Origin of the sequence: Paraglaciecola sp., assembly GCF_039964565.1 — a bacterium.
GTDB lineage: Bacteria > Pseudomonadota > Gammaproteobacteria > Enterobacterales > Alteromonadaceae > Paraglaciecola.
In genome coordinates this window covers 173015-288357 of sequence record NZ_JBDVXF010000006.1, presented here as the reverse complement: position 1 = coordinate 288357, position 115343 = coordinate 173015, and the positions used below count along the sequence as shown (strand labels likewise).

Below are 115343 nucleotides of genomic sequence, written 5' to 3'. Positions count from 1 at the left end.
CTGCTATACACAATATTATCTAGATGGTCCGAAACCCTCAACTCTTGATTTGACGCTTTACAAAGCCGGTGAAATCACCAGCACAATGGACTTGAACGTCTGGAAACTCATGGAAAAACGCGTTGATTGGCTCAACCATAAAGATATTGGTATCCATATGTTTATTGGATTTGATGGAAGTAAAAATAACGGCCCAAGATGGGAAGATCTCAGTGAAGAAGAAAAAGTATTTTATGTCAAATATGTCATTGCTCGACTTGGAGCATTTGCGAATATAGCAGGCTGGAATTTAGTCTGGGAAATCGATGGTGGACGCGAAACTCATGGATTAGGCTGGGCTAAGCTTGTCAAGAAGTATGATATTTTCGACCACCTTCGTACCTATCAAGACGAAATGCCCCGAGACAATCACTTTAGTGAAGATGCCTATAACTTTGCAGCCGTTGAAAACCATCTCATCGTTGCACCTGATAAAAGCTTGGAACGTTATAACTATTGGCGAACGGCATGGACCCATTATATGGCCTCGATACTAGGATACGTGGGTAAACCTGTGTATATGATGGAAGGCAATTCATTATGGCAACGATACTGGCATCCTCGCTCTGGTGCGACACAAGACGATTTACGCCAAGCGGCTTGGGCAACAACCATGGCAGCAGCATCATTCAATTGGAATGGGGCTGAGTCAGAAAAGGGACTCTATGCAAAAGGACCTTACGGGTTACCTATATATAAGGAGAATCCATTTTATGCTTCATCGCGATATATTGATCTCATTGAACGAGTCATGAATGAAGAAGTGCAGTTTTATAAATTAACACCGCAGAGCGACCAACTCACCAGACATGACCCTTTTCGAGTGTTCGCTTTGATAGAAGAAGGTCAACAGTACGTCGTATATTCGATAAAGGGTGAACCGTTTTCACTATTCTTGAGTGAAGGAACGTATAACAACAATGTATGGATCAATACTAAAACCGGTGAAAAACAACCGGCTACTGCTGTGACCGGCTTAGGTTCACTTTTAATTATCCCTAAAGGTTACAAGAGTCGTGAAGAATGGCCTCAATCCGTCAGTTTCACGCCCCCGAGTAATAACACAGACTGGCTACTGATTGTCCGGAAATGAATCTGACAATAAATGATCTAATCAGAAAAATAGTGCAAACACGGCTCTTTTTGCATTTCAAGAAACAAATTGAGTCTGTTTTTTAAATTAAAGCTGTCTGGACAGCTAGTTAACTTTAGGATGAATTCGATGAAAAAGGTTACATTATTCGGTGCCGGTGGAAAAATGGGCATCCGACTAGGAAAAAACTTAGCAAATTCTGATTTCGCAGTATGCCACGTTGAAGTCGCGCCAGAAGGCATTGCACGATTAAAAGCAGAAGTAGGCGCAGACCCTGTCGATCCTGATCAAGCGATTATTGGTGCTGATGTTGTCATTCTTGCCATTCCAGATACTGTGATTGGCAAAGTAGCCCAGTCTTTGGTGCCTAAGTTATCGCCCGGCACCATGCTCATGGTATTGGATGGCGCAGCACCATACGCAGGGCATTTACCAGAGCGAGCAGACATTAGCTACTTTATTTCACACCCTTGTCACCCGCCAATTTTTAATAATGAAACAACAGAAGCTGGGCGCAACGATCATTTTGGTGGCATCGCAGCTAAACAAAGTGTCGTCAACGCTCTAATGCAAGGCCCTGAAAGTCATTATGAATTAGGCGATAAAGTTGCTAGGGCTATGTATGCCCCAGTTTCGCGTACTCACCGTTGTACTGTTGAGCAAATGGCCTTCCTTGAGCCAGGGCTGTCTGAAACAGTGTGTGCCTCACTATTAGTCGTTATGCGACAAGCGATGGATGAAGTAGTTAAAAAGGGTGTATCAGAAGAATGCGCGCGGGACTTTTTACTAGGTCACATGAACATTCTTAGTGCTGTTATTTTTGAGGAAATTGAAGGTGTTTTCTCTGACGCATGTAATAAAGCAATCGAATACGGCATTCCTACGTTAATGAAAGACGATTGGAAAAAAGTGTTTGACCCTGATAGGGTTTTGCAAAGTGTGCATCGCATCACCTAATTCGTGTTTATTAATGTTATCCAATAAAGGTATTTCGTTCATTACCGATTAATACCATTCCGTATTGATAACGCTGAGTGAGTAGTTATCAACACGGATTGGTATAAGCATTCATTTTGCTAGGAATTGGAATAATTGATTTATTAATCAACGCTATTGCGATTAGACAATAGTATGTTTAGCTTTTATGGATAACATTCCTATCAGTGACAACTTGATCTGTAATTGGTTCGTTCTAACGTCGTGGATAATAATCTATTTTTGATGATGTCAAAAGTAATGAGAATGAGACAAATAACTCCCTTTTATGTGCTCAATCAATAATTTAATTTTGTTTGGAAGTTGTTTGGTAAAAGGATAAACCGCGTAGACCCCTTGCTTTTTCGCCACCACTTGGGGAAACAAGTCCAGTAAGCTTCCTTTCATAAGATCGTGATACACTAAACATTTGGGGACGTAAGCAATACCATAACTACTCAATGCTGCTTTACGCAACGCGGCCGCGTTATTAGTTGAAAAGGCCCCCGAGACTTTCACAATATAATTTCCCTTTGCCGATCTAAATTGCCAATCACTTGCACCGCTCTTTTGATAGGCGTAACGCAAACAATTATGCTTAATTAGATCACTGGGTTTAAAGGGTTCACCATTTTTTTCCAAATAGTTAGGAGACGCACACACCACCCATTGAGAATCAATAATATGCCGAGCAATTAGACTTGAATCATCAAGATGACCCGTTCTAATGACAAGATCGAAACCCTCTTCTATTAAGTCGACGAACTGATTATCCATAGACATGTCTACCGTTAACCCCTTATGGTTATGGCAAAACTCAGCCACAGCATCGGCCAACAACAAATCTCCTGATACAGTCGGAACAGACATTTTGATGTGACCTGCGATAGTGTCGCCAAAACCAGATACCGAAAGTATCGCCTCACTAGTCGCCTGTCGAACGTTCTTTGCTCTTTGAACAAGTGTTCCCCCCGCCTCAGTTAACGTTAACTTACGGGTAGTGCGGTACAACAGCTGAACACCTAACTCTTTTTCCAAGCGGGCAATTCGTTTACTGACCACAGAGTTAGTTAAGTTATTCACTTCAGCCGCCTTGCTAAAGCTACCTAGTTCAATGACTTGTGAAAATAGGATCAAATCGTTGGCTTGCATCATTAATATCTTTTTAGAAATAATATTATTCATTATTTCCATTTATTAACAAAAAATAAAGGAGTAAGTTGGCATGAATTAACATCAACTACTTTTCAAGACTAAACGCTATCTATTTGGACTATTAACATGATCATTTCCGCGCCAACCGATTACCGCAAAGCAGCAAAAGCCAAACTGCCACCATTCCTATTTCATTATATTGACGGTGGTTCGAATTCTGAACGTACATTGCAACGTAATACTGAAGATTTAGCGCAAATTCCATTACGTCAACGGGTCTTGAATAACATGTCTAACCTGAGTCTAGAAACCAAGGTATTCGACGAAAAGCTCAGTATGCCCATTGCCTTAGCACCAGTTGGTTTAACTGGTATGTACGCTCGAAGAGGTGAAGTTAAAGCAGCTAAAGCAGCTGAAAACATGGGGTTGCCCTATATCATGTCTACCGTTTCTGTATGTCCCATAGAGGAAGTTACGCCGGCTATTAAGCGCCCAATGTGGTTTCAACTTTATGTACTTAAAGATCGTGGATTTATGAAGAATGTTCTTGAACGAGCTAAAGCAGCCGGTATAACGACCCTTGTTTTTACGGTTGATATGCCCGTCCCAGGAGCCCGCTACCGCGACATGCATTCCGGGATGAGTGGCCCCTTTGCGGCATTTCGTCGTGTTTTTCAATCTATGTTTCATCCTCAGTGGGCATTTGATGTTGGTATCTTTGGAAAACCCCATGATCTAGGTAACATTTCGACCTACCATGGCAAACCCACTAAATTAGAAGATTATATTGGTTGGCTAGGCAAAAATTTCGACCCATCTATTTGTTGGAAAGATCTTGAATGGATCAGACTCTATTGGGAAGGGCCAATAATCATCAAAGGCATTTTGGATGTAGAAGATGCGAAGGATGCGGTAAATTTTGGCGCAGACGGGATTGTGGTGTCAAACCACGGCGGCCGCCAACTTGACGGCGTAATTTCATCTGCCAAGGCATTGCCTGACATCGCCGACGCCGTGAAAGGTTCATTAAAAATATTTGCTGATTCAGGAATTCGCTCGGGGTTAGATGTTGTGCGGATGCTTGCTTTAGGCGCTGATTGTACATTGCTAGGGCGCTCGTATATCTATGCTCTAGCGGCACATGGTCAATCAGGTGTAGAAAACCTACTCAAACTGTACGAAAATGAAATGCGCGTGGCTATGACCTTGGCAGGTGCAAATAAGATCACCGATATAACTCTAAATTCCTTGGCCAATATTAAGTAGAAATATGAGCTAGTCATAGTAATCTATAAGCTAGCTCAATTAGTGACGTTTAATTAACGCGATCTATTATTTACCCCTTCTACTTATTCCTTTGCCTGTAGCAGCTCTATCCCCTCTCATATGAATGCTCAAGAGATAAAATATTTTGATAATGTCCTACTAATTGTCCTGAGCCAATATAAAATGCACGTTAAATGTTAGCACTTCCCTTATGAGTTTTAAGGTCATAGGCAAATTCACCTACTATAGCCTCTACACTTGAATTAATTCTCCTCCAAACGACAAAGCATCTAGCAAATTAATTATTCACAAACATAATTAACCTGAACTCGGGATAAGCCATACCGTCCAGCACCGCTTGCGACATTAACAATTTAATGCGATAAAATAATGTCGGTTTAAGCTAATTTCGCCACGAATACTCCTGTGTTTGTCAATGTAAGGACAAGGACAATTACAATGTCACCCCGTTTTTCCAAATCGCAACTTCACGGATTTCATTCAGTTCATTCTTAACGAGCTCGCCATTACAACTTTTGACCAATAAATCGACAAATTCCTGTAATAAATCATCCATGCTTGTATCAGTCACTAAGCGGCCTGCGTCAAAATCTATCCATCTAGTTTTCTTCTTCGCAAGTTCGCTATTCGTAGCAATTTTTAAAGTGGGTACAAAACCACCATAGGGCGTTCCTCGCCCAGTGGTAAACAACACCATATGGCAACCACTGGCGGCCAGTGCACTGGTGGCAATAGCATCATTACCGGGGGCATTCAGTAAATTTAACCCGGGAGTCGTCAGTTTTTGACCATATTTTAGGACTGCCTGCACGGTACTTTGCCCTGCTTTTTGAGTACAGCCTAAGGACTTGTCTTCTAAGGTAGTAATGCCACCATCTTTATTCCCAGGGGACGGATTTTCATAAATGGGTTGATTATGCGCTTTATAATAACGTTTAAAACCATTCACCATGGCCACCAAATCATTAAAGGTTGCCTCGTCTTTACATCGTTCCATAAGAAGGGTTTCTGCCCCAAACATTTCAGGCACTTCGGTCAACACTGTTGTACCGCCACGGGCAATTAAAAAATCTGAAAACTGACCTAACAGAGGATTCGCGGTAATCCCTGATAGTCCGTCACTACCACCACATTCCAAACCAAATTTCACTTCTGATAATCGACCAATTTGACGCTTATCTTGTTTAATGGTTTGGTAAATTTGCTCCATCAACTGCACGCCAGCTTCAACTTCATCTTCTACTTGTTGCGATATTAAGAACTTAATTCTGTCTTGGTTGAATTCTCCTAGGCCACTTTTAAACACCGAGATCTGATTATTTTCACAACCCAACCCCACCACTAGCGCCCCTCCTGCGTTAGGGTGACTCGCCATGTTTTGTAACAAAACTCGGGTCGTGGCTAAATCATCGCCTAATTGTGAACAGCCAAATTGGTGAGGAAAAACGTACACGCCGTCTATTTCTAATTCGGGATGGTTACTTAAGAACGCCTTTACCATTTGCTGCGCCATACCATTAACGCAACCTACTGTGGGTATCAGCCATAATTCATTGCGAATAGCAACATTACCATTTTCCCTGCGATAAATTTGCACCTCTGGAGAATCATCAACTTGTAAGTTCGAAGGACTAATTAGTGGCTGATATTGATATTCCAATGCATCATGTAAATTGGTTTTAATATCCTCTACGTGTACCCATTTCCCAGCGGGTATATCGGCTAAAGCATGACCAATAGGCGCACCATACTTAATAAGATACTCTCCCTTTTTTATCGCTGAAATAGCTACTTTATGACCTTTAACCACATCAGTTAAGGGGGTGATCGCTAGATCATCAACTTGGTAGGTTTCACCTGATTTGAGTGGTGTCAGGGCAATCACCACATTGTCTGATTGATGTAAACGAATAAAATGTTTCACTCACTATTCCTCCAACGCCTTAGCTAAGGTGTCACGAACGCCGTTATTTAAAAATTCGACCAAGATATGATTCACTAAAGCCACTAATCCGGTTATTTCAGTTAAATCACGTTGCCACTGCCATTTAGCAGACAAAACATCAACCACTAACGCTTCTAACGATTGAGTACCTTGATTAAATGCCTGCCAACCAGTACGCATTAACTCAAGCCATTTAGGGTTGTCAGATAAGGCGATTGTTTGACCATCACGCATACCACTATATAAATAGATTTGCGCGGCAATAGCATGAGCCATTAAGTTTGGCACTTTATTATAGGTTTCAACGTATTTACATAATTGCGGTAAAATTCTCGTTTCCACTTTTGTCATGCTATTCAACGCGATAGATAAGAGTAAGTGGTGTATATAAGGGTTTTTAAAACGTTTAATCACATCTAAGGCAAACCCCTGCAACTCATCCTTAGGTAAATCTAAAGTTGGGATAATTTCATCGAATATAATATTGTGTATGTAGTTTTCAAAAAGTGCATCATTCATGGCCTCCCCGACAGAATCAATACCGGCCATATAAGCCAAAGGCACTAAAGCAGTATGCGCGCCATTCAGTATCGCTACCTTTCTTTGCTTGTATGGGTAGATATCTTCTACCACACGAATATTCAGACTGGTATTGTCTAAACACAATAGTTGATTTAACGATTCAGGACCTTGGATCACTAGGAAATGAAAGTATTCTGCTGCCACCAAAAAATCATCTGCATAGCCTAGTTTATCTTGCAGTTTTTCTTCTTCTCCATAAGGAAATCCTGGCACAATTCTATCAACTAAGGTCGAACAAAAATGGTTGGCTGAGTGTAACCAGCTTTCAAAATCAGCGCCTAAATCCCATAAGGTAGAATATTGCAAAACAATTTCTTTGAGCTTTTCACCGTTATAGTCAATTAGCTCACAGGGAATTATCATCAAGCCTGACTCAGCCGAACCATTAAAATGCTTAAATCGTTTGAATAACCATTGAGTTAATTTGGCCGGAAAGGCTTTGGCTGGGGCATCAGTTAACTTATCAGAGGAGATAAATTCAATGCCAGCTTCTGTGGTATTAGAAAAGATAATTTTAAGCTCAGGGTTCGTCGCCAAAGCCAAGTATTGCTCAAATGCTTCGTAAATAGGAATTTCTTCATTCACACATTCAATGACTTGAATATCTTCTACCACTTCACCCTGTTCGTTTAAACCTCTGACTAGTGTTGTGTATAAACCGTCTTGGTCATTCAAATTTAGCGAGTCATTATAATTGACAGGTCGAGGGCGAATAATGCTTATACCGGCGTTTAACGGTGTGGTTTTATTTAAATGCTCAATTTGCCAATCAATAAATCCTCTTAAAAAATTTCCTGATCCAAATTGCATGATTTTTGTTGGGTAAGATTTAGTGGATAAAAACTGTCTATTTAACGGCTTCATTCGTGACCTGCTTTTCTATATTTAGATAATATTACGACATGATGCCACCGGTGGCAATATTTATATTGACATATTGCTACCGGTAGCAAAGAATACAACTAAAGTTAATAAAAGGATCGAATTTTATGAACAATTCGTTATTTAATCTGCAAAATAAAACAGCACTAGTGACAGGAGCAAGTAGAGGCCTTGGTCAACAAATCGCTATAGGGCTAGCAAATGCCGGAGTCAATGTCATTTGTAGTAGCAGTCAAACTGGCGGGTGTTCACAAACCTTACAAAAAATAGCTGATTCAAACGGCAAGGGCTTTGAAATGACTGCTGATTTATCCAGCGAAAATTCTGTAAGAAATTTAGCTAAACAAGCCTTAGACAAAGTGGGATGTGTCGATATTTTGGTGAATGTAGGTGGCACTATATTCAGAAGTCCTGCGGTTGATTACCCCTACAATGAGTGGCAACGTGTTATCCAAGTTAATTTGGATGCCAGTTTTATTCTCGCTCAAGCATTAGCCCCCAATATGATAAAAAAAGGCATGGGGAAAATTATTAACATTGCCTCAATGTTGTCGTATACAGGTGGCATCACGGTTCCCGCTTATACTGCAAGTAAACACGCGATATCCGGTTTAACCAAGGCTTTAGCTAACGAATGGGGGCACCTTAATTTGCAAGTGAATGCTATTGCCCCGGGTTATTTTCGCACTGATAACACTCAAGCATTGCAAGACGATCCGGTACGCAATAAAGAAATAGAAAGCCGTATTCCGGCCGGTCGTTGGGGCGAACCAGAAGACATAGTGGGGACAACCATTTTCTTAGCTTCCTCTGCCAGCAATTATGTTAATGGGCACATTCTAGCCGTGGACGGCGGCTGGTTAGCCCGATAAATTTTATTTTGGAGACAAACATGACAGATACTTTATTTGAAAACAGATATGCCATTGGCCCTAACGAAGTCAAAGGTTTTGACACCCAACAAATAAGACAAGCTTTTTTAGCCGATAACTTAATGCAAGAAAACAAGGTTTCTTGGATTTACACACATTACGAACGTTTTATGGTTGGCGGAGCAGTGCCCACCTCCTCCCCCTTAACTTTAGATACATTGGATGCCCTCAAAGCGGACTATTTTTTGTTTGCAAGAGAGCTAGGTATTATCAATGTGGGTGGTGAAGGTGTTGTTGAAGCCGACGGTACGGAATACCCAATGGAATACAAAGACTCTTTGTATTTGGGACGAGGCAATAAGACGGTCGTATTTCGTAGTAAAAACGCCGACTCCCCAGCACGATTTTATTTGAATTCTGCCCCGGCCCATAAAGAGTATCAAAATAAAAAGATCGCTTTACATGAAGCGAATCAGTTAAATCTCGGCAGTTTAGAAACCGCTAATGCCCGAGACATCAACCAAACCATGATCAATACAGTGGTGCAAACCTGTCAATTGCAAATGGGTATCACCTGCCTTAAGCCAGGTAGTGTTTGGAATACTATGCCAGCCCATCAACACGACCGACGCAATGAAGTGTACTTCTATTTTGAAGTACCCGAATCCCAAGCTGTGTGCCATTTTATGGGAGAGCCACAAGAGACTCGGCACATCTGGGTGCAAAACGAACAAGCGGTCATTTCTCCTCCTTGGTCAATACATTCAGGCTCTGGGACACAAAACTATAGCTTCATATGGGGAATGGCTGGAGAAAACCTAGATTACAGTGATATGGATTTCCATGCGCCAGATACATTGAGGTAATCATGCAAAAGATACATCTAGTTATCTTAGTTGGAATAAGCTACCTATTATTTGCATGCACATCCGAGAATAAGAAAGTGCATTTAACCTTAGGTCATATCTTAGATACGCGGCACGTGGTGCATTTAGCCATGGAACATATGGCCGAACGCTTAGATTATTATTCCAATGGCAAAATGGAAATCGTTATCTATCCGGGAGGGCAGCTCGGATCTGAGCGAGAAATGATTGAGCTATTGCAAATAGGTAGCCTATCTATGACTAAAGTATCAGCTAGTCCTTTGGAAGGTTTTGTGCCAGAAATGAAACTTTTCAGTATTCCTTATTTAATGCGCGACCGAGACCATTTTTGGCGGGTATTAAATAGCGACTTAGGCCAGTCATTATTGGATAAAGTCAAAGTGGCGCGATTAAAAGGCATGGGCTATTACGATGCGGGGAGCAGAAGCTTTTACACCAAAGACGGGCCTATCCGTACCCCAGAAGACTTACAAGGTAAAAAAATTCGCGTGCTGAATAGTCCGACTGCAGTGGCAACCGTTAAAGCCTTAGGTGGCGCCGCTACCCCTATCGCTTTTGGCGAGTTATATGCCGCTATTCAACAAGGTGTGGTGGATGGCGCTGAAAATAACCCTCCCAGTTATTATTTGTCTCGCCATTATGAAATTGCGCGTTATTACAGTTTGGATGAGCATACTTTTGTGCCAGATGTAATATTAGCCAGTTTGCCCGTTTGGGAGTCTTTGACCTTGCAACAACAAGAGTGGCTCTCCCGGGCAATGGCCGACTCTATAGAGTTTCAAAAAACGTTATGGCAAAAAGACTCGGACAAAGCCTTAGCCACCGTAAAAGCCGAGGGAGTCGAAGTTATCTACCCAGATAAAGCCGCTTTTCAAGAGAAAGTTAAACCCTTTCATGCCACGTTTGACAATTCACCTATTGGTGAACAAATAAAACTAATTAAACAGATGTAAGGGAATGGGTATGCAAAAATTCATGACATTTATCAACCACGGCTTAGAAAAACTGCTGATGTTAATGATGTTCGCCATAATCACTACCGTGACTTGGCAAGTATTTTCTCGTTTTATTTTACAGTCACCTAGTTCTTTTACCGAAGAGTTAGCCCGTTATCTATTGATTTGGATTGGCATTCTAGGAGCCGCTTACGCTTATCGAACCAAAGCGCATTTAGGCTTAGATATACTGATCCATAAGCTTCAGCCACGTGCTACACGCAAAGTACGAATACTGGTAGAAATATTAGTCATGATTTTCGCTTTAAGTATTTTAATTTATGGTGGCTTAAACTTAGTCATGATTACCCTTGAATTAAAACAAACATCTGCCGCCTTAGGATGGCAAATGGGTTATGTGTATTCAGTTATTCCCATATCTGGCAGCCTCATTTGTCTATTTTCAGTGTCAAATATTTTAAACCTTATCAAAAATGAAGGAGTGGCCTAATGGACTTTACCGCCTTGATCCTACTCGCCGTATTTTTTGCTTTATTGTTCTTAAACGTTCCTATCTCAGTTTGTATTGGTTTAGCCACATTATCAGCATTGTTAGTTCATATTGATTTTACTGCAGCGACTACCACTATTGCACAACAGATTTCTGGGGGAATAGACAGTTTTGCCTTATTGGCAATTCCTTTCTTCATTGTGTCGGGATTAATTATGGGACAAGGGGGAATAGCCAAACGGTTAATCGAATGTGCAATGGCACTCATTGGTTTTTTACCCGGTGGACTGGCGTTAGTGAACGTTATGTCATGTATGTTATTTGGTGCGATATCAGGTTCGGCCGTCGCGGCAACTTCTGCGATAGGTAGCTTTATGGTGCCGGAAATGAAAAAGCATGGTTACGATGAAAGCTTTGCCGCAGCCGTCACTGCAACGGCGGCAACAACGGGCTTACTTATTCCGCCTAGCAACATATTGATCATTTATGCCATTGCCAGTGGAGGGGTGTCCATTGCCGCACTATTTATCGCCGGTTACCTACCGGGGATCTTAGTGGGCATTTTCTTAATGACCGTATGTTCCATCTACGCTATAAAAAATAAATACCCTGTAACCGCTCGTTTACCCTTTAAAATAGTGATTGAGAAAGTCTTTGCCGCCCTACCCAGCCTAATGTTAGTGGTAGTGGTGATAGGTGGCATTATTATGGGTATATTTACTGCAACAGAAGCAGGTGCCGTAGCGGTTATATATGCGTTAATTTTGGCAGTAGGCATTTATAAAGAAATTTCTTATTCTGCTTTGCCACAATTATTTTTAAAAGCCTGTGAAACCACCGCTATAGTCATGTTAATTATAGGTGCGTCTTCAGCTATGTCCTGGCTTTTATCCTATGCACACATACCACAAGCCATAAGTGACTTTTTTCTGGTATTGAGTGATAACCCCATCATTGTTTTGTTGTTAATCAACTTGATTTTAATTTTAGTCGGCGCGTTTATTGACATGACCCCAGCAGTACTCATCTTTACCCCGATATTTTTACCTGTTGCTGAGCAGTTTGGTATGTCACCGGTTCAATTTGGTATTATGTTGGTTCTCAATTTGTGTATAGGTTTAGTTTCTCCACCTGTAGGCAGTGTGTTATTCGTCAGTTGTGCGGTAGCAAAAACCTCAATACATAAAATAATTAAGCCTATGTTGCCGCTTTATATAGTGATGTTTATCGTACTGCTAATGGTGACCTATATTCCAGAAATCAGTGAAACATTGCCTAGATTGTTTGGCTTGATTTAAATTCACAGTGCCTGTTTTGTTGGTTACCAAGGGATATGGCGTGATTAGGTTAAATAAGACAAATAATAATGGAAATTAAAACCAAAAGTACCATAAATGATGTGGCACGAGTTGCCGGTGTATCAAAACGAACCGTTTCTCGGGTTATAAATGGCTCTCCATCAGTTGGCCAAATCACCCGTGAGCGAATAAATAGTGTCATCAAGGAATTAAACTTTAAGCCTGATAAACAAGCCAGAGGTTTAGCTAACAAAAAGTCCTATTTGCTAGGTTTAATTTACGATAATCCAGACGCCTTGTATATCGATCAAGTGCAACGAGGTTGTTTATCAATCTGTACTCAGTTAGGTTACGAACTTGTTGTACACCCTTGCCAATGGCAAAAAGAAGATTTCGTAAACGATTGCCTTAATTTTATTTCCCGTTCCAACGTAGACGGCGTGCTTATTCTACCACCAGTATCTGAGAGCAAAATACTGGCAAGTGCATTGAGAGAGCGTCATTACCCTTATGTTCGTATTGCTTCAGCAGATTTGGATGACCATGCCAATATTGTGATATCTAATGAGCGAGAAGCTATGGAAGATATAGCCGAACACCTAGTATCACTAGGTCACAGTGATATCGCTATGATAAGTGGTCCAAGCCAATTTTGTTCATCAAGAGAGCGTTTGGAAGGGTTTTCCGATTCCTTGAAGAAACGCAACATCACTATTCCAGAAAATCGTATTATTGAAGGTAAAAATAGTTACGAAAGTGGGATGGAAGTGGCAAATAAACTGTTAACAGGGACAACCATTCCCACGGCAATATTTGCTAACAACGATGAAATGGCTGCAGGAGTGATTAGAGTAGCGAGTGATTTAGGTATAAAAATCCCAGAACAATTATCCCTAGCGGGGTTTGACGATAATATTTTTGCCTCACGTATTATTCCGTCTTTAACTACATTGAGACGTCCGGTTGAAGAAATATCAATTGTTGCCACCCGCAAATTAATACAAGCGATCAATCCTCAAAATACACCACTTGAACAAACCACAGTAATTAAGCCCTACTTAATCACCAGAGAGTCTACAGCCTCATGTATTACAAAATCCTAATCTATATATCGACATTGCTAATTTTTACATACAGCGACAGCACATCCGCGACCACTCAACTATTTATGGCTGGTGACTCAACGATGGCAATTAAAGAAACGAAAGATTATCCAGAAACGGGCTGGGGCGTTCCTTTTCAGTCTTTTTTTTCGGAGCAACTCACCGTTATCAACTTAGCTAAAAATGGCCGAAGTACACGCACCTTTATGACAGAAGGACTTTGGCAACAAATCCTAGATAATTTGCAAGTAGGCGATTACGTCATCATACAGTTTGGTCATAATGACGAATCTGCCAAGAAAAAAGAACGCTATACCACCGAACAGGAATACCAAGACAACCTAACAAACATGATCGAACAGGTGCAAGAAAAAGGTGCCAATGCCCTATTGATGTCTCCTATCACTCGCCGATATTTTGATAAATCCTCTGACTTCAAAATATCCCCTACTCACCCTTACAGTCCTTTAGTAAAAAAAGTGGCGGAGAAAACCAAAGTAAGCTTTTTTGACATGGATAAAATAACCAGGGAATACTTTGAGAAAATGGGCGATGAGCAATCTAGTTTGCGATTTATGCATATTAAACCTAACCTGCACCCAAACTACCCCAATGGTATTAAAGACAACACACACTTTAACCAACTAGGAGCAAGAGAAGTCGCCCAACTGGTATTACAGTTGTTAAGAGCCAATAACCACCCTTTAATTCACTATATTAGAAAGCCCGATCCAAAACATCTGACTTACCGCTACTAAGCAGTGGTAAGTCAGTGAAAATATTGGTAGGTGAAAATTAGTCCGATAACGTCATCCATAGGGTTAACTTTTTGTACCTAACACTTGAATTATACCAATCTGAATTTTTGAAAGACGTAAATTAATTGGAACCGCAAAATACTCAGACAGATCCAAATATAGTGACCTTGTCGCCTAGTGCTAGTCAAATCAATCTATGAACAGACGCGGTGCAGAAGTCTCAGATGATTTGACCCACGTTTCGGTAACTCGTCCAATTGCCGAACCGACAAAACTAAGAACCGTACCGTTACCGTAATGAAAACTAAATAACCTGAGCTCGGGTTAAGACGTGCCGCGTCCTATGAAGTCAATCTAATAAAAACAATGGGTTATAATCTTACTATTTATCTAGCCGCCAATTTAATGCATCCAGTGCTGATATTATTGTGTTTATCAAGGCGAGCTTGTGAAGCAATAGCCAGCTATTGAGAGCAAGTTCAACGAAAATAGGCGCAATAATAGCGGTGCTGGACGATATGGCTTCTCCCGAGTTCAGGTTAAATAATATAAGATTCATTACATTAGCAGTGATTACCTCACCCCGTAGTTCCCTGAACGTTTCCAATTAAAACAGACATTGGTGGTTTGACTTGTTTAGGTTATCTAAACAAGTTTTCACGACCTTTCTTGTAAGCGCTCTTATTCAGTTAACATTTCGTGCATGGCCATGCTAGCAAGAATAAATGGCATGCTGCCCTTGGCATCATTTTTCCAAACGGGCTCAGTCATATAATAACGATAACTTCCATCTCGACCAAACCCTAGTCCAGCCACATAACATTGGTTGGTCATACTAATTGTGCCGTCGTCATGAACTAAGATAAATTCATTCAGTAAACCTTTATAGGCACTAACGGCTAATGACTGATATTTTTGGTCTATATATCCATGACCGACCGCTTTCGCATAAAAATAAGTAAACATGGCAGACGAACTTGATTCTCGATAATTACCCACCGCGCCAGGTTTATCCATAATTTGCCACCAAGTATGGGTGTCTTTATCCATTGCTTGTTCTAAGCTCACTGCCACTTCTTTGGCTATTTGTAATAAAGGCGCACGCAATTCAGCTTCAGAATCAGGAATTAGCGCCAATACGTCCACTAAAGACATCACCATCCATCCCATGCCCCTTGCCCAAAATTCTGGCGAAACGCCTGTTTCAGGGTTGGCCCAGTTCTGTTTTTTCTGTTCGTCCCATGCATGATAATAGTAGCCAGTTTCTTTATCTTTCAGATATTTACGGGTTAATACAAATTCATTGACAACTTCTTCAAGGCTATGCCCTTGTTCAAATAGATTGGAATATTCAGCTAAAAATGGCATACCCATATAAACACCATCAAGCCATACTTGACTGGTATATTTTTGTTTATGCCAAAATGCCCCTTCAGATGTTTTAGGTTGGTCTTTTAGTTGGTCTCGCAGAATATCAGCGGCCTTTCTATATTTTTCTTCACCTGTTGCCTTATATAAACTCAACACGGCCACACCCGGTGCCACGGCATCTATATTAAAACTGTTTTTTTGGTAACGCTTGATTGTCCCATCGCTCTCAATAAAAGACCCTGTTACCTTAGGTAGCACCTCTTTATATCTATGCTCCCCCGTCAACTCACCTAATTGATAAAAAGTGTTTGGAAAAATGCCTACAATATCGTATTCAAATTTAGGTACGCGTTTACGATTAACATCCCAGCCATCATGATTGTAGGTCAATCCTTTGCGTGTTAGTTCGCTGTCTGCTAACAATTTGGCCCAAGATAGCGCTTTGTCAGCGGTTAAAGGACCACTTTGGGCTGATGCAGACCTTTGGGTTTTCAAACGAACTCTAGGCTGAATGGTCAGTATTTCGGCTTGCTGTTCTAAATAGTTCACAAAATCTTGTTTAGTGGTAATACCACTTTCTTTATCCCATACCGCAGCAAAATAATAATCTAACCGCATGGCTTGCTTATTTTTGTCTGAAGGATTGCCTTGGGGAGACAGGATCGCTAAGTAATTATTCTCATCTTGGGTGACGTCTTGCAGTAATTCCTTCCTAAAGAAAACAGCCATCCCTAACTGGCCGCCATCTAAAGATTGCTTTCCCCAGCTAGCAATATAACTAAAGGCTTTGCCCGTTATATCCACATCACCTTGAATAAAATCAGTATCGTTATGTTTTACCACACCAACTGCCATCGTTTCTGCTTCAGCGGTCATATCTAATACCAAGTGAGCTAATCGACTGCCTGCTTTCATTGAAACAGTGGCTGTTAGGTCTTGCCGGCCTAGTGGACTTTTCCAGCCTTTGTAATCGATACTAAAAGAAGACTGTTGGGTACCATTTTCTTGAATCGTCGCAGTCCATGTATCGACATCACTAATTAAAGAAACAGTATTCTTATGCCATAAACCAAAACCTCCTGCCCCAAGAGACGATCCCACTTTGAGTAAATCCATACCCCAAGGTTGCATCTCATGATAGGAGGCGTAACCATCCTGACCAACCTTTTGCAAAACAGGTTCTGGTATTAACTTTCCGAAAATATCGAAACCATTTCTACGGTCAAGATAAATACGATACCCCACTTTGTCAGACTCAATACCTGGGCCTTCATAACGGATCCAATTTGAATGATCGGTATATTGTTTTTCTGGTGTTAGAGTATCAACATTGACAAAATCTCCACCTGTGTATCCTTTAAACTGTGTATCAGGGTATTTTTCGTGTACGCCCCACTCTCCACCTTGTTTATGGGATATTTCAGCTTGAGTTCTTTTTTCAAAATTTGGGATTGGTGTTGATTTTACAACTTCAATGTCTAATGTTTCACTGCCCAATAAATCAGTAGTAAATAGAATCCCATCTACTTGACCGTCAAAATCCATATCAACATGTTGCGATGGGAGTAATTTTTGACTATGGCGCACCCCCAAAGATTCAGAGAAGTGGCTATCTAAACCGAGATCATGAAAACTAATATAAAGGGATTCGTCTTTGCGCGTGAAGAGTGATGGATTATGGATCTCTGCCTTAGCAATCACGTTGTTAATCACTGCATTATTAATCTGTTTTGGTTTTCCAATTGACTTGGAGTCATCACCACAGCCCAACAATGTTGCAAGGGAAAAAGCTATCATACTCACAATGCAATTATTTTTTGTTTTTCTACTAAACATCATTTTGCCTCTTCATTCTCTCTGCGGGATGAACCGCTCAATAAACCAATTCAGCTAACTTAAGTTATATGCCTTTTTCACAAGACCATAGGTTAATTGGTAGGCCAAAGTATGGGCTTCAACTAACGTGATTTGATGATTGCTGACTAACTCAGCCAAATAACGGCAATCCACCCTTCGGGCTACATCGTGACGCGCTGGGATAGACAAAAATGCCCGAGTGTCGTCATTAAAACCAACAGTATTATAAAACCCTGCGGTTTCCGTCGTTTGTTGGCGAAAGCGCAACATACCGGCCGGACTATCATGAAACCACCACGCAGGGCCTAATTTAAGACTAGGATAATGCCCAGCCAACGGCGCTAACTCACGGCTATAAGTTGTTTCATCTAAAGTAAACAATATTATCTTTAGGTCTGGATGATTACCGTATTTACTCAATAGTGGTTTTAAGGCATTGACATATTCAGTTTGGCTAGGAATGTCACAACCTTTGTCTCTACCGAAATAATCAAAAATCTGCACATTATGGTTTCTATGAGCACCAGGGTGGATTTGCATTACCAAGCCATCTTCTATACTCATTCCAGCTAATTCAGTTAACATTTGCCCTCTGAACAATTCTTGTTCTTGCTCACTTGATTGACCCGCTAAACACTTATTCAGTAATGCCTGGCATTCGTTTTCAGGCAAATCTGCGGTCAGTGCTGTTGGATGGCCATGGTCAGTAGCCGTTGCCCGACCATTTTGAATAAAATACTGTCTGCGCTTACGAATAGCATTTAAGTAACCTCGCCAATCTTGGGTATTTTCACCGGTAAGGTCGGCGAGCTTCTTCAGGTTATCAACAAAATCTTCTCGACTAGCATCCACCACGTCATCCGGTCGAAACGACGTGATCACTCGTTTTGCCCATTTAGAATCGGCAATAGCTGAATGATGACTAAGCGAATCTAACGCGCCTTCTGTTGTAGCAATTAACTCAATATTAAATTTATCCATTAATGCTAATGGGGTAAATTCAGGCAAAGCAAGTTGGCGGTTTATTTCTCGGTAATACTGCATTGCATTGGCAGAACACAATTTTTCGGTAAATCCAAAGACCTTAGAAAAGGTCTCGTCTAACCAATACCCCGATGGTGTGCCCGCAAATAAAAAATAATGGTCGGCTAATAACTGCCAAATTTTCTCCGGATCCGCCCTCCTATATATACTTAAGTCCCCTTTTTCACCATGTTGTGGTATACCCAAAGTATCTAAATCAATTCCTTGACTGTACAACATACGGAATACGTAATGGTCAGGTCTAATCAACAAATCAGTCGCATTTTTAAAATTTTTGTTTTCATTAAACCAACTAGGGTCCGTATGTCCATGAGGGCTAACAATGGGCAAATTTTTAATTTTTTGGTATAACTCTACGGCTATATTTGATACTTGTTTATCAGCAGAAAAAAGTCGCTGCGGATTGAGGGTCAATTTTTGGATTGAGCTTGTCATTTATAATTCCTACTAGTACTTCAACAGCAACATTTATGTGGCTGTAATTAGAGCGTTTGCTTGGATCTCATTACCATTAATGCTGACCTTACTAGTCGTAAAATTTTCAACGTTACGCACAATAGAAGGCGCACTAGCTTGATTAAAATGGCAATTGATAAGATGAATATCGTTTATTGGTTTACGCGCAAACCCCTGAATATTTAATGGTCTTTTTAATATTTGCTCACAATGAAGGTTTTCTATCACGATATCTCTAACGGTTGGGTCAAAGGAACCAATATCACCTTCTTCATAGTAAAAATTAATGACTATAGCTTCCTTGGCTTTACCGACTTTTATATTGCGATAGCGTAAATGGTCTATAACTCCTCCTCGAATGGAATTAGTCTTAATCCGTATCGCACGTTCTAACTCTGGACTGTCCATCTGACAGTCTTCTACAAATACATTATTCACACCGCCAGATATTTCGCTGCCAATCACCACTCCGCCATGTCCTTCTCGCATTTTGCAGTTAGCAATCACAATATTTTGACAAGGCACGTTAATTCGTCGACCGTCTGCGTTTCTTCCAGATTTAATCGCGATACAGTCATCCCCGGTATCAAAGGTACAATTCTCTATCAACACATGATCACATGATTCAGGATCACAACCATCTGAATTAGGCCCATGACTTAAAAAGTTCACCCCCGTTACTGTCACGTTTTGACATAAAACTGGATTAATCAACCAAAACGGTGAATTTTTGATCGTCACACCTTCTATAAGTATATTTTGGCACTTATAGGGCTGTATAAAAGGGGGGCGTAAAAAAGCGCCTTCTGCATATAAACGTTGCTCGACAGGCACCTCATTCTCCGCATCTCGCATTAATGCCATTCGAGCCGTTTTTTGATCATGCTCCGGAATAATTTGCCAATGCGCTTCTTTATGTGGCCCTTTCCAAGGCCACCAAGTCTGGTTGTCTGCGCAACCATCTAACACACCGCCTCCTGTAATGGCGATATTGGTTTGTTCGTAAGCATAGATAAGAGGAGAATACCCCATATGTTCTAGCCCTTCCCAACGAGTAAAAACGGCTGGCAAATAACGTTGAGGGTCTGGAATAAATTTAACTATCGCGCCTTTTTCTATATGTAAATTGATATTGGATAACAAATGTATAGGACCAGTGAAGTAGGTACCTGGTGGCACAATCACTCTCCCACCTCCAGCGTTAGCGCATGTTTCAATCGCTTGCTTAAAGGCTAAGGTACAATCCGTTATTTGATGGCCTTTTATATAATCAGACACTATAAAATCTTGTTGCAGAAACCTTGGCTTGGTAATTTCCGAACGAATTTGTTTCGCTTTGTCCCAATCATTAGCAGTATCAATTACGTTTTGATTATTTTGTTGATTATGTGACGAGCAACTAGGAAAAGCCCCTACAACAGCTGTCGCCAGGGCCCCTTTTATAAAATTTCGTCTGTAAGAAATCATGATATACCATGTAGTTTGACCACCTCAAATGAGGTGGTCGTTAATTGAAAAATTTATAGAACACACCTAATAGACATGTCATAAATATTCACCATGTTATGTAAATAACACTCAACTTTTCTTGGTGTTCCAAGATTATTATTAGTAGTAAAGTACTAACTTTTGTGACCGGCTTTGACATTATTTGCAAACAACTGCCACCGGTGGCAACGAAGTTAGCATTGTTAAATTTAACTTGTCAACCATAAATCAAAATAATTATTAAGATGTAACCGAAATGGAGTGTAAATGTTAATTAGGATTTCAGATTGACGTAATATGGTATCTTGTGAACGTAGCTACAAAAAAGGAGTAGCGTTTATGAACATTCTTATATCCTAAATACCACAAAGCAAAATAACTAATTGAATTATATTTAATTCAATTAGTTAAGAATATTTATTGCTACAAACGTGTAGTTTATATACGGAATGATCTTTGCTAAAACGAACGATAGGTAATAGGTTTCTTTCCACCAAACTGATCACGAATTATTGTTTGAACTTTATCAAAATATCATTGCCAAGCATTACGAGCAGGCGTTACGTAAACACCGGTGCTACCGGTAGTAGAAGCCGATTCAACTTATACTCGTACTCCCACTGGTTTATCGGTTCCTAGTGCCACTAATACTAGAGGTGTAATTTGTGAAAATGAAGCGTTTGGCGCTTGTTAGTAAGTAAACAGTGGTGGCGAATATCAAACAGGAAGTTCCTCTGACGGTAACGTCAGTCAAAACAATAAAGGCCATAATCGTGTTAATTTCTCGTTTTCACACAACATCAATGAGCACTTTACCGCGGTTTTAAAGATCATCAAGAGACGCAAACTTAGCGCGTGACTATAACACCAATGGTATTGAGGTAATGCTTGTTATTCCCCCCTCATACAAAGTATTAACGATACAATTACTATTGAAATTTAGGTAGGTTAAATAGCAAGAAGGGCCAGTAGATAAAATCTACTAACCCTTTTAAATTACGCATGGTTAATTCATTCAGGCGTTTCTATAGAATGATGATAATCTATCAAAGTTCAGTGGATTATTGACCAAACTCGATTAGATAGTATTAATTCAGTTAATTGCGATTAAAGACAGCTATTTATTGCTTATTCCCTTGCCCATTGCCGCCCAATAAATCCCTCCGTACAAGTGTTCAAGAAATAGAGGATTTTGATAATGTGCTTCTAGATGCCCTAAACCTGTATAAAATGCCCGACCTCCGTCAAAATCATGATACCAAGCGATAGGGTGAAAACTTCCCATTCCGTCATAATTTCCCTGGTTAGTTTTAGTCTTAGGGTTGTAGGTAGATTCATCAACTGACAACAAATAATTTAAATTGTCTACATGGGCGTCGCTAAAGTGATACCACTCATCAGTCCATAGAAATTCATCAGGCATGCGCGAAAGACCAGGGAAATTGCGACTTTCAACCTTCAACTTAGCGGTTTGGATTTTAGGGTGAGTAATAAAATTTCGACCAACTAGCTTTTGATACCAAGGCCATTGGTATTCGGTATCTGCCGCACTATGGATACCAACAAAACCTTTACCGGATTGAATAAAGTTTTCTAACGCGGTTTGTTGTTCATTATCTAATATATCGCCAGTAGTGGATAAGAAGATGACAACATCAAATTTTTGCAGCTGTTTTTTGTTTATTTTATTAGTGTTGCCTTGCCAATCTAAATCAAAATGGTGAGCACTTGCCATTTTGCGTATTGATGTAACACCTGCATTGATAGACTCATGATGCCAGCCGCTCGTTTTGGTAATGAGTAAGGCATTGAATTGTTTACTTTGCGCAGCCGAAGATAAACTTGTCATCAAAACTAAAACAAACGCGATAAAGGGTAATGTGTATTTTTTCATACTGCTCTCTATTTAGTGAAGTAATTAACGAGTAAAAAAGTGGCAAAGGTTCCTTAAAATCAATTGCTGTTTATACCTACTCTACAGTGGTGTGTAAATTATGTTTTCTATTAACCTCTAGTTATAAAGATGCTAATGAAAAACGCTGTTAAAAAGCCAAGTGTACTTAGTCAACGGACCTCAGTTCCAGCCATATCAAGTATGTTAAATAGTGCAATATCCAAACAGCTGACATTGAAAAACTGACCTCTTTTAAAATCAAAATCAGCGACCAATATCGCCTACTAACACATTTTATTGCACAACATTAACGATGACGCGCTGATATCTGGTTAAACGAGGGGTGCCATGGTCAGTCACCGCTAAAATAATGTGCATAGTGCCAATTCCCGGGGGCATGACTCGTGATGTTTTAACATTAAACCAGGCTTTGGATTGGTCAAAATTATTGATGTCTAATTTAATACCCGTTCTTGAATTGGACATTCCGCGGGTACCCGCTTCTTCATAAACAAACCATTGGTATGACAAAGCATCACCATCTGGATCGGTTGTATTTGATGCGTCGAGATCGGTCCTTTCTCCTGCCTTAGCTTCAATATAAGCAGCGTGAGTTAGCTTGGGTACAGGAGGATGATTTGCAGCTTCGTAGGACTTTATTGTCCAGTCCATACGTGCAGAAAAATCGTTCTGATACGCTTCGCGCCAACGCCAAATTGTCGCGTGATTGGTAGTATGCCATTCACCATCATTACCTAACACTTCGTCCTGTGCATTGGTCCATATCGGACGCGTTTCATCTACTAAAAACCACTTCTCTTTTTTGGGTTTGTATAGTTCATAACGTCCGCCCCAGCCACCCCAATTAGGGTTTTCTGAGCTGTTTAACCCATTGTTGACCAAATAGAGAAAAGCCGGTGTATCGCCTTCCATCATATAATGCCAAAAAGGGTATTTTTCCCCTAATGGACCTTTACTACGAACATGACGACCTAGCCATTCGTTCGATACTAATTCAAAGTCTGCACCGCCAAAACGGCCGTGAAACTTATCGCCACCTATGGCAATCCAAGTGGCATGATGGAAGCCACCACCCGCGTTAATCCCTGGCGTCACTATATAAAATAATTCTGGGAATTCATTGCGGATCCATGGGCCACTATTATCTTGATCAGAAATAGCATAAACCCGCAGTTTAGCCACAAAAGCCTTGAGTTGTTCGGGACTGCGAGTGGATCTCACTTTCCATAACGCCTGTGCCAATACATTAGGGCCACCCCACACGTTAACCCACAAAGGCCGACTATCTTCACTATCGACAGCGCGAATTAACAGCTCAGAACCGCTGGAATCTTTGCCTTTACCCACCGCTTCAATGTCATGAATAGGTAAACTTTTGGCAATCACAGCATTTAAAGTATCTACTGTTGGATAGCCGGGTTCGTGTAATTCCAGATTATCGCGCACCTTGCCATAGGCCGCGACAATATCTTCAATATAATGCGGCTCTACCTGATCTTTTTCAGCGCCTTGAGGGGTGGCCACTAATCCCTCAATATCAAAATGATTGGCATAGGTTAATAACCGGACCAGAGACATTTGATCATCAGGATCACCGCCGATATCCGTTAACACAAACAGGCGCTTTTTATCGCTGCTAGGTTCAGTAGTATCGGCAAACGTTAGCGTAATACTTCCAGTCCATAACACTGCAGCAAGCGTGATAATGGCACTTACCTTTGTGCAATATTTATTGAGTGATTTTCTACCAAAGCTAAACATAGTAAGGTCTTCTTAATTATGGCTTTATATCAACGATAACCCGCTGGTAACGAGTTAATCTTGGCGTGCCGTGATCCGTCACCGCTAATATTATGTGCATGGTACCGTTGCGTAATACTCGGGATGTCGGTACCTTGAACCACGCTTTTGGTTGGTCGTAATCTTTAATGTCTAATGGTTGACCGGTGCGTGCACTAGATACAGTAAAAGTGCCAGGCTCAGCGTAGTAAAACCACTGATAAGACAAGGAGTCGCCATCTGGGTCACTAGACCCTACTGCTGACAAATCAACACGCTCACCGGGCTTAGCGGTTAAACGAGTGGCATGCTCTACTTTGGCAATAGGGGGATGATTGGCTTCGTCGTACGACTTGATAGTCCAGTCCATTCTTGCCGAAAAATCATGTTGAAACGCCTCACGCCAACGCCAAATAGTCGCGTGGTTACTGGTATGCCAGCGTCCATCGTGCCCCATGACTTCATCTTCAGTATTGGTCCAAAGAGGACGGGTTTCTGGCTCTAATAACCATTTAGTCATCCGTGGCGTATAAAATTCATAACGTCCACCCCAGCCCCCCCAATTAGGATGCTCCATATTGTTTAAACCGTTGTTAATTAAACCGAGAAAACTAGGTGTATCACCTTCCATCAAATATTCGGTATGTGGGTGTTCTGCACCTAGTGGGCCTTTTGAGCGAATGTGCTTATCTAACCAAGGATTATCGACCAGTGCGAAGTTGCCACCGTCAAACCGGGCATGAAAATTATCCCCTGCAATGCCACTCCAAGTCGCATAATGGTAGCCACCACCGGAATGGAAGCCCGGACTGGCAATGTAATGTAAAGATGGGAAGTTCGTACGGATCCACGGGCCAGAATCATCTTGATCGGAAATGGTATAAACGCGGATTTTACTAACAAACTTCGCCAGCTCTTTTTTTGAACGCGTTTCACGCACTTTCCACAATGCCTGTGCCAATACATTCGGCCCGCCCCACACCGTTACCCACAAAGGTCTTGAGTCATTTTTGTCCACAGCTGTGATTAACGCTTCTGAACCGGCAGAATCCTTACTTTTACCGACCGCATTCATGCCGTAATCTGGTAAACCTTCACCAACCACAGACAATAAATGCTGCTCGGTCGGAAAGCCTTTTTCATGTTGCAGTAAGTTGCCACGCACTTGGCCATAGGCTTTTATTATGCGGCGAATACGTGGTGCAGCAGTGCGATCTTGTTGGTGAATAGAGGTGGTGGCAATTAAACCTTCAACATCCCATTGGTTTGAATATACCAAGAAGCGCACTAAAGATTGGGCGTCGTCTGGCTCATTTTCAATATCGGTTAATACAAAGACACGCGGTTTAATCGCGGTTTCATCAGCCTGAATCATCAGCGGCGTTAGTAATAAGCCAAGGCTACTTGCGCCAATTAACAGTGCTTGGGTTGTTTTAGTAAATAAAGGTTTCAATCCACTAGGGTTTATTTTTATTATCATTTTTATCTTTCCATTCTAATAAAATTTCACTTGCTATGAAAAACCAACGTTAATGCATTAGTGCAATTGGTTAGTTTTAAGGGGCACGTCGTATAGCAATATTCACATCATCGATAAGAAATTGTTTCTTCTTACTCTTCATGTGACCATCGAATAATTCATGGCCACCACTACCGCGACGGCGATATTCACCGGTACGAATGACTAAACGTTCAACCGTTGGTACCACATCGCTAAAATAAGCTGTGCGATAGAGAACTTCCTGTCCATTAATACGCAGTTGATATCGGTCAACATCGTTTCTAGGGTTTATATCTAACTCAACATCGATCCACTCATCTGCAAGGTAATCTCCCGCCGGCTTCCATATCCCTTCATGTTTCGCCTCGACCTTGCCGTCCTCAGTGAAGGCTATTTGCACTGGACGCTGCCCTTGTGCATTGGCGACATCAATTTCGATTCGTCCATCTATCTGTGCGGCTTGTAGTTTGAATCGAATTAACGCTGAGAAACTGGTGGGGAATACTCGGGTGACGCTGGCATAATCATAGGGCTCTTCATCAACCAGTGATAACACTGCACCTTGTTCGCCATGACTTTCCAACACATCAACCGGTGCCCAAAGCGGTCTATAGATATTCCAGCCTACAGGTAGGCCAAGGGCATCTAGCCTAGTGAAGTCATCTTGTATGTTTGATATCTCAGCACCTTTGACGTCAGTCGGTACCATGCTGATCCAAATATCTTCTTTGTTAACACTATAAGTTACCCAAAGGTTACCATCGCTAGGCTGACCATTGCCTTCCAAAATACCGCGCACATATTGTGGGCCCATATTTTTGTATTTACCGGGATAACGCTGTACAGGCAGTTCACCATGCACAGCTAACAAATGACTGAAATTCTGACCGTCGTCGCTAGTCACAATTGCTAAAGGATGACGCAAACGCGTAGTGGGATTAAACACCAAGGCATAGCGCCCATCTGCCATTTTTTGTCCCCAATATTTTGCTGCGCTGGCTGGAAGATTTTCTGCTATGCCAAGTGATTGCCAGTTGTCTGCATTATCTTGGCTTATAAAGGTAGCGCCACGTTTCACTACACCAATGATGTCACCAGAAGGAAGCGTGTAATAGGACAATGCCTGTCCTTGAGGGCCATATAAACCAGTATTATCTAAACGATCTTCTTCCCACCATTGAGCCGTTACCAACCTATTAGCTAATAGGCTCTCACAGGCTTGAATAAAACCGGCATCGTCACTCTTTGTATAAAGTGGGAAGTGGTTTTTATCGGCATCTGTCCATTGGGTGTTTTTGTTTAATCGTATGTAGTAAATAGGACTTAAGCTGCCATCTTCATAAATTTCGCGCACCGCTCGGCCCACACCTTTACCCTCATGTGGATCAGGATAAGAGCCGAAAAACGCAGTAGTTAAAAGTCTGCCGTTTGGAGCAACATAAAAGCTCGCTCGTTGATGATTTAAGCTATCGCTACCATCGGATAAAGTATAAGCAGGGAAGATAACGTGCGGCCCTTGCCAATGCAGCCCGTCTTTGGAAGACATCAATGACGTCGAAGTATGAGGATCATGCTCATTAACCGGAGCATGCAAGTAATTTAAGTAAAATTTTCCTTTCCAGTACGCCAACATCGGCGCATGACTATAAGTATCTGTAACTTGATCCAGATGCATAGAATTAAGCCGATTTGCCCGGAATATTTGTATGTTCCTTACCCCAATAACGGGACGCAAACCACCATCGGCATTGGTGCTTACTTGCGGCATATTATCCAGTCGAATATTCACTTCGACTTGCTGACTGACTTCGGCCTTTTCTCTAATGTGGCCGTTTTGGTGTTCCTTGCCACATCCTGTCAGCAATAGGCTGCCAAAAATGAATACGGCCATTAAAGCGTTAGGCGTTTTTTTTTGTAAAAACCCTACCATCCCAAAACTCTCTACTTTAATTATTGATTGAGCTGCGGTCCTTACCCAAGGTCTTTCCGCTGTTCCTAACACGGTTTCATAATCATCTACCCATACTGAATTCCACCAAAAGGCTAGATCAGAATAAGTTTTATGCTTTGATCTAAAACGCCAACTTACCCTTAGAGCCAGACCGACAACGTCTAAAAACTTTCTTAGATATTCGCAACGCAAGTCAACGATACTTTTGTTATTCATTTTGAATTGCGCTCGGACTCAATTTGCTCTAAAGATTTACCGGACGTATCAGGCATAAAAAAGAATCCCACACCACCGCTGATAATTAGAAATAGCACCAGTAAACCAGCGACATAAGAAATGTCGACACTGGCTAAAACAGGCACAAAGAAGCTCCAAATTCCTAACACAATGCGCGCCATACCAAATGTGATTCCTTGTGCCGTCCCCCTAAGTAAGGTGGGAAAAAGTTCTTGGCTAAAGACTTTATAGAAGGCTTCACCAGCCAACGCCGCACCGGCTGAAAACAACACAATATTGGCGACTATGACAGGTATATTAAATGGCAGTATCAGGAATAAACCATAGGCGATAACTTGCATAACCGCCCCCACCCCCCAAAGCGTTTTACGGGTTTTAAAGCTGCGGTCTGAAAACGGCATAAATACCAGCAGTGTTACCAATAACATGATGATAAAACCAACACTGGATACAGCGACACTCGCCGCCTGACTACCAGCATTGAGAGTGCTAATAATATAAGGATTAAACAATCCAGCGGTACCCGCAGCGAGATTCCAAAATAGATAGATAGTGACTGTCCATAAAAGTGCGTGTAAATGTTTACCACTAAACAGTTTCTTGACCTGGCCCTTGCCTGTTTTTGCTGCGGCTTTCCAGCGAGCCGATTCACTTAATCCACGTCGCATGGCCCAGGTGATAATTGCGACCACAAATAAATGAAAGAAGATAATACGAATACCAAGCAAACCTAATGGTGCTAAGAAAAAAGCCATCAGTAATACAATAACGGGACCAAGACACCAAGCGATTTGAGTAAATCCGAGTAGCTTCCCCCGCGCTTTTGCAGGCGATAGCTCGCCCACTAATGCTAATGAAGTCGGAATATCCACCCCCACCGCGATGCCAACAATAAAGGTACCGATAAATAGCATTTCAGTATTCACTGCAAAAGTAATGCATAAAATGCCCACGGCATACACAAGTAGATCATATTGATAAATGGTTTTTCGACCAATTTTATCGCCTAACCAACCACCAGCTATCGCACCAATTGCACAACCGATAGCGTTAGGACCAATCGCAGCTAACGCACCCAACGCGCTATTACTGAGATTAAGGTACGCTTGGAATAAAGCCAATCCGGCTCCCAACGCCACAATAGAGCCTGCATCCAAATAGGAAGCCATACCTGCTAGCGCAGTCCATTTCCATTGTTGTCTGGTAATGGGTTGTGAATCCTGTTTGGCTAGGTGAGCACTGCTGTCCACTGAAAAATTTTCTGTTTTGGTATTATTAGTCATTGGCTAACTCTTTTAAGGTCGTTATTAATTAGCGTTTGAGATACGTTTTATCCGCAAAGCTAAACCTGTTTTTTTAGGTAACTTCACTTGCTTGTTGTTAATATCTCGGAAATGATAACGACCATCGCGTTTGACTTTGAACACCCCAGCAACCGGCTCAATAGTCATATTCCAAGTATCAATGACTTCTACCTTGAATTCGTCGCCTTCAGTCAGGCCTACAGGAGGGAGTGCAAACTGCCATTGATTTAACCGTTCGTGACCAAAATAAATCAGATAATACTCTCCAGCTTGGCCACCAATATTAGGGTTCCACCATTTATCAATTGGCTCTATCCCCTCAGCTGGTGAGTCTTCTAGGATTTGACGTAAAAACGCCAAGCGAACAGGACTTTCACCTTTAAGGATGCCGCCTTGTCCCAGCCAAACAAAACTACTGGGGTCATTGGCTTCTACTAAAAATTCACTATGACCCACATAGGTCCCAACAACGGTTCCCGACCAAAATCGATGCACCAGTTCCTTACCGCTTAATTGCGCCCAGCGAGAACCATGATTACCTTCGTATTCAACTTCGTCATAAACAATAGGTTTGTTATAAACATCACGATATAACTGAGCAGTACCCGGATTGGTCACTGCGAAACCGTTTTGAATACTGGCATGGGTGACCCACGGCTTAGTGTTGTTATAGATTTTTTTACCATTATGAATAGAGCGCAAGTGATCATATGGGTCTGCCTGTTGCACTACTTGAAAAATACGATCCCAATCCGCTTCGGTCTTGGTACGTAAAAAGTCATATTCATTAGCCATTGACCACCAAATATTTCGATAGGCCGCTAATCTGGCAACTATATACCGTAAGTAGCGATCCTCGACCTCTGCTGGCATGTTATCCAAGCCCCAAATATGTTTATCGTCATAGGGTTGCAACAAAATCAAATCGGCTTCGATATTCAATTGACGTAGGTTGTCAACATGGTTTTCCAAATGTTGGAAAAACGCTGGATTAAAGCGGCTGTAATCCGGTTTAGTAGGTTCACCAGCAAACGGAAAACGCTGTGGAGGCATAGTTTCTATGCCATGAGTTTGTGGAAACACACAAAAACGCAATTTATTAAATGGACTATTGGCTAGAGTGTCTAATGTTTGCTGTTCAACCTCAGCGGGTCTGTGGGTCCAAGTATAAGAGGTAGTGCCAATTTGTTTAAACGGTGTGCCATCGGCATAGGCAAAATGGAAGGTATTGACGACTCCTACTGGCCCATGATTATCTTTAGTGGGTACAACAGCCTCAAAGTTGCCTTTTTTAGCCGTTAATGACCAACGATTACTTTGAGTAATGAAACGCCACTGACCAGTATGCTGTGGCATAAAACGAATTTTATATTTTCCTGCACCATCATAAAAACCATCAACATTAGTAGTGATAACACCATTGGTAAATTGCGCTGACAACTGCACATCTAAAAAGGGATTACCGTCACTTGGGCCATCTAAGGCCACTTCGAATATCCCCCATTGCTCGACCACGTCGACCCCGTCGACTTGAGTGATAGGTGTTGCCCGTAACGGTGTAATATTGATAAGAATAAGGCAAAATAAAATGCCTATCTTTTTCCCTACAAATTGACCGACAAACTGTTTTATCAATGCTTCCATCTTCAATCCTTACCAATATTCTCTATTAATATTTTTAATTTATTTTCATCGCGTAATTAACGGTTATTTTTGAGGCCACTCACTTTTCAAACGAAAATGAAAAGTGCTGTTAACGGCATTAGGTTTTGCCACATCTATATCAAGCGTCTCGTTTTGTAATAAGCGAATTATTTCAGCACCGGCATAAAGCGTTGGTCCATAGCCATGAGTAGCATGAATACTGCGACCACGATGATAGTAGTAGGTACTATCGTGAGCGAAAGTTGTGCCTTCAACGGTGCCATCTACCGCACCATTTTTTTGCACTTGAGACTTCACCGCATTCCATCCAGTAATGGCTACTGGGCCATATACGTGATTAATCCATCCTTGATTAATACCTTTAGCAATCGCAAAGGTGAACATTGCCGTCGCCGAGGTTTCTAAAAATGAATCGGGCCTATCTAACAAGTTATGCCAAAAACCGCTGCCGTCCTGCAAATTGGCTAAACTTCTGATCATTGAACGGTAAAGATGTAAAATTGGTTGCCTCGATTTATGCTCATCTGGCAATACGCCAAGTAGCTCTGTCATCGCCATCAGCGTCCAACCATTCGCTCTACCCCAATAAAAGCGAGGATCATAATCACCCGAGGTGACGCTCCAACCATGGTCGAACAACTCTTTTTGGGGAATATACAAACGCTCGGCCATTTGTAAAATTTGCTTAGCGGCATCATCAAAGTATTTAGGGTTACCGGTTAACACGCCCATATTGGCGAGAAAAGGCACACTCATGTAAATATCATCAGCCCAAATCGATTGGTATTGCGGGCGATGACGTGCCAAGGTGCCATCATCCAAACGAAACTGATGATTTGATATATGTTCGGCAGTCCGGTTGATTAAGGGCAGATAATCAGGATTTTTTGTTTTTAGATAGGTTTTTATCATCGCCGCACCAATGGAGCCACAATCATCTAAAGCATGAAAATTAAGAATACGGCCCCAATTCCCTATTTTTTCTTTATAACCGTAAGTGTCTGAAATCAATTTAAAATATGGCAATTTTTCAACAACGAAGTCATAAAACTGCGGGTTATTACGAAAGAAACGCTGATCTCCCGTCACCTCAGAAATATAATCAAAAGCCGATAACACCACACCATGGGTGTAGGACCATTCACTGGAGAAGCCATCACTGACTTGAGCAAATTGATTAGGGCTAGAAAAGTCACTTATTACTTCATGAGTTTTCCCATCGATAATGGTTTGCGAGCTTGTAGACTCATAATATTCACGCACGTTATTGAGCACGTCAGTTACCGTGTCGACTGTAGGCATCGCATAGGCCACTGGGTAATCCGGAATACGCTTAGATTGTTCTTGAGCAACGGTTGTTGAGTTAAAAAACAATGCGCCTACAACCCAAATTGCTGACTTTAATTTATGCATAAAATGCTCTCTCTATCATGAATTTAAGTAACCCTATTTACTTGGCCAGCCCTCCGTAAAAGTTGAAATAAAACATTACTCAACTTCGACTACTACCCTTTGATATCGAGTCAACGCCGGCTGTCCGTTGTCCTTCACTTCGAGGACAACATGAATAGAGTTACCTTTGCTGGCATCTTTAGGTACGGTAAAAGACGAGCGCGGCTGGTTAGCATCCTGTAGCAAAATTTCACCGCTATAGGTATCTGCTTCGGTGTATTGCCACCAGCGATATTGCAATTGGTCACCGTCAGGATCGAAGGTTCCTTTAGCATTGAGTATCACTGTCTCTCCAGGTACAGCGCTGAGATCAACAGCGTGGGCGACTTTGACCTGGGGTGGATGATTCACTTCATTGAACGCTTTAATGGTCCAATCTGCTCTGGCTGCGAAATCATTTTGCAGCGCCTCGCTCCAACGCCACATGGGCTTAAAGTATTCGGTTCGTTGTGCTTTTGTAGTTTTGGACCCCTCACGCATACTCATGCGTCCCCACGCCGAGGATGTATACCAGCGGCCTTCAGGATAGGTATAATTAGGCACTGTAACTGGGTCGAGCCAAGTGTTATCTCGCACTTGTTTATAACGCCCACCCCAACCTCCCCAATCGGGAGATTCTAAACTACGTAAGCCAGTATTAATGGTATGCAAAAACGCTGGGGAGTCACCTTCAGAACGAAAATCGCCAGGGGTAAAGTCGTAATCTCCGGATAATCCATAACTGCCTTTGACATGCGCCTTATATTGGGACATGAGCGGACCATGGTTATTTAAAATATGCTCGTTCATCCACTTAGCGTCGAAATACTGATGCAGCTCTTCAGGGATTATCTTCTTCCATTGGTAAGCGATTGCCCAAAACTGATCGGAGATAATGGTCTGAATATTATATTTTCCCCAATGGGGCAAAATATAATCTTGATAAGTGGGGTCTTGCTCCCAAATAAAATAAAAGCGCATTTTATTGGCGACGTACTCCATTTTATCTGGATGTTTTTCTTCAATGGTTTTTAACGCCCGAGCAATGGTGTTGGTGCCACCCCAGGCTTGAAGCCAAACTGGATTGTTATCCGTTTCATCCAACAACACATCAACAATTAATTGTGAGCCAGGCGTGGCCTTTTCCATATCACCTTCAGCTTTAACATTTCCCAGCAAGGTACGCGCTTTTAGATATTCCGCAGTGGGATAATCAGGATCATGCTTAATGAGATTAGGGTGAATTTTTCCGTAAGCTTCTAAAAAGGGCTGTGCCCAATCATCACCCGCCCATTTATGACCTTGCCAATGGTACTGCGAGCTAGACGTTATAATGCCTTCAACATCCCACTCATTCGAATATAAAAGAAAACGAGCTAATGAACATTCATCATCGATTTCACCATCAGATGTGACTATCACTCTAGGTTTACTATCTGCGTGGGTAACTGTCGATATGCCACTTAAGACAACCGTTAAAAGCAGTGTATAAATTTTAATCTTCATTATTATTCCTATCACTTTTATTTATGGTGCATGCTGAATACGTTGCATACGTTTAGCGAAGTCACTTAGAAACGCTTGTCGCCATTGGCTTACCGTTTTAGCACCTATATGCGGGCCTTCAGCCCATCGCGGATCAGGATTATCCACCCACCAATTGGGCCATTTCGAGTTTGGTTGCATGGCTTTGGCTGGAGAAGTAGGCACCGCAGTAATCGCGCCAGATTGATTGTTGAGACTCGCTACATTGCTACGAATCGAATAATTAAAAACTTTGGCTGCTTTGGGGGTAAATCGAAAATGAACATAACCATTGTCAAAATGTCCAATAAGTGATTGGTTTTCGACATCCATAAAGGCTTCAGGATGGGTTGGTAAGTTATCACCGGCGGCCAAAGTCAGTTCTAAAACGCCAAACTCTTCAATTTGATCATCCTTATTCGTTAGGCGATTCATCGCAATTGTGGGTCTTGTCCAAGCGCGGACATATTGTCCTCCCCAACCACCTGCAGCAGGTGATTCTGGATCACCATTAAGCAACCAGGCCACGGTTGGTGTGTCGCCCATTTTTATAACACCACCAAGCTGTGTGTTAAAAAACTTTCCCAAAGCACCTTGTTGAGCAATATGTTCACTAACGAAAGATTCATTTCCCCAATCATCACTTTGTACGCCGCCCACAAACCAACCACGATAGGTTGCATTGGACTCAATGATCCACAATTTTGGATGCTGTTCAGCTATATATTGATAAGCATCAGGCCCCCACTTTTTATTAGGGCCGCCAATATAATGCACACGCAGCTTAGGAAGGATATCCGGCGCATCATGCAGTGCTTGAGCGAGATCTTCTATTCCTCCCCAAACTAATACATACAATGGTCTCGGGTCGTCAGCACGAGCCCGTTCAACAATCCACCGTGACCCCTCCGTTGATCGTCGGTAACCTTGGTAGGGAGCACTTTTCTTTTCGCCTTGCTTGGTAATAGCGCGCAATTGTTCTGGGCTTGGGTAGTCGTCTGAATGTCGCTTCAGGTTAGGGTAATCTTGCTGGTACAAATCAATAACATGCAAAATATCCTGTTTCGTCCCCTCACCAAAAGGTGATGAAATAAGCCCTTCAATATCTAATGCATCGGCGTAAAGTAAGAGGTGCACCATAGATTGAAAATCATCTGGATCGGTCCCCCCAATATCCGTAGAGATAATCACCCGATGCTTAGAATGTTGTGCCAAACAAGTTTGGGTTATCAGCACAAGACTCAATAACAGCCACGGGATATACTTCATTTTAATGCTCCTGTGAAGCATTGAGGCGATCAATGGCAACTGCAATTAGGATGATTAGCCCTTTAATAACTTGCTGCCAAAAGGGCGAAACATTAAGTAAAAACAGACCGTTATTAAGTACCCCTATAATCAAACAACCTAAAACTGTACCCATTATCGAACCACGTCCACCGGACAACGACGTCCCCCCAATTACCACAGCTGCAATGGCATCTAATTCATAACCAAGGCCAGCATTGGGTTGCGCAGAATCAAGTCTAGCGGTGACCAATAATCCAGCGACACCGGCCAATGCTCCACCTAATGCATAAACCCATATTTTAATATTGCTCACATTGAGGCCGGTTAACCGTGCCGCTCGTTCATTTCCACCCACCGCATACAAATAACGACCAAATCGAGTTTTACGAGTGATCACTACAAATAACAGCACCAATGCTGCCGTAATCCACACGGGCATAGGCATCCCCAGAAATGACCCGGTACCTAAGTACGAAAAGCCTTCTCCAAGCCCAGTGACTGGAAAACCGCCTGTCCACAGCATGGTCAAGCCACGAGCAATACTAAACATACCCAAAGTAGCGACAAAAGGAGGAAGCCTGAATTTAGTGATCACAAAACCATTAAACCAACCCAACAGGAAACCCACCAATATGCCAGTGACGATCGCGCCTGCTAGGGTAAATTGCAGTAAAGTGTCGAACATAGGGATAGCAAAACCATTTTTAAGTACCCCAGCGGCCACAGCGCCTGCTAAGGCTAAAATAGCACCAACTGACAAATCGATGCCACCAGACAAAATGATCAAGGTCATGCCAATAGACAAACACAGATTGACTGAAATTTGCCTTAAAATATTCCAGCCATTATCAGGGGTTAGAAACGAATCAGATAATAGCGATATCCCTATCACCATAATAATTAGTGCAATCAGGGATTGGGATTTCGCCAATAATTCTTTGGCGGGTAATTGACTGATGATCACGATGTAGATACTCCATTGGGTAACGCTGCTGCCATGATGAATTCTTCTTTAGCTTCATTACGATTGAACTCCGCGGTTTTTTTGCCTTCGCACAACACCATTATTCGGTCTGTAAGGGCAAGGACTTCGGGGAGCTCTGAGGACACAACAATGACTGCAAGTCCACTTGCCGCCAGCTCATGTATAAGTTTATAAATTTCTTCTTTGGCATTCACATCAATGCCGCGGGTAGGTTCATCGAGTAAAATCACCGAAGGCTTATTTGCCAACCATTTACCCAGTATGACCTTTTGCTGATTACCACCGCTTAGGTTACGGATGGTTTGATGTATTGTTGGGGTTTTGACTCGGAACTTGGCAACAATATCCTCGGCCAACTTTTGTTCTGCGTTCTTATCGGTGAAGCCCATTTTTCCAAATTGGCCTAAACATGCCAGGCTAGCATTATCAACAACCGACATACCTAACACTAAGCCTTCATTTTTACGATCTTCCGGCGCCAGTGCAATTCCTAAGCGAATGGCATCCTTAGGTTTTGCAATATTAACCGCTTCACCTTTAACAAAAAATGCTCCTGAGGTATCACGTGGATGCAAACCAAAAATAGACTCTAACAACTCTGTCCGCCCTGCGCCCATTAACCCAAAAATGCCAAGCACTTCACCGCTATGGACATTAAAACTAACGTCTTTAACCACAAAGTCGTTGACTCGCTGTGGATGTTTTAGGCTGAGGTTTTCGACGCGCAAGACTTCTGGTCCAAGAGTGGGCGTTTCGCGATCACTCAAAGATTTAATCTCACGCCCGACCATCATATGCACTATTTGTTCTCTGCTGAGATCGTTCAGTGGCGCACTGGTAATTAACTTACCATCGCGCATCACTATGGCATCATCACCAATACGCACCAGCTCTTCTAATTTATGAGTAATGTAGGCAATCGCCACACCTTGTTGCTTAAGTTTATTGATGATGCCAAACAATACTTCGATTTCATGCTCGGTGATGGCCGATGTAGGCTCATCCATAATGAGTACTTTGGCGTTAGTTGAAATGGCTTTGGCGATTTCGACTATTTGTTGTTGGCCCACACGCAGTTGACTAAGTGGTGTGGTTGGCTCTACTGAAAAGTCCAATTGCTTTAACAATATTGCGGCATCAGCATTCATTTTTTCAGTGTCAATAAAACCAAATTTATTTAGCGGCTCACGGCTTAGAAAAATATTTTCAGCTACAGTTAAATTACTGACCAAATTCAATTCCTGAAATATCATCGAAATACCCGCATCTCTAGCCTCACGGGTAGTAGCAAAACTCACCACTTCACCCGCGAGCTTTACCTCGCCAGAATCTTGCTGGAATACACCTGCAACAATATTCATAAGAGTTGATTTGCCTGCGCCATTTTCACCAAGCAACGCAGTTAAACGCCCTGGGCGTAACTCAAGGCTGACGCCATCGAGTGCTTTAACACCAGGGAAAGTTTTTGAAATATTCTGCGCCTCTAGCACAGGTGTGATTGCCATGGTCATAAAACCTCAGCGAACACTGGTACAATTTTTAATTCAAATGGTGGCGCGTCATAATCATTAACTTCTACCCCGCCGACGAAGTGAATAGCTGTGCCAACGGTGGCATCCTTATGTAAATAAGGGAAAACTGTCGTTTCAATTCTCTGATTAATTTCCTGAGAAAGCGCATTAAAATCTTGCGTATTACCAAAGTTACCTATATCAAATTCACCTGAACCATCGCGAACGGCATTGCCAAATACAGGTCCAGTATCTATCGATATAGAGATTGAGCGACTTTCATTTAACGACAAGTTAATAACGCCATCTTCTATTGACACTATTCTACCCTGCCCCTTAACAAAATAAGCCACCTTGCTACTTAACCCTAAACGATGACCAAAGCGCTCTGCAGCTTCGGCTGGGTCTCGAGCAATCGCTTGTAGTAACTCTTCTGCATTCACCGCATTAACCATGGCATCTTGTAATTCCCCCTGCCAAAAACTCTCGATATAAGTGGCGGCATTAAAGTTCGCGGCCAATGACTTTTGCTGGGCATCCTGTAACGAAACAATCGAAAACAAGGGCACAAAATATAAAAATAGAATCAGGCTTACCCCGCCGATAATCCACGATTTCAAACGAGAAGGAACAACTAAGCTTACTTTAGACATGTACTTAATCCTGCTTGCGACCAAAATCGCCATATCTGGCAACGTTTTCTTGAGTTACTAGCTCTACACCCACTGGCGTTTTTTGTGGAAAATCTCGCTTACCATTGATATACGCATCTGCGCTTTGCGCTGCTGTTTTCGCCATCACTTTAGGAAATTGCATACCCGTAGCAGCAATCTTACCTTCAGCAATTAACTTCACTACATCATCTGCTCCATCAAACCCAAACACTTTAACTTGTTCAGCTTTTCCAGCAGCCACAAGAGCTTGATACGCGCCCATTGCCATTGCATCATTTCCGCAGAAAACAGCATCAATATCTGGGTTTGCTTGTAACACTGATTCAAGCACGTCAAGGGCTTTAGCTCTGTCGAAATCAGCACTTTGTTGAGCCACCATTTCTAAGCCATCATAACGGTCAACCACACTATGGAAACCTTTTGAACGATTCCAAGTATTGTTATCACCTACCAAACCGAGCAGTTCTACGTATTTCCCTGTCTTACCCACTTCTTTGACAAAATACTGGCCCAGCGCCACTGTACCTGAATAGTTATCAGATAGAATTTGTGACACTGCTACGTCGGTGGCATTAATTTCACGGTCCATACCGAACACTGGAATATTTGCATTTTTCGCTCTGCGTACATTTGCCACCGAACCGTCGGCATCGGTAGGGTTAAACAGAATGGCCCGATACCCAGAGGCAACGATATTTTCGAAATGAGCGGCTTCTTTAGACGGATCATTCTGCGAATCAAAAATTGTCGCTTCATACCCTAATTCAACCGCCCGATCTCTTGCCGTTTCAGCTAAAATCACAAACCAAGGATTGTTTAATGTAGAGACAACCACTGCCATACGTTTAGGGCTACTATCAGAGGTTTCTGCATCTTTAGGGGCTTTGCCACATCCAGATAAAATCGTCGTCAAAGTAAGTATTATGCTTAGCAACATTGAACTCATTTTATTATTTATCATGCAGTACCGTCCTTTAAATTATGATTTATTGCACCAACAAGCACTTGATTGACAGCGCATTGCCAGCCGGCGCGTAACGTTTTTACCTTATCGGTCATCATATTGGGTTGATAACTTGTTTCAATTCTGCCAATTTCTGCTAGCGATTCAATTGAAGTATAAATACCTAGGCCTAACAACCCCATCATGACTGCCCCTAATGCTGAACACTCTGCATTATCTGATACAGCTAATTTTATACCGGTAATATCGGCAGTGAATTGCATCAACAATTGGTTCACTGTCGGTCCACCGTCAGCTTGTAAAGCACTCAATTTAACGCCACTTTCAGATTGCATCGCGTCAAGCACATCCCGTAACTGGTAGGTCATGGAGTTAAGTGAGGCCCGAGCTATGTGACGCTTATCACTATGCCCGGATAGGCCAACAATAGCCGCTCGCGCTTGGGGTTGCCAATATGGCAAACCCAATCCTGAAAACGCCGGTACCAAATAAACGCCTTCCTCATCGTCTACTTGCTTCGCGAAAGCTTCGATTTCAGCAACATTATTAAATAGTCCTAACTGATTTTGTAACCAATTTAGGGTCGCCGCTGAGCTAATGATAATACCCTCAAACGCATAGGTGGGCTGACCGTTCATTATCCAAGCGAGTGCAGTGACTACCCCACTTTCAGAAAGCACAGGTTTATCACCAATGTTAAGCAATACCGACGAACCGGTACCAAAAGTCACTTTTGCCGAGCCTTCTGCAAAACAGCGTTGAGCAAACAAAGAGGCTTGTGAGTCACCGATTACACCGACAATAGGCATTGGGCTAGGTAATAATCCATTGAGGGTAGTGCATCCAAAATTGTCATGACTTTCTCTCACTTCAGGTAAAGCCTGCATGGGGACTTTCCATAGAGCGCATAGACTTTGATCCCAGCGCAATGTCGTTATATCAAACAATAATGTGCGACTTGCGTTGCTAGGATCGGTTGCGAACACTTTTCCTTGGGTCAGTCGATAAACAAGGTAAGTATCAATCGTGCCTATCAGCGCTTCGCCACTCGTTAATTTTGTTAATAACTCAGGATTTTGCTCAATCAACCATTGTAATTTCGAGCCTGAAAAATATGCATCTAGACGTAAACCAGTTTTAGAATGAATAAGAGATTCGCTGCCTGCATCACTGTGCGACGCACAAATACTGACACTGCGGCGGCATTGCCAAACGATGGCAGGAAATAACGGTTTACCGGTCGCCTTATCGAAAACAACAATGGTTTCGCGCTGATTAGTCATGCTCAACCCTAATAGTTGATTTAAACAGGACTGGTGGCGTCCCAATAATTCTTGGGTAACCGACAGCACATTTTGCCAAATCTCCTCCGCATCGTGCTCTACCCATCCTGGCTGCGGATAGTATTGTTGATGCTCAGATGATTGCCGATCAAGCACCTGGCCTTTGGTATCAAAAAGCAACGCCTTAGTGGCAGAAGTACTTTGGTCAATAGCCAAAATATATGACATGGTTATAAACCCAACAATTGACGCATAGTTTGCGCTAGGCCTTCCATAGAAATGCCGTAATGCCTGAATATATCCGCTTGACTGCCAGTTACTGTGTATTCATCAGGAATGCCGCAGATTTTTAGCTTGGTTGTGACATTAGCTTGAGCAATCACTGCGGCGCAAGCTTCTCCTAGACCACCATTAACCATATGTTCCTCAACCGTTACTATTGCGGAACAATCAAGCGCTGCAGCTAACACCGCATCATTATCAAGAGGTTTGATGGTAGGCATACTTATAACGCGGCAATTAATACCGAGTGTTTCATGTAAATAGGCTGACGCTAATAAAGCATGAATAACTGTTTCACCGTTGGCAATAAAGGCAGCAGAGTCACCGGAGCGTATTTCACGTGCTTTACCGACAATAAAATCGCCCGTTTCAGGTAAATTGTATAGCGGCGCTTTACCAAAACGTAAATAAACAGGCGACGACATAGTCGCTGCCGCTTTTACCGCTTCTTTGGTTTCAACGTTGTCTGCCGGCGAAATAATAGTAAGGTTATTTACCGCTCTTAACACGGCTAAATCATGCAAGGAATGATGAGTCGTGCCCAATGCACCATAACTAACTCCGGCACTTATACCTACTAATGTCACCGGATTATCTGAATAAGCAATATCGTTCTTCACTTGTTCAAAAGAACGGGCAGTCAAAAAACACGCTGGCGATATAGCAAACACATTTTTCCCTACAGAGGCAAGCCCTGCAGCAACTCCTACTAGGTTTTGTTCAGCAATTCCCACTTCAACAATTTGTTTAGGCAATGCTTGCCCGTAGGGAACTAATTTTCCTGAACCACGTGAATCACTGGTCACCACAGTAATTTGTTTATCTTTAGCTGCGAGTTCTTGGAGCGTTTCCGAAAATACTTCTTGATTCGCACGTCCCAGCGTTAAACCATTTTTATCCGCTAGCGCTTTAGCTTCTTTACTATACATTGATGGCGCTGGCGCACTCATAGCGATATCTCCTGAGACTTAGTAAGCATTAAATTAATTTCAGCCAGTGCACGGGCATATTCATCATCACTAGGCACGCCATGATGCCATTTACCGACATCTTCCATAAAACTGACACCTTTACCTTTAATCGTTTTAGCAATCACTGCCGTGGGTTTACCTAATTCCAAGGGTTTTTCCAACACCTCAGTTAACGCCTGCAGATCATGCCCATCAACTGTTTTTACAGCCCAACCAAAAGCCTCAAATTTTTCTGCTAAGGGTTCATTATTCATCACATCACCGGTACGCCCAGTTATTTGCAAGGTATTGCAGTCAATAATCGCGGTAAGGTTATCCAACTTATAATGAGAGGCTGCCATCGCCGCTTCCCAATTCGAACCTTCTGCGATTTCGCCATCACCTAACAAAGTAAACACTCGAAAGTCGGCATTATCCATTTTTCCACCTATTGCCATACCTGTGCAGATCGGCAAACCATGGCCTAACGCCCCGGTGTTTTGTTCGACACCTGGTATTTTACGGGTTGGATGACCAACAAAATGAGACTGATACTGACACAAGGTTTCTAATTCCGATTCTGGAAAATACCCCTGCTCCGCCAGCACAACAAATAATGCCTCGACAGAATGCCCCTTACTTTGCACATAGCGATCCCGTGTTGCTGACGAAAATGTAGACGGTGACACACGTAATATACGGTTATACAACACATTCAAAATATCTAAACAGGACAGGCTTCCACCCGTGTGACCTGCACCTGCGTGCTTGATCCATTTCAAAGTATCTCGACGATATTCTAACGATTTATGGGCGAGTTGTTTATTTGTATACATAATTACTATTCAGGTACTTTAATGTTGTTTTGATTCACTATATAGTGTTTATTAATTAATGACTAGTTATTTTCGTAACCATTCGACTTTCGCTTACTTTCGAATTAACCTCCATAGGTAATTGAAGCACCATACAAACTAACGAGATATTCATACAGTGTTAATGCATAGGGCAGTTATTAACTCACATTGAAAGGAATGAATTTATGAAGGATAACAAGCCAAAAGGTAGACAATTTGGCGAAATTCGCCGCAATAAAATGTTGGACTGGTTAAGAGAAGAAGGTAGTGAACGAGTCAGTGTTTTCGCGGAAGCATTCGGCGTTTCTGAAGTAACGGTTCGCCATGATTTGGAAAAATTAGAAAACGATGGACACGTTGTACGAGAGCATGGCGGCGCCTTTCTAAAGTCAGTACCTGACCAAGTGCGTTCGATGGCATTAGGGCATCAAGAAAATACCGATGTTAAACAAAAAATTGGACAGGCTACCGCTAAGCTGGTGAGCAATGGTGAAACAATTATTCTTGATTCTGGCTCAACTACAACCGCCGTCGCGTCGCATTTAATTGACAAAAAAGAGGTCACGGTAATCACTAACGCACTGAACATAGCGTTAATGTTAGGCGCTGAACCAGAGTTTGATGTGCATATGAGTGGCGGGCATTTCAAAGCACCAACTTTATCACTCAGTGGTGAGCGCTCGGCAGACTATTTTAAAGGTCTGTTTGCGCAAAAATTATTTTTAGCTACGGCGGCTTTGGATATAGAAAACGGGCTGACCTATCCATCCATGTCGGATATTGCAGTTAAGCGAGCAATGATGGATGCAGCACAAAGCATCATTTTAGTCGCTGACTCAAGCAAGATAGGCTCTCGTTCTTTTTGTCGTCTTGGTGGGTTGGAAAGCATAGATATATTGATTACAGATAGTGGTATTCAAGACGAATACCGCTTAGCAATAGAAACAGCTGGTGTTCAGGTGATAATTGCAAATTAACCGCACATTAAACACCCAATAACACATTAGCGAATAATAAACTTAATAAAATGTCATTGGAGAATTAATAGTTATGAAGAGTACACAAAAATTTGGTGCTGGGATTTGGCACTTTGCAACCTATGTTGACCGTTACGCAACGGATGGTTACGGTCCGCCAAAAAGCTTGCTCGAAATGATCGACTTAGCGGGTCAAGTCGATGACTTGTCTGTGGTTGATATCAACTATCCATTTGTTGACTCATCTCTTAGTTTGGACGCGGTTGAAGTCGCATTAAAGAAAAACAACTTGTCTGTAATAGGTATTACTCCTGAGATATACACGCGACAATTCTCTAAAGGAGCATTTACTAATCCCGATGCGGGTGTTCGTCGTTTAGCGAATGAAATGGTGAACGATGCTGCAAATGTTGTACGTCGCTTTGGTGCTGACTATGTCAAACTATGGCCAGGACAAGATGGCTGGGATTACCCATTCCAAGTCGACCATAGAGAAATTTGGAAACGTAGTGTTGAAGGTATTGCTGAAGTAGCCAGCCAAAACCCGGATCTTAAATTTGTAATTGAGTATAAGCCCCGTGAACCACGTGCCCACATGAGTTATGACAGTGTATCTCGTACTTTGTTAGGTATCGAAAAGATGGGACTAGACAATGTAGGTATTCTACTCGATTTTGGTCATTCGCTTTATGGTGGTGAGTCACCTGCTGACGCAGCGCAATTAGCCATTGATCACGGTCGTTTATTCGGTATGGATGTTAATGACAACTTCCGTAGCTGGGATGACGATCTTATCGCCGGTTCTGTACACCCAATTGAACTATTTGAGTTTTTCTACACATTGAGGAAAAACAACTGGGAAGGTGTATGGCAGTTAGATCAATTTCCATTTAGAGAAGATTCTGTGGCTGCAGCAAATAGTGCGATTGGCTTCCTAAAAACGATTGAAAGGGCGCTGGATAAACTTGATTTTGAAGCAATGCAAGCTGCGCAACACAAACAAGACGCTGTAACTGCCCTTAACTTAGCGCGAGAAGCCCTATTTAGCTCCTACTAAGTTCTGCACTTGGCACCAAACTTAACATGGCATTAGGTGTTTCTCGCTGAGTCAATTGCTTTTTAGCTTTTATGCTCGGCGCTTGCGACTACCTTCTGTCATTTTGTGTGATTTCCGATAGTCCCTTGGAGAGCAGCCACAGGCCCTAACAAAGGCTTCGTTAAAGCGGCTAATCGTTAAAAACCCTGACTGCACCGCAATATCCGTAATTTTCAAGTCAGTGGTTGTTAATAAACGCTGAGCATGAGAAATTCGGTGTTGCGTTAAATAATTATTCAATGTTGTACCGTAAGTTTTTTGAAACAAACTCATTGCATAATTGGGGTGTAGGTCAACAAATTTACTGATTTGCGCAGCCGTCAATTTATCGGTGTAATTCTGTGCAACATAACAGGCCATTTGCTCAACCTTGTTCAACCCTGATTGAGCAATAGACGTAAAACACTCTCCCTTATTTTCATCCGTTAAGTTGTAAGCCATTCTAGTAAGTCTCGCCTGCATTTCCAGCAACACAACTTTTTCAATAACAGAGGTAGGAGCTTGAAGATCTTCAACCCAATGTTCAAATAAGCGACCATCTGATTGACTTCTATCGCTGGATATATCGCTCAAAAATCGCCCATGCATTAACTGCTCGACAAAATATTCAGGTAATTGCCAATTCAAAAAATCATGTAATGGTATGGTCGCCACCAAATAAACAGTATCGGGAGTAAAATCAATAATCTGATGGGGAATTGCTGCCCAAAAAGCACTAAGTTTTCCCACTTCCACAACCGTTTTTTTACCACCGAGTAAGTAAGTTACTGAGCCGGATTTTAAAAAGTTCAATTCCACTTCACTATGATGGTCAGGACGTGGCATTGGGGACGGTTTCCAATGTACGCAGGTTAATCCGTAAGGTGAAAAGTCCGGGCGACTTGGGTCAAACGAAAGTGGATGAATTTTACCAACCATTTTAAATGATATGTCCTTAAGTAAACGTAATGCTAAAGAAGAGCGGAGCAGTATGAAGACGAAGTCGTTGTTTAATCGCATATCGCGTATTGAACTAACAGTGCCTGTCTGCTGTAAATTTAAATAACATAAATTGTTTAAAAGAGCTAACAAATACCTCTATTAAAAGATTTTTATCAAATAGACAACGACATTTAGATGCATAGTATTGCATTAAAGAAATTTGTACTAAGTCTGTAATAGGACTATCACAGAGCTATAATACCGGACTAAATTAAAACCAAAATTTATTCATATAACTATTATGCACATCTGCGTTTTTAATTAAAAATGAACCTTATATCAATCCGTAATGATAACTACCCACTCAGAATGCCCCAGCCGTTTTCAATCGAGGCGCAGTCATGCAGCAATGGCATTCCCCTTTCAAAATGGCTGTAATAAAAAGTGAAAACGGCTTAAATATACCCACTAAACCCAATTGGGGTTGCTGGGGTGGCCACTAACAATTTTACAACTGATAAAACTAAAGACTGTCCCAAATGACAACAGGTGCGCTATATGGACCAACGCGATTGATACATACAGAATCGGTTTGCGGCGAATATAGGCCTAACCATACTAGTTTTGTTGACTAACTAAGAACTTTAAGACACTAGCGCGAAACCCATAATACGACTTAATCTGAAACTAAAGCGGACACCGGTACTCTTGTCACCGCTATGTCTTCTTTATTTACCGCGTAACTTACATAAATAAAACCTTGCCAAACGATACTCTTCGGGTAAGAAAATCCCGCTCTTTTATACTTCCCCTGAAATTGTTGTTCAGGTAAATCACTATCACCCGCTCGCAATAAGAAAGCTCGATCAAATACCTTACCATCGTCACTCAAAGTGACGGTCAGAGGAATACGAGTTTTACTACCGCTAGGGTTATTAACTAAGAAAGCGGAACCATCGGGAAGGTTTCCTGCACTTTGTTTGGCTCTAGAATCTGGCATATTAGTTTCGACAGGAGTTGTCCAATTCTCGGCATTATCTACACTTTGCGAGGCCAGCACTTTGAAACTGCTAGCCTGATCCCGAAAAACCATCACAATACTCTGGTCCTTTTTGATAAACCAACTAGGCTCCAACTCTCTACTTACCTGACCTTGATGCGGTAAATTCTGCATTTTCCCAGCCTGCCACCCGCTTATTGCCAACGGGTCATCGGTATAATATGGAGTTGCAATCAAACCAGGTTGCGCATGTATCGTTGTCAAAATTCGCCCTTTGGGTAGCTGTCGCAAGTCTTGTTCAATGACACCTGCGACATTTTCACCACTGGCATGTTTTAAACGCTGAGGTTGACTCCAGTGTTGACCATCTTGGCTACGAATATATTCAACATAACCTTCTTTAGGTTTGAGTGATTTAGGCCAAACATTGATAAATGCGATAAGCTCGTTGCCGTCACTCCACCAACCACCATTAGTGACAATCGCATTTTCTCTAGCGCTGACTAACGAATTCACCGGCCCCCAATCTTTGCCATTTTCACTTATGCTAAACACAATAGCGGTGTCATTTGCATCTTCATCAACTGCAGAACTCTGCCATTGAATAAACAATTTCCCTTTAAAAGGCAGTAATACAGCACCATGATTATACTTCTTGGTGTCTGGGGTTGCTTTGAATACATCAAAAGTCTCTACATTCTTTGCAAAATGTAGCCCCAATGTGGCAGGCTGGGTAAAATCAAATAGTTTGTTATTCTTGAGATAAAACGGCGCTAATTGTTTTGCTTCTGCTGCCATGACTATCACCATTGAGGTAAAGACTAAAACAATATTTCCAAGAGCCTTATACTTAGGCATTTTCACTCCTTACAGAATTAAAAAAAGGTGCGAAGAACAGAAAAACATTTTATTCAACGCACCTGGACACAAACTTAATAATGCTTAAAATTTAAAATTAGTATATTTTTCAGTAACCTACCTATCAAAGGTTTGAACTAATCATGTTCAGCTAATTATCCAAAGCTGTTAATGTATTTTTCTAACATGGTATACCCTTCTTTGTCGGTATGATTTTGGTCGGCAGGATCGTTAGGGTCTAAATTATGACTACGCTCCCAATCATCAGGTATCCCGTCCCTGTCCGTGTCAACAGGCACTACTGTGCGTCTTAGCTTTGGCCAGCCACCTACATCATTCTGGGTATCAATCATGCCAACTTTCTGATTCAAATCAGCAACATTATGTTGCTGCTTATAGGTTGCTCCTTCATAAGTCGCATAGCCGTTACGCACTTCATCAATAATACGTAGGTCAACCGCATCTCTTGCTGGTATAGAAGCGCCTGCGTGTTGTAACACCAACAGATAAGCTTGTTCAGCGCTTTGCTGATTAATAGCCATCGCAGGCCATGGTTGTTCAAGCTTTAAACCACTGATAAACGCTTCACCATCTTGAGGTTGCACCCCTCCTTGCCAATTGTCTGCAGTTACTTTTGCATTTCCTTCCATCACATTGTTTGCAACGTACCAACTACCATAATCTTCAGCTTTGTTTCTTGACCATGGATTGGCAATTTGATGTTGAGTAGCTCCGGGCTCAGTGGCCGGGCCGGGTTTATAATAATTAGCTACCATATTAATATGACTAAAACTAAATTGAGGTTTGCCTTGTTGTTGGGCTTCGCCACCATAAGTACCGATGTACCCCCAGTTATAAATGACATTATTACGGAAGTCTGTGTTACCAGACCCTGAGGCAAAACGAGGATTACGGCTGGAGTGATGAGCGATTAAGTTATGATGATAACTGCTGTAATTAGCACCCCATATCCCCCCAAAACCGTGATTACCTTTTATATGGTTCGACATATATAGGCTTTCAGAAATCACTGACCACTGAACAGTGATATTTTCGCCGTGGTAAATGGACAGTGTTTCGTCAACACTCCAACTTGCCGAAACGTGATCTAGAATCAGATTTTTTGTATAACGACTGGTAATGGCATCAACGTCCTCACCCGATTCACCGCCAAGTCTGACACGGATGTAGCGGACAATCACTTCATCGGCATTGATCAACAATGGGTAGTCTTTCAGCGTAATGCCATCACCGGGAGCAGTTTGACCTGCGATAGTTAAATATGGGTTATCAACGGCTAAGTCACTTTTTAATTCAATCGTACCAGAAACATTAAAAATGACGGTTCTAGCACCCAATGCCTCAAGAGCTTGTCGCAAACTACCTTGCCCCGAATCATTCAAATTTGTGACGAGATATACCTCACCACCTCGCCCTCCCACTGTATATTTTCCGTAGCCTTCTGCTGTAGGAAAGGCTAATAGCCGAGGTGTGTCTTGCGTAACATTATTTGACACTTCAGAGCCACTATTAGTCCGATCCAGCAATAACGGCTCACTACTACATGAAAAAAGTACTAAAAATACACCATAGAAATATAACTTTCGCATTACTCTAAAACTTAAAATACACATCTTATTAACAAACACCTTTTATGATTTTCTTATTTGAGCTAGCAGAAGTAATAGACTTAATCAAAATTAAACCTATCTCAAATAAGTGAGTTAACGCCCTTCCTCACATGATATTTACGCCAAGTTAAAAAAGTCTCATATCAGAAACACCCTCACCAAAACACTACCATACAGTAATAATTTAAGATATATAGCACGTTAAGACTCTTTAGTAATCTTAACCTTAGATATTTAAATGTAAAATTTTCAAATAAATAAAAATACGAGTTTAGTGATAATGATCTATCTTCACTCAATCTACTAACTTATTGAAATTCAATCACTATTGCTGAGATGCGATAATCGATAGTTTAGTATTCAGGTAACAATCTAAAGCAACAAAACAAACATTCTGTTAACTAGTTTTAAATTTACTATTGACAAACCATTTACATCAAAGATATGTTTATGCCACCGGTAGCAAAGCTCAAAAATCAGTCAAAAACAACATTTTCATTTGATTTTAAGATGTTACTTCCATGAATCATTAGAGATGTAGTGTTGTATAGACTTTTAAAACACAAAAAAACAAACAATTAAAATAAGAGAACATGCCAATGAAAAATTACAAAAAGTACAGAAAGACATCGCTTTGTGTTGCTATTAGCAGCTTATTAGTTGGTTTTGCGAGCACAAAGTTGCAAGCTCAAGAAGCAGAAACAAAAGAAGAGAAAAAAGATGATTACGAGGTCATTCAAGTCGTCGCAAGAGGTTTTGCAGACAGCCTGGGATTGGCCCTAAATGCGAAACGCATGTCATCAGGTTCTGTTGATACCATCATGGCTGAAGATATTGCCGATTTCCCCGACCAAAACTTAGCAGATTCATTGCAGCGCATTCCAGGTGTTGCCATTAGTCGCAGTAATGGCGAAGGAAGTACTATCACCGTTCGGGGTCTCAACTCAAGCTTTACTCGCACTCACTTAAACGGCATGCAAACTCAGTCAATTATTGGTGGTACTAGTACTCGAACATTCCAATTCAACACCTTTGCTTCTGAGTTATTTAATCGCCTCGAAGTACATAAAACAACGAATGCATCAATGGACGAAGGCTCTTTGGGTGCAACTGTAGGTTTGTACACAGCCCGCCCATTTGATTACGCGGAAGATGTTTTTGCTGTTAACGTGCAAGGATCTTATAGCAGTGAATCTGGCGATACCAGTCCGCGAACATCAGCTGTAGTAAGTTGGACCAATGACGATGACACTTTTGGCGCGGTTTTTTCTGCGGCCTATTCTGAGAGAAGTGTTTACAGTGATGCTCCAAACACCGGTCGTTGGGAAGATGACGTATTAAGCACTTGTACAGCATGTGCCGATGGAGATCCTGCTAACCAGCCTCCTGCAGGCTATTGGCATCCTCGTTTTCCACGTTATGTTTTTGGTGAGTCCGATCTAGAGCGCACAGGCTTAACCTCTAGCTTCCAATGGATACCTACTGACAGCACACAGTTGACGCTCGATATTTTATACTCAGAAAACAATACCAATACCTTTGGCCCTGCATTAACTCCTATTGGTTTAGCGCGCACTGGTAGTACTGGTTTACAGCAGTCTGACTGGGCCCGTTTGGACGTTGTGGATTCTGCCGACACCATCATTGTGGGTGCAATTGCTGATACGGATATCCGTTCGGAATATGTTTCTTCCCAAGCCGAAGGGGATTTCAACCAAGTCACCCTGAACTTAGAACAAGAAATTACCGATGATTTCAATATGACGGTGTTACTCGGTAAGTCAAACTCAGAAGGCTACAGTAATTACGATAGTCTTATTTACGAACACTTTAGTGATAACGACGAACGTAAAAATATCACCTATGCAGATAATTCAGCGACTGTAGGTTGGGATTTTACCGATATGTTAAATCCGGTTATCGATTATAGTTTCGATTTAACTAACCCTGCTAACTGGGAAGTATCGGAGTTACGTAATGATGTTACCAATTCTGAAGCTGAAACCAGAACAGCGAAAGTCGATTTTAATTATTTCTTGTTTGACGAGTTAAGTATTGCATTTGGTTATGCCGATGAACTTTACGCAATGGACGTATATCGAGAACGTCGCAACAATCCATATAACATCGATAATGCCTGTGGTGTATCTCCGGCGGTTACTGCAGCCGATGGTTCAGTACAAACCTATATCAACGACACTTATTTTGTCGCCGACCACGCAGCTTATGTAAAAGTTCGAGATGCGGGTTGTTTCCCCTTTAGTGATGTCGATGGCAGCATTCGTAATGCCGAAGAAAACAGTGCCTCTTATTATGTACAAGCCAACTTCAATGCTGAGCTTGGTGACATGGTTTTGCGGGGTGATGCGGGGGTTCGTCATGTTAAAACCGATCTCGCCTCAACAGGTATTTTAAGTGGGGAAACTGTTACGGTTAATCACGAGTATAGTAATACTTTACCTTCGGTTAACTTAGCATTAGAACCCAATGAAGAGTTAGTGCTTCGTGCAAGTTGGGCCAAAGTAATGTCACGTCCAGGTTTAGGCAATATTAGCCCTGCGGGCAGTATTACTACCTTTGGTGAGCCAAAAGTAAATTCAGGTAATCCTTTCTTGGCACCATTTAAAGCCGACACTATCGACTTAACTGCAGAATGGTATTTTGCAGAAGGCGCTTTGGTCTCAATTGCATACTTCCAGAAAGATATCGAATCCTTCCCAGAAACAATCACTACTGTGAGAAACTGGCAGGATTTAGGACTGGATGATTCATTGCTAGGCGCTCAAGTGGGTGATTTGAAAGACGCCGATTTTGAAGTTAATCGTCTAGAAGATGGTGCCGGTGGTGACTTGGATGGAATTGAAATTCAATACCAACAACCGCTAACCTTTTTGCCTGGCCCTGAATGGATGAAGAAATTTGGTGTTATCGCCAACTTGACCTTTGTTGACTCAGAAATTTCCTATGGTACTGACCGTAAAGGTCCACTAACAGGTCAAGCAGATGAATCAGCTAACTTCACTTTATACTGGGAAGACGACGTATTTAGTGCCCGTATTTCTGCCGCTTATCGCGGAGAATATTACAGCAACCTAGGTTCATCTGACTCAGAAAAATGGCGTACGATTGATCCAACAACTAACATTGATATTTCTTTGGGTTACCAGGTGAGTGAGCAACTTAGCTTAAATTTAGAAGCAATTAACATTACCAAGGAAACTGAAATTCAGTGGATGGATGGTCGTTTAATTGACATCAACAATGGCCAAGGTATGACAGTTCAATTTGGTGTTAGCTATAAAATGTAATCTAGCTTTACGCTAAATGAAAAAACAACCCGGTAAGGGTCTACCCGCCGGGTTTTTTGTCCCCGTCATTTATCAAAATAGAGTTCAATATGAAAATAGAGCATTTTGCTTTTAATGTATCCGACCCCATCAGTATTGCTGCTTGGTATTGTGAACACCTCGGCTTTAGTGTTAAGCACAAGTTTACCCAAGCACCACACACACACTTTTTGGCTGATGAAACCGGTCAGGTTATGATTGAAATTTATAATAACCCCAGTGATCAGGTACCCGACTACCACAAAATGGATCCACTCATTGTGCACTTAGCCTTTGTGTCAGCTGATCCCGATACCGATGCCGCCAAGCTAGTAGCCGCAGGTGCAAAAGTTGTTGATGTAGTAACACTATCTGATGGCTCTCATTTAAAAATGCTCAAAGATCCATGGGGATTTTCAATCCAGCTATGTAAACGTGGCACACCGATGATCTAGGTTCTGCCCAGTTTGCAAGTATCAAGTCAATTACTCACTCAAAATTTAACGGTAAAATTGTGAAGAAATCAGCATTATCTTTCTATTTCTTGTTTCTATGTATTTCATTACTTTTTGCAAATAACACTAGCGCAAAATCCTCTAATACTCTCGAAATTGCGGCGCTAGACACGATGAAACGAGCGACCACATTCATGACACAAACCGTCAGTTATAAAGGGGGCTATGTTTGGTCATACCTACCTGATTTTTCAAGACGTTGGGGAGAAATGGAAGCCAAGCCCACTATGGTCTGGGTGCAACCTCCAGGCACCGCCACCATGGGGCATTTGTATCTAGATGCCTACCATATCACCAATGATGAATTTTACTATCAGGCCGCACAGCAAGTCGCTTCAGCATTAATAAAAGGCCGACATCCTAGCGGTGGTTGGAATTATATGTTCGATTTAGCCGGAGAAGACTCGCTAAAACAATGGTATGAGACAATAGGTAGCAATGGGTGGCGTCTTGAAGAGTTCCATCATTATTATGGCAATGCCACTTTTGATGATGCGGGTACCTTCGATGCGTCTGTTTTTCTACTGCGCCTCTATTTAGAAAAAAAACAACCTGAATATGAAAAGGCCTTAAATAAAGCCATTCAGTTTGTATTGGAAAGTCAGTACGACATTGGAGGTTGGCCACAACGCTATCCTCCAACCGAAGCATTCTCAGTTAAAGGGCAAGCAGATTATTCCCGCGATATAACCTTTAATGATGACGTCGCCAACAACAATATGAAGTTTCTATTGTACTGCCTACAATCATTAAAAAACGATGATCTTATTAAGCAATTAACCGCAGCCGTCCATAAAGGCATGGATGCATTTGTTAAACTCAAGCTGGCCCCTCCACAACCAGGCTGGGCGTTGCAATATACATTGGACTTGCAACCAGCTTCAGCAAGAAGCTATGAGCCCCCTTCTGTGTCGGTTGGTGCTACCGTTAATAACCTTGAGCTACTACTCGTTTTTTACCAGCTTACAGGTAACAAAAAGTATCTAGCAGGGATCCCAGCCACGCTGGATTGGCTTGATTCTCTGAAGTTAGCACCTGAGTTAATTCGTGATGGTAGAACGCATCCTCGCATGGTGGAGTTAGGTACTGGAAAAACCTTATACCTACATCGTCGAGGGTCAAATGTCATTAATGGTGAATATTTCATAGACTATGAACCGGAATATCAAGTCTCTCATTATCCCTCCATTGGCAGAGTTAACGTGGATAAGTTGCGCCAAAATTATCAGTCGGTTTTAAATAGCCCAATGGATCCAACAGGAAACCAGACAGGCCTCATCTTTGAAAATTTGCCTTCTCTTTCGCGTAAATACGTTATATCGCGATTTGTTGCATCAGAAGGCGCAACAGATGTTCAAACAATAGTGCAAGCATTAAACCGTCAAGGTTTTTGGCCCAGTGCACTGAACAATACTACCAATCCATATATTGGCCCTGCGCCAGTTGATAGTATTGCCAACGGTGACTATCGAACAACACATGTAGGTGATCAGTACGACACGTCTCCCTACAAAAGCAAAACACCCACCGAAGGTATAACCCTTAAAACTTACTTAAAAAACATGTCGGTGTTACTCAACTATTTGGAGCAACAACATGCACAACCTCATTAAACAAATTTCCATTCTCAGTAGTTTGCTCATGTTTTCTTGTAACTTGTGTGCAGAAGGAAGCAGGCTCTGGCAGTTTAATAATCTAACAATGATTGCCGGCAACACAGCGACCATTGAGGGGAAACCAAAGGTTGTGCCTATTTCAGATACACAAGTGGTACAATTTGATGGCACCATAGATCGCTTGCAAATCGCAGGTAATATTCTTACAGGAATGCAAAATTTCACATTAGAGTTACTAGTTAAACCCTTCCCTCCTAGCAAAAATGGGCATGAGCCTCGAATTGTCCATATAGAAGACCCGAATAACGATAAGCATCGGCTAACCCTAGAAATGCGCTTCAATGAACAAGGATGGTATTTTGATGCCTTCCTGAGAGATGGCGACTCGTATTATGCATTAATCGACTCAACACTAACTCATCCTGTTAACCGCTGGGCTAATATCGCCATAACCTACCAAGATGGTAAATTTACCTCTTTTGTAAATGGTCACAAAGAGTTAGAAGCCACCCTAATATTCTCCCCTTTACCTGCCGAAGCGAGGACTTCAGTCGGCGCACGAATGAATAAGGTTAATTACTTTCATGGACAAATAAAACTATTACGCGCAACCAGCCGAGCTTTATCTGCAGGAGAGATGTTATCTGTCAAAACCCTTTAATCAAACAAAGTTAAATAAGCAATCGAATGTTTTGAGTCATAGCACCCCAAAAGATAGGATACGATCTTTATTACATGCCAATTGACAAAAAACACCTTTATTATAACCATTGAAACGATTTTAATACCAAGATCACTTGAATTTATAAGGTTAACTGATGAAACGTTATGTTATCGCTATTTTCAGCTTAATATTAGCAAGCCCACTTTACGCTGAGTCCACTGCACCATGGCAACAGCATGGTAAATTAGAAGTATCAAAGAATAGCCACATTATCCAGCATAGTGATAAAACCCCTTTTTTATGGGTTGGGGACACTGGCTGGGCGATGTTTCAGCAACTCACCCGAGAAGAAGTTGACCTGTATTTGGATCATCGTCAAAAACTAGGTTTTAATGTTATACAAGCCGTAGCCCACTGGTCGCCACATGGAGGTGGTATGAAGCGAAGCCCCGACAATGCCCCAAATGCATACGGACACCGTCCTTTTACTGGCGATGAGCAGCATCCTAATACCGCGGAACCTTTAGTTATAAAGGGAGGAACGCCCCAAGCGCCTAATGACTATTGGGATAACGCTGATTACGTGATAAATGCGGTAAAGAAACGTAACATGTATTTAGCCTTACTCCCCACTTGGGGAAGCCAACTCATTACCGGCACCAAAGAATATAACGATGCAGAAGCTAAAGCTTATGGCACATTCTTAGGTAGACGTTACAAAAACGAACCTCACATCATTTGGGTTTTAGGGGGCGATACAAAAGCACAATTCTCAGCCTATGATAAGAATCAGAATTTTTCTGAGTATGATAATCGATCTGTTTATCGAGCTATGGCAGAGGGCTTGGCCTTTGGTGTAACGGGCAAAAAAGTAACATGGAATGAAGCTAGCTCGGTCTGGGATGCACTCTTCATGACCTACCATCCGAATGGTGATTATCCATATAGTTCATCTCAATGGTTCCATAATGACCCATGGCTAGATGCTAACGGAGTCGAAGTATGGAAAGAGGTTGATGATGTATACCGCGCCATGGTTGATGACTATCAATTAGCCGACCCAATTAAACCAACATTATTTTTAGAGGGGTCCTATGAATATGGCACTTACCGTCATGAATGTGGTTGGGTCACGCCACTCATTGCACGTCGACAAATATACCAAACCTATTTTGCAGGTGGTGCAGGTCATACGTACGGCGCAGCGCCCATTTGGGCAATGCGTAGTAATGGAGGTGATTACAACTGCGGGTATACGTGGCAGCAGGCACTTGACTTCCCAGGCGCAAAACAATTTGCGGTTACCGCCAAAGCATTTTTACAAGAGCACAAGTGGTATGAATGGGTACCAAATGGAGCCGTAATTGGTGCCACTGGATTAAACGAAGCCTTAAAAACAGCTGTTACTACCACTTCTGGGAATATGGCGTTAGTTTATTTTGCTAATAATTCACATACTCAAGTAAACAATATTTTGAATACTTCAGCGCAAGCCTATTGGTTCTCACCTCGTGATGGAATAGTTCAAAAAATAGCGTCATTTTCTAAAGATGAATCAAAAAGCTTAGCCCCGCCCTCAAAGTGGGAAGATGCCATTCTTGTCTTAAAGGCAACGCTTTAGATTTAATTAATAAGTTCAAAACGCACATTTGGAAAAAAAATGAATTCAATCATTAGAAATTTAATACTCATTTCAGCGGTGTCTTGTGCTGGATGTACATTAACGCAAGAACCCCCCTTGGGTGAGATCCGCTTAGTAGATAAACCAATTGATGCTAACGCTTATAAAGTCAGACTATCTGAAGTGATATGGCACGGTACTGACTGTTATAAAATAGACATGCCAATGGGTACCGTTTATTTTGAAAAAGGTAACGGAGTATCAGGATTTAAAAGCTTTCTCGATAACGAAGGAAACGACTGGATCGCCTCTTATTTACCCCCTGGTCCCAATGGCGATTTCCGTGGTTTCCCCAACAGTGTCGGAAATTTTGGGCATGCTGGTCGCGATAGTGGTTCAACAACCAAAATAGTAAACGGCATAACGCAAGGTGATGTCGTTATTTTAGAATCAACTAACGGTAAATTCACTTTCCAGTATTATTTCTTCACTAATCATATTTCGATTAAAGTCCTGAAATCTGAAGGCGAGTATCACTTTTTATTGGAAACCGTAACGGGTGGAACCGCTGACCAAGATGATTATTTTGTGACAGCCGATGGCAAGCAACATACACCTAATGGCGAATTTTGGGATTTTACACCCGAGTGGATATACATGGGTGACCCCAAAGCGAATAACGTTATGTTTTTTGCCAAAAGTCCTGATGATGACGCCCCGAATGAAAATCATCGTCAAATTCGCCCAAATGGCCAACACAACATGGACTTATATAGCTTCGGCCGCACCGGTAAAGAGCACAAATATAAAGTGCAAGGTATGAGTGGCAATGAGCATATTGCCATTATTGGCTTTGCCCCGAAAAGCCGCAGTCATAATGAGATTACTGCCTTAATCGAAGGGTTTCTTGAAAAACCTTTTACCTCTGGCGTAAAAGCAAAACATATCTGGACAAAAGATTTTCTTAATAAGGACAAGAGTTGGTTTAGCTCTCAACAAGCAATAAACATTGCTGATAGCGTCATTCAATATCAATCGGCAGAAGGCGGTTTTCCTAAAAGTACCGATCTCGCGCGCCCACCATTAACGTTAGAAGACGTTCCGCCATCGAGCAGCGGCCGCGCTAATACTATCGATAACGACGCCACTACTTTACCCATGCAGTTTTTAGCACGGATGATAGAAGCAACAGATGATGACAAATATAAAGCGTCATTCACTAAGGGCTTAGATTACCTGTTTGCTGCACAGTACGACAACGGGGGTTGGCCGCAGTTCTGGCCACTGCGTGGAAAAGAATACTATTCACGCGTCACTTTTAATGACGACGCTATGATCCAAGTCATGGCGTTGTTAAAAGACGTAACAGAAAATAAAACACGCTACGCCTTTATTAGTGATGACCAACAAGCAAAAGCAAGCAACGCATTGCAACGCGGTCTGGATTTCATTCTAAAATCTCAAGTGAGACAGAATGGTAAATTAACCTCTTGGGCGGCTCAGTACGACGAGCAGACCATTAAACCAGCATGGGCAAGAGCTTACGAGCCGCCTTCGTTATCCGGTAGCGAAACCGTTGGCATAGTGCGCTTTTTAATGTCCATTGAGCGCCCTTCACCAGAGATAATTAACAGTGTTGAAAGTGCAGTCGCATGGTTGCAGGAATCGGTACTCAAAGGTGTCAGATTACAAAAAAACTTAAATCCAGATGGCCGTACCGAGGCCACTTTAGTTGCTGATGAAAATGCCCCTAGATTGTGGGCGCGTTTTTATGAGCTAGGGAGTAACCGTCCTATTTATCTAGATAGGGATTCAGTCTTCAATTATGAATTCCATAAAGTCGGATATGAGCGTCGTAGCGGTTATGCTTATCACGGATATTGGGCAGAACAATTAATCAGTGACGATTACCCCAATTGGAAATCCAAACAAATCGTTAAGTTGTGATTCAATATTAGCTATAACCTATAAACGAACATAATCTTTTAGCGGCACGTCGCAACACAATAGATTGAGGTGTTTAAGACTATTGAGCATCTCATAATTATTCGGTGCCCCATTACTCTCAACAAAAAACTTAACTACAAGCTTAGTAACCAAATGACCCTAGCCTTAGCTTTGTCATCTCAAGATCATCCGATTAAGCAGTTGTTTCCGATAGTCGCCAAAAAATTATCTCCATTGTGTTAAATGATGAAGTAGCTATTTAACCACCATACTTTGTGAACGTAGCGTCAACCTTTACCCACACTAGATAATAGCTCCCCAAGGAGCGATATCAACAAGCCACTTGTACATACTAAAACCTTACCAAACACCGAAATGTTACCGTTTTCAGCTTTAAGAAAGGCACAACTCTTTGGTTAATACCAATCCATCCTAACAATTGATCGCTCAGCGAGATTTAAAATCACCTAATCAAGGCGCTCGAATGAAGCAATAGTTATTCTATTGTAAGTTCGAGCAACGCAGCGTAGGTGCTTTTAAACCTCGCCCAAAGGGAGAACACCAGCGACTAATTGATAAGATGAATTGGTATAAATTCAACGAAAGAATCTTGCCGCAAATTGTGATTTAAATCTTTTACTTTGACTGCAGTGTACGACTGATAAAATCTTTCACACCGTTAGACGTTCTGGTTACAGGCTTTATAGTGCCGTCATTATTAAAGTATAAATATTCAGCTGAACTATGGCGTTGCAGTGAGTTGCAGCTTGATTCAGGTGTTTTAAGCCAGCGATGGTAAAATAGAATCCATTGACCTTTATATTCAACTATTGAGTGATGGTTATTGGCATTGTGCTCCTGCTCCATAAACACACCTTTATACTGCCACGGACCTTTAGGCGACTTCGCCATGTAATAGCTCAACGTACGATTATTTTCTGGCATAGTGTAATAATAATAATTACCTCGTTTAAATACCCAAGGACCTTCCATTTTAGGCTCGTATCCTCCCATATCCATTTTTTGCAACTCAACTTTAACACTTCGTAAGTCATCAGATAATTCAACTACGTGATAATCATGTTCTTGGGCATGTACATATAAATACACTTTACCGTCATCATCAATAAATAACGAAGGGTCATTAGAATAGGGGTCTTTCCACAACGGTGCCCCAATCATATCTTTAAAGGGTCCTATGGGAGAATCACTTTCAGCAATACCAATACCCATCCACTTAGTACTTTTTTCAGGGTTGACTCGGTCTTTGTGGCCCGTACCAGCAGGAAACACAAAGTAGTATTTTCCATTTTTGTAAGCCGCATCGGGAGCCCATGCATAATTGTCAGCCCAAGTCACGTCATCGAGCGATAGTACTGGACCATGGGCGGTCCAATCTTCTAAGTTTTCTGACGAAAACACATGCCAATCTTTCATCCAAAAATCGGCTTGGCACTCTTCATCTCGGGAGGTATATAAATACATTTTCCCATCATTCCATACGTGGCCCGATGGATCCGCCGTTTTTATATCACTGCCAAAGTTAAGAGGATTGTTAGCAAAACTTAAATGACTGATTAAAAAGCTACTCATTACAGCCAAACCAAATAAAACTTTACCCATTATTTTCTCCCATAAAACATCCTCTAAATTAGCATTCACAGGGTGTCAGATTAAATAACAATATTACTCAGTGGTAATATCATCAATAGTAATTGTTGTAGTAAATTCGTCAGTACATGACGATTCCCCATTGAGCAATTCCTTGTGCACCATCAAAAGTCAATTGAATTGACGCGCTTCCCCCAACCTTCAAGTATTGTATTTATGCGATATTGTTCGACTTGGTCGGGCATTAATTGCGGCCGACTGTCATTAACTTTTGCTCCTGGACCGAAGCTTTTGTATTCGTAAAAACGAGCATCATTTATTGGGTCAAACTGCTTTCGAGTTCCATCCTTTAAAGTTCCTCCCATAGTTGTCCAACCATCATGGCTAATATGTGCATCCATAAAAGTATTAATAAAAACGGATTTGCCAACTGCATTCGGGTTGGCATAACGCCCATCTGAAAAGGTCGTAGTCGGGTGCCAAGGTCTACCGAGCGGAACCGAATCTTCGGCAACACCATTTTCTCTAAGCAATCGGCAAGCGACAAAAGTGAAACCATATTCGTTATAAAGCAGTGTGCTTGGGGCGGTAATAAAGCCACTGTGCTCAACTTTTTTAGTACGCGCTCTGGATATAATATCCACACCATCAAACAATGCGTTGCCATTGCCAAAAATGAAATCCACGTGGCCATGAATTTCCCCTCCTTTAAAATAACTTCTCCCTCCATTGACATACAATGTGTCCTGATAACCCAACAACTGACTATTGCTTATAATCGTTCGGTCTGCTCGCTTACCAATTTTTAAGGCCACCGCCTGCTCACCACGTACTTTATTTGGAGCGTTTATTGCTAACCTTTCATTTGCTGGGTAGTCGAAACTATTTTCAACTCTTAAATTAACTAGACTGATATCTTTGCCGTTAATTTCTAGAGTGGCCGTTCTGAATGTTCCCCAGGTTTCCTCACTGTGGGCATGCACCTTTTGCCCCGCATACCTGCCATACACAATGCGAGGTTTAATTTTACCTTGTCCCAGTAAAGTTACATTATCTCGATTAATAACCACGCGCTCGTTATATTCACCAGGAAGTATCACTATGCTCCACGTTTCACCATTGGCCGGCGCTGAATCTATTGCTTCTTGAATTTTTTGAAAAACAGGCAGTTGCGTATCAACATCCTCAATACTGACAATGGCATTCTTCCCTATAAAAGCTGGAGGCTGAGTAAATTGGCAAGCGCTGAACGCAATACACAGCAAACAATACCAAACTCCATTCACGTTCAAATTCATAACCTTTCACTAGTACTAGTTTCTTTAAAAAAATTGATTTGCCATTTCAACCAGTTGAGTCAAATAGGAATCGAATAAGCAAAATTCATGGACAATATGCCAAACTGATATCGAATGAGCCAATGCCTTATGTTTGACCTTAGGAATAGAACCACCCAAATGCCACCGGTAGCATTGTGTAAAAAAAAGACGTTACTGTCAACGTTCAATTAAATAAGGAACGCCATCATCAATATGGGTTGAACTTTAAAGACTTCGTGTAGATTCACGGATCATAAGGCGCGGTTTGACTAAGTAATTTTCCTCTGTCAACTCTGCCCCTTCAATTCTGGCAATAATTTTTTTAGCAGCTAGTATGGCCATATCAGATACTGGTCGCTGAATTGTTGTGAGTGAAGGAATAACTCGAGCGGCCAATAAGTTGTCATCAAAACCCGCAATTGATAATTGTTCTGGCACACTAATACCCATTTCATGCGCCACCTTCAGCACCCCGGCTGCCATTTCATCGTTATTAGCAAAAATAACTTGTGGTCGAGGTTTAATCTGTAATAACTGTCGTGCGCATTCAATACCACTCTCGTAACTGTTTTCACCTTCTATAATTCGTTCGTCAGGAATATCGACTCCTAATAAATCCAATGTTTGACAAAAACCTTCTAAACGCTCAGTAGATGAATAAAAATGTTTTGGACCACTTATCACTGCAAAATTACTATGTCCTAATGAAACTAAATAGCGAGCTAAATCACACAATGCAGCACGATCATCTGATACCACCATATTAGCGTAATCATCTAAATCTACTGATGCCATTCTTACGTATTTAATTTTCTGTTCTCTAAGTGAATTAGCCAATTCTTTAGACTCAGAAACAGGCGGAAGTATAATCACTCCATCAATGTTCGAACGTTTAACAAAATGACTGCAATCTTCTATAAAATCGCTATTTTTGTACGTACAAGGGTGAACAACAAGCTCATATCCTTTAGCTGAACAAATTTTTAAAACACCTCGTTGAACTTGATCAATATACATTGCATCTGGGTTGTCATAGATCAAACCCAATAAATATGAACGATTTGCAGCCAGCCCTCTAGCTTGTTTATCTGGAGAAAATTGCAATTCAGCGATGACGCTATTTATTTTTTCCCTTGTAGTTTGGCTGACATTTGTTGCGCCATTGATGACCCGCGATACTGTGCGCTTTGACACCCCAGAAAGTCTAGCAACATCATTTATAGTGGAACGTTTTTGCATACAAAAATTCACTTTTATTATTAACTAGCTATTAGCTGTTTCTACACCTTGGTGTTGTTTTAATACAGCCCATTTGTAAGAGTTTATATCCCCCGTCTCTCAGCGCCTAATTTAATTGAAAAACAATGTAAAAACTATTTACAATTAGCATGATTAATAACTCCTAGTTTCGTTGTTATCCTGAACAAGGTCTTTCTTAAAACTCCTTTATTCATGCCTCAAGACTTTATTTTCTTTAGACAAGCGTTTTAACGCTTCAGCTGATTATCAACCTGCACTTTTCTTTTGATTTTATGCTCATGAAGGTCTTTACAGCGGCTATTCTTCTTTTTTAGGAATCGCTTCAGAAACGCCGATACAACCTTTCTTTGAATAAAATTTGGTACCGCGTACAACTACGTTTGTGTGTCATCAACACATCGTAATATTTAACTGTTAATTGTCGCTGATTAAATTACTCGGTGTCATCGAACCAGATTTAAGAGACAAACACTTTTTCTAATACGTTGACTTATCTGTATCATGGTAGGGATTCGCAGGACTTACTAAGTCGAATAAATTTGCCATTGTTGATGCGTTTATACTTTTTGAAGACACTAATGCCGTTTCATTGTCTAAAGATAAAACTTCCACCAAAGAGTTAGGAATAGATTGAATCATCATCATTGATACCCTGCTATCGTTGCTATTAGTCATTACTCGATTGATTGTAAACTTGTCGCCTAGTTTCAAGCCATGTTTGCTCCCCAAATTGATGACAAGCCCATCGCCAGTTTTATGTATTATTTGCCCATATGATTTTGCACAACCTACTACTTCGTCAATATCAACTACCGCATAACTGATAGTATTGAGAACCGCTCTTCCAAAGTCCGATTGCCAAAAAATACTGCTGTTCATATCAACTTCACTATTGATACCAAAGCTCCAATCCGCTTCTGTATGATAGGAATTTTCGTAAACGATATCTTTATGATAAATATCTAGTACGTATAGCCGAATCGTAAAATTTCTTCTTGTCGTTACTTCTTCACCAAAGGTTTCTTTTTTAACGCGGTTAAAGGTACTGATGTCGCGTACTACACCGAACACTGCATACTGATACCCTGTGTCGCGACTTAGAAAATTGGCTTTACGTACAATTTCGTCTCTTTCTACGCCATTGAGTATGTTTGTATTGGTAAACGATTTATTTAACAGAAGTAGATTAGGGTTATTGGAATATGACTCTAACTGTTGTTTAAACCTCTTAGTAGCATGATTTGGAAAGTCATATAAGGCGCCAATGGAAGCTTGCTTAGGTTTGACTAGTTGAAAATGGGTTATTAGCACCTTTTTCAAATATTTAGAATTATTGCAGCTCTCTTCATATCGTATATCTGCCCTAACTCTGACAGAGAGTATGTCGTTGTCTACTGATTCACTTAACACTTCCCCCCTCCTAAGCATTCCTTGTGACTGGAAAACAACTTTGCTGTTAACCAGTAAACCATTAAGCATGATATCTTCGGAAGAGACCATTACGCCTGCTTTAAAAGAGGCATCTGCAAATGCGTTTTTAATTGTCATCTGTCTAATATCTTCAAAGGGTGCATCAGATATTTTCATGTGAGCCTCCCCATGGATCCAGTTTTCAGCGTAAGCGAATTCAGAATATAGAAGCAGCACAAGGTTTAAGACCAATGTGAAGTTTTGCATCGTCATCTTTACCGGAAAACAGATAGTATTTTAGCAATCAAAGACTCTTCTTGATTATCTTGGGGAGCACCACTGCCACTGTATTCAATCAGAGGGTTGCCTATTTTAGTCGAACTGATGGTGTTATCTGGATCAATATCTTCTACTCTCAGTTCACCGTTTACACGGATATATTCAGAGCCAATATTTAACTTTATCCACTTTTCACCTGAAACGACAAGATTTCCGTTCGCTAATATTTCATTTACGAATACGTTTAAGCTTCCATTTAATGAATTAGACTGCTTACTATCTGAAGAGCTACTGAACGAGCTAGATTGGTTGTGGTTAATGCTCAAATCATTCCCATCAACACGAATAAACCCCGCGGTAACACGTGGGTCTAAGCTTAGTTGTGTATCATTGTCTTTACTTAGACTCTGTTGTTTATTGGCGCTGATTTTTTCTTCGAGCAATACTTGAACCATATCGCCGATGTTATATTGACGTTTATGTGAAAAAATCCCTACGTACTTGTTTTGATTAAATAGCGAGCCTGTAGGTACTGTGATTGCTTGAGGTGACGAAACTCTCACTGGCCGGTAACGTGGATCACCTTGTTTAACTTGTGTGTCCTCTTTTGGTGTTTCAAGAGGCGTTGATTGAGAATCTGGACTTGTAGGCAAATCTAGGACGACTTCTTTTTCTGGGCTACTTGGGAGTGTTTGGCATGAAGCCAATATAAGAGTCAGTATGAAAACAGCCAATAATTGACTATATCCTTGCTCTCTAAGAAAACAGAAATTCATAGTGGTTATCTCCAAAAACGATAAATTAAAGGCTAAAACTAATTCACTCTGGTGATTTATTAGCCTTGAGGTTTAATTGACTGATTGAGTAATGATTATTTGGACGTTTATTGCCCCAAGAAGTCATTGAATGTTTCTTTGCCAAACTCAAAAAAGTTTTCAAATAGCGTATTGCCTGTTATTTCATGGGTAACAGCGTCTGTAATCGCAAATACTGCCCCTGCCGGCCCCCCAATTAATAAACCGTTAGTGACTGAAGAGAATAAATCTATTTGTTTTTCGACTTTGTCTTTAGTCTCAATAGTATTTTTGTATATGTCCGTTAGAATTGGTTCGTGGTTCATCACACCACGAACATCTTCAATAACCTTTCCATTTATACCTAAATTGACACCACTCGCCGATTCTAAAAAGCTTGATGCAGCAGCCCCTAGCAACGAGAAATTCGAACTATCTACTTGCAGACTCGAACTTCCAGTATCGCTAGATGTTTTGTTGCTTAATAGTGATGCTTTTAGTGAATCAGCTAGAACTTGTTGTAATGATGAAATGTCACTGAGGTCAATTTTTAGCTGTTGTGTATCATTTGAATCAGGTTGAAATACGCTCCTAGATACTTCTTCAACCATATCTAAGGCTTCGTCCGGAAAGACACTAAGTTTGAGGGGGATTTTGTCTTTCAAAGCTTCTGCTTTTTCTGTTTTTGTCGCTTTGTCTGCATTTAAATTTGCAGATTCCTCTGCAAAAGGATTCAAGTCACTTAATAAGTCTCTGAAATAGCTTAAGCTGTCGGTGAAAACATTTTCATCGTTGTTGGATTTTTCGAGTTTTGCTTGTTGGTTAATATCATTAGCAAAGCTAGACTCTATACCTTTCATCATCACTAGTCCTTCCCATTGTCGCTCAAATTTTGAATGATACTAACGAGCATATTCCCTAAAAGATGTATTTAATTTTGCATAGACCTATAAGCGAACGCCTTACATCATGTGTCTACTCCCCCAAAGACAAAGGGATAGTCCTGTGCACTGAAATTTTCAATTGACTGAATACTTTATTGCACCCCAAGGCCTCTTTTTATACACTTCCCAGTGAGAGGTAAAAGACATTCTTAGCTATTTAAAGTAGTGATATATATCATCTATTTAAAATGAGTTTAGGCAGTGTTTTTTTGTGGTTGAGAGGTAAATCGTTGTTTGATTTTAATGCCGCTATGGAAGCAAAAACTCTAAAATCAAATGAGTAGTTTTTAAGTTACGTGATACGGAAAACACGTAGTGCAAATAATAGGTTGTACTTTTCAATGACCCTCGAACAGTTGAAAGTTTTTGCTGCTGTAGTTAAGTATGGCTCGATAAGAGCCGCCAGTACGCAAATTTATAAATCCGCCCCATCTATTAGTTCCGCTATTAAGGCTTTGGAATCTCATCTCGATTTAAAATTATTTTCGAGAGACGGTTATCGACTTATTCTCACTGAAGACGGGCATGATTTTCATGTAAAGGCACTGCAAACCCTTCGTTCTGCTACAGAGCTTTACTCTTCATCTAAACAAAAAGGTAAGAAAAAGAATCAACAAATCACTATGTCAATCGACGCTTTTTTTCCGCAATGTTACGTTATTAATTTAATTGAAAGTATCCGTGAGGATTATCCGGATATGCAATTGAGAATGACAACCGAATATCATGGCGAGGCCTTCAAAAATATAATTTCAGATTCTGCAGACTTAGCAATTACGCCTCTTAGAGGTAAAATAGAGGAAAATGTCGAACTCAAATACATTTCTTCGGTTCGAATTATTCCCGTCGCTGCCCCCAATTCCAAAATTGCTCAATTATTATCTCCAGTCAGTTCACTTGATGTCTTAGATCACACGCAAATTGTTATTGGTGAGCCCAGTAAAAATATTAGTGAATTGGCCTTGTCTAAAGTAAAAGGAGCTAAAACCTTTTATGTAACTGAGATGAGCACTAAACGAGCAATGATTATGTCAGGTCTAGGTTGGGGGGAACTACCAGAACACTTAGTGGAGCAGGAAATCAAAAATGGGAGCCTCGTTAAACTCAATTTTGATTCGCAACTTAAGAATTTTTCAGAGCATTATTTAGTGAGAAAAATGGATTTGGAGCATGGCCCTTTGGCGAACAATATTTGGACGTCCTTAGACTGTGCTGGAACTGCAAAGTTACCTAACTCAAATGAGCCAAACGACGATTTAACTACTTAGGGCGTAACTCGACTAATCTGTGTGACTCATAGAGATTGTTTCAACCTGACGGTCTCTATTCATGTCTCAATTAGCGTCCTGAATAGGATCATTATTATTTTAATGCTGTGTCACGCTCTTTCCTGCCATTCAGAATTTGAATTTATTGATGGGTAGAACCAGCCACACCCTTGCATTAAATTGGTCTGCAACTAAAATATAGCGTCACGAAAAGAGCCCAAATATCGTTTAAATAGTGGCTCGAACACCTTAGAACATTTGAAATCTAAAACTCTCGTTTTTTGATTTCATAGGTTACCAAAGCATAGTACTAAGACAAGATAAGGAACACTACATTGATACAAGTCATTTATCACTGGACAGTTGCCCCCGATAAATTCCTTCAATTCCAAAAAGTGTGGAAATCCACCACTAATTACATTCATCAGAATGTAGAAGGGGCTTTGGGAAGTAGAATGATTAGATCAATCGAAAACCCTAGCGAAGTTAGGACAATAGCAAAATGGCGCTCCATCCACGATTGGTCGGCATTTTGGGAAGGTGAAAATCCCAAAGAGATGTCAGAAATGCGCCTTATTGGTCATCGCTCTTCTGTGGAAGTTTTTGAAGAAGTTGAAGACCAAACATACAGCTGAAAATTATGTTTTCTGATTGATAACCTAAGTTTGCCCTTGCAACGCTCACAATCAAGTCTTAGCTACTACAATTGAGTATCTGACATCTCTGCAAAGGGCTCTGTGAAAAGGATCGAGCGGTTTAGCGCAACAGTACTTTTATTACTCCGCCTTTGTATAACCCCAAAAAAAGTATCGCCTCGTCTCCCTCATACATTATATCCATAGTTCTTACACCACCAAACAACTCTTGATTTGGATGGGTAAATTGTTGCCATGAATTCCCATTATCTTGACTAATTTCTAGAATCAAAGGCTGAGGTTCATTAAAAACCTTGTTCCAACCCGCAGTATAAAAATGGTCGTTAAATCGTTTATCTTTGACGAAATCAAAGAAAAATCGGGAGTTATCATCAAGGAGTAGAGGTGTCCAAGTTTCCCCTAAATCACTAGAGGCAATTAAACCACCTTCACCAGAAACAAACAGAGTATTGTCATCATTCTCGTCAAACTGAATTTCCTCAATAGTGCTTGGCATAGGGAGCAGTTCTGTCAGATCAATAAAGCTTTCAGAGACGCTGGTTAAATCAACTCGTTTTAAAAGCGGGTTTTCAATGGCACCTTGGCCGCCGTAAAACGCAATGTTTTGAGTAGGTGAATAAGAAACTGAGCGCATTCCGGAGCCAAAACTATTCCACCCTCCAGCAACCACTTCCCAAATGAGTCCGCGGTCGTTTGATTTAGCTAATACTTCTACACCAGTAGCAAAAAGAGTCTGAGTAGTTTCATCCCAGTCCATTCGATTTACTTGTTCAGAATCACTACTATTTTCAGCTCCAAAATTCGTTCTCAAGTGATCCCATGTGTTACCACCATCAAAGCTTTCACTGAGAAAGTTGGTCCCTTTCAGCTGAACAGAGACCATAAGATGCAAGGTATCTAACTCAATAACATCCAAAACATGCCAATCTTCGGGAGTCATTAATTCCCAACTTATTCCCTGATCAATTGATTTGTACGCACCTTTATCAGTCGCTACAACAACACCTTCAGAAGTAACCAGTACTCTGTTGCTAATTAGTCCATCTAAACTGATTTCACCGAATTCTACAGTGATTTCAGCGACCAACGGTTCCTCAGAATCACTGCCGCATGCCCCTAATAGCAAACACACTAATAACAATCGCATGTGTTTCAAAAAGCCCAACTTTGGTTTTACATTTGGGCTTTGGGTAGGTCGTTTTTCTATCATCAATATTTTTCCATTCTTACAATAATTGGTTATAAATTAATTTAATTAACGCTTTCAATTTGTGGACATCGCACAATCCTTTGTGTGCTTGAAAAGACTCGACCTCCTAATTGTTAGGAGGTTTAATCGAGTCAATATCATTGGCTCTAGATTGGTAGCTATTAGAATAAAAATTTTCACTGGATAATCATCTCTGTTGGATGGCCAGCACGATTTTCATCGACAATTAGTTTGTCGCCGCAAACTAATTGTTAATGCCTCAGTTTCCTGTGTTATTCTGCCCAAATTTAATACTTAATTTTCTGCCATTCGTTCTGAATTTATTACCGAATGTACATTTTCCATAACATCTATTAGTGGTGAGCTACTCCTCTTTCTCTGGGGCCTTATCGGTGTAGGTAAGCTCGAGGATCCAAGCAGATATTGTTTCTAGAAATCCTGAAACAAAGCGTTTTTCCAAGGTTCCATATTCATCTCTTTTTCCAGATTTAGCTGTTTGAAAGTAGTGATTTGCGTCATCAAAGGTGACGAATTGATAGGGAGTACCTGAGGCAAGAAACGCATTTTCCATCCGGTCTTTGTGTTGCTCTATTGTTACTTGGAGGTCTTTGCCACCAAACAAACTCAAAACAGGAATGTTTAAACGTGAATAATCCAAGGAAGTGTCATGATAGAGGTAAGAAGTAAGAGAAGGTAAAGCGTAAACAATCTCAAATTCTTTAGTTTTGTTCGTTGCCATCTCTTCAATCTTTTTAGCCTGCAAACCTTCATTGGCAGGTTGACGCGACATAACCGCAACTGTACTCAGTTCAAATTCCTTAAGCGCCTGTTCTTTATTTCGGTTATTTCTAATCGCACTCATTAACTTGTTATGAGCGGAGACTTCAGCTTCAATAAAATGCCTGCTGATTGGCGATAAGTTGTACTCCTGTCTAATTTGATAAAGGACAATATCAATAAGTGGAGCCGAGGGAGCGCCCATTAAGACTAAACTTTTAATATCACTATTATTTATCGCTACTTTGGTACTCGAAATCCCGCCCTGACTGTGTCCGAACAAAATAAAATCTTTAAATGAGTAGATTTCCGAAGCTTTAAAAAACTTGATCATACCTTTTAGATCTCTAGCATGATCATCAAGTGTAGCGGTTTGAAAAACACCTGAACTTTCCCCCACACCACGGTCATCATAGCGAAACGAAGCGATTCCTTGTAACGCGAGATGCTCAGCGATGACCTTAAAAATCTTGAACCCATCAAGGGTTTCATCCCTGTCCTGCGGGCCACTTCCTGAACTTAATATAACCAAAGAATCCACTTCGTTTTTATTCGGAAGTGTTAATGTGCCCCCTATTTGCACATCATTTACTGCGATTAGTAGCTCTACGTCTTTAAAACTAGAAATATTAGACTCGGAACTGGCCTCAGTAACTAAGGTGAACAACAAAAAAAGTGTTATTGAACATATTTTAATCATTTAATTTTCCTGTCTGGTCTTTAGACCAGTTTTATTGGTAAAAATAACGTCCCACAATTCCTGGCCCTAAAACAATCAAATAAGATAGTTCAGGTGCCCCATAAAGTGCGGGTCTAGTGCAGTAACGTTTTCGTTTCAGAGCCTTTAACCTTGGAAATCCCATAGTTTTCCGAAAAATTATTTTTCTTGGCTATCAGTTGAAAAGTTAACAAAACACTCAGTTTCGTAATGAGCTAAACAATGCCTATACTTTGTTATCCCTTTTTGAAAGGAAACGCGATTGGTCTTATCGGTGCAGCGTCTGCGCCTCTTAGTTTTAGTGAGCCTCCAACAAAAGCGAACTCATAAGTAGCATCGCGGGATAACGTCTCTAAGTTCGCAAGCTCAATGATAGGAATGCCCTTTTGCGCCAACAGATAGGTATGGACTGGTACGTAATTTCCTTCAACTTCTGAAGGAAATGCCTCAAAGCTCAGATTGTCAGCTCCAACGATCATCGCCCCAGCGTTTGCTAAAAAGGCAGCCGCTTCCATTCCCAATCCAGGACTGTTGGCCATATATTGTTTTGCAGTCTCAAAATCTCTCATTCTGCCTGTACGGATCATCACGACATCACCTTCTTGAAGTTCAAGATTTGAAAACTTCAGTGCTAACTTTAAGTCTGCTGCTGTTATACGATAATTGTCAGGCAGTACATCTAGTTGTTTAGCCTTAGGAATATCTAGAAGCACACCTCTAGCCACAATTGGAGGAATGGTCTCAGCACCGTTTTTTTTCCAGCCTTTATCTCCTAGGTATTCGTCTGCAGAAAAGTGATTATAAATTTCACCGTTTATACCAAAATGGTTCAATGCATCGATATGGGTGCCACTGTGGGTATACATTGAAATAGCGCTGCCGGTATAGCTCACGTGAGAATTGACATCGTGTCCCATGCCTAACACGTTATCCACTACCGAACCTTTGGGTGTATGTGTCATCCAAAATTGATACTGCGGATCGCCAGCGGCTTGCCAACTCGGCATACCTACAAAGTAATCTACGGAGAGATCATAGGCTTTTGAAAAGTTGGCCTGTGCCATCACAACCGCTCTCGATTCGGGTGAAATTAGATTGAGTCTACCCAGTTCATCATCCTTCCCCCACGGACTTGTTCCGACTGTTTGTTTTTCAAAAATGTCGGCTTTTGGACTCAAACTCATAAGCAAAATAACAACTAAAATCAATAAACGGACTATTTGTATAATATTCATTATTCTTACTCCGAAAATGTCGTTGTTGAAATAGTTGTAAATAGTCGTTCTAGCTGCTCTAAGGTCATCACTTGCGAGATAACCTGCCTACCATCAATTACGATTGTAGGGATAGTTTTAATACCAAACTTCATAGCTCTGGCGTTATCTTGTTTAACAAGTCGAACAATGTATTCATCAACAACTCGTTGTTGCAGCGCATTCGCATCAAAGCCCATCTCTTGTGCTATAGCCAACAAAACATTGATATCACCAATATTACGACTTTCTCTCAAATGCGCGTTTTGTATCGCATCAAACAGATCCCAGTGTGCCTCTTGCCCCCACAGTATTTCTGCAGATTTAACGATTAAGGCTGCTTGATAACCACTGGGATAGTCAAACTTAGCGGCTTTCATACCTTCAATATTGATGGTAGACGGATCATCAGCGCTGATTTTGCATGCTTCCCAGTGAGATAAAATCTCATGCTTGGCATTTTCCATTGAGCTAAACCGCTCAATCATCTCTTCAGTGGATCGCTGCAATACAAAACTTCTATGCGCAACTTCTACATTGAACTTTGTAATTATCTTGCGTAATCGCGGCGACATTATGTAACACCAGCCACAAACCGCATCATGGTAGAACTCAACTTTTATCATGTGGTAACCCTCCAAGTGAATAACGTTGAAAATTTTAGGGACTGAGATACAAAAGTTAAAATGACTTAAATTGCCCATAAACAGTGAAAAAATTCATGCAATGCGCTTTATTGGATGGCATTTACCAATACAAAACTCACATTTGCTATTTGCTATTTGCTATTTGCTATTTTTAAGTCTGATTCCATTATTAGGAGCACAACCTTCCGTTAGTTCCCGTCGCTGTTTTTTAAAATGAATAGTCAAAATTTCAAAGCCAATTTGGCAGCATTGACGAGTTTCGAATCTGAAGAAGATTTAATGACGCGGTTAAGATAATCAGCAGCAACTTTTGAATTTTTAGGTTCGGCTAGCCTGAGTAGTTGTTTCGCGTGAGCCACATTTGCATAGGTGAATAAAGTAAACTCACTCAACAATACGGTTAATGCGGATATTGCTGCTTCAGGGGCAAGTCCCTTTTCATCAGTAAAGTGCACTACCAGCTGGCAAGAGTTTAGCCACTTCACATTGTCGTACCATTGTCCAACAACGCGATTCTTACATGCCCTTAAAAAATACCGCTGAGCGCCAGTCTCATCACCTATTGTCCAATAATATTGCGCAACTCTTTCATTAACAAAAAAGTCATTGGGATAGTTAGCAATTGCGTCTAGCGCAAGCTTCTTACCTTTAGTAAAATTTTCGGAATTTTGCGCTAGGTTTATTTGTGCGATATAACCCCACTTTTGGTCGATAGAAGCTATCTCTTGAGTTAATTTTTGTTGGTGGCTAATTTCCTCAGTTTGCCCCAAAGCAGAGGCTCGCATTACCATATTCTTCGGACTTGAATTGATAGCAACGCCGGCTTGCAATTTGGCTTGTAAAGCTTTGTTGTAATAACCGCGCTTTCGAAAAATATTCACTTGATGTCCTATACTCCGCCAAGCTTCAGCGGCAAAAGCATGGGTTCGTGCTGCATGTTTAAATTGGGATTCGTAAACACTCAAAATTTCAATTGCCGTCTCAATTTTTTCAACAAAAATATGATAGACAACCTCTAATTCGAAACACTCGGGCGTCTTCGCGCCCCGTGAATTTTCAATGCGTTTTTTAGCTAATTTAGTATCGCCCTGCAACAAAGCGTCAGATGCTAATTTAAATTCATTGGCGCTCGCTGGGATCATTGTCATTAACCCAACATAAAGTGCGCAAAAAGCAGTCAATAGTTTCATAAACATGTTACTTGGTTATTAGAATTTTGGAGCCTAATAATTGCGCCATACGCTCAACTACTACAAGGGTTGTATGATGAACTTCGATAAAATCATGACAAACGTAGGATTTAAGAATTCCTATTGTTACCAGAGATATTGTTGTAACGACTCAACAGCCAATCGCTAGGCGTCAAAATACAACAGCAGTCTAGTTTCCCACAGTCGAGTGACAAGCCAATTCCAACCTCGAATAAATTAAATTGGTTAATATCCTTAAGGTTGTGTCAACCAGTCACTGACAGAAACTTGCTGTATTAATAATTCTTCAATGAAAGCGCGTCTTTCAGGCACTTGTTTGATAAGTGCATTAACAAAATCTACAGAGCTAGCAGGATGAAGCGGGTACCTATGTAATTCGATGATTTCAGATAACGCAGCTAAAATAGGTTCATCGCCTAGTTGGGCTCGCAATCGAGAAAAGACCACTGTCGCCCGCGAGTATTTATCGTGAGGGCTCTGCGCATTTACAAGACTAACTGGCGCTTCTCGGTTATGGTTTTCTGCATGTAAGAAACGTTGTGTTTCATAATCCACCAGCGCTTGCATTGCTTCAGTTCCGTAATGCTTTTCTAGAAGTACAAGCTCAACATATTTTGCCATTGATTCGACTAAAAACGCGCTATCTTGTTGAATTCCGTTACCAAGAAGATGTCCAAACCATTGGTGCGCAGTTTCATGCACAGCTCGGCGATAAGTATGACTGAATAAATACTCTGCATCCGCCCTAGACCTGAAGCCTAACTTACTGCCAATAAGAATTAACTGTGGCAAAGCAAAACCAGTAGGACCTGCGTCTGGAGACTCAATTAAGGTTAATGTATTACCTGGAAATGGCCCTAAAAACCGGGACAGAAATTCAACTGTTTGCTGCATGGCATCTAACGTCATAGTCACGTTTTCTTTATGCTGTGGATAATAAGCGACTTGCAATAAGAGTCGACTAACCAGGCGCGTTTCTGTCTCAGCTGGAGTAGCAATAAATGCCTGAACACGATGCACAGCAGACTCTGTCTCATAACGACGATAAACACGGTCCTGCTGTTCCCATTGTGCGACTAATTCCCCCTGACTAAAACTCTGATACCCTTTAGGTACTGAAATGATTGTGCTGAGTAACGACCATTGGTATCTATCTTTTGCTCGATCACGAACCTCAAGTTTCTCTTCAGTTGTTTGTTTGTTGCGTGGGCTAAGTCCATATTCAATGCGCAAATCATTATTGCTAATCTCTCTAACCCCTTGATAACCAAGCGCAGGGAAAAATGGAATGGCTCGCAAATAGATAAACTCAGAGGTAAGGATCTTATGACTTTTAATTGCCTGATAACCACTTTGCTGTAACACTAATTTAAAGGTCAACTTAGTTTTTTGCCCTGGCGCTAGTGGCGATTCCAATTGAAATATACGCTGCCCTTGCACTGCATCATAAATAACCTGTGATTCATGCTCCAATTGAATATACTCAACAGGACTTCGCCAATCTTCACTCACAAGAATTTGTTTAATCGGCTTTTTATGAGGATTCGATAAGTAGTAACTACCATTAATTTCGGCTTTACGCTGCATCGGATATAAGTCGACTCTTGTTGTAACCTTGTCAATATTTGGCACAAGTTCATCACCAAACTGACTATATGAATTTTCATAATTTGCGAGTAATTGCAACTGCTCAACTACGCTTAGCTGATTACCATCTTTAACGATCTCATGGTTTAGATGGCTTATTTGAAACAATGCCAACCCAAGTACTATAGACAGCGCTACTCCATATTTAGGTATTTGCAAAGGCCATTTCCTTGCTTTGTTTAGCATCAAGCTTACGAATACGAGTGCAGCGCTAACTAATAACCAAAACAGACTAAAATCCCAAAAACCTTCTACATAAGGCTTGTAGCCTAATATTGAATCTATCTCTTGCAATGGCGTAGCGAAGGGTTTGAATAAAGGATGCAACAAACCAAGAAGCGAAGGCAAAGGAGTAAACTCCAGCACTAAAATAAATACACAAAAACTAAGAGCGATTACTCGCTGTTTCACCAATGACAATAACGCCAAGAAAGCGACTCCTTTCGCCGCCAGTGGCACACCAGAGTACACCACAAAACGCCCATATTCCGATAGTTGAATAGCGCTGTCACCCATCAACTGACAAACTAACGAGGCTACACATGTCACCAATAGAAATATCAGTAGTACAACCACAAGCAGCACTAAACGACTGAAGAAAACCAAGACGAAAGACACAGGAAATGTTTCAGTAACCAATGCAAAATTATAGTGTTGATCACGCCACGTAAGGCTGTAACCGACAAAAAGAATCAACATAGAGCCAAATAGTGGCACGAGATCCCACATAAATCGGTTAACCGCATCCATAGTCACGCCCTGCAAACTCGCCCCCATTTCAGCGACATGTAATGACGGGTAGGTTTCTGCGAAGATAATGACACCCCAGACGAGTCCCATAAACAACGCACCGGGATGCAGGAGCAACTGACTACTCTGTAATCGTAGTAACGCAAAAAACTGTGAATTTGGTTTTGGCGTACAGCCAAAAAATTTGAAAGGCCCCACATCTAAAGCTTTAGATTTGCCTAGACTGGCCGAACTTTGGGTGTTTTTTTTGCTCCCCCAAACATTAAATGTTGACCACCTTAATGCCAAACTAACAGCCAAAACGGCTGCAAGTAGGACAACCACGCGATTAAGAAAAAATACCTCCCATTCGATATCTTTTGTAAACAACACTGTTAGTCCGAACCAATCAAGATAACTCCAGAACATCTTAAATATTGGATCTGGCACTTGTGAACCAGCCATAAGTGGAGAGCCACTGGCACTTGCCATTGCCATATAACTCACAAAAATTAACAACCCAGTCAAATACAAAATCATAGGTGGTGCTGACACGTTTCTTAGCAGCCAAAACAGAGCCAAGAAAAATAATAATGCAGGCAACGCAAGCATTATTAGCAGCCCTTGCAACTGGAAAAACACATGAAACAGGGTCAAAGGCGCTGGCATAGTTTGGGCTTGTACACATACCCCCACAAAAACACCACAAACCGCCACAATGCATATTACATAAATGGAAATAAGTAGAACTGAGACAATTAAGCCTTGTCGTTTTTTTTGACTCAGCGGCAGCGCTCCAACTAACTCGCACATGTTGCTGTGTTGGTCGCGAAAAAGTGCTGAAACGGCCAAAATGACGCTTAGCCATGGCAGCGCCATCATGCTCAATGAGCCTACCACTTGTTGCAAATGAAAACGCTGAAACAATTCCGCTTGGGAACTATTGATCCCTTGGCCAACAAAATAACCAAATAGCGGAGCAACCAATAATAAAATCAAAAAAACTGGTTGCCGCCATTGCAACTGAAGTTCTGATCCTAGTTGTAGTTTCAACATAAGTGGTCCCCAAATGCCTTACCGTTAAGGTGTAAAAAATAACGATCTTGCAAACAAGGTTTAACAGGTTTCATATTGGAATTAGGTTGCGCTTCTGCATAGACCCGACAAACTGGCTCTCCGTAATGTAAGTTCTGTGACAAAACTTTTGCGTCTAACGGTACTTCAGATGAGGCCATAACCCCTTGCCAAATTTTTCCTTCTAATGATTCGAACAACGAGGAAGTAACACCACTAGCAACAATCTCTCCAGATAACAAAATGTATGTTTTGCTACAAAGATGCTCAATGTCTTCAACAATATGCGTAGACAACAACAATAAGCGCGTTTTCGCAACGTCATGAAGAACGTTATGTAAACGTAGTCGCTCAGCAGGATCTAAACCTGATGTTGGCTCATCTAAAACAAGTACTTTTGGGTCACCAAGTAAAGCCTGGGCGACTCCAAAACGTTGCAACATACCTCCAGAAAAATAGCGAACTTGGCGATGTGCCATGCTACTTAAGTTAGTCAAACTAAGTAGCTGTTCAATTTGTTGTTCACGCTTCCCTCGATCATTTAACCCTTTCATAATGGCTAGATACTCAAGCAATCCGCGACAGGAAATATGGGGATAGACTCCAAAATGTTGCGGTAAATAACCTAACTGCCGCCTCAGTAAATTGGGAGTTTCACCAACGTTTTCCCCATCCAGTAAAACTGTGCCACTATCTGCAGTTTGTAAGGTGGCAATGGTACGCATCAAGCTCGACTTACCCGCTCCATTTGGCCCCAGTAATCCCACCATGCCAGTGCCTATTTCCATGGATACATTTTTTAAAGCTTGTGTCCCATCTGCATAGGTTTTACTAATTGATTCGAGTTTTAACATAATGGCTCCTATCTATTTAGGAGAAGATTAGAACTCGGTTGTGTATATAAGAAGACAATTGTGATCAATGTATGACTTTTCATGACCTACGCAACTTTCATCATCGAAACCACTTAGTTCGTCAGACAAAAAGTGACAGTGTGCAATGGGAACGGTAGGATAAAATGACTTGTTTTATAGAGTAAATGCATGGCCCAATTAAACTGGAAAAACTTAAAAGCCTACGGACAGTCGTCGCTACTACCGTTAGTTACAGCGCTCGCGATAGCGATTTTTAGTAGCCTACAAGTCATAGTCAGTAGTGTTGATGATTTTCCCTCGTCATTGGATTTCGGCGAAGCATTATTTGACGCCATGATTGTTGCTGTAGCGACACCTAGGTTTTGGATAATTGCCGGGGTCTTAACCTTATTGCATTGGATGCACCTCGCCTATCAGCACGTTTTTAAACACCAGATACGCGCTAGTTGGCTTCGATTTTTAGGATCCCTTGACACCGCACTGATTGTTTTATTAACGGCCTGGGTTTGGGTGATGACGAGTATATTTGTCTTCAATCCCGATCCTATGCGCAATCAACCTCTTGAGCCCACTATTGACCTAGAATTAATGGCGCAGCAATGGACGTTAACTTTACATTATTTCTGGCAATTTTTGATTATGGCCGCGGTTGTCTTTATCTATTATTGGATGAATCGATATCAGTTCATTCGCAAGGTGCTGCAACGTCATGGTGTGTATGTGTACTTGCTCAGTAGTACCTTATGGTTATTAATCACCTACCCGCTTTTTGCTTATTTGGTTTTGCAATTGCCCCTTAACATTCCAGAACAAACCCTGTTACCGTCTGAGGATCACAATATTTTTGCTGGTATGAATTTATTTACTGCAGTCACAGTCTGGGCACTCAGCACCCCTTTTATCCTTGCTTTCGAACGGCAACAAAGCGCCAAGGAAGTTGCTGAGCTGCAGCAAGGGAAAGCAGAAGCAGAGCTGAAAATGTTACAACAACAAGTCAACCCTCATTTTCTGTTTAACATGCTCAATGGTCTGTATGCACTCTGTTTGACAGGGTCGTCAAAGGCTGCCCCAATGCTTCTAAAATTGTCTGACTTATTACGATATTTGGTGTATCAAGGTCAGAGTGAACGCGTACCGCTATCTGAAGAACTCGCCTACTTGCAAAATTATGTTGAGCTTCAACAAATGAGGATTGGTCATCGATGTCAGGTAATTTGGACAATAGATGTCAAACAAAAAGAAGTTGAAATTGCTCCAATGTTGTTGATCATGTTAGTGGAAAATGCCTTCAAGCACGGTATAGAGCCCAATCCTGAAATGGGTGATATTACAATAGAAGCGAAAGTTGCAAGAACGGAGTTTGTCTTTTGTTGTTGTAACAGTGTTGCTTCAACACCTAATCAAACACTGTCCAGCGGTATAGGACTGAAGAACTTGCGTCGTCGCCTAGAATTAACCTACGGGAGTCAGCATAGCTTGCAATCGAAGCGAAGTGGCTCACAGTGGATTGCTGAATTGAGGATAACACTTTGAAGATTATTATTATTGACGATGAGCCCTTGGCTCATGAAGTGCTATTGCACCATTTGCAGCAACATAATGATATACGAGTCGTTCAGCAATGTTATAACGCGACGGATGCGCTAGCCTACCTTGCCCATCACAATGTCGATTTGATCCTATCAGATATTAAGATGCCAGGTCTTTCTGGCCTAGACATGTTAAAAGTCATGGGAAATCGACCACAAGTCGTTTTGTGTACCGCATTTCAAGAACATGCGTTAGTTGGTTTCGAGTTAGATGTCACCGACTATTTACTGAAACCCATCAGTTTAGAACGCCTAACCCAAGCGCTTGAAAAAGTGAAACTACGTATGCAGAAAGTTGTACATAAAGTCGAGCGTAAAAGTTTTATTATTCGCGTTGATCGAGAAGATCGCAAAGTTTGGCTCGACACCATTGAATGTTTTGAAAGCTACGGAAACTACGTCAAAGTTTGGCAAGACAAAAACTATGTTCTCACTCAGGGTCCACTCAAAGAAATATCACAAGCTTTGCCTCAGGGTGATTTTATACAGATACACAAATCTGTACTCGTCAACAAAGCCGACATTATCGCAAAAGACACGCATACTTTAACGTTAACCAGTGGTCGTAAAGTAAATATTGGCAAATCTTTTAAAGCCAAGGTGGCTGACCTGTGGAACAGTTAATTAAATTCACTTTTTTCTCTAGGCTAACACTAGACTCAGAATTTAGCGGTTTATCAGAGCAGCCCCCTTCAAGTACGAATACAATATGAAACTTACTCACCCCCTTATCTATACCATTACAGTTACTTTCTCTGTTAACAACAGTAATGTCGAAGCCATTAACAAAACAGTTTGAACAGAATGACCAAGAGTATTCCTAAGCGGATTGCAAGTAATTATGGGTATATAAAACGAGTCAAAATTTAAGGAAAAAGAATGTTTATAGCAATGTATGAATTTGTAGTTAAGGCTGGCTTTGAAGAGCAATTTGCTAGCGCATGGTCAAAAACGACTCAAGGCATATACTTATTTAAAGGAAGCTTAGGCTCTCGCCTGCACCGCAATAAAGATGGAGCATTTATTGCGTACGCACAATGGCCTGATGAACAAACCTATCGCAATGCGAGTGATATAACTATGTCAGATGAATATGAACAATTTAGACAGTCAATGCTAGATAGCCTGAATATTGAAATGACAAAGGTTCTTTATGAGATGGAAGTACAAATTGACTTGCTACACACTGAAATAAACAAAGCGTGATGGAACGACAAGGCAACAGTTTTGTAACCAGCACGCATGTATGTAACGCCTAACTGCTTGCTTATTATTTACACAGCCACATTGAATTTTTTCGAAAAGTCGTTTTACCCTTCTTAAACAAGATCTTAACCAAGTAATTGAGCAATGCTCGCACTTGGACTACCATCTAAACCACACCTCATTGTAGCAACGATTATTTGACGTAAGACTTTGTTTTAACGAACCTTTATGAAATGTTAATGATGGATTACGTCAATCCAATGAATTGCCAGTTTCGCGAAATTAGCCTCAGATAACGTCCCATCTGGCAATTCCTTTAATATCAACCGTAGCGCCTAAACGTTCATAAAATTTAATGGCACCTAAGTTATCTTGTTGTACCTCCCATTTTATGCGGCTCGAACCCTTAACTCTACATACCTCTTTGGCTTTGAGCATTAACAACTCTCCGACTTTTTGGCCTCTAAATTCCTCCCAAACAAATAAATCATCAATATTCATATAGGATGCTCCCAACCAAATTGAATAATTCCAGGTGTAGGAACAATAACCAACAGCTTGATCATTTAATTCAGCCAACAGCGCCCCATAGGATGGATTCGCGCCAAACCCAGAGTCGATTAACTCTTGCTTAGATGTTGTGATGTACTGCTCTTGCCCATGATACTTTGCAATCGCAAACATTAGTTCTAGTAACACATCAATGTCTTGCAATTCTACTTCTCTAATCTTTAGCATGAGATTTGCCCTAAATTAATGATTGATGATCTACACAACAAATCAGGTGATGTTATTTGAAGCACGGTAAACCTCCTTACTCTAAGCCAAGTTTATAAGCTTATTTACTTCAATAGTAACGATACCAGCTCACTGTGTGGTGGCGAATCAACACAATCTTCTCTGATACCTAATAACAAAGATACGGTTCTAATTTGGCCATGTTTAAGTTTTAATTTAACCAAGGGAGAAGCCTCATCCTGTTTTGCAAGGATCCAACTAGGTAACCAAGCAAAACCTACCTGGCTTTTAACAGCATACGTAGCTTCTGATACATTGGTTACTGTAAAACGCGATGATGATCCTAACCAACCAGAATTAACGTTGTGTCGCAGTCCTGCGTCTCGGATCACAACTTGTCGACACTGTTCTAACTGCTCAAAAGTCACACAGTCTAGGGAGGCCAACGGATGCTGACAATGAGCTACGGCCTCTAAATCAACCAAACTTGCCACGCGAGCCGTAAAACCTTTTGGAATAGCACTGGCAATACCAATATCCACCGAACCATCGTCTAGTAACTCGCCACACCTTGATAAAACGGTTTCTTGCAACTGCACGTTTATTTCGGGGTACGCTGCGGAAAAGGTCGATAAAGCGCTGTATAAATGTTGTTTGGGAAACAATGTATCTACCGCTAGGCTTATGGACGCGTGATGCTGTTTTTTGTTAGAAATAGCCTCATGCTCAAGGCTATCAGCTCTGCTAACCAACTCCCTAGCCGAGCCTAACAATGTGACTCCGAATTCAGTTAATACAGCTTTGCGTCCAACAACATTAAACAGAGGTTCACCTAAGGTGCCTTCAAGTTTTTTAATGCTATGACTAACAGTTGATTGCGTCTTATACATGGCATCACCCGCCTGAGCAAAACCACCACAATCAACCACCGCAATGAACGTCCTCCACTGTTCTAATGATATTCTTTGCATAAAATCCAATCTCACTTCAATCGCTGAATTATCGAGTTAATTAAGTCGTTAATGCCTCAGTGCGTAAAACCTTAACTGTCCATTTTCTTGGAAACCAAGATTAGCATAAAGCGGAAGTCCCATCATCGAGGCCTGTAAGGTTGCAGTTTCTAGATCCGACTTTTTTATCTCATTTAGCAACATGATCATCATTGACTTTGCGTACCCCTTACCTCTATATAGGTTCGGTACAGAAACTTGATAAATTCCACACACACCATTTTCAACGTAAGTAAGAGCTGTGGCCACGGGACTATTATTCTGGTACAAGAGGTAAAGAGATACCTCAGAAAATGTTGACGCACTGTACATGACTTCGGGGCTGATATCATAACCGAATCCATTACTACAAACATCGACAAAGGTATCTATGTATTGCCTATTTACAACTGGCAGCTTTTGTAACACAAGATCCGCCGAGCTCGGATTACGAGGTGAATATTCTGTCATCATCAATGACATGAAATGTAATTGACTTCCCGTTTCTAGCGATAAATAAGATTTCAACTTTCTATTGTTTGTATGAGGCCATAGCGCCACCTTGTAGCTAGCATCATGTTTCGAGATAGATTTCAGATCGGTTGTTGTAAAATCGCTAGTAGGATCTACTAACCAAATTTTTCTCGGCCAATTGGTATTTACCTGCAAACCGCCTTTAGAATAATAACCATAAGCTTGCCACAAGCGGGTTAGGTTATCGATATTGTGTGTGAGTAGATTCATATATTTCACCGATTAATCAAGGCAATCCCAATCATCATTGCTAGAGCGCCTAGTAATTTTGTTGAAGTTACAGGTATTTCAGCACTACCAAACAATCCAAAATGAGCAATAACCATAGCCGTAATGAGTTGACCCGTTAAGGCATATGACATCATACTTCCTACTCCCATTAACGGTATGAGGTAGTAGCAAAGCCCTACCCCTAGCGCACTCACTACTCCGCCCATCCAAAAATATGCCGGAATACTCGCAATGGTTTTAACGGGTGGAAGTGACTGACTAGTCAACACTATCACCACAAAACTGATAACTGCACTCAATAAAAAGGCCACCGATGTTGCGATAACAGGGCTTTTTAAAAGTACGCCTAGTTGCGCATTAACACTGGCTTGCAGCGCAATCAATGTTCCAGCCAAAAGAGCGTACACCGAAAACATTTCGTTATACTCTCAACATAAAATTATCAAAGTCCGGGCGTATTTTTTTAGCTTGCGCTGAACTGTCATGGTCGGAGCGATAACCTAAAGCACAAATTACACAGCTTCTAAGGCCGTTGTCGGTTAATCCTAAAACCTCATCGAATCCTGCAGCGTCAAAACCACCCATAGGACAAGCATCGATACTCTTTAGCGCAGCTACAGTAAGAAGGTTTCCTAAGGCGATAAAGGCTTGTTGATCCGCCCATTGGCGCTTAGCTGCTTCAGGCATTCCCAAAATCACATCTTTGACATGTTGCTTAAACCCGGCGAGAGCTTGCTGCTCTATTCCTTTGACTTGCGCAGTCATAGCAAAATATTTTTCGATAAAGTGGTCATTTATATCGTTGTGACTGGCAAGAATAAAAAGGTGAGACGAATCTCGGACTTTTGTTTGCCCCATCGAATGAGGAAGCAACGCTTCGCGCATTTCCGGCGATTCAACAACAATGAGCTTGTAAGGTTGCAACCCATAGGAAGACGCCGTTAAACGGGTAGCGTCTGCAAGTTCGTGTAAATCTTGTGCTGGTATCACTTTGCTACTAAATTCGCGAACAGCGTATCGCCATTTTAAAGCATCAATAACATTCATATTTTTCTCCGAGTCATAATTATCTATCTCTACATTAAAACCTCACTCAAGCAAACCTTGATGCCATTGGCTAGCAAAGTAATGGTTGAGCTTTGATTTTGCTGAGCCATTGTATTGGCTATGAAAAATTGAGAAAAATGACTTAAATCGGGTATACCAATTTAAAAAATTCATTGGAGTTAGGAACAAATAAGAGGAACAAAAGTTATGAGAAAAAACTGGCACTGTGGCTAATGCTTAGAGGTAGAACATAAAACTCTTCAAAATTTAAAAACCTTCTAAGAACATTTTGTTGAACAGTCTCAAAATCTAAGCTGCGGGTTCACTCAGACTTGCTGCATTGAAGTAGCTTGTATGATGAACACTCAAATCAGCGGTGCCCCTTTTAATCATCAAGTTAGCTTAAATTATACGCCTTTTTAACTAGTCCATAAGTTAATTGATAGGCCAAAGTATGAGCCTCTTGCATGCTAATTTGATGGTTAGCAACCAACTCGGCGAGATAGCGACAATCTACTCTTCTGGCTACATCATGACGTGCAGGGATTGACAAAAATGCCCTAGTGTCATCGTTAAATCCAACCGTGTTATAAAACCCTGCCGTTTCAGTGGTTTGTTGGCGAAAACGTAACATTCCAGCTGGGCTATCATGAAACCACCATGCAGGGCCTAGTTTAAGACTAGGGTAATGTCCCGCCAGCGGTGCTAGTTCCCTGCTATAAGTGGTTTCATCTAACGTGAACACTATGATGTTTAAGTCTGGATGATTACCGTACTTGCTTAACAGTGGTTTTAAGGCATTGACGTACTCGGTTTGACTAGGAATATCACAGCCTTTGTCTCGCCCGTAGTAGTCAAAAACATGAGTATTATGATTTCGATGAGATCCAGGATGGATCTGCATCACCAAGCCATCCTCAATACTCATGCCAGCCATTTCAGTTAACATTTGTGCTCTGAATAACTCTTGCTCTTGTTCATTAGATTGACCGCTAAAACACTTATGCAATAAGGCTTGGCATTCGTTCTCAGCTAAATCAGCGGTTAGCGCAGTTGCATGACCATGGTCAGTTGCCGTTGCACGACCCTGCTGCATAAAATACTGGCGACGTTTGCGGATAGCATTTAAGTAACCTTGCCAATTTTGTGTATTTTCACCCGTTAGCTCGGCGAGTTTCTGCAGGTTTTCTGCAAAATCTTCGCGACTCGCATCCACCACATCATCAGGTCTAAAAGTAGTGATAACACGTTTTGCCCACTTCGTACCCGCAATGGCTGAGTGGTGACTAAGGGAGTCTAAGGCTCCTTCTGTGGTAGCAATCAGCTCAATATTAAACTTGTTCATGAGCGCCAATGGGGTGAAGTCAGGCAAAGCAAGTTGTCGATTGATTTCTTGATAATATGCATGGGCATTGTCTGTACATAACTTTTCAGTCAAGCCAAATACCTTAGAAAAAGTATGCTCTAACCAATAGCCCGAAGGCGTACCAGCAAATAGATAATAATGCTCGGCAAATAACTGCCAAATTTGCTTGGGATCGGCGTTTTTATATAAGCTTAAATCTCCCTTTTCACCATGTTGCGGGATCCCTAAAGAATCTAAAGAGATACCTTGGCTATATAACATTCGAAACACGTAATGATCAGGCCGAATCAACAAATCCGTGGCATTTTCAAAGTTTTTGTTTTCATTAAACCATCGCGGATCAGTATGTCCATGAGGGCTAACTATGGGTAACTCCTTGATTTCTTCATATAACTCACAGGCTAAATTAGCTACCTGTTTATCAGCAGAAAACAGCCGCAGCGGATTGAGAGTTAGTTTTTGGATGGAGCTGGTCATATGAAATTCCCACAAATAGATCAATTACGACATCAATATCGCTTTAGTTAACTTTTTATTTAGGTCATATTGCCATTAAAAGTGACGCACTTTTAATATAGAACAATAGTATACAACCGAAAATGACACCGGTATCAAGATGAGTTAAAATACTGTAAATGTCAAGTGTCTATGGGATGAACAAGATAAAAATTACTGTGACGTATTTTCTGAATAGTTACTAGGAACAACAAGCATCATTACTTATTTTTTCGAACATGTTAAAACACTAAGAATGTTCGCAAACACTCCTACCCTTTACCTAGATTTATTGCTGCTAAATATAAAGCCTAAGCGACTTTTTATGCAGCTAAAATACGATAGTTCCTAAATAGTTTATATACACAAGAGCTTCGAGCTTACGCAGATTACTAGCCATATAAAAGGCTTCGATACCCCCAAACCTTTCTTAACTAAAAAATCGTTCTAAACGGAAATTAATTAGAATTTAAAACCTGAAGCAGTTGAATTGACTTAAGCTAGCAAGCCAATTCAACTGTTTTATATTTTCACTTTAACAACGATATTTCTCATAGCCCAACTTAGATACCAGTTTGGAATATTTGCACATCACCAGTTAGTATCTTTGCGCAATCAAAAACTTAAAGTCTAAGTGTTATAGACCTTTCGACGTTGTTAAATTTCACTCTACCACCAAGTGGTATATAACGCTGCTAAGATCACCACTACACCTACAGCAGAAATATTAAACGACTGTGCCGTTGTAAAATTCACTTGCTCTAAGTTAACACTGCTATCTGTGGTTATTGGCTTCCCTGCAATAGACACAAAGAAACATAACAATAAACACAACAAAAACACTAAGCCGACGCGGTCCATAAAAGGCAACTCAGGCCATGCAAATTTCAGAGCTAGCGAAAACACAGCAGAACCTACCGCAGCTGATAGCGCCCCCATAGATGTGGCACGTTTCCAGAACATGCCCAATACAAATATCACAACAATGCCAGGAGTAAAGAAACCGGTAAATTCTTGAATATATTGAAAGGCTTGATCAAATTGACCGAGTAATGGTTGCGCAACAACTAACGCAATACACAAAGAAACCAATACCGCGATACGCCCAATAAACACATAGTGGCGTTGGCTTTGGTTAGGCTTAAAACGGGTATAAATATCCATAGTAAATATAGTGGAAATACTATTTGTCATAGAGGCAAGTGATGACACTATGGCCGCTACTAATGCCGCAAATACCAACCCTTTTATACCAACGGGCATTAACGCCATCATAGACGGATACGCTTGATCTGGCGTGGTTAACGATGGATAAAGAATAATTGCGGCGATACCTGGAACAACCACAATAAGTGGCATTAATAACTTAAGGTAGGCAGCAAAAGCGATACCTTTTTGTGCTTCCTTGATATCTTTAGCAGCTAATGCACGCTGAATAATATACTGATTAAATCCCCAATAACTAAAGTTCATCACCCACATACCACCAATTAATACTGATATACCGGGAAGGCTCATGTAGTGAGAGTTTTCTGGACTTAATATCATGTCAAAATGTCCCGGCATTTTATCAGTAAGCACCATAAAACCCGCTAACATTCCTTGCCCATCTGCGACTGCATCCAAGGCTAAATAACTCAGCAATAAACCACCAAACACTAGCAACACTACTTGTAATATGTCGGTAAAGGCAACGGCTTTTAGGCCGCCATACAACGAGTAAGCCGCTGAAAATGTGGCGAGGAAAATCATGCCAATCATCCAGTCTACACCGGCTACCGTTTCAATCGCCAAGCCACCTAACCACAAAACTGCGGTTAAATTAACGAAGGTATATACCGCCAACCAAAAAATCGCGATGGTTGTTTTTACTTTGTTATCAAAGCGTTGTTCAAGATATTGTGGCATGGTAAATATTTTGTTTTCTAAAAAAATAGGTAACATATATTTACCCACTAGCACTAGCGTAATCGCAGCCATCCATTCATAGGACGCAATAGCTAAACCAATAGCGTATCCCGACCCTGACATGCCAATAATTTGTTCAGCCGAAATATTTGCAGCGATTAAAGATGCACCGATCGCCCACCAAGGCAGTGATTTACTGGCCAAAAAGTAATCTTCGGTGTTAGCACCTTCTTTCTTTTCATTGCGAGAAATCCATAAGGCAAGACATAACAATCCAATCACATAAACGATAAATATTGTGCTATCTAAGGTTCCAAGTTTTGTTGAAAATTCCATCACATATATCCTTTCAGAAAGTATTTATTGTTGAACATTTCTGAAACCTTTTTCCAAAAGAATCTTAGTTTTCATCTCTAACTCGGCAACCAATTGAGGATAGTTTTCGGCATGATTGGTTTGTTCACCTATATCGTCACTTAAATCGAATAATTGCGGTGTATCCTCGAAGCCCATTTCGATATCTTTATTGGCCAACCAACCAGGCAATATTTTATCTGCAGCGATGGGCTGAATGTACTTCCAATTATTTTTACGCAACGCAACTGTGCCAACTGCTTCCTCCAATAAATAGATTCTGGCGTTCTCAGTTTTACCCAGAAACGCGTCCATCATATCCAGGCTGTCAATAGCCTCATCTGCGGCAAGGGTTTGCTTCACTAAACCTGCTAAAGAGGCATAGATGTCAACTTGGGAAATAAGCGCACGGCTGCGAATATGTGCTGTTTTATGCGGCCAATACACTATCATTGGAACACGTGTTCCTCCTTCAAATGCACTGTATTTGCCACCTTTGAATGGACCTGCTGGAGTATGATCTCCTAACATTTCAGCAGCTTTATCATTATATCCATCATCCAGAACCGGACCATTGTCACTTGTAAAAATAACCAAGGTGTTTTCTTCAAGGCCTTGAGCTGTTAACTCTTTCATTAGTCTGCCTACCATCCAGTCCATTTGCGCAATGGCATCACCTCGTGGTCCCATAGTGCTTTTTCCTTTGAACCGCTCATTAGGTAAGCGTGGAACATGAATGTCCTGAAATGAAAAAAACAAAAAGAACGGTTTGCTCTTATTTTCAGTGATAAAATCGACCGCTTTTTCAGTAAACACATCGGGGAATTCTTCATCTACCCATAAAGCCTTTTCCCCGCCACTCATACTTCCTATGCGGCTAATGCCATTAACGATAGTTTGGCTATGTTGCAAGTCCGCGGTCATACGCAGCAATTCGGGATTAGCGACACCTGTGGGGCGATTCCCGACCTGGTGATCGTAACTCACTTCAATCGGATCCTCGTTTTCAAGATTAACGACACCATGATTTTCTAAATACACAGTAGGCACACGGTCTCCCGTTGCAGGTAATAAAAAGCTATAGTCGAAACCAATTTCCAATGGACCTGGCTTTACATCTTGATTCCAATCAACCGAGCCGTCACCTAAACCTAAATGCCATTTACCAATGACTCCAGTGACATAACCGGCCTTCTGCAACATGCTAGGTAAGGTGGCTTTGCCAGGACGAATTAAAGCCGGCGCATCACCCGGCAAAATAGCGGCGTCTTGACGAAAACCATGTTCACCCGTAAGTAACGAATAACGTGACGGTGTGCATGTTGCTGCAGTGCTGTGAGCATCAGTAAAATTTACCCCTTTTTTAGCCAGGACATCTAAATTAGGTGTGCTGACACCTTGCGCTCCATTGGGTGAAATATCACCGTATCCCAAATCGTCGACATACATCACTATCACATTAGGTTTCTGAGCGGCTTTTTGCGGTGCAGCCTGAACAGACACGGTGCTAAGTAGTAGCGTACAAATCTTGAATAGCGCCGAATAGCGCCATACAGAGGCATTAATTAACTTCATCAATTGTTACTCCTAAATATTCTACAAGCCAAAAGGCATAGGGAATTTTGTTAAATAAACTCACTGGTATAGCCACTTTGTGACCCAGGGATCATTGGTATTTTTCTGAAAGGTTTTAATCTCTTGGGTAAGCTGCTGTCGCAACTTGTCGTATTCGGGCAAATACGCCAAGTTGTGAAGCTCTTGAGGGTCATTGCGGATATCAAATAATTCAAACTCAGGACGCTGCATAAAGTCTTTGATACTACGATTTGCGTAATGTTTTATGCCGCGGCGCTGTAAATCTTGCCAAATCAATGAATATTGCAAGTCGGCAGCAAAGGGATAGATCAAACCATGTGCAATATTCCAAATCAGTTTGTATTCTTTATTACGCACCATACGCATTGGGTAATACATCATGACTTCGTGCATCGAATGTGAGGCAAAAACCCGCTCCCAGCCTTTATTTTGATCTGTTTCAATAACCGCTTTGAAAGACTTTCCTTGCATATTTTCATCGGCAATAGACACCTTGGCGTAGTCAAGAATAGTGGGAGTTAAATCTACCCACGACACCATTTTCTGGTGAGCCTTACAGACCTGTAAATTTTGTGCGCAAGCTTCAGATGATGCGCTTGAGCCAGGGGCTTTAACAATTAAAGGTAAGTGAATTCCAGCATCATACAAATTGGTTTTTGCACCTGGAAAAGCGATTCCATTGTCAGATAAATACAAAATCAAAGTATTCTGGTATTTTCCTTGCGCTTTTAGTTGCTTCACTAACTGACCAACGCCCTGATCGAGTCGCGAGATAGCTTGATAATATTCGGCTATTTCTTTACGAGCAGCGGGTGTGTCAGGCAGGTATTCTGGGACGATGACCTCTTCAGGTTTGTAAAATACTTCTTTAATACCGGGATACCCCTTAGCTCGATTACCAAATGAGTTGGGATTAGGATAGGTATCAAAAGGAAAGGCACGGTGTGGATCATCACTCGCAAAATACAGAAAGAAAGGCTGCTCACTTTCAGAGATAAACTCCACACTTTTGTTTGCCATTTCAACCGGACTGCGAGCTATAGACTGCATATCATTAGCCGCCCCTTTTGACAGCACCTGATCAAATTTAAACACGTGGTCAGGTCCTAAATGGTATTTACCTATACGTGCGGTGCGGTAACCATTTTCACTAAGAATAACGGGTAACGATCTCACCTGCTCAAAACTACTAAAATGATGTTGCTTGTGTTGCAAGCCATACATGCCATTAGCGTGATTTTGACGACCTGTTAAAATCACCGAACGACTTGGGCTGCAACTCGAAACGGTCGCAAACGCGTTGTCAAATCGTGCGCCATCTTTAGCCAAAGCGTCAATATTGGGGGTTTTTATCACATTATTGCCATAGGCACCCAGCGCATCTAAACCATGATCATCGGCAACAATCATCACCACATTGGGCTTGTTATTCACCCTTGTTTGTAATTTTTTAGCGTCCTGCATGCCATCCTGTGCGCCATCTTGTGCGCTTAGTGCAACACTATGAACAGTGACAAGCATCAATGTCACTAGATACAAAAATAATGTTTTGAAACGAAACACCATGAATTATCCCTGAAACTCAATGACAACTAAAAAGCAGCGCCACAAAAATCCATTGTGGCCTGTTTAGTTAGCTGCAATTAATATTGGAAATTAGACTTGCCCGTACACTTAGAAAGTATACGACACACCCACTAGCACTTGTTTTTCAGTGGTAATCCAGTGATAGGGATTAAACTTATCACCCGCCTTGTATTCAAAATGATCTCTGCGTAATAGATTCAAGGCATCCAAGGTCAAACGAAATGACTCTGAAAGGTTATAAGCTAATGATAAGTCAAGTTGACCAAAGCCCTCTTGTGCCACTTCAGTTGTCACTAAGAAATCAGAGCGATAATTGTAAGAAAGGCGTCCAGAAAACGCGTCGTCTTCGTATATCCCCACTAAGTTGTAACTGTTGTCTGATAAACCCTCTAAGGTGATATTTGGCAGTAAAGGATTAGGTGAAGGTACATCAGAGTCCACGTAGGTGTAGTTAGCTTGTAAACCTAAACCATTAAAAGGTTCGGGTAAAAAGTCAAAAAACTGCTGATACGCTAGTTCTAAACCACGCACTGTACCTGAACCACCGTTACTTTTACGAAGAATAACAAAGTCGTTGCCACCTATGTTTTCCTGACTTTCTGAGGTTTGCAAGAAACCATCTATGTCTTTGTAGAAAATCGCTGATGACGCCATACCGCCGCTAGCAAAATAATATTCCAATGTTAAATCGACGTTAGTTGCAGTGAACGGGTCTAAGTCTGGGTTACCACCGTTACCGCGACCCTGCTCAAAATTAAGATACAGTGACGGCGCTAAATCACCAAAATGAGGCCGTGAAAACGTCTTGGAGCCCGCAACACGAACCAGGAATTCGTCATTTAATTCTAGTTTTAGGTTAAAAGACGGTAAAAATTCACTGTAGTTTTTATCGCTGGTTGTACCTTCATAAATGGGAGCACCTGTTCCATCAACATTACCTGTATCAAAAAAGTAATCCGCGGTAGTGTCTGTTTTCACGTAACGGCCTCCAAAATCACCGCTAACAAACATATCCCCCACTTCGGTTTCAAAATTAGCTTTTACATATAGCGCTGAGACGTCTTCAACATAATCGAAGGAATCCCTGGGGTTTTCAGTGCTTGCCTGCCCAGTAAAGCCGTAATAATCGCGAATTTCATCGTTACGCGACAATAAATAGGTAGGGTTAACGGCAACGTAATTATTAGGGAAATTAGCACCATCATAGTTGTCCATAAAGTTGTCCCAGACACTAGGCTCAACTAAATCCAACGGGTCTTGAGTACCATAAGTGGCACCTGACGCATCAAAAATATGATTATTTTGTACGTACTTAGTGGTACCCAAACTGGCCAACCGAAAACCGGCTTCTATCGATCTGAACATGCCGTCATCAAACATATAATCCACGTCAATTTTCGCTGCAGATTCATCCGCTGCTAATTGCCGACTTTCATGACGCCACTGTACAATATCGAAATTGTTTTCGTCGCTAACATCAAAGTTACCTAAGTCGAATGAAGGCGGTTCGCTTGGAAAACCACTGTTATCAACTGTTACTGGTAGCGCATCCCAATTGTCGCGAATTCGGGTGTTGTGAAAATTAGTTTCATTGTCAGTATCAACATAACTCACTTCACCAGAAATTTTCAAAGGCCCTGATACTGTCTCAAAACCCAATGCTAAGTCGTAGGTTGTGGTATGACGATCATCAATCATACTTAACACATCAAAAGTCATATCACTTAATTCGACTGATGCTGGGTAGAGGTTATTTTGGTCCATGTTCGAAAAGTCTGCGTCAATTACATTGCTGCCACTAAAGCCCCAAACAAACTCTTGGCGTAATTGCGCAGTTGAATATTCTGTATAACCCGAATCAAAGAAAAACTTGGTATCACTGTTTAGTGACATATCCACACCAAGTGAGTACACAGTGCGCTCTCGATCCCCCCATGCTGGAGAAGAGTTTAGCGAAGCACTGGTTTTTGCACCCTCTGGAGCGGTACCACTAGGAAAATCACCAACAATTGCGGTCGAACTAGAATTACGAACCAAATCTTCACGATATTCCCGCTCAAGGTAAGACACCCCAAAAATAACCCCTATTTCACCACCATTGCTGCCGTAATCCCATTTATTGCCTGCAACCAATGAACCACGGGGCGACCATTCTTTTGACAAATCACCATAATGTTCTTTAAAGCTACCGACTAAAGTGGGACCGCTTAAGCTCAGCGCATTAGTACGTTCGATGTCAACAACGCCTCCTATTCCCCCCTCTAAAATATCAGCAGATACTGATTTATACACAACAACCGATCCTACTAACTCAGCCGGGATATCTTCAAAGCTCGCAAAACGGTTAATGCTCAATTCAGATGCACCACCAAAATAATTGCGACCGTTTAACAGAGTAGCGACCTCATCAAGACCACGAATAGACACTCCCGACGCTTCGCCACGAGAACGTGAAATTTGAATACCTGGAATACGTTGTAACGACTCTGCTACGTTTAAGTCTGGAAATTTTCCGATATCTTCAGCCGAAATAACATCTGCTACTTGACTTGCTCCCTGCTTACGAGCCACAGAGTTAGTGATGCTTGAGCGGATCCCTACCACTGAAATTTGCTCGACCTGCTCGCTTGCACCTGCAGCTGCGCTTTCTTGCGCCCCTATTTGTCCGGTGCAAAGTATCATGCCAATGGCGGTAGCTAATATTGTGTGTTGTGTATTAGTTTTCATTTCGTTCTCCGAAAATTCTTATTGTATGTGTCCGTTAGCGTCATGAGTAATATCGTGATTACTCTGCTTGCTCACCTAGCCTCAGTCTTAGTTTTATTTTGAGAAAAAACGAGCGTACTTAGAACATTACTCAGCCTAAGCTTGAATTTAAATTAGCATGTCATTAACAAATGCACAACATCAAAATGAAAACAGTTTCCCTATTTATTTACAGAAAAACAAATACAAAATATGATAATACATTGTTTTAAATAACCTTTATTAAGGTTTGATAAATAACAATTTCGTTAAAAATAATTTCAAATCATATAAAATGATTACGGTTTACCTTACTAGGGAAACGTTACATTTGCTTTTCATTTAACATTTAGAGAGATACTTCAGCGATAACAAGCCTAAAGAAATTACGAGAAATTAAGTATTACAGTGAGTGAATTGGGCAAGTTTTTAATTATTATAGATTACAAAAACACTGGGCAGAAAAAACCGTTAAAAAATGTGGTATCGACAGGCGACTTGAATCAATCCAGCCTCAGAACTGACTGACGCTCCACCAGCTCGGGAGTGTATTTATGTTCAATTACATTGTATTGCGGCTCTGAAATGCCGTTGCCTTGACTTAAACTCAAAGCCAGCTCCGTGGCTTTCATAGCCATTTTTTCAATAGGATTATGGACAGTGGTCAATTTTGGTCGCATACATTGAGCTAAAATAAGATTGTTAAATCCCATTACAGAAATATCTTGTGGCACGTTTAGCCCATGAGCTTTAAGCATCGACACTGCTCCAATAGCGATCGCGTCGTTGTAGGCCAAAATCGCGCTAAACTCAGAGCCCCGAGCTAACAGGTTTTGCACTGCGATTTCGCCCCCCTCGTAGGTTGATGCTCCCCTTTCCAACATCTCAATTTCATATTGCACCGGATATTTGTCTAATTGAGCTTTGATCCCTTCGAGTCGTTGCACTGTGTTATTTTGAACGCCATTAACCCCAATCAGCGCTATTTTTTGGTGCCCTTGTTTAACAATATAATCAGCCATTAGCTCACCTCCACGTTTATCATCTAACCAAACGCAGCGGTTTTCTATTTCTTTAATATGACGATTAAGTAGCACCAGACCCGGTACCTTATGAGCAAAGTCGATTAACGTTTTGTCATCGAGCATGGCACTGTGAACCACTAGTGCTTTATATCTATGTTCAAGCAGCACATTGATAGCATCAAGTTCACTGGCGCGGTCAAATGCACCAGAATTGAGAAATATTTGTAAATTTTTTTGCGCCGCAACTTTCTCAATTCCATGCGCCATTTGTGCAAACAAAGGATCGGTTAAATCAGTCAACACAATTCCTATGGACGCATTATTCTGTACATTTATTGCTTGGGCATTCGCGTTGGGTTGATATTCCATTTCACGGATAATGCGCTTAATCTTTTCCCGCGTTTTAGCGCCTACTTTAGGTCCATTATTGATCACTCTTGAAACACTAGCGGGTGATACACCGGCGGCTTTAGCTATGTCTTTAATTGTGGGCATACATTACCTTCGCTCTAAGTTTGACCATAGGATGATTTAGCATTAAGTGTTGTCTGATGCGGTTCGCTTAATGGATAAATTTTAACAATAATTAATGAAACAAAACACAGCAATAGCGGACCACCCGCTAAACAAACACGCATCCAAGTTATAGTATCGGCGTGTTGTTGCCCGGCTAAATCTGCATCAAAACCTATTATATTTAGCAACAGTCCTGCGCCTATCATCGCGCCTACCAGTCCTAAATTAATGACTTTATTTTGTATAGAGATAAAATAGCCCACTTTGTTTTTACCAGATAAACGACGCTCATAGGCGCATAAGTCAGCAAACATACTCGGAATAATCACTGAAATGGCAACCCAGGATGGCGCACCCAACAACGCATCCACTACCACCGCCCATTCGTTTCCTGGCTGGAAAATAAACCATTTTAAAATGGCGCCTAACGCCGTGATCCAATATATAAGATACAAGGTTTTGAGCTTACCTAGCATCAAGGTTAAATAGGAAAATAATGGGATCATTACTAAAGTAACACAGGCAAAACTAGACGATAATATGCCTTTCCAAGCAGCCCCTGCCGCTAAATCCCCTGCTTTAACAAAATACACCAACAGGTAAAAGTCTAAACTCGTAAAGATACTTATGAGCCCAAACTTAATCAAAGTCAGGCCCAACAACAAAAATAACGCTCGTTTTACGCTATGATCAATCTGCGCAGTATCAATTGGCTGCTGCTCGTTGGTTTCGTCCAAACTCAACTGAGTGTTTTTATCAGAATGATGCTGCAATGAGCCTTCTGATTTTATTTGTGAAAACCACGCAGTTATCATCGCAAACAAAGCAATCAAAACGAAACCAATAAACCAACCCACATATTGAATTCCCAGATACACGCCGCCCCATAGCGATAATTGTGCTATCGGAAAAAGCCAAAAATACGCTAGGGTACCCAAACGTTCAAACAAAGAGCCGAAGGCCATGACTTTGACTCTTTGCTGCGCATCATGACTCAATTCAAACGCCAGTGATTTAACGTTAATAGTAAGAAACGTCATACTGATACAAAACAAGGAATTCAGAAGCAGCAGATAATATAAAATTTCATCAGGCTCCCAGTGGATAGGCACCATCCAAATCAAACTAAAGCATAATCCCGATAGCACGCCAGACAGCATCAAGATAAATCGTCGACTTCCTCGAATATTGTTACAGCGATCCGAAAACTCGCCCACAGCTTGACTAATCAATGCAGCAAAAACTATCGGACCTGCCATCACTAGGCTCAGCTTAAAAGGGTCAAGGCCAAGCGTCATTTGAAAATAAGGAATGGCCATAGCACTGAGGCTATGGTTGGCAAAAAACACCGCTAGAAAGCCAAAACCTAGCGCCATTTTATGTTGTCTAGAAATATCCGGAATAGAAAACACTTACCCGCTGCTCACTTTAACACTTGGAAGCTGACTCGCGTTTTACCAAAAAAGGCTTGTATTGGTAGTCTTTGGCATTATCGTTCGGTGTTTTATCTTTAACAATCAAGCTTAACGCCAATTCAGTGGCCTTACGCGCCATAATATCAATAGGATATTTTACCGTGGTTAATTTGGGCATACAGTATTTGGCTAATAAGACATCATCAAACCCAATAATGGATACATCTTCGGGAATACGCGCGCCGGTATCGCTTAATGCTGAAATAACGCCAGTGGCCATTGCGTCGTTGTAACAAAGCACTGCACTGAATTTGATTCCTTGTTGTATCAAAGTTTCAATTGCCGCCCGTCCACCAGCGTAATCGGGAGAGCCGTATGCGATATGCTGCTCTGAAAGCTCAATGTCATGTGATAGCAAAGACTCACGAATACCATTTAAACGATGGGTCGCGTCGTAGACGCGATCTTTGGTAGAAAGCACCACAATATTTTTATGGCCTAATGACGTAACATAATCGGCCATTACTTTGCCGCCACCTATATTATCAAACCACACACAACGTTGGCTGATCTGTGGAATATATTTATTAATCAAAACAAAGCCAGGAATTCGCTGAGCCAAATCAATAAGCACATCATCATCTAGGGCTTTACTGTTCACTACCATTGCCTCACAGCGCTGAGCTTGTAAGCTTTTAATCGCGGTCAGTTCTTTTTGCGCATCCAATGAACCTGTACTAATCAACACTTTAAATTGACGTTTCTTAGCGACATCTTCGATACTGCTGGCCATTTGCGCAAAGAAGGGATCGGCCAACTGCGAAATAACCACGCCAATTGTATTGGTTGATTGACTAACTAACGCACGAGCATGGGCATTAGGACGAAAATCTAATTCAGCTATCGCCTTTTCAACTCGCGCTTTAGTCTTAGGGCTCACTACAGCGTTAGAGCTTAACACTCTCGACACTGTAGCAGGTGAAGCGCCAGCTAGTTTTGCGACATCTTTAATAGTAGCCATTTAGTATTATTCCTTGACCCCAAATTGGTAAAGGGTTGATTCTTGGTAGGTTTGACCAGGATGTAATAGTGTCGGTGGAAATTTAGGATGATTAACTGAATCAGCAAAATGTTGGGTTTCTAAAGCAACACCATGTCGAAATTTCATGGGCCTTCCTTGTTTCCCTTTAGCGCTACCATTCATAAAATTTCCTGTGTAAACATGTAAACCCGGCTGAGTGGTTAATACATCTAGTGTTCGACCACTATCTGGATCATGTAATTGTGCTTGTTGACGCAACTTACCATCATATTGTGAAAATACCCAAGTATGGTCAAAACCACCGTAGGTTTTATCAACGCCACCCGCCAGTTTAAGTTGCGCGTTAGCAGTGGTTAGGCTTTGATGCAAAGTCCGGGCATTCGATAAATCAAAAGGGGTATCGGCTACAGACACCAATTGCCCAGTAGGCAATAATCCCTCTTTAACCTCTACTATACTATCGGCAGCTATGCGCAATTGATGTTGTTCTACATCCCGTTTTTGGTTGCCGGTTAAGTTAAAATAAATATGTGAAATAAGGTTAACCGGAGTGATTTTATCACTGGTAGCACTGTAACTTATTTTAAAGCCGTTGTTATTATCTAAACTAAAAACGACTTTGGCACTTAGGTTACCGGGATACCCTTCTTCACCGTCCTGAGACAAGTAAAACATTTCAACCTGATTTCCTAGCTGCTGAGCTCGCCACAATTTTTTGTTAAATCCCTTTTCACCGCCGTGTAAATGGTTGCCTTTATTTCCCCCTGTTGATTTAACGCTTAATTGAATAGTTTCCTGGTCAATATCAAAGCGCCCATTGGCAATACGATTTGCAAAACGCCCCACTGTTGCGCCATTAAAACAACAATCGTCTATATACTCTTTAGCTGTGTCGTAACCTAAAATAACATCTTCAAATTTCGCGTTTTTGTCGGGTACTAAAATAGAAGTGACATAAGCGCCCCAATTCGTCACGCTTACCTGCATTCCCTTGGCGTTTTTAAATGTAAAACGCTGAATTTTTTGACCTTTGAATTGCCCCCATATCTCTTCGGTTATTGTCACTTGAGGTACTTTTATTTTACTTTGAGCACCCGATGACGTTTGACTGTAGGCGCTCCATGGCAGGCTCATTATTAATAAAAAAACACTGAATCGAAAACCACGCCCCATTTTATACAAATAAGATAAAACATCGTTAGGCAAAAATAACATCATCAAAATTACGCTCAATCATATCGCTAAGTATTTGAATACTATACGACAAAAGGTAAAGTAACACCACATAAATGAAATCGGTTTACCTCACTAATAAAACCTACGATTAGAACGGCATAAATTCAAACCCTAGATAGAATTTGATATTGGACAAAGTATTTGCTTTACCCTTTGACTTAGAAAGTTCACCTCACTTTGAGATAAAAATAAACTTCTAGACTTACCAAAAAACACATCAACAATGGTGACTCTAGTTGTAACTTGCTTATGCCAACGAGCAATTCTCAGGTGTGAAAATTACTTATGACTCATTTCGCTAACAATAAACGGAAAAAACTTAGCGGATATCGAACCTATACAGTGGCTACAAGCGGATTTGTCGCAAACGGTGGAGACGGATACGAAATTTTCACCACAGGCACACTTGTCAGCTACGATAAAATGATGTCTGAAGTTTTATTAGATGGATTTAAAACCATGACCCCTATTCGATTGCCTTCCCTAGACAGGCAAATTGATATTAGCCTGTAACCGTTATACATCACATAAATTTGGCCGCGATTGCGGCCAATGTATTAGTCAAAGAAAAGTCAAAAATACCAGTTACAGGCTAAGTCTCATAACCATTGGGGTTATTCGACTGCCAGCGCCACGTGTCTTCCATCATGTCTTGTAGCGATCGTTTTGCATGCCAATTGAGTTGATCACGGGCCTTTTGTGCGTTAGCCCAAAAGGCAGGTAAATCGCCAGCACGCCTTGGGGAGACTTCATAAGCAATGGTTTTATTGGCCGCTTTTTCAAAAGCAGTAACAATTTCAAATACCGATATGCCATTACCTGTACCTAGATTAAAGGCCTCAACGCCAGTAAAATCAGCGTGGCTACTTAACCAGTCTAATGCGGCTACGTGTCCTTCAGCTAAGTCTAAAACGTGCAAATAATCTCGTTCGCAGCTGCCATCTTCAGTATCGTAATCGTCACCAAAAATGCTTAATTTATCTCTTTTACCTACCGCGACTTGGGCAACAAAAGGTAATAAATTATTAGGTATACCTTTGGGATCTTCGCCAATCAAACCACTTGGGTGGGCGCCAATAGGATTAAAGTAGCGTAATGAGACACCCCTAAAATGGCTATTTGCCAAGGCTTGATCTGCCATTATGCGTTCAACCATGACTTTGCTAGCGCCATAAGCACTGGCTGGTGTGCCCAACTTCATGGTTTCGACATAGGGAACAGCATTTTCTTCACCATAGACTGTGGCTGATGAGCTAAAAATAAAATTATGAACCTGATGTTTTTCCATCACTTCCAATAAACAAACCGAGCCATGAACGTTATTTTGAAAATAACTCAGCGGAATTTTACCAGACTCACCCACCGCCTTTAATGCCGCAAAATGAATCACCGCATCTATCTTATGTTGCTTAAATACAGAATCTAATTTCGCCACATCACGAATATCCCCTTCTACTAACTCAACCTGTTTTTGGGTGAGTTGTTGTACTCGGGTTAAAGACTCTTCACTGGAGTTACAAAAGTTGTCATACACCACCACTTGATGCCCACTTTGCAACAAACATAAAACCGTATGGGAGCCAATATACCCTGCTCCACCTGTTACTAAGACTTTCATTTAATGACCTTTTATAAGTTAAACATCAGTAATAAATTAGAAATCGAGTGACTTAACAGATTAAATCAACGATTAAAGGCACCGTCGGTTGCAACACATACGTAGACCTGTTCTTTCAATCCGGTTTGTTGCTGATAGGTTGCGGCTATCTTTTGCGTGACTGCATCAACTAAATACTTGGGAGCTAATGCAATAACACAGCCTCCGAAACCACCACCTGTCATTCGCACGCCACCTTCAGAGCCTAACTGTGCGGCAATAGTGTCTACTAAGAAATCTATCTCTGGTGTGGATATCTCAAAGTCATTTTTTAAAGAAAGATGTGACTGCGCCATGAGTTGGCTCATTTTTTCCATATCATTATTTTGCAATGCCGTTAATGCTGACTCGGTACGGGTATTTTCCGTAATCACATGTTTAGCCCGTTTCACGAGTTCAGCTTCGAGGTCATTTTCAGCGGCTAAAAGTTGCTCTAAAGTCACGTCTCTTAGTGCCGGCTTATCAAAATGACTCGCCACCGCTTCACACTGCTTTCGACGAGTGTTGTATTCGCTGTCAACCAAACCTCTTTTTACATTGGAATTAACGATTAGCAGAGCCATATTTTCGGGAATCGGAGCGTGCTCGAAAGTCAGACTTCTACAATCTAACAACATGGCGTTGTTTTCTTTACCCAGTGCTGAAATAAGCTGATCCATGATCCCGCAATTACAACCGACAAAATTGTTTTCGGCGTCCTGTCCCATTAATGCCGCTTGTATGCCATCTAAATCAATAGCGTTTAATGCGGCGAAGGTTTTTAATATGGCTATCTCGAAACTAGCAGAAGAGCTCAGCCCCGCCCCTTGGGGAACGTTACCTGTCACAACCAAATCAGCTCCTGTAATATTTGGATAGGCTTTTAATAACGCCAATAACGTACCGCCAATATAATTAGCCCACATTTTATTTTCGTTAAAGCTGATATCATCAAGTGAAAATTCAACGGTTTCATTATCACAATCAACGGCTAACACCCGAACCAATTTATCGTCACGCTGAGTGGCAGCGATGTCGGTACCAAAATTGATAGCGGCTGGTAATACAAATCCGTCATTGTAATCAGTGTGATCGCCAATCAAGTTGACACGACCCGGACCATGAATAACTTGTTGTGGATCACTACCAAAATGCGCGCGGTACTGTTGGCTGACTAATTCAATTTGACTCATGGTTTATGCTCCGCGTTTTGTTCTTGAGAGTGACTGGCTGCTTTATAATGCACTGTAGATACTGATTTTAATCTTGTGGCGGCTTGCTCAGCGGTTAGATCACGCTGTGACTCTGCCATCATTTCATAACCCACCATAAATTTACGCACAGTAGCTGAACGTAACAAAGGAGGGAAAAAGCTCGCATGAAGTGTCCACTCTGGATGTGCTTCGCCATCATATGGTGCGCCATGCCACCCCATCGAATACGGAAACGACGTATTAAATAAGTTGTCATAACGAATAGTGATTTGTTGTAAAATATCCGCTAGCGAAACTTGTTGCTTAGCGGTCAAATCAGTCATACGTTGCACTGCAAAGCGCGGTAGTAATAAGGTTTCAAATGGCCAAGCCGCCCAATAAGGCACCACCACCATCCAATCGTCATTACTTACCACTACTCGCTCTTGAGACTCGAATTCACGTATAGCGTAGTCTTGTAAAAGGTTGCTACCATGCTCTGCCAGATAGGCCGATTGTGCATTTTGTTTTTTAGTCACTAGAGTAGGAAGTTGTTGCTGAGCCCAAATTTGTCCGTGAGGATGTGGATTTGAACACCCCATTACCGCGCCTTTATTTTCGAATACTTGTACCCAGTTGTAGGTTTTACCAATTTCTTCACATTGATCTTGCCAGGTTTTAACCACTTCAGTGATTTCTTCAACAGTGAGTTCAGGCAAGGTTTTACTGTGATCGGGAGAAAAACAAATCACTCGGCTTTCACCTTGCTCTGTGGCCATTTTAAACAAAGGATCATCTGTTTCGAAAATTGGCGTATCACTTTTTAAGGCGGCAAAATCATTGGGAAATACAAAAGTATTTTTGTACTTTTGATTCACCTCGCCATTGATACGCGTATTACCAGGACACAAAAAACATGTTGGGTCGTAGCTAGGTTTTTGCTCTTCATCTAATGCTTCAACTTGACCTTGCCACGGACGTTTAGCACGGTGTGGAGAGACTAATATCCATTCATTAATGAGCGGATTATAGCGGCGATGTGGATGTTCAGTGGGATCAAAAACTTCACTCATAAAGGGCTACCTAGGTTGATATTTTGACACAGGGTAAACGTTTACCTTATTAACTGCAAGATCAAATGTACAAATAGTAAAACACTCCCTACAAAGGCTTACATAGCTATATTTATTAGTCACATTCAAAATGTAAACGTTTAGACTTTATTCATTAATCGATTCAAGATACTATCTTTGTATCAAAGACCAATAAGTAAACTATGGCTACCATAAAAGATGTTGCTAAAAAGGCTGGTGTATCAACAGCTACTGTCTCCCGCGTAGTGAACAACGGGCCCAAAGTAGGCGACAAAACCAGAGCCAGAGTGTTAGCTATTATGGCGCAACTCGGTTACCACCCAAATGAAAACGCTCGAGCCTTGGTCACCAAAAAGAGTCAATCATTAGGTGTTGTTATTCCAGATTTAACCGATCCGTTTTTTGCATCACTTGCTAACGGTGTCGACAAAATCGCGCGACAAAATAATATGCAATTGTTGCTCAGTACGGGCTCAATCAGCGAAGAGTCAGAACGCCAAGCCATTAGTTTTTTATTAGAACGTAGATGTGAATCTATTGTGGTGCACAGCAAGAAACTCAGTGACCAAGAAATCATTGAGTTCGCAAACAAAATACCCGGCCTTGTTTTGATTGACCGCTTTATTCAAGAAATAGCAGATAAGTGTATTTGGTTAGATAACCAAGAAGGCGGCAAAATTGCAGCACGACATTTGTTATCCTTAGGTCACAAACAATTGGCCTGTATTTCCAGTAAATATAAAATCGACGACCCCGCTTTACGCTTTAAAGGCTTTAGAAACGAACTGACCGAGTCCGGGTTATCTTTATTGGCGCATCACATTGTTGAAGATGAACCCAATTTACAAGGAGGCGAAGTTGCTACCCAAAAACTACTCGCCAGTGATACTAAGTTCGACGCAATATTTGTATACAACGATGCCATGGCCATTGGTGCCATTTCTACTTTGGAAGACAATGGTTTTAAAGTGCCCATAGATGTATCAGTAATAGGGTTTGATGACGTATTATTGTCTAGATACTCACGCCCTAAGTTAACTACGCTACACTACCCCATTGAAGAAATGGCTGAATTTGCCGCTCAGCTAGCCTTAGGAAAAATATCCGCGCCGGCGACTGAACAAGGTAACGGCCATAAGTACATACCTAGATTAGTAAAGCGTGAATCTACCTCACTTAAAACCTAATAAACTTCAAATATCGCTGCTTCACTAGAGAATAACGGCCCTTTCACCAAATAACTAAATTTTGATACTAAGCTACTCATTTAGCGTTTCTAAGCATTTTTATTAGCATATAAATGATATTTTATGCGCCATTGCTGACAGTACTGTGAGTACTGATTGTGATTAAATTTACCCTGTACTTAACTCTATAGAATTCACTATCATGATCAAATCAAAAGCAGTTATTTCAGATGGCAACGGACAGTATCACCTTGATAACATCGAAGTGGGTGAATGTGCCGATGACGAAGTATTAATCAAAATAGCGGCTGCAGGTATATGCCACACCGATTGGGATTCCATACAAACTTGGAACAAACCTTTTATTGTGGGTCATGAAGGAGCTGGTTGGGTACAGGCTGTTGGTAGTAAAGTTACAAAGGTCGCTGTGGGTGATAAAGTTATTTTGAATTGGGCCATTCCCTGCGGCGAATGTTTCCAATGCCGAGAAGGTAACGTACATATATGCGAAACCAACTCACCTGTTTGCGGCTGCGGTTTAGCCGGTCATGCGAAAATAGAGTCTTCTACTCACAACCAGCAACCTATTGAGCGTTCTTTTCATCTAGGTACTATGAGTGAATATGCCATAGTTAAACAAGCTGCAGTGGTTAAGCTTAATCATGAGATCCCTTTTGCAGCCGCATCTATTATTGGTTGTGGTGTGATGACCGGATGGGGCTCTGTGGTCAATGCCGCGAATGTCAAAGCCGGCGCTTCGGTTTGTGTAATCGGTTGCGGTGGCGTAGGACTTAACGCTATTCAGGGCGCAAAAAATTCCGGAGCGGCCAAAATTATTGCCATTGATATTAGCGAAGACAGACTTGCTCAAGCCAAAGAATTTGGCGCGACTCACGGTATTATTGCAAGCAAAGACGACACCGATTTTATCGATGTAAAAGCGCAAGTAAGAGCATTAACCCATGGCCGAGGTGCTGATTATGCGTTCGAGTGCACCGCTATCCCCGCATTAGGCTCCGCCCCTTTAGCCTTAATTAGAAGCGCCGGTACCGCAGTACAAGTGAGTGGTATAGAGCAACGCATCGATTTTGATTGTGAACTATTTGAATGGGACAAAATTTATATCAACCCGCTTTATGGGATGTGTAATCCAGAACGAGACTTTACGCGGATCCTCGATCTTTACCAGCAAGGCGAATTAAAGCTCGAAGAGCTGGTCACTAAAACTTATAAAATCGAAGATATCGCCGAAGGATTTGATGACCTGTTACACGGTCGTATCGCTAAAGGTGTAGTAGTTTTTGAGCATCATGAGTTTTTCGAGCCAAACGAGTACTAAGTCACTATGTCCATAATACGAATAGAACAATCCAATCCAAAATATTCCCGCGACAACACCATGACGCTGACACTTAACTCTACACACATAGGCGGACGCCAAGATGTCACTGTCTATAACCCCTATAGTCAAGCTAGAGATTTACCCGTGGTTATTCTACTTCACGGAGTCTACGGAAATAACTGGGTATGGATGGACTTAGGTGGTGCACACTTTGTCTATGAACAACTGCGTCAGCAAGGGTTATCGGAATTTGTGTTAGTCATGCCATCCGATGGCGGCATCTGGGAAGGCTCGGCTTATTTACCTTTACAAGACCAAGGCAATTTCGAAAAATGGATAGTTGAAGATGTGCTAGAAGGTGTACAAACCACAGTAGATGCTGTAAGCAAACACAGTAATTTATATATTAGTGGTTTATCTATGGGAGGCTATGGCGCGCTGCGTTTAGGCGCAAAATATGCCAGCAAATTTAACGGTATTTCGGCACATTCTGCGATTACCAAAGTAGCGGATTTGAGACTGTTTACCGAAACGCCATTAGCAAAGTATCAAACTCTGGAAGAGCACGAATCCGACATTGTTTATTGGTGCAAAAAAAATCAAGCCCAACTACCACCTTTGCGATTTGATTGTGGCAAACAAGATCAATTATTAAGCAGTAACCAACAGCTCGCAGCGGCTTTTACCGACGCTAACATTCTTCATCGGTTTACGGAGTATGACGGTGGCCATGAGTGGCTGTACTGGCATCAGCATTTGAAGACCACTTTATGCTTTTTCGATACGCTTGAGCAGAATCCAAAAAGAGCATAATTATGATATTTTTAACTTAATTAGTAGCATTAATTACACTTTAACTACATTAGAATAACATTGTAAGCGGTATAAACCACAATAAATATACGTTGAGAACTTCATGAATAACAGTGATATGAACGACCCTTTTGAACAGGCCAGAATCGACCAGGGCTATGCACAAGTCAGCGATCAAGACGACCCTGTTACCATGGTGTTAAGACTAAAAGACGTCAGAAAGTGCGCACACAACACCAAAACATTTAGCTCCCAGGATATCCCGGGCCGTATAGTGGTTCCTTCAGAAGTTAATATTCGTACAACTAGGCAAATACCCTTTGAGGTCGATCCTCCGATGCACAAAGGATACCGAGCCTTGCTAGATCCATGGTTTAAAAGACCGTTACAAGATGAGTATAAAGAACAACTTAACAACCAGATTAGTGACTTACTGGATGTGGTATTAAACCGTGAACCTGTTGAAGTAATCGAACAGTTTTCTTTGGTGCTTCAATCACGAGCGTTAACCCTACTACTTAACACGCCGTTCGAAGATTCTGAACGATGGATTAGTTGGGGTACTCATGTTTTTCGAAGTGAAGGAGAAGCATTAGACGGCGATAAAGCACAAGTTCTTTATGATTATATCGATGCAGAAATTGAGCGCGCCATTGCCACCCCGTCAGACGATCTTTATTCGGTATTATTAGCCGCAGAAGTAGACGGCAAAAAACTCACTAAAGAAGAAGTTAAAGGTGTCATTGTATTAACTTTCTCTGGTGGTCGAGATACCGTTATCAATGCCGTCTCAAACACTATAGCCTATTTCGCTGAGCATCCTGAATCATTACAACGTTTGCGTGACGAGCCTGAAATTCGTGGCCGCGCCATTGAAGAGTTCATTCGCTATTTTTCACCTCTTACACACATGGGCCGAGTCGTCACAGAAGATACCCAAGTATGCGAACATGCAGCCAAAGCGGATAGTCGTATATCTTTGTGCTGGGCCTCGGCAAACCGCGATGCATCGGTTTTTGAGACGCCAAACGAGGTCGTGCTAGATCGTAAAATGAATCCCCATGTGGGATTTGGGTTTGGTCACCACAATTGTTTAGGGGCAACCCATGCCAGACAAATTCTGAGTACCTTAATCAATGTGCTGTGCGACAAAGTACAGTCTATCGATTTGTTGGACGCCGAAGACAATATCGAACAGTGGGATGAATTTAAACGTAAGGTAGGGTATCACCGCCTGAATGTTCGATTTAATCCCAAATAACCCATACTTACCATTCATGCTTGCGGGTATTGAGTGACAAAAACTACATTAACACCGAGGTAAATAACATGGCAAAAATTACATTTATTACACAAGACGACGAGAACATTGTTCTGGAAGCTGACTCTGGTTCTGTGATGGCATTGGCTGTCGAAAACGGTGTAAGTGGTATTGACGGTGATTGTGGTGGCGTATGTTCTTGCGCAACTTGTCATGTGCACGTCAATCCTGACCACGTGAATCAAACCGGTGAAGCCAGTGAAATTGAAAAAGACATGCTGGAACTCGATGACAATGCTAACGAATACAGCCGTCTTTGCTGCCAAATAGAGATCAGTGAAAAGCTTGATGGCTTGATTTTAACCGTCGCTAATTAAGGTAAGTCTGATGTCTGACATGCAAACGTTAAATGGTAACTGCATTATAATTGGCGCAAGCCACGCGGGTGTGAATGCTGCTTTTGCTTTACGTAAAGAAGGTTGGCAAGGTGCGATCACTGTTTTTGATACCGATCCTACCTTACCTTATCACCGCCCTCCGTTATCTAAAGCCTATTTAACAAGCGATGATGGCATCGAAAAGAATCTGCTGAAAGCTGAACAAAGCTATGAAAAGAATCAAATCAGCTTAAGTTTAGGCATCAAAATCACGTCGATAGACCGTAAAAAACAGCTCATTCACTGCGATGATGGTGAGCAGCATAGCTACAACAAACTCATTATTGCCACAGGTGCACGGCCTTTTATTCCCCCTATCAAGGGCATAGACAGCGCCCATCAACTCTATCCATTACGTACCGCTGAGGATGTTAATCACATCCGCCAGGCAATGTTAAGTAGCAGTAATAAGCGAGTAGTCATTATTGGTGGTGGTTATATTGGCCTAGAAACCGCCGCATCCTTAAAAAAAATGGGTGCTAATGTCACCGTACTAGAACGTGAATCACGGATTTTAGCTCGGGTCACCGCTCCTATAATGTCGGACTATTTTCAACAACTACATCATGAACATGGCGTCGAAGTGTTCACCGCTAAAGATGTGACTAGCATCGAAACAAAGGATGATTCAAATACTGTTATCTGCGCCGATGGTAGCCACTACCCCGCAGATATTATCATTGTTGGTGTGGGTATTCGGGTCAATACTGAGCTTGCCTTAGAAGCAGGTCTGGACATTGAAAATGGTATAAAAGTAGATAATGCTGCCAGAACCAATGATAAAGATATTTACGCCATTGGCGATTGCAGCTTTCATCACAATCCGCACTACAATCGTTTGATTCGTTTAGAATCGGTGCAAAACGCCGTTGATCAAGCCAAAGTTGCGGCTGCATCTATTTGCGGCAAAGACGTCACTTACGACACCTTACCGTGGTTTTGGTCGGATCAATATGATGTCAAATTACAGATGGTTGGCCTATCTAGCGGATACACCAAGGTGGTAATACGTAAAGAAACAGACGATGAGCGTAAGTTTTCAGTGTGGTATTTTTACCATGAGCGACTATTGTCGGTAGACACAATCAACCACGCCAAAGCCTATGTGGTGGGAACTAAACTCATTAAAAGCGGTGCTGTTATCGATCAAAACAAACTGGCCGATAGCCGTATAACCTTACATCCCGATAACCTTATCTAATATGACTTGAGGGGACGAATGAGGCACTGATGCTTCTCAATGTAGGATTCAAGCAAATATAGTTGACACTATCAACCAAAATAATTATAGTAGACATTATCAACTATAATTATTTGGATGCTGTTGTGCAACTTAAGTTAAAAAAAGCATTGGTTTTGCTTCCGATTATGCTCAGCTTAATCGGTACCATAACTGGAATAATGAGCTATGTTAATTTGGCTCCTGAACAGCACTTTTTACAAGCCTGGTTAAATGCCTTTGTGTTTGCATTTTTGGTGATGTTGCCAAGTGGTGCGTTAATATTTGCTGCAATACATAAATTGGTAAATAGCCTGTTTGTAAGAATGCCAAGCCTATATAAAAAGCTACTGCAAGGGATCTTAATGGCGGTGGTAATGGAGTCCATTCTGGCCATTGTGACTACTGCAATTAATCATGACTTTGGCAGTATTAGCCACTTCACCACTACGGTCATCACTAGTTTCTTGTACGCCTTACCCATAGGTCTTGGTTTTGCTTGTTTGATGACCTTTGTGTTACATCCAAAGCTTGAAACCTTTTTTACTGATCCGCAAGCTTAACCAATAATTTAGGAGATAATAATAGGCCCCAAGATGCGCATGACACAAGTCTCGTCAGTGAGTGATATTTCGCCTCATATGAAACGTATTATCGTTACCGGAAATGAACTCAAAGACTTTCCTTCCGATAAAAAAAGCGCTCATACACTATTAAAGAATTTGATCGACAAAGTATGCAGCTAACACTAGATTTTGCCGTTAACGATCACCAAGGTTTAGCGAGTAATTGGGCATCCAACGCAGTGCCAGGGGATCATCTTGGAATTGCCGGTCCAGGTGGCAGCAAACACCCCGACTTATACGCTGAGTCTCATTTGATGTTTGGTGATATCACTGCTCTACCTGCCATTGCAGATATTAGAACTTATGCCCGACAATGCCAAAGGTGAAGTGTGGATCCAAGTACCTGAAGAACTAGATAAACAAAATCTAGTGGCCCCAGCCAATATGCTAATCAACTGGCTAGTAACGCCCGATAAATTAACTGGCGATTTTTTATTAGCACTAAGCTCACAAACAACGAACTTGAATAATACAGCTATTTTTATCGCGGCAGAAGCCTGCGTAGTGAAACAACTTAAAGCCCATCTTAACGAACACTGTCATTACGACAAACCCAAGCTATACGCCAGTGCCTATTGGAATAGAAAAAAATAGACATCGCCAGTCCGCTAGAATTAAACGTTTTGTTAAAAGCCAAGTTTGGTTTTAGCGTAGTTTCATTCCACTCTTTTACTAAAAATAAAGCGGCCAAATCCCAATCAAATCAAGTGCAACACAAACATTGTTTACAATAAACATTTAACACCATAGAATAGATGCAACTTTAACTTAGTAATAGCGAAGGTTACTGCATCATGAATAAACTAAACGGCGCGATCTGGGCAACTGCAATTGCCTTAACGGCAAGCCTATTCATTAATGGGTGCAGCACAGCAACTGATAAAAATTCACGGCAAACACAATTACCAAGTCAAGATGTGATCAATCACGCTGTGCATATCAATAACCAAACCGATTATGTTACCTCCTACGATGTACAAGGTTCGTTGCTTAAAAAGTTAATACTGCAACTTACACTAGACAAACATTATGGCAGTTTGAGTCTGTCGGCGAACAACGAAGTATTGGTAGACAATATCGATATTCCCAACGCCGGAGAACAAACCCTAAATGTGCTAGTACCTTTTAAAGCACTAGGTCAGCATAAACTTACGTTTTCAGGCAGAAGCAATAGCATCACCATTAACCGTGCATATTTCGAAGATATTAACGGGCTCGACTTACCTAAGTACCGCGATATTTCAAAAGAAATAGGCCTTGATACCAAAGAAACTTACAAATACGGCGGGCCAGCTGTCGCCGACTATGATCAAGATGGTGATTATGATTTTGTGCTTAACAACCATAATCATGTCCCTACTCAGATAGTGACCAATAACAGCGGTAAAGTGAATATCCAGCGTCTATTTGATTCACCTAGAGATCTCCATGGTTCAAGTTTCGGGGATTATGATAACGATGGTGACTTAGATTTGTTGGTAGCCCTAGGCGGAGGCAGTGGCAGTAACCCCACATCTTACGAATTATTCCGCAACGACAAAGGTGAGTTTATTAATGTCTCTACCATGGCGGGTATTAACCAGCCAGCCAGAGGACGTTCGCCACGATGGGTAGACATTGACTTAGACGGAGATCTAGATATCGCATTGTTCAATGCGCAAACGCCTAATTATGACGGTCCCATTCAGATTTTTTACAAAAATAATGGTGATGGCACCTTTACCCATACAAAAATTGCAGGACTTCAAGATGCTTATGCTGAACGTGTATTGTTAACCGATATTAACAATGACGGCAAAGATGACTTTTTACTTTTTTCACCTGCATCACTTTGGCTTAATACCGGCGATTGGACCTTTAAAAACGTATCCGAACAATGGTTACCAAAACACATTAACGGTCAGAACCACATCATTAACGCGGCTCATCTTGATGTGAATAATGATGGTCTATTTGATTTGTATTTTGCTCGAGGCAAAACTCACTACCAATTATCTAACAAGTCTATCGATTTTAATCCTAACACTAGAAAACTCGATATTCGCGACAATGGCGAAACGGGAACAACCCTTATCGAGTTTAGCGCCAAAGATGATATTACTCTGTTTGATATGGAACTGGTTTATCGTTTATATGATGGCGGTTGGGCGATTTATTTAGGCAACACTAAAACTCGCCACGTAGTGAACGCTAAAGGTTTTCAGGAAACACAACGCCCTGTTGAAATGCGTACTGCCGAAAAATCGCTGAATATTAGCCAGGACATGGCCAAGGGCTGGCCTGAAAAAAGAGAAAACAATGGGATGTATATTGGCTATCTTGGCAATGGCAAATGGCGAGCCGAATGGGTCAGAAAACAAAATGTTTTTTGGGGCGTTTCGTTTTCAATCACTGGTGTAAGTGACGTCAGTCATGATTGGGCACCTAACTACCGCAACGAAAAAGATGTACTGCTAATCAATAAAGGCGATCATTTTGAGGATGCCTCAAATGCATGGAACTTACCACCAGGTGGCGACCATTGGGGCGTCACCCATGGTGATATAAATAACGACGGTTTTGAAGATATCTTTTTATATCGTTATGGATTCTTAAAACAACGTATTGCCGATTTAGTATTACTCAACACTGGTAACAATAGTTTTGAAATGACCACGCAACATGGCGCTTTTAGCGCCAATGATCCCGGCCATGGTGATATGGGCCAAGCCTTTGATTTTGATTTAGACGGTCAAATAGACATGCTCAATGGCAGTGAAGAAGAAGGCCATTGGTACCTGTATAAAAACATCAGCAACACCTCCAATAACTTTATTTTAGTAGATGTGGATTATAGCCCAGTCAGCAAAGTAGACGCTTATTCTGCGCTGGTCACAGTCACCACTAAGTCCGGTAAAAAGTATAAAAAACGTGTGGGCTCCGCAGGTGAGTCATTTTCACAAAGCATGCTCAACAAAGTGCATTTTGGACTAGGCCAAGAAACCCAAATAAAACGTGTTGAAGTTAGATGGAGAAATGGCGAAACAGTGGTTTTAGACGACCTTCAAGTGAACAAAATGGTAAGCACTAAAAAATAATAGAATGCCGATAGGGCTTGAATAACATGCGTATTAACTTACTCAACTTTGATGCTAAACACTGCAGCATTAACATGACTGACTGTGCCGAAAAGCTATTCATTATCGTGACGGTGCTTGTTTGTTTAATACTGCCAAATCGTACCATTGCGCAAACAGACTTAGCCGTAAGTACACAAACAGCAAGTCACCCAGATTGGCCAAATAGCCGAGTATTAAGATGGGCTCATGTGTATGAACCTTCACATGCTTTGCATAAATGGGCTTTATGGGCCAGTGATGAGATTTATAAAGAAACCCATGGACGTTATAAAATTAAAATATACGCGTCATCTTCGCTGGGTAAAGAAGCGCATATTAATCAAAGTTTAAGTTTAGGCTCATTAGATATTATTTACACAGGCACTAGCTTTGCGTCGCAAATGTATAAGCCTTTAGGCTTGTCTGAAATGCCTTATATCTTTGAAAATTATCAACACTGGCAACGCTACGTCACCTCTGCAGTATTTGCGCAACTGACACAAGAATACCAACAACGCTCAGCTGGGAATGTCATATTAAGCTCCACTTACTATGGAGAACGACACCTAACCTCAAATATACCAGTAATCCTTCCTGAACAAATACGAGGCTTAAAGATCCGAGTGCCAGGTGCGGAAATTTATCAGCTATTTCCACTGGCGTTAGGTGCAAAACCTAGCCCTATTTCTTTTTCTGAAGTGTATTTGGCTATTCAGCAAGGAGTGGTAGACGCCCAAGAAAATCCGTTACCGACAATAAAAGCCAAGAAATTTTACGAAGTACAATCCAACATAAACTTAACCGGCCATGTTTTAGGATCTATCTTAGCGGTTTTGAGCGGCAGAACCTGGGACTTATTGTCAAAAGACGACCGAACAATATTTACTAAAGTACTGAGGATAGCAGCACAAAAAGCCTCAGAGGAAACCCGTTACAACGAACAAAACTTATCGAAATGGTTTGAACAACAAGGTGTGAGTGTCAACCAAGTAGAGCGCAACGCATTTCGCCAACAAGTACTCAACTTCTATGAGCACACTACCTTTGCATATGACCGGAGCATATATGACCTTATCCAAGGCCTCTGAGCCAGCCGAACTTAAAAGTGACGATGATGATTCATTTTCGTTCTCTGATGTTGCCCTTGAAGATTGGATATCCTTAGGTTTATTTTTCCTTTTGGCCACTATTCTAATTGCACAAGTGGTAAGTCGATACGCGTTAAATGCGCCATTAGGTTGGACCGAAGAAGTAGCAAGGTATCAGTTGATATTGCTTTCATTTATTGGCGCATCAATAGGTTTTAGGAAAAACACCCATATT

At 41.4% G+C, this 115343-nt stretch carries 91 protein-coding genes (2 of these 91 running past the window's edge); 36 read left to right on the top strand and 55 right to left on the bottom strand.

What is annotated here, in order from left to right:
• Together ABJK37_RS04110 and ABJK37_RS04105 are read left to right on the top strand one after the other, a co-directional pair.
• Positions 1-1132, top strand: partial view of a DUF5060 domain-containing protein gene (locus ABJK37_RS04110; RefSeq protein ID WP_348350405.1) — the 3' portion only. It extends 581 nt beyond the left edge of the window; the window shows 1132 of its 1713 coding nt (coding positions 582-1713); the start codon falls outside the window, past its left edge; the stop codon is at positions 1130-1132.
• A 129-nt stretch (positions 1133-1261) separates the two neighbouring features.
• Positions 1262-2089, top strand: a complete 828-nt coding sequence (locus ABJK37_RS04105; RefSeq protein ID WP_348350403.1) for a phosphogluconate dehydrogenase C-terminal domain-containing protein — start codon at positions 1262-1264, stop codon at positions 2087-2089.
• Positions 2090-2359: 270 nt separating this feature from the next.
• On the opposite strand, the gene ABJK37_RS04100 is transcribed toward ABJK37_RS04105, so the two are convergent.
• A complete protein-coding gene (locus ABJK37_RS04100; protein WP_348350467.1) occupies positions 2360-3259 on the bottom strand; it encodes a LysR family transcriptional regulator in 900 nt (299 codons plus the stop codon).
• 129 nt (positions 3260-3388) lie between these two features.
• Here ABJK37_RS04100 and lldD point away from each other — a divergent pair, with 129 nt between their 5' ends.
• The gene (gene lldD, locus ABJK37_RS04095) at positions 3389-4528 is read left to right on the top strand and encodes an FMN-dependent L-lactate dehydrogenase LldD (RefSeq protein ID WP_348350401.1); all 1140 of its coding nucleotides are present in this window, start codon (positions 3389-3391) and stop codon (positions 4526-4528) included.
• A 454-nt stretch (positions 4529-4982) separates the two neighbouring features.
• Here lldD and ABJK37_RS04090 read toward each other — a convergent pair whose 3' ends face one another.
• Both ABJK37_RS04090 and ABJK37_RS04085 read right to left on the bottom strand, forming a co-directional pair.
• Positions 4983-6473: an altronate dehydratase family protein gene (locus ABJK37_RS04090; RefSeq protein ID WP_348350399.1), complete on the bottom strand. Its 1491-nt coding sequence runs from the start codon at positions 6471-6473 to the stop codon at positions 4983-4985.
• Between the two features lie 3 nt (positions 6474-6476).
• Positions 6477-7940: a tagaturonate reductase gene (locus tag ABJK37_RS04085; protein ID WP_348350397.1), complete on the bottom strand. Its 1464-nt coding sequence runs from the start codon at positions 7938-7940 to the stop codon at positions 6477-6479.
• Positions 7941-8065: 125 nt separating this feature from the next.
• Here ABJK37_RS04085 and ABJK37_RS04080 point away from each other — a divergent pair, with 125 nt between their 5' ends.
• The 7 genes from ABJK37_RS04080 (at position 8066) to ABJK37_RS04050 (ending at position 14322) form a co-directional block, all read left to right on the top strand.
• Positions 8066-8830: an SDR family oxidoreductase gene (locus ABJK37_RS04080; protein ID WP_348350395.1), complete on the top strand. Its 765-nt coding sequence runs from the start codon at positions 8066-8068 to the stop codon at positions 8828-8830.
• 20 nt (positions 8831-8850) lie between these two features.
• Positions 8851-9696 (top strand): 5-dehydro-4-deoxy-D-glucuronate isomerase, encoded by an 846-nt coding sequence (gene kduI, locus ABJK37_RS04075; protein WP_348350393.1) that lies wholly within the window; start codon positions 8851-8853, stop codon positions 9694-9696.
• 2 nt (positions 9697-9698) lie between these two features.
• Positions 9699-10670 (top strand): TRAP transporter substrate-binding protein, encoded by a 972-nt coding sequence (locus tag ABJK37_RS04070; RefSeq protein WP_348350391.1) that lies wholly within the window; start codon positions 9699-9701, stop codon positions 10668-10670.
• A 10-nt stretch (positions 10671-10680) separates the two neighbouring features.
• On the top strand, positions 10681-11163 hold the full coding sequence (locus ABJK37_RS04065; protein ID WP_348350389.1) for a TRAP transporter small permease: 483 nt from the start codon (positions 10681-10683) through the stop codon (positions 11161-11163).
• Positions 11163-12461: a TRAP transporter large permease gene (locus tag ABJK37_RS04060; protein WP_348350387.1), complete on the top strand. Its 1299-nt coding sequence runs from the start codon at positions 11163-11165 to the stop codon at positions 12459-12461. The genes ABJK37_RS04065 and ABJK37_RS04060 overlap by 1 nt, the downstream gene beginning before the upstream one ends.
• A 68-nt stretch (positions 12462-12529) precedes the next feature.
• A complete protein-coding gene (locus ABJK37_RS04055; RefSeq protein ID WP_348350385.1) occupies positions 12530-13564 on the top strand; it encodes a LacI family DNA-binding transcriptional regulator in 1035 nt (344 codons plus the stop codon).
• Entirely contained in the window at positions 13546-14322 is a 777-nt protein-coding gene (locus tag ABJK37_RS04050; RefSeq protein ID WP_348350383.1) for a rhamnogalacturonan acetylesterase, read from the top strand. The genes ABJK37_RS04055 and ABJK37_RS04050 overlap by 19 nt, the downstream gene beginning before the upstream one ends.
• Positions 14323-15003: 681 nt before the next feature.
• Here the strand turns inward: ABJK37_RS04050 and ABJK37_RS04045 are convergent.
• The 19 genes from ABJK37_RS04045 to ABJK37_RS03955 form a co-directional block, all read right to left on the bottom strand.
• Positions 15004-17532 (bottom strand): DUF4861 family protein, encoded by a 2529-nt coding sequence (locus tag ABJK37_RS04045; protein ID WP_348350380.1) that lies wholly within the window; start codon positions 17530-17532, stop codon positions 15004-15006.
• 51 nt (positions 17533-17583) lie between these two features.
• Positions 17584-19029, bottom strand: a complete 1446-nt coding sequence (gene uxaC, locus ABJK37_RS04040) for a glucuronate isomerase (protein ID WP_348350378.1) — start codon at positions 19027-19029, stop codon at positions 17584-17586.
• Positions 19030-19062: 33 nt separating this feature from the next.
• The gene (locus tag ABJK37_RS04035; RefSeq protein WP_348350376.1) at positions 19063-20517 is read right to left on the bottom strand and encodes a glycosyl hydrolase family 28 protein; all 1455 of its coding nucleotides are present in this window, start codon (positions 20515-20517) and stop codon (positions 19063-19065) included.
• Positions 20518-21655: 1138 nt separating this feature from the next.
• Positions 21656-22432 (bottom strand): ThuA domain-containing protein, encoded by a 777-nt coding sequence (locus ABJK37_RS04030; protein WP_348350374.1) that lies wholly within the window; start codon positions 22430-22432, stop codon positions 21656-21658.
• A gap of 294 nt (positions 22433-22726) precedes the next feature.
• Positions 22727-24214 carry a nucleoside hydrolase-like domain-containing protein gene (locus tag ABJK37_RS04025; RefSeq protein ID WP_348350372.1) on the bottom strand — a complete coding sequence of 496 codons (1488 nt, stop codon included), beginning with the start codon at positions 24212-24214 and terminating at the stop codon, positions 22727-22729.
• A gap of 16 nt (positions 24215-24230) precedes the next feature.
• The gene (locus ABJK37_RS04020) at positions 24231-25712 is read right to left on the bottom strand and encodes a nucleoside hydrolase-like domain-containing protein (RefSeq protein ID WP_348350370.1); all 1482 of its coding nucleotides are present in this window, start codon (positions 25710-25712) and stop codon (positions 24231-24233) included.
• Positions 25713-25788: 76 nt separating this feature from the next.
• Positions 25789-27900, bottom strand: a complete 2112-nt coding sequence (locus ABJK37_RS04015; protein ID WP_348350368.1) for a hypothetical protein — start codon at positions 27898-27900, stop codon at positions 25789-25791.
• The gene (locus ABJK37_RS04010; RefSeq protein WP_348350366.1) at positions 27897-29204 is read right to left on the bottom strand and encodes an MFS transporter; all 1308 of its coding nucleotides are present in this window, start codon (positions 29202-29204) and stop codon (positions 27897-27899) included. The genes ABJK37_RS04015 and ABJK37_RS04010 overlap by 4 nt, the downstream gene beginning before the upstream one ends.
• Before the next feature lie 24 nt (positions 29205-29228).
• Entirely contained in the window at positions 29229-30869 is a 1641-nt protein-coding gene (locus ABJK37_RS04005) for a DUF5060 domain-containing protein (RefSeq protein ID WP_348350364.1), read from the bottom strand.
• A gap of 63 nt (positions 30870-30932) precedes the next feature.
• Entirely contained in the window at positions 30933-32303 is a 1371-nt protein-coding gene (locus ABJK37_RS04000; protein ID WP_348350362.1) for a glycoside hydrolase family 88 protein, read from the bottom strand.
• Positions 32304-32378: 75 nt separating this feature from the next.
• Complete coding sequence (locus ABJK37_RS03995) at positions 32379-33827, bottom strand: nucleoside hydrolase-like domain-containing protein (RefSeq protein WP_348350360.1); 1449 nt, start codon at positions 33825-33827, stop codon at positions 32379-32381.
• A 21-nt stretch (positions 33828-33848) separates the two neighbouring features.
• On the bottom strand, positions 33849-35114 hold the full coding sequence (locus ABJK37_RS03990) for a DUF1593 domain-containing protein (RefSeq protein WP_348350358.1): 1266 nt from the start codon (positions 35112-35114) through the stop codon (positions 33849-33851).
• Position 35115: 1 nt separating this feature from the next.
• Positions 35116-36099, bottom strand: coding sequence for a ribose ABC transporter permease (gene rbsC / locus ABJK37_RS03985; protein ID WP_348350356.1), 984 nt, complete (start codon positions 36097-36099; stop codon positions 35116-35118).
• Positions 36096-37625, bottom strand: coding sequence for a sugar ABC transporter ATP-binding protein (locus tag ABJK37_RS03980; protein ID WP_348350354.1), 1530 nt, complete (start codon positions 37623-37625; stop codon positions 36096-36098). The genes rbsC and ABJK37_RS03980 overlap by 4 nt, the downstream gene beginning before the upstream one ends.
• A 2-nt stretch (positions 37626-37627) precedes the next feature.
• On the bottom strand, positions 37628-38284 hold the full coding sequence (locus ABJK37_RS03975; protein WP_348350352.1) for a DUF2291 family protein: 657 nt from the start codon (positions 38282-38284) through the stop codon (positions 37628-37630).
• A gap of 4 nt (positions 38285-38288) precedes the next feature.
• Entirely contained in the window at positions 38289-39266 is a 978-nt protein-coding gene (locus tag ABJK37_RS03970) for a D-ribose ABC transporter substrate-binding protein (protein WP_348350350.1), read from the bottom strand.
• A complete protein-coding gene (gene glpK, locus ABJK37_RS03965; protein ID WP_348350348.1) occupies positions 39263-40780 on the bottom strand; it encodes a glycerol kinase GlpK in 1518 nt (505 codons plus the stop codon). The genes ABJK37_RS03970 and glpK overlap by 4 nt, the downstream gene beginning before the upstream one ends.
• Before the next feature lie 2 nt (positions 40781-40782).
• Positions 40783-41784: a transketolase C-terminal domain-containing protein gene (locus ABJK37_RS03960; RefSeq protein WP_348350346.1), complete on the bottom strand. Its 1002-nt coding sequence runs from the start codon at positions 41782-41784 to the stop codon at positions 40783-40785.
• Positions 41781-42620, bottom strand: a complete 840-nt coding sequence (locus ABJK37_RS03955) for a transketolase (RefSeq protein ID WP_348350344.1) — start codon at positions 42618-42620, stop codon at positions 41781-41783. The genes ABJK37_RS03960 and ABJK37_RS03955 overlap by 4 nt, the downstream gene beginning before the upstream one ends.
• A 206-nt stretch (positions 42621-42826) precedes the next feature.
• Here ABJK37_RS03955 and ABJK37_RS03950 point away from each other — a divergent pair, with 206 nt between their 5' ends.
• Both ABJK37_RS03950 and ABJK37_RS03945 read left to right on the top strand, forming a co-directional pair.
• Positions 42827-43618, top strand: a complete 792-nt coding sequence (locus ABJK37_RS03950) for a DeoR/GlpR family DNA-binding transcription regulator (RefSeq protein WP_348350343.1) — start codon at positions 42827-42829, stop codon at positions 43616-43618.
• Between the two features lie 73 nt (positions 43619-43691).
• Positions 43692-44675, top strand: a complete 984-nt coding sequence (locus ABJK37_RS03945) for a TIM barrel protein (protein WP_348350341.1) — start codon at positions 43692-43694, stop codon at positions 44673-44675.
• Positions 44676-44744: 69 nt separating this feature from the next.
• Here ABJK37_RS03945 and ABJK37_RS03940 read toward each other — a convergent pair whose 3' ends face one another.
• From ABJK37_RS03940 to ABJK37_RS03930, 3 genes are all read right to left on the bottom strand, one after another.
• Positions 44745-45632: a helix-turn-helix domain-containing protein gene (locus ABJK37_RS03940; protein WP_348350339.1), complete on the bottom strand. Its 888-nt coding sequence runs from the start codon at positions 45630-45632 to the stop codon at positions 44745-44747.
• A 679-nt stretch (positions 45633-46311) separates the two neighbouring features.
• A complete protein-coding gene (locus tag ABJK37_RS03935; RefSeq protein ID WP_348350337.1) occupies positions 46312-47493 on the bottom strand; it encodes a sialidase family protein in 1182 nt (393 codons plus the stop codon).
• Positions 47494-47648: 155 nt separating this feature from the next.
• Complete coding sequence (locus ABJK37_RS03930; RefSeq protein WP_348350335.1) at positions 47649-49103, bottom strand: hypothetical protein; 1455 nt, start codon at positions 49101-49103, stop codon at positions 47649-47651.
• Between the two features lie 620 nt (positions 49104-49723).
• Here ABJK37_RS03930 and ABJK37_RS03925 point away from each other — a divergent pair.
• From ABJK37_RS03925 to pelA, 6 genes are all read left to right on the top strand, one after another.
• A complete protein-coding gene (locus ABJK37_RS03925) occupies positions 49724-52432 on the top strand; it encodes a TonB-dependent receptor (RefSeq protein WP_348350333.1) in 2709 nt (902 codons plus the stop codon).
• An 89-nt stretch (positions 52433-52521) separates the two neighbouring features.
• On the top strand, positions 52522-52905 hold the full coding sequence (locus ABJK37_RS03920) for a VOC family protein (protein WP_348350331.1): 384 nt from the start codon (positions 52522-52524) through the stop codon (positions 52903-52905).
• Positions 52906-52964: 59 nt separating this feature from the next.
• Positions 52965-54578 (top strand): pectate lyase, encoded by a 1614-nt coding sequence (locus ABJK37_RS03915; protein ID WP_348350329.1) that lies wholly within the window; start codon positions 52965-52967, stop codon positions 54576-54578.
• Positions 54562-55242, top strand: coding sequence for a LamG domain-containing protein (locus ABJK37_RS03910; RefSeq protein ID WP_348350327.1), 681 nt, complete (start codon positions 54562-54564; stop codon positions 55240-55242). Before ABJK37_RS03915 ends, ABJK37_RS03910 begins: the two co-directional genes overlap by 17 nt.
• Before the next feature lie 157 nt (positions 55243-55399).
• Positions 55400-56866, top strand: a complete 1467-nt coding sequence (locus ABJK37_RS03905) for a DUF4038 domain-containing protein (protein ID WP_348350325.1) — start codon at positions 55400-55402, stop codon at positions 56864-56866.
• Between the two features lie 39 nt (positions 56867-56905).
• On the top strand, positions 56906-58813 hold the full coding sequence (gene pelA, locus ABJK37_RS03900; RefSeq protein WP_348350323.1) for a pectate lyase: 1908 nt from the start codon (positions 56906-56908) through the stop codon (positions 58811-58813).
• Positions 58814-59449: 636 nt separating this feature from the next.
• Here pelA and ABJK37_RS03895 read toward each other — a convergent pair.
• The 6 genes from ABJK37_RS03895 to ABJK37_RS03870 form a co-directional block, all read right to left on the bottom strand.
• Complete coding sequence (locus ABJK37_RS03895) at positions 59450-60436, bottom strand: family 43 glycosylhydrolase (protein WP_348350321.1); 987 nt, start codon at positions 60434-60436, stop codon at positions 59450-59452.
• Between the two features lie 152 nt (positions 60437-60588).
• Positions 60589-61722 carry a pectinesterase family protein gene (locus ABJK37_RS03890; RefSeq protein ID WP_348350319.1) on the bottom strand — a complete coding sequence of 378 codons (1134 nt, stop codon included), beginning with the start codon at positions 61720-61722 and terminating at the stop codon, positions 60589-60591.
• Positions 61723-61968: 246 nt separating this feature from the next.
• A complete protein-coding gene (locus tag ABJK37_RS03885) occupies positions 61969-62982 on the bottom strand; it encodes a LacI family DNA-binding transcriptional regulator (RefSeq protein WP_348350317.1) in 1014 nt (337 codons plus the stop codon).
• A gap of 498 nt (positions 62983-63480) precedes the next feature.
• Positions 63481-64590, bottom strand: coding sequence for a flagella assembly protein FlgT middle domain-containing protein (locus tag ABJK37_RS03880; RefSeq protein ID WP_348350315.1), 1110 nt, complete (start codon positions 64588-64590; stop codon positions 63481-63483).
• Between the two features lie 98 nt (positions 64591-64688).
• On the bottom strand, positions 64689-65468 hold the full coding sequence (locus ABJK37_RS03875; RefSeq protein ID WP_348350313.1) for a flagellar basal body L-ring protein FlgH: 780 nt from the start codon (positions 65466-65468) through the stop codon (positions 64689-64691).
• Between the two features lie 107 nt (positions 65469-65575).
• A complete protein-coding gene (locus tag ABJK37_RS03870) occupies positions 65576-66349 on the bottom strand; it encodes a hypothetical protein (RefSeq protein ID WP_348350311.1) in 774 nt (257 codons plus the stop codon).
• Positions 66350-66771: 422 nt separating this feature from the next.
• Between ABJK37_RS03870 and ABJK37_RS03865 the strand changes: the two genes are divergently transcribed.
• Complete coding sequence (locus tag ABJK37_RS03865) at positions 66772-67698, top strand: LysR family transcriptional regulator (RefSeq protein ID WP_348350309.1); 927 nt, start codon at positions 66772-66774, stop codon at positions 67696-67698.
• Positions 67699-68033: 335 nt separating this feature from the next.
• On the top strand, positions 68034-68333 hold the full coding sequence (locus tag ABJK37_RS03860) for an antibiotic biosynthesis monooxygenase (RefSeq protein ID WP_348350307.1): 300 nt from the start codon (positions 68034-68036) through the stop codon (positions 68331-68333).
• Positions 68334-68454: 121 nt separating this feature from the next.
• Here ABJK37_RS03860 and ABJK37_RS03855 read toward each other — a convergent pair whose 3' ends face one another.
• The 7 genes from ABJK37_RS03855 to ABJK37_RS03825 all read right to left on the bottom strand — a co-directional run bounded on the left by ABJK37_RS03855 (position 68455) and on the right by ABJK37_RS03825 (position 78474).
• On the bottom strand, positions 68455-69564 hold the full coding sequence (locus tag ABJK37_RS03855) for a hypothetical protein (RefSeq protein WP_348350305.1): 1110 nt from the start codon (positions 69562-69564) through the stop codon (positions 68455-68457).
• 364 nt (positions 69565-69928) lie between these two features.
• On the bottom strand, positions 69929-71041 hold the full coding sequence (locus ABJK37_RS03850) for an alpha/beta fold hydrolase (protein WP_348350303.1): 1113 nt from the start codon (positions 71039-71041) through the stop codon (positions 69929-69931).
• A gap of 254 nt (positions 71042-71295) precedes the next feature.
• Positions 71296-72294, bottom strand: a complete 999-nt coding sequence (locus ABJK37_RS03845; RefSeq protein WP_348350301.1) for a cyclase family protein — start codon at positions 72292-72294, stop codon at positions 71296-71298.
• Positions 72295-72299: 5 nt separating this feature from the next.
• Positions 72300-72938, bottom strand: coding sequence for a DsbA family protein (locus ABJK37_RS03840; RefSeq protein WP_348350299.1), 639 nt, complete (start codon positions 72936-72938; stop codon positions 72300-72302).
• A gap of 242 nt (positions 72939-73180) precedes the next feature.
• On the bottom strand, positions 73181-74149 hold the full coding sequence (locus ABJK37_RS03835; protein ID WP_348350297.1) for a hypothetical protein: 969 nt from the start codon (positions 74147-74149) through the stop codon (positions 73181-73183).
• 255 nt (positions 74150-74404) lie between these two features.
• Positions 74405-77602 (bottom strand): M1 family aminopeptidase, encoded by a 3198-nt coding sequence (locus tag ABJK37_RS03830; protein WP_348350295.1) that lies wholly within the window; start codon positions 77600-77602, stop codon positions 74405-74407.
• Positions 77596-78474, bottom strand: a complete 879-nt coding sequence (locus ABJK37_RS03825) for an ATP-binding cassette domain-containing protein (protein ID WP_348350293.1) — start codon at positions 78472-78474, stop codon at positions 77596-77598. Before ABJK37_RS03825 ends, ABJK37_RS03830 begins: the two co-directional genes overlap by 7 nt.
• Positions 78475-78663: 189 nt before the next feature.
• Here ABJK37_RS03825 and ABJK37_RS03820 point away from each other — a divergent pair, with 189 nt between their 5' ends.
• The 3 genes from ABJK37_RS03820 (at position 78664) to ABJK37_RS03810 (ending at position 81290) form a co-directional block, all read left to right on the top strand.
• Entirely contained in the window at positions 78664-80028 is a 1365-nt protein-coding gene (locus ABJK37_RS03820; protein WP_348350291.1) for a histidine kinase, read from the top strand.
• Positions 80025-80708: a response regulator transcription factor gene (locus ABJK37_RS03815; protein ID WP_348350289.1), complete on the top strand. Its 684-nt coding sequence runs from the start codon at positions 80025-80027 to the stop codon at positions 80706-80708. Before ABJK37_RS03820 ends, ABJK37_RS03815 begins: the two co-directional genes overlap by 4 nt.
• A gap of 255 nt (positions 80709-80963) precedes the next feature.
• Positions 80964-81290 (top strand): antibiotic biosynthesis monooxygenase, encoded by a 327-nt coding sequence (locus ABJK37_RS03810; protein ID WP_348350287.1) that lies wholly within the window; start codon positions 80964-80966, stop codon positions 81288-81290.
• A gap of 288 nt (positions 81291-81578) precedes the next feature.
• On the opposite strand, the gene ABJK37_RS03805 is transcribed toward ABJK37_RS03810, so the two are convergent.
• From ABJK37_RS03805 to ABJK37_RS03740, 14 genes are all read right to left on the bottom strand, one after another.
• On the bottom strand, positions 81579-82028 hold the full coding sequence (locus ABJK37_RS03805) for a GNAT family N-acetyltransferase (RefSeq protein ID WP_348350285.1): 450 nt from the start codon (positions 82026-82028) through the stop codon (positions 81579-81581).
• Between the two features lie 104 nt (positions 82029-82132).
• Complete coding sequence (locus tag ABJK37_RS03800; RefSeq protein WP_348350283.1) at positions 82133-82999, bottom strand: LysR family transcriptional regulator; 867 nt, start codon at positions 82997-82999, stop codon at positions 82133-82135.
• Positions 83000-83047: 48 nt separating this feature from the next.
• Entirely contained in the window at positions 83048-83761 is a 714-nt protein-coding gene (locus ABJK37_RS03795; protein WP_348350281.1) for a GNAT family N-acetyltransferase, read from the bottom strand.
• A 5-nt stretch (positions 83762-83766) separates the two neighbouring features.
• Entirely contained in the window at positions 83767-84198 is a 432-nt protein-coding gene (locus ABJK37_RS03790) for a DMT family transporter (RefSeq protein ID WP_348350279.1), read from the bottom strand.
• A 4-nt stretch (positions 84199-84202) separates the two neighbouring features.
• Positions 84203-84829, bottom strand: a complete 627-nt coding sequence (locus ABJK37_RS03785; protein WP_348350277.1) for an NAD(P)H-dependent oxidoreductase — start codon at positions 84827-84829, stop codon at positions 84203-84205.
• A 397-nt stretch (positions 84830-85226) separates the two neighbouring features.
• Positions 85227-86672, bottom strand: coding sequence for a glucuronate isomerase (uxaC, locus tag ABJK37_RS03780; protein WP_348350275.1), 1446 nt, complete (start codon positions 86670-86672; stop codon positions 85227-85229).
• A 687-nt stretch (positions 86673-87359) separates the two neighbouring features.
• Entirely contained in the window at positions 87360-88934 is a 1575-nt protein-coding gene (locus ABJK37_RS03775; protein WP_348350273.1) for a sodium/sugar symporter, read from the bottom strand.
• Between the two features lie 24 nt (positions 88935-88958).
• Positions 88959-90527: an arylsulfatase gene (locus ABJK37_RS03770; protein WP_348350271.1), complete on the bottom strand. Its 1569-nt coding sequence runs from the start codon at positions 90525-90527 to the stop codon at positions 88959-88961.
• Positions 90528-90587: 60 nt separating this feature from the next.
• Positions 90588-92114, bottom strand: a complete 1527-nt coding sequence (locus ABJK37_RS03765; RefSeq protein ID WP_348350269.1) for a sulfatase — start codon at positions 92112-92114, stop codon at positions 90588-90590.
• Positions 92115-92222: 108 nt separating this feature from the next.
• A complete protein-coding gene (locus ABJK37_RS03760; protein WP_348350267.1) occupies positions 92223-94862 on the bottom strand; it encodes a TonB-dependent receptor in 2640 nt (879 codons plus the stop codon).
• A gap of 521 nt (positions 94863-95383) precedes the next feature.
• Positions 95384-96400 (bottom strand): LacI family DNA-binding transcriptional regulator, encoded by a 1017-nt coding sequence (locus ABJK37_RS03755; RefSeq protein WP_348350265.1) that lies wholly within the window; start codon positions 96398-96400, stop codon positions 95384-95386.
• Between the two features lie 14 nt (positions 96401-96414).
• Positions 96415-97833, bottom strand: a complete 1419-nt coding sequence (locus ABJK37_RS03750) for an MFS transporter (protein WP_348350263.1) — start codon at positions 97831-97833, stop codon at positions 96415-96417.
• 16 nt (positions 97834-97849) lie between these two features.
• A complete protein-coding gene (locus tag ABJK37_RS03745) occupies positions 97850-98857 on the bottom strand; it encodes a LacI family DNA-binding transcriptional regulator (protein ID WP_348350261.1) in 1008 nt (335 codons plus the stop codon).
• A 6-nt stretch (positions 98858-98863) separates the two neighbouring features.
• Entirely contained in the window at positions 98864-100096 is a 1233-nt protein-coding gene (locus ABJK37_RS03740; protein ID WP_348350259.1) for an aldose epimerase family protein, read from the bottom strand.
• Between the two features lie 303 nt (positions 100097-100399).
• Here ABJK37_RS03740 and ABJK37_RS03735 point away from each other — a divergent pair, with 303 nt between their 5' ends.
• Positions 100400-100627 (top strand): hypothetical protein, encoded by a 228-nt coding sequence (locus tag ABJK37_RS03735; RefSeq protein ID WP_348350257.1) that lies wholly within the window; start codon positions 100400-100402, stop codon positions 100625-100627.
• 79 nt (positions 100628-100706) lie between these two features.
• On the opposite strand, the gene galE is transcribed toward ABJK37_RS03735, so the two are convergent.
• The 3 genes from galE to ABJK37_RS03720 form a co-directional block, all read right to left on the bottom strand.
• Positions 100707-101732: a UDP-glucose 4-epimerase GalE gene (gene galE / locus ABJK37_RS03730; RefSeq protein WP_348350255.1), complete on the bottom strand. Its 1026-nt coding sequence runs from the start codon at positions 101730-101732 to the stop codon at positions 100707-100709.
• A 65-nt stretch (positions 101733-101797) separates the two neighbouring features.
• Positions 101798-102943, bottom strand: a complete 1146-nt coding sequence (gene galK / locus ABJK37_RS03725; RefSeq protein ID WP_348350253.1) for a galactokinase — start codon at positions 102941-102943, stop codon at positions 101798-101800.
• On the bottom strand, positions 102940-104016 hold the full coding sequence (locus tag ABJK37_RS03720; RefSeq protein ID WP_348350251.1) for a UDP-glucose--hexose-1-phosphate uridylyltransferase: 1077 nt from the start codon (positions 104014-104016) through the stop codon (positions 102940-102942). Before ABJK37_RS03720 ends, galK begins: the two co-directional genes overlap by 4 nt.
• A gap of 203 nt (positions 104017-104219) precedes the next feature.
• Here ABJK37_RS03720 and ABJK37_RS03715 point away from each other — a divergent pair, with 203 nt between their 5' ends.
• The 12 genes from ABJK37_RS03715 to ABJK37_RS03660 all read left to right on the top strand — a co-directional run.
• Positions 104220-105224, top strand: a complete 1005-nt coding sequence (locus tag ABJK37_RS03715; RefSeq protein ID WP_348350249.1) for a LacI family DNA-binding transcriptional regulator — start codon at positions 104220-104222, stop codon at positions 105222-105224.
• Positions 105225-105426: 202 nt separating this feature from the next.
• Positions 105427-106563, top strand: coding sequence for a Zn-dependent alcohol dehydrogenase (locus ABJK37_RS03710; RefSeq protein ID WP_348350247.1), 1137 nt, complete (start codon positions 105427-105429; stop codon positions 106561-106563).
• A 6-nt stretch (positions 106564-106569) separates the two neighbouring features.
• Positions 106570-107379, top strand: a complete 810-nt coding sequence (locus ABJK37_RS03705; RefSeq protein WP_348350245.1) for an alpha/beta hydrolase-fold protein — start codon at positions 106570-106572, stop codon at positions 107377-107379.
• Between the two features lie 103 nt (positions 107380-107482).
• The gene (locus tag ABJK37_RS03700; RefSeq protein ID WP_348350243.1) at positions 107483-108640 is read left to right on the top strand and encodes a cytochrome P450; all 1158 of its coding nucleotides are present in this window, start codon (positions 107483-107485) and stop codon (positions 108638-108640) included.
• 68 nt (positions 108641-108708) lie between these two features.
• Positions 108709-109017 (top strand): 2Fe-2S iron-sulfur cluster-binding protein, encoded by a 309-nt coding sequence (locus tag ABJK37_RS03695; protein ID WP_348350241.1) that lies wholly within the window; start codon positions 108709-108711, stop codon positions 109015-109017.
• Positions 109018-109027: 10 nt separating this feature from the next.
• On the top strand, positions 109028-110278 hold the full coding sequence (locus tag ABJK37_RS03690; protein WP_348350239.1) for an FAD-dependent oxidoreductase: 1251 nt from the start codon (positions 109028-109030) through the stop codon (positions 110276-110278).
• Between the two features lie 125 nt (positions 110279-110403).
• A complete protein-coding gene (locus tag ABJK37_RS03685; protein WP_348350237.1) occupies positions 110404-110859 on the top strand; it encodes a DUF2798 domain-containing protein in 456 nt (151 codons plus the stop codon).
• 173 nt (positions 110860-111032) lie between these two features.
• The gene (locus ABJK37_RS03680; protein WP_348350235.1) at positions 111033-111248 is read left to right on the top strand and encodes a siderophore-interacting protein; all 216 of its coding nucleotides are present in this window, start codon (positions 111033-111035) and stop codon (positions 111246-111248) included.
• Positions 111226-111516 (top strand): SIP domain-containing protein, encoded by a 291-nt coding sequence (locus tag ABJK37_RS03675; RefSeq protein WP_348350233.1) that lies wholly within the window; start codon positions 111226-111228, stop codon positions 111514-111516. The genes ABJK37_RS03680 and ABJK37_RS03675 overlap by 23 nt, the downstream gene beginning before the upstream one ends.
• Before the next feature lie 200 nt (positions 111517-111716).
• Positions 111717-113999 (top strand): CRTAC1 family protein, encoded by a 2283-nt coding sequence (locus tag ABJK37_RS03670; protein ID WP_348350231.1) that lies wholly within the window; start codon positions 111717-111719, stop codon positions 113997-113999.
• 26 nt (positions 114000-114025) lie between these two features.
• Positions 114026-115108, top strand: a complete 1083-nt coding sequence (locus ABJK37_RS03665) for a sialic acid TRAP transporter substrate-binding protein SiaP (protein WP_348350229.1) — start codon at positions 114026-114028, stop codon at positions 115106-115108.
• Positions 115086-115343 carry the start of a TRAP transporter small permease subunit gene (locus ABJK37_RS03660; protein ID WP_348350227.1) on the top strand. The gene runs 327 nt beyond the window's last position, so 258 of the gene's 585 nt are visible here — the first part of the coding sequence; the start codon lies at positions 115086-115088; the stop codon falls past the right edge of the window. Before ABJK37_RS03665 ends, ABJK37_RS03660 begins: the two co-directional genes overlap by 23 nt.

Excerpts from the sequence above, each read along its gene's own strand:
- ABJK37_RS03975 (WP_348350352.1), bottom strand. The coding sequence starts at position 38,284 with ATGTCTAAAGTAAGCTTAGTTGTTCCTTCTCGTTTGAAATCGTGGATT.
- ABJK37_RS03745 (WP_348350261.1), bottom strand. The coding sequence starts at position 98,857 with ATGGCTACTATTAAAGATGTCGCAAAACTAGCTGGCGCTTCACCTGCT.
- ABJK37_RS03935 (WP_348350337.1), bottom strand. The coding sequence starts at position 47,493 with ATGCCTAAGTATAAGGCTCTTGGAAATATTGTTTTAGTCTTTACCTCA.
- uxaC (WP_348350275.1), bottom strand. The coding sequence starts at position 86,672 with ATGACCAGCTCCATCCAAAAACTAACTCTCAATCCGCTGCGGCTGTTT.
- ABJK37_RS03805 (WP_348350285.1), bottom strand. The coding sequence starts at position 82,028 with ATGCTAAAGATTAGAGAAGTAGAATTGCAAGACATTGATGTGTTACTA.
- ABJK37_RS03835 (WP_348350297.1), bottom strand. The coding sequence starts at position 74,149 with ATGAAACTATTGACTGCTTTTTGCGCACTTTATGTTGGGTTAATGACA.
- ABJK37_RS03855 (WP_348350305.1), bottom strand. The coding sequence starts at position 69,564 with ATGATAGAAAAACGACCTACCCAAAGCCCAAATGTAAAACCAAAGTTG.
- ABJK37_RS03790 (WP_348350279.1), bottom strand. The coding sequence starts at position 84,198 with ATGTTTTCGGTGTACGCTCTTTTGGCTGGAACATTGATTGCGCTGCAA.
- ABJK37_RS03700 (WP_348350243.1), top strand. The coding sequence starts at position 107,483 with ATGAATAACAGTGATATGAACGACCCTTTTGAACAGGCCAGAATCGAC.
- ABJK37_RS03950 (WP_348350343.1), top strand. The coding sequence starts at position 42,827 with ATGAAGGATAACAAGCCAAAAGGTAGACAATTTGGCGAAATTCGCCGC.
- ABJK37_RS04020 (WP_348350370.1), bottom strand. The coding sequence starts at position 25,712 with ATGATAATAAAAATAAACCCTAGTGGATTGAAACCTTTATTTACTAAA.
- ABJK37_RS03665 (WP_348350229.1), top strand. The coding sequence starts at position 114,026 with ATGCGTATTAACTTACTCAACTTTGATGCTAAACACTGCAGCATTAAC.
- ABJK37_RS03775 (WP_348350273.1), bottom strand. The coding sequence starts at position 88,934 with ATGGAATTTTCAACAAAACTTGGAACCTTAGATAGCACAATATTTATC.
- ABJK37_RS03830 (WP_348350295.1), bottom strand. The coding sequence starts at position 77,602 with ATGTTGAAACTACAACTAGGATCAGAACTTCAGTTGCAATGGCGGCAA.
- ABJK37_RS03800 (WP_348350283.1), bottom strand. The coding sequence starts at position 82,999 with ATGCAAAGAATATCATTAGAACAGTGGAGGACGTTCATTGCGGTGGTT.
- kduI (WP_348350393.1), top strand. The coding sequence starts at position 8,851 with ATGACAGATACTTTATTTGAAAACAGATATGCCATTGGCCCTAACGAA.
- ABJK37_RS03925 (WP_348350333.1), top strand. The coding sequence starts at position 49,724 with ATGAAAAATTACAAAAAGTACAGAAAGACATCGCTTTGTGTTGCTATT.
- ABJK37_RS03945 (WP_348350341.1), top strand. The coding sequence starts at position 43,692 with ATGAAGAGTACACAAAAATTTGGTGCTGGGATTTGGCACTTTGCAACC.
- ABJK37_RS03770 (WP_348350271.1), bottom strand. The coding sequence starts at position 90,527 with ATGAAGTTAATTAATGCCTCTGTATGGCGCTATTCGGCGCTATTCAAG.
- ABJK37_RS03810 (WP_348350287.1), top strand. The coding sequence starts at position 80,964 with ATGTTTATAGCAATGTATGAATTTGTAGTTAAGGCTGGCTTTGAAGAG.
- ABJK37_RS03820 (WP_348350291.1), top strand. The coding sequence starts at position 78,664 with ATGGCCCAATTAAACTGGAAAAACTTAAAAGCCTACGGACAGTCGTCG.
- ABJK37_RS04010 (WP_348350366.1), bottom strand. The coding sequence starts at position 29,204 with ATGACTAATAATACCAAAACAGAAAATTTTTCAGTGGACAGCAGTGCT.
- galK (WP_348350253.1), bottom strand. The coding sequence starts at position 102,943 with ATGAGTCAAATTGAATTAGTCAGCCAACAGTACCGCGCGCATTTTGGT.
- ABJK37_RS04060 (WP_348350387.1), top strand. The coding sequence starts at position 11,163 with ATGGACTTTACCGCCTTGATCCTACTCGCCGTATTTTTTGCTTTATTG.
- ABJK37_RS03845 (WP_348350301.1), bottom strand. The coding sequence starts at position 72,294 with ATGAATATTATACAAATAGTCCGTTTATTGATTTTAGTTGTTATTTTG.
- ABJK37_RS03880 (WP_348350315.1), bottom strand. The coding sequence starts at position 64,590 with ATGAAAATATCTGATGCACCCTTTGAAGATATTAGACAGATGACAATT.
- ABJK37_RS03865 (WP_348350309.1), top strand. The coding sequence starts at position 66,772 with ATGACCCTCGAACAGTTGAAAGTTTTTGCTGCTGTAGTTAAGTATGGC.
- ABJK37_RS04000 (WP_348350362.1), bottom strand. The coding sequence starts at position 32,303 with ATGCATAAATTAAAGTCAGCAATTTGGGTTGTAGGCGCATTGTTTTTT.
- ABJK37_RS03990 (WP_348350358.1), bottom strand. The coding sequence starts at position 35,114 with ATGAAGTATATCCCGTGGCTGTTATTGAGTCTTGTGCTGATAACCCAA.
- ABJK37_RS03970 (WP_348350350.1), bottom strand. The coding sequence starts at position 39,266 with ATGATAAATAATAAAATGAGTTCAATGTTGCTAAGCATAATACTTACT.
- ABJK37_RS03960 (WP_348350346.1), bottom strand. The coding sequence starts at position 41,784 with ATGAGTGCGCCAGCGCCATCAATGTATAGTAAAGAAGCTAAAGCGCTA.
- ABJK37_RS04100 (WP_348350467.1), bottom strand. The coding sequence starts at position 3,259 with ATGCAAGCCAACGATTTGATCCTATTTTCACAAGTCATTGAACTAGGT.
- ABJK37_RS04080 (WP_348350395.1), top strand. The coding sequence starts at position 8,066 with ATGAACAATTCGTTATTTAATCTGCAAAATAAAACAGCACTAGTGACA.
- ABJK37_RS03690 (WP_348350239.1), top strand. The coding sequence starts at position 109,028 with ATGTCTGACATGCAAACGTTAAATGGTAACTGCATTATAATTGGCGCA.
- ABJK37_RS03850 (WP_348350303.1), bottom strand. The coding sequence starts at position 71,041 with ATGATTAAAATATGTTCAATAACACTTTTTTTGTTGTTCACCTTAGTT.
- ABJK37_RS03905 (WP_348350325.1), top strand. The coding sequence starts at position 55,400 with ATGAAACGTTATGTTATCGCTATTTTCAGCTTAATATTAGCAAGCCCA.
- ABJK37_RS03890 (WP_348350319.1), bottom strand. The coding sequence starts at position 61,722 with ATGAATTTGAACGTGAATGGAGTTTGGTATTGTTTGCTGTGTATTGCG.
- ABJK37_RS03940 (WP_348350339.1), bottom strand. The coding sequence starts at position 45,632 with ATGGTTGGTAAAATTCATCCACTTTCGTTTGACCCAAGTCGCCCGGAC.
- ABJK37_RS04065 (WP_348350389.1), top strand. The coding sequence starts at position 10,681 with ATGCAAAAATTCATGACATTTATCAACCACGGCTTAGAAAAACTGCTG.
- ABJK37_RS03765 (WP_348350269.1), bottom strand. The coding sequence starts at position 92,114 with ATGGTGTTTCGTTTCAAAACATTATTTTTGTATCTAGTGACATTGATG.
- ABJK37_RS04025 (WP_348350372.1), bottom strand. The coding sequence starts at position 24,214 with ATGTTTAGCTTTGGTAGAAAATCACTCAATAAATATTGCACAAAGGTA.
- ABJK37_RS03840 (WP_348350299.1), bottom strand. The coding sequence starts at position 72,938 with ATGATAAAAGTTGAGTTCTACCATGATGCGGTTTGTGGCTGGTGTTAC.
- ABJK37_RS03735 (WP_348350257.1), top strand. The coding sequence starts at position 100,400 with ATGACTCATTTCGCTAACAATAAACGGAAAAAACTTAGCGGATATCGA.
- ABJK37_RS03720 (WP_348350251.1), bottom strand. The coding sequence starts at position 104,016 with ATGAGTGAAGTTTTTGATCCCACTGAACATCCACATCGCCGCTATAAT.
- ABJK37_RS03980 (WP_348350354.1), bottom strand. The coding sequence starts at position 37,625 with ATGGCAATCACACCTGTGCTAGAGGCGCAGAATATTTCAAAAACTTTC.
- ABJK37_RS03785 (WP_348350277.1), bottom strand. The coding sequence starts at position 84,829 with ATGAATGTTATTGATGCTTTAAAATGGCGATACGCTGTTCGCGAATTT.
- ABJK37_RS03955 (WP_348350344.1), bottom strand. The coding sequence starts at position 42,620 with ATGTATACAAATAAACAACTCGCCCATAAATCGTTAGAATATCGTCGA.
- ABJK37_RS03920 (WP_348350331.1), top strand. The coding sequence starts at position 52,522 with ATGAAAATAGAGCATTTTGCTTTTAATGTATCCGACCCCATCAGTATT.
- galE (WP_348350255.1), bottom strand. The coding sequence starts at position 101,732 with ATGAAAGTCTTAGTAACAGGTGGAGCAGGGTATATTGGCTCCCATACG.
- ABJK37_RS03875 (WP_348350313.1), bottom strand. The coding sequence starts at position 65,468 with ATGAATTTCTGTTTTCTTAGAGAGCAAGGATATAGTCAATTATTGGCT.
- ABJK37_RS04055 (WP_348350385.1), top strand. The coding sequence starts at position 12,530 with ATGGAAATTAAAACCAAAAGTACCATAAATGATGTGGCACGAGTTGCC.
- ABJK37_RS04050 (WP_348350383.1), top strand. The coding sequence starts at position 13,546 with ATGTATTACAAAATCCTAATCTATATATCGACATTGCTAATTTTTACA.
- uxaC (WP_348350378.1), bottom strand. The coding sequence starts at position 19,029 with ATGACAAGCTCAATCCAAAAATTGACCCTCAATCCGCAGCGACTTTTT.
- ABJK37_RS03870 (WP_348350311.1), bottom strand. The coding sequence starts at position 66,349 with ATGATGAAAGGTATAGAGTCTAGCTTTGCTAATGATATTAACCAACAA.
- ABJK37_RS04070 (WP_348350391.1), top strand. The coding sequence starts at position 9,699 with ATGCAAAAGATACATCTAGTTATCTTAGTTGGAATAAGCTACCTATTA.
- ABJK37_RS03755 (WP_348350265.1), bottom strand. The coding sequence starts at position 96,400 with ATGCCCACAATTAAAGACATAGCTAAAGCCGCCGGTGTATCACCCGCT.
- ABJK37_RS03885 (WP_348350317.1), bottom strand. The coding sequence starts at position 62,982 with ATGCAAAAACGTTCCACTATAAATGATGTTGCTAGACTTTCTGGGGTG.
- ABJK37_RS03760 (WP_348350267.1), bottom strand. The coding sequence starts at position 94,862 with ATGAAAACTAATACACAACACACAATATTAGCTACCGCCATTGGCATG.
- ABJK37_RS03910 (WP_348350327.1), top strand. The coding sequence starts at position 54,562 with ATGCACAACCTCATTAAACAAATTTCCATTCTCAGTAGTTTGCTCATG.
- pelA (WP_348350323.1), top strand. The coding sequence starts at position 56,906 with ATGAATTCAATCATTAGAAATTTAATACTCATTTCAGCGGTGTCTTGT.
- ABJK37_RS03995 (WP_348350360.1), bottom strand. The coding sequence starts at position 33,827 with ATGAAGATTAAAATTTATACACTGCTTTTAACGGTTGTCTTAAGTGGC.
- glpK (WP_348350348.1), bottom strand. The coding sequence starts at position 40,780 with ATGTCATATATTTTGGCTATTGACCAAAGTACTTCTGCCACTAAGGCG.
- ABJK37_RS04045 (WP_348350380.1), bottom strand. The coding sequence starts at position 17,532 with ATGATGTTTAGTAGAAAAACAAAAAATAATTGCATTGTGAGTATGATA.
- ABJK37_RS03825 (WP_348350293.1), bottom strand. The coding sequence starts at position 78,474 with ATGTTAAAACTCGAATCAATTAGTAAAACCTATGCAGATGGGACACAA.
- ABJK37_RS03710 (WP_348350247.1), top strand. The coding sequence starts at position 105,427 with ATGATCAAATCAAAAGCAGTTATTTCAGATGGCAACGGACAGTATCAC.
- ABJK37_RS03680 (WP_348350235.1), top strand. The coding sequence starts at position 111,033 with ATGCAGCTAACACTAGATTTTGCCGTTAACGATCACCAAGGTTTAGCG.
- ABJK37_RS04035 (WP_348350376.1), bottom strand. The coding sequence starts at position 20,517 with ATGATTTCTTACAGACGAAATTTTATAAAAGGGGCCCTGGCGACAGCT.
- ABJK37_RS03705 (WP_348350245.1), top strand. The coding sequence starts at position 106,570 with ATGTCCATAATACGAATAGAACAATCCAATCCAAAATATTCCCGCGAC.
- ABJK37_RS03695 (WP_348350241.1), top strand. The coding sequence starts at position 108,709 with ATGGCAAAAATTACATTTATTACACAAGACGACGAGAACATTGTTCTG.
- ABJK37_RS04085 (WP_348350397.1), bottom strand. The coding sequence starts at position 7,940 with ATGAAGCCGTTAAATAGACAGTTTTTATCCACTAAATCTTACCCAACA.
- ABJK37_RS03795 (WP_348350281.1), bottom strand. The coding sequence starts at position 83,761 with ATGAATCTACTCACACACAATATCGATAACCTAACCCGCTTGTGGCAA.
- ABJK37_RS03670 (WP_348350231.1), top strand. The coding sequence starts at position 111,717 with ATGAATAAACTAAACGGCGCGATCTGGGCAACTGCAATTGCCTTAACG.
- lldD (WP_348350401.1), top strand. The coding sequence starts at position 3,389 with ATGATCATTTCCGCGCCAACCGATTACCGCAAAGCAGCAAAAGCCAAA.
- ABJK37_RS03895 (WP_348350321.1), bottom strand. The coding sequence starts at position 60,436 with ATGGGTAAAGTTTTATTTGGTTTGGCTGTAATGAGTAGCTTTTTAATC.
- ABJK37_RS04105 (WP_348350403.1), top strand. The coding sequence starts at position 1,262 with ATGAAAAAGGTTACATTATTCGGTGCCGGTGGAAAAATGGGCATCCGA.
- ABJK37_RS04015 (WP_348350368.1), bottom strand. The coding sequence starts at position 27,900 with ATGAATAACAAAAGTATCGTTGACTTGCGTTGCGAATATCTAAGAAAG.
- ABJK37_RS04005 (WP_348350364.1), bottom strand. The coding sequence starts at position 30,869 with ATGGAAGCATTGATAAAACAGTTTGTCGGTCAATTTGTAGGGAAAAAG.
- ABJK37_RS03930 (WP_348350335.1), bottom strand. The coding sequence starts at position 49,103 with ATGCGAAAGTTATATTTCTATGGTGTATTTTTAGTACTTTTTTCATGT.
- ABJK37_RS03715 (WP_348350249.1), top strand. The coding sequence starts at position 104,220 with ATGGCTACCATAAAAGATGTTGCTAAAAAGGCTGGTGTATCAACAGCT.
- ABJK37_RS03740 (WP_348350259.1), bottom strand. The coding sequence starts at position 100,096 with ATGATGTTATTTTTGCCTAACGATGTTTTATCTTATTTGTATAAAATG.
- ABJK37_RS04030 (WP_348350374.1), bottom strand. The coding sequence starts at position 22,432 with ATGAAAAAATACACATTACCCTTTATCGCGTTTGTTTTAGTTTTGATG.
- ABJK37_RS03675 (WP_348350233.1), top strand. The coding sequence starts at position 111,226 with ATGCCCGACAATGCCAAAGGTGAAGTGTGGATCCAAGTACCTGAAGAA.